This is a genomic window from Burkholderia seminalis DSM 23518 (genome assembly GCF_902832885.1).
Taxonomy (GTDB): domain Bacteria; phylum Pseudomonadota; class Gammaproteobacteria; order Burkholderiales; family Burkholderiaceae; genus Burkholderia; species Burkholderia seminalis.
The window spans coordinates 123006-214258 of record NZ_CADFDK010000012.1 but is presented as its reverse complement, the minus strand read 5'-3'; the positions used below and the strand labels follow the sequence as shown (position 1 = coordinate 214258).

Annotated in this window: 88 protein-coding genes and 1 pseudogene; 48 read left to right on the top strand and 41 right to left on the bottom strand. The window is 68.9% G+C overall.

Annotated features, from left to right (window positions below; all coding sequences use genetic code 11):
* Positions 1–82: 82 nt before the first annotated feature.
* Positions 83–241, top strand: a pseudogene (locus HWX00_RS37455) (HigA family addiction module antitoxin); the annotation flags it as partial.
* 30 nt (positions 242–271) lie between these two features.
* On the opposite strand, the gene lpxL reads toward HWX00_RS37455, so the two are convergent.
* Positions 272–1156 carry a lauroyl acyltransferase LpxL gene (lpxL, locus tag HWX00_RS29145; protein ID WP_034190258.1) on the bottom strand — a complete coding sequence of 295 codons (885 nt, stop codon included), beginning with the start codon at positions 1154–1156 and terminating at the stop codon, positions 272–274.
* 265 nt (positions 1157–1421) lie between these two features.
* On the opposite strand from lpxL, the gene metK reads away from it, so the two are divergent.
* Positions 1422–2609 (top strand): methionine adenosyltransferase, encoded by a 1188-nt coding sequence (gene metK / locus HWX00_RS29140; protein WP_175029310.1) that lies wholly within the window; start codon positions 1422–1424, stop codon positions 2607–2609.
* Positions 2610–2722: 113 nt separating this feature from the next.
* On the opposite strand, the gene HWX00_RS29135 is transcribed toward metK, so the two are convergent.
* Positions 2723–3064 carry a hypothetical protein gene (locus HWX00_RS29135; protein ID WP_034190259.1) on the bottom strand — a complete coding sequence of 114 codons (342 nt, stop codon included), beginning with the start codon at positions 3062–3064 and terminating at the stop codon, positions 2723–2725.
* A 352-nt stretch (positions 3065–3416) separates the two neighbouring features.
* Here HWX00_RS29135 and HWX00_RS29130 point away from each other — a divergent pair, with 352 nt between their 5' ends.
* Positions 3417–4190 carry a phytanoyl-CoA dioxygenase family protein gene (locus HWX00_RS29130; protein ID WP_049028738.1) on the top strand — a complete coding sequence of 258 codons (774 nt, stop codon included), beginning with the start codon at positions 3417–3419 and terminating at the stop codon, positions 4188–4190.
* A 151-nt stretch (positions 4191–4341) separates the two neighbouring features.
* On the opposite strand, the gene HWX00_RS29125 is transcribed toward HWX00_RS29130, so the two are convergent.
* Entirely contained in the window at positions 4342–4548 is a 207-nt protein-coding gene (locus HWX00_RS29125; RefSeq protein WP_034190261.1) for a DUF3185 family protein, read from the bottom strand.
* Between the two features lie 191 nt (positions 4549–4739).
* Between HWX00_RS29125 and mgrA the strand changes: the two genes are divergently transcribed.
* On the top strand, positions 4740–5783 hold the full coding sequence (gene mgrA, locus HWX00_RS29120; protein WP_034190262.1) for an L-glyceraldehyde 3-phosphate reductase: 1044 nt from the start codon (positions 4740–4742) through the stop codon (positions 5781–5783).
* 112 nt (positions 5784–5895) lie between these two features.
* Here mgrA and HWX00_RS29115 read toward each other — a convergent pair whose 3' ends face one another.
* Both HWX00_RS29115 and HWX00_RS29110 read right to left on the bottom strand, forming a co-directional pair.
* The gene (locus tag HWX00_RS29115) at positions 5896–6081 is read right to left on the bottom strand and encodes a hypothetical protein (protein WP_011353526.1); all 186 of its coding nucleotides are present in this window, start codon (positions 6079–6081) and stop codon (positions 5896–5898) included.
* Between the two features lie 300 nt (positions 6082–6381).
* Positions 6382–7269 (bottom strand): DMT family transporter, encoded by an 888-nt coding sequence (locus HWX00_RS29110; protein ID WP_034190263.1) that lies wholly within the window; start codon positions 7267–7269, stop codon positions 6382–6384.
* A 663-nt stretch (positions 7270–7932) separates the two neighbouring features.
* Here HWX00_RS29110 and HWX00_RS29105 point away from each other — a divergent pair.
* Complete coding sequence (locus HWX00_RS29105; RefSeq protein ID WP_006477514.1) at positions 7933–8145, top strand: hypothetical protein; 213 nt, start codon at positions 7933–7935, stop codon at positions 8143–8145.
* Between the two features lie 47 nt (positions 8146–8192).
* Complete coding sequence (locus HWX00_RS29100) at positions 8193–9224, top strand: serine/threonine protein kinase (protein ID WP_034190264.1); 1032 nt, start codon at positions 8193–8195, stop codon at positions 9222–9224.
* Between the two features lie 81 nt (positions 9225–9305).
* Here the strand turns inward: HWX00_RS29100 and HWX00_RS29095 are convergent, their stop codons facing one another.
* The gene (locus HWX00_RS29095; RefSeq protein WP_059561506.1) at positions 9306–10748 is read right to left on the bottom strand and encodes a coniferyl aldehyde dehydrogenase; all 1443 of its coding nucleotides are present in this window, start codon (positions 10746–10748) and stop codon (positions 9306–9308) included.
* Positions 10749–11470: 722 nt separating this feature from the next.
* Here HWX00_RS29095 and HWX00_RS29090 point away from each other — a divergent pair.
* Positions 11471–13111: a GMC family oxidoreductase gene (locus HWX00_RS29090; RefSeq protein WP_034190267.1), complete on the top strand. Its 1641-nt coding sequence runs from the start codon at positions 11471–11473 to the stop codon at positions 13109–13111.
* Positions 13112–13140: 29 nt separating this feature from the next.
* On the opposite strand, the gene HWX00_RS29085 is transcribed toward HWX00_RS29090, so the two are convergent.
* Genes HWX00_RS29085 through fliF form a run of 6 tightly spaced genes read right to left on the bottom strand, consistent with a single transcriptional unit; the run spans position 13141 to position 19969 of the window.
* Entirely contained in the window at positions 13141–14511 is a 1371-nt protein-coding gene (locus HWX00_RS29085; protein ID WP_059561509.1) for a flagellar hook-length control protein FliK, read from the bottom strand.
* Positions 14512–14542: 31 nt separating this feature from the next.
* Positions 14543–15001, bottom strand: coding sequence for a flagellar export protein FliJ (fliJ, locus tag HWX00_RS29080; protein ID WP_034190269.1), 459 nt, complete (start codon positions 14999–15001; stop codon positions 14543–14545).
* Positions 15002–15006: 5 nt separating this feature from the next.
* On the bottom strand, positions 15007–16512 hold the full coding sequence (gene fliI / locus HWX00_RS29075) for a flagellar protein export ATPase FliI (protein ID WP_233622727.1): 1506 nt from the start codon (positions 16510–16512) through the stop codon (positions 15007–15009).
* A gap of 32 nt (positions 16513–16544) precedes the next feature.
* Positions 16545–17228 carry a flagellar assembly protein FliH gene (gene fliH / locus HWX00_RS29070; RefSeq protein WP_034190271.1) on the bottom strand — a complete coding sequence of 228 codons (684 nt, stop codon included), beginning with the start codon at positions 17226–17228 and terminating at the stop codon, positions 16545–16547.
* Positions 17221–18216, bottom strand: coding sequence for a flagellar motor switch protein FliG (fliG, locus tag HWX00_RS29065; protein ID WP_034190272.1), 996 nt, complete (start codon positions 18214–18216; stop codon positions 17221–17223). Before fliG ends, fliH begins: the two co-directional genes overlap by 8 nt.
* Positions 18206–19969 (bottom strand): flagellar basal-body MS-ring/collar protein FliF, encoded by a 1764-nt coding sequence (fliF, locus tag HWX00_RS29060; RefSeq protein ID WP_034190273.1) that lies wholly within the window; start codon positions 19967–19969, stop codon positions 18206–18208. Before fliF ends, fliG begins: the two co-directional genes overlap by 11 nt.
* Positions 19970–20217: 248 nt before the next feature.
* On the opposite strand from fliF, the gene fliE reads away from it, so the two are divergent.
* The 6 genes from fliE (at position 20218) to HWX00_RS29030 (ending at position 24274) form a co-directional block, all read left to right on the top strand.
* Positions 20218–20562: a flagellar hook-basal body complex protein FliE gene (fliE, locus tag HWX00_RS29055; protein ID WP_034190274.1), complete on the top strand. Its 345-nt coding sequence runs from the start codon at positions 20218–20220 to the stop codon at positions 20560–20562.
* Between the two features lie 160 nt (positions 20563–20722).
* Positions 20723–21157 carry a flagellar export chaperone FliS gene (gene fliS, locus HWX00_RS29050; protein ID WP_034190275.1) on the top strand — a complete coding sequence of 145 codons (435 nt, stop codon included), beginning with the start codon at positions 20723–20725 and terminating at the stop codon, positions 21155–21157.
* Positions 21154–21486 (top strand): flagellar protein FliT, encoded by a 333-nt coding sequence (locus HWX00_RS29045; RefSeq protein ID WP_006486993.1) that lies wholly within the window; start codon positions 21154–21156, stop codon positions 21484–21486. Before fliS ends, HWX00_RS29045 begins: the two co-directional genes overlap by 4 nt.
* 101 nt (positions 21487–21587) lie before the next feature.
* Entirely contained in the window at positions 21588–22955 is a 1368-nt protein-coding gene (gene fliK, locus HWX00_RS29040; RefSeq protein WP_175868165.1) for a flagellar hook-length control protein FliK, read from the top strand.
* Positions 22952–23269 (top strand): EscU/YscU/HrcU family type III secretion system export apparatus switch protein, encoded by a 318-nt coding sequence (locus HWX00_RS29035; protein ID WP_034190277.1) that lies wholly within the window; start codon positions 22952–22954, stop codon positions 23267–23269. The genes fliK and HWX00_RS29035 overlap by 4 nt, the downstream gene beginning before the upstream one ends.
* A 270-nt stretch (positions 23270–23539) precedes the next feature.
* A complete protein-coding gene (locus HWX00_RS29030) occupies positions 23540–24274 on the top strand; it encodes a PepSY-associated TM helix domain-containing protein (RefSeq protein ID WP_034190278.1) in 735 nt (244 codons plus the stop codon).
* A gap of 55 nt (positions 24275–24329) precedes the next feature.
* Here the strand turns inward: HWX00_RS29030 and HWX00_RS29025 are convergent, their stop codons facing one another.
* From HWX00_RS29025 to HWX00_RS28985, 9 genes are all read right to left on the bottom strand, one after another.
* Positions 24330–25355: an XdhC family protein gene (locus HWX00_RS29025; protein ID WP_059561519.1), complete on the bottom strand. Its 1026-nt coding sequence runs from the start codon at positions 25353–25355 to the stop codon at positions 24330–24332.
* A gap of 264 nt (positions 25356–25619) precedes the next feature.
* Entirely contained in the window at positions 25620–27026 is a 1407-nt protein-coding gene (gene bcaP, locus HWX00_RS29020) for a branched-chain amino acid transporter BcaP (RefSeq protein ID WP_059561522.1), read from the bottom strand.
* A 244-nt stretch (positions 27027–27270) separates the two neighbouring features.
* Positions 27271–27927: a response regulator transcription factor RqpR gene (rqpR, locus tag HWX00_RS29015; protein WP_049036699.1), complete on the bottom strand. Its 657-nt coding sequence runs from the start codon at positions 27925–27927 to the stop codon at positions 27271–27273.
* A gap of 7 nt (positions 27928–27934) precedes the next feature.
* Positions 27935–28750 (bottom strand): quorum system sensor histidine kinase RqpS, encoded by an 816-nt coding sequence (rqpS, locus tag HWX00_RS29010; RefSeq protein WP_069707093.1) that lies wholly within the window; start codon positions 28748–28750, stop codon positions 27935–27937.
* A 415-nt stretch (positions 28751–29165) separates the two neighbouring features.
* Positions 29166–29936 (bottom strand): ferredoxin--NADP reductase, encoded by a 771-nt coding sequence (locus HWX00_RS29005; RefSeq protein ID WP_034190283.1) that lies wholly within the window; start codon positions 29934–29936, stop codon positions 29166–29168.
* 227 nt (positions 29937–30163) lie between these two features.
* Complete coding sequence (locus tag HWX00_RS29000) at positions 30164–30811, bottom strand: LysE family translocator (protein WP_175029087.1); 648 nt, start codon at positions 30809–30811, stop codon at positions 30164–30166.
* 97 nt (positions 30812–30908) lie between these two features.
* Positions 30909–31724 carry an endonuclease/exonuclease/phosphatase family protein gene (locus HWX00_RS28995; protein WP_034190285.1) on the bottom strand — a complete coding sequence of 272 codons (816 nt, stop codon included), beginning with the start codon at positions 31722–31724 and terminating at the stop codon, positions 30909–30911.
* Positions 31725–31729: 5 nt separating this feature from the next.
* Positions 31730–32218, bottom strand: coding sequence for a hypothetical protein (locus tag HWX00_RS28990; RefSeq protein ID WP_059561530.1), 489 nt, complete (start codon positions 32216–32218; stop codon positions 31730–31732).
* Between the two features lie 146 nt (positions 32219–32364).
* The gene (locus tag HWX00_RS28985; RefSeq protein WP_034190342.1) at positions 32365–33084 is read right to left on the bottom strand and encodes a nitroreductase; all 720 of its coding nucleotides are present in this window, start codon (positions 33082–33084) and stop codon (positions 32365–32367) included.
* 229 nt (positions 33085–33313) lie between these two features.
* Here HWX00_RS28985 and HWX00_RS28980 point away from each other — a divergent pair, with 229 nt between their 5' ends.
* The 4 genes from HWX00_RS28980 (at position 33314) to HWX00_RS28965 (ending at position 37511) form a co-directional block, all read left to right on the top strand.
* Complete coding sequence (locus HWX00_RS28980) at positions 33314–34294, top strand: AAA family ATPase (RefSeq protein WP_034190287.1); 981 nt, start codon at positions 33314–33316, stop codon at positions 34292–34294.
* Positions 34295–34453: 159 nt separating this feature from the next.
* Positions 34454–35563 carry an NAD(P)/FAD-dependent oxidoreductase gene (locus tag HWX00_RS28975; protein WP_034190288.1) on the top strand — a complete coding sequence of 370 codons (1110 nt, stop codon included), beginning with the start codon at positions 34454–34456 and terminating at the stop codon, positions 35561–35563.
* 137 nt (positions 35564–35700) lie between these two features.
* The gene (locus HWX00_RS28970) at positions 35701–36012 is read left to right on the top strand and encodes a high-potential iron-sulfur protein (protein ID WP_021163765.1); all 312 of its coding nucleotides are present in this window, start codon (positions 35701–35703) and stop codon (positions 36010–36012) included.
* Between the two features lie 191 nt (positions 36013–36203).
* Complete coding sequence (locus tag HWX00_RS28965; protein WP_034190289.1) at positions 36204–37511, top strand: MFS transporter; 1308 nt, start codon at positions 36204–36206, stop codon at positions 37509–37511.
* Here the strand turns inward: HWX00_RS28965 and HWX00_RS28960 are convergent.
* A complete protein-coding gene (locus HWX00_RS28960) occupies positions 37427–37762 on the bottom strand; it encodes a hypothetical protein (RefSeq protein WP_175029088.1) in 336 nt (111 codons plus the stop codon). The two genes, HWX00_RS28965 and HWX00_RS28960, sit on opposite strands and share 85 nt — an antisense overlap.
* Before the next feature lie 73 nt (positions 37763–37835).
* Between HWX00_RS28960 and HWX00_RS28955 the strand changes: the two genes are divergently transcribed.
* From HWX00_RS28955 to HWX00_RS28930, 6 genes are all read left to right on the top strand, one after another.
* Positions 37836–39464, top strand: coding sequence for an ABC transporter substrate-binding protein (locus tag HWX00_RS28955; RefSeq protein ID WP_034190290.1), 1629 nt, complete (start codon positions 37836–37838; stop codon positions 39462–39464).
* Positions 39465–39574: 110 nt separating this feature from the next.
* Positions 39575–40585 carry an ABC transporter permease subunit gene (locus HWX00_RS28950; RefSeq protein WP_034190291.1) on the top strand — a complete coding sequence of 337 codons (1011 nt, stop codon included), beginning with the start codon at positions 39575–39577 and terminating at the stop codon, positions 40583–40585.
* Positions 40586–40589: 4 nt separating this feature from the next.
* The gene (locus HWX00_RS28945) at positions 40590–41507 is read left to right on the top strand and encodes an ABC transporter permease subunit (RefSeq protein WP_034190292.1); all 918 of its coding nucleotides are present in this window, start codon (positions 40590–40592) and stop codon (positions 41505–41507) included.
* Between the two features lie 2 nt (positions 41508–41509).
* A complete protein-coding gene (locus tag HWX00_RS28940; protein WP_175029089.1) occupies positions 41510–42505 on the top strand; it encodes an ABC transporter ATP-binding protein in 996 nt (331 codons plus the stop codon).
* Entirely contained in the window at positions 42502–43515 is a 1014-nt protein-coding gene (locus tag HWX00_RS28935) for a peptide ABC transporter ATP-binding protein (protein ID WP_034190294.1), read from the top strand. The genes HWX00_RS28940 and HWX00_RS28935 overlap by 4 nt, the downstream gene beginning before the upstream one ends.
* Positions 43508–44653, top strand: coding sequence for a TraB/GumN family protein (locus HWX00_RS28930; protein WP_175029090.1), 1146 nt, complete (start codon positions 43508–43510; stop codon positions 44651–44653). The genes HWX00_RS28935 and HWX00_RS28930 overlap by 8 nt, the downstream gene beginning before the upstream one ends.
* A gap of 545 nt (positions 44654–45198) precedes the next feature.
* Here HWX00_RS28930 and pxpA read toward each other — a convergent pair.
* The 3 genes from pxpA to pxpB are packed head-to-tail and all read right to left on the bottom strand — an operon-like array spanning position 45199 to position 47740.
* Positions 45199–45963: a 5-oxoprolinase subunit PxpA gene (pxpA, locus tag HWX00_RS28925; protein ID WP_034190296.1), complete on the bottom strand. Its 765-nt coding sequence runs from the start codon at positions 45961–45963 to the stop codon at positions 45199–45201.
* 56 nt (positions 45964–46019) lie between these two features.
* Complete coding sequence (locus HWX00_RS28920) at positions 46020–47087, bottom strand: 5-oxoprolinase subunit C family protein (protein ID WP_069707089.1); 1068 nt, start codon at positions 47085–47087, stop codon at positions 46020–46022.
* Positions 47084–47740 carry a 5-oxoprolinase subunit PxpB gene (pxpB, locus tag HWX00_RS28915; protein ID WP_059561538.1) on the bottom strand — a complete coding sequence of 219 codons (657 nt, stop codon included), beginning with the start codon at positions 47738–47740 and terminating at the stop codon, positions 47084–47086. The genes HWX00_RS28920 and pxpB overlap by 4 nt, the downstream gene beginning before the upstream one ends.
* Before the next feature lie 148 nt (positions 47741–47888).
* On the opposite strand from pxpB, the gene HWX00_RS28910 reads away from it, so the two are divergent.
* Positions 47889–48401, top strand: a complete 513-nt coding sequence (locus HWX00_RS28910; RefSeq protein WP_034190299.1) for a winged helix DNA-binding protein — start codon at positions 47889–47891, stop codon at positions 48399–48401.
* 74 nt (positions 48402–48475) lie between these two features.
* Here HWX00_RS28910 and HWX00_RS28905 read toward each other — a convergent pair whose 3' ends face one another.
* Positions 48476–49084 carry a 5-formyltetrahydrofolate cyclo-ligase gene (locus HWX00_RS28905; protein ID WP_051701040.1) on the bottom strand — a complete coding sequence of 203 codons (609 nt, stop codon included), beginning with the start codon at positions 49082–49084 and terminating at the stop codon, positions 48476–48478.
* 8 nt (positions 49085–49092) lie between these two features.
* Here HWX00_RS28905 and HWX00_RS28900 point away from each other — a divergent pair, with 8 nt between their 5' ends.
* The 4 genes from HWX00_RS28900 (at position 49093) to HWX00_RS28885 (ending at position 54015) form a co-directional block, all read left to right on the top strand.
* Complete coding sequence (locus HWX00_RS28900; RefSeq protein ID WP_124670511.1) at positions 49093–51045, top strand: lytic transglycosylase domain-containing protein; 1953 nt, start codon at positions 49093–49095, stop codon at positions 51043–51045.
* A 57-nt stretch (positions 51046–51102) separates the two neighbouring features.
* Positions 51103–52062: a complex I NDUFA9 subunit family protein gene (locus HWX00_RS28895; RefSeq protein ID WP_034190301.1), complete on the top strand. Its 960-nt coding sequence runs from the start codon at positions 51103–51105 to the stop codon at positions 52060–52062.
* Between the two features lie 67 nt (positions 52063–52129).
* Positions 52130–52777: a glutathione S-transferase family protein gene (locus tag HWX00_RS28890; protein WP_175029340.1), complete on the top strand. Its 648-nt coding sequence runs from the start codon at positions 52130–52132 to the stop codon at positions 52775–52777.
* Positions 52774–54015: a multifunctional CCA addition/repair protein gene (locus HWX00_RS28885; protein ID WP_034190303.1), complete on the top strand. Its 1242-nt coding sequence runs from the start codon at positions 52774–52776 to the stop codon at positions 54013–54015. The genes HWX00_RS28890 and HWX00_RS28885 overlap by 4 nt, the downstream gene beginning before the upstream one ends.
* Positions 54016–54049: 34 nt before the next feature.
* Here HWX00_RS28885 and HWX00_RS28880 read toward each other — a convergent pair whose 3' ends face one another.
* The gene (locus tag HWX00_RS28880) at positions 54050–54811 is read right to left on the bottom strand and encodes a helix-turn-helix domain-containing protein (protein ID WP_049034916.1); all 762 of its coding nucleotides are present in this window, start codon (positions 54809–54811) and stop codon (positions 54050–54052) included.
* A gap of 415 nt (positions 54812–55226) precedes the next feature.
* On the opposite strand from HWX00_RS28880, the gene HWX00_RS28875 reads away from it, so the two are divergent.
* Positions 55227–57077: a M24 family metallopeptidase gene (locus HWX00_RS28875; RefSeq protein ID WP_175029341.1), complete on the top strand. Its 1851-nt coding sequence runs from the start codon at positions 55227–55229 to the stop codon at positions 57075–57077.
* Between the two features lie 19 nt (positions 57078–57096).
* On the opposite strand, the gene HWX00_RS28870 is transcribed toward HWX00_RS28875, so the two are convergent.
* The 4 genes from HWX00_RS28870 to flgA form a co-directional block, all read right to left on the bottom strand.
* On the bottom strand, positions 57097–58452 hold the full coding sequence (locus HWX00_RS28870; RefSeq protein ID WP_175868164.1) for an SGNH/GDSL hydrolase family protein: 1356 nt from the start codon (positions 58450–58452) through the stop codon (positions 57097–57099).
* Positions 58453–58606: 154 nt separating this feature from the next.
* Entirely contained in the window at positions 58607–59047 is a 441-nt protein-coding gene (locus HWX00_RS28865) for a flagella synthesis protein FlgN (protein ID WP_034190345.1), read from the bottom strand.
* A gap of 73 nt (positions 59048–59120) precedes the next feature.
* Positions 59121–59450 (bottom strand): flagellar biosynthesis anti-sigma factor FlgM, encoded by a 330-nt coding sequence (gene flgM / locus HWX00_RS28860; RefSeq protein ID WP_034190307.1) that lies wholly within the window; start codon positions 59448–59450, stop codon positions 59121–59123.
* A gap of 118 nt (positions 59451–59568) precedes the next feature.
* A complete protein-coding gene (gene flgA / locus HWX00_RS28855; RefSeq protein WP_034190308.1) occupies positions 59569–60783 on the bottom strand; it encodes a flagellar basal body P-ring formation chaperone FlgA in 1215 nt (404 codons plus the stop codon).
* A 204-nt stretch (positions 60784–60987) separates the two neighbouring features.
* On the opposite strand from flgA, the gene flgB reads away from it, so the two are divergent.
* The 13 genes from flgB (at position 60988) to HWX00_RS28790 (ending at position 74509) form a co-directional block, all read left to right on the top strand.
* Positions 60988–61476, top strand: a complete 489-nt coding sequence (flgB, locus tag HWX00_RS28850; RefSeq protein ID WP_034190309.1) for a flagellar basal body rod protein FlgB — start codon at positions 60988–60990, stop codon at positions 61474–61476.
* Positions 61477–61513: 37 nt separating this feature from the next.
* Complete coding sequence (flgC, locus tag HWX00_RS28845; protein ID WP_034190310.1) at positions 61514–61939, top strand: flagellar basal body rod protein FlgC; 426 nt, start codon at positions 61514–61516, stop codon at positions 61937–61939.
* A 46-nt stretch (positions 61940–61985) separates the two neighbouring features.
* Positions 61986–62735, top strand: a complete 750-nt coding sequence (locus tag HWX00_RS28840) for a flagellar hook assembly protein FlgD (protein WP_175028859.1) — start codon at positions 61986–61988, stop codon at positions 62733–62735.
* Positions 62736–62762: 27 nt separating this feature from the next.
* Entirely contained in the window at positions 62763–64007 is a 1245-nt protein-coding gene (flgE, locus tag HWX00_RS28835; RefSeq protein WP_175028860.1) for a flagellar hook protein FlgE, read from the top strand.
* A gap of 19 nt (positions 64008–64026) precedes the next feature.
* The gene (gene flgF, locus HWX00_RS28830) at positions 64027–64785 is read left to right on the top strand and encodes a flagellar basal-body rod protein FlgF (RefSeq protein WP_034190313.1); all 759 of its coding nucleotides are present in this window, start codon (positions 64027–64029) and stop codon (positions 64783–64785) included.
* A 34-nt stretch (positions 64786–64819) separates the two neighbouring features.
* Complete coding sequence (flgG, locus tag HWX00_RS28825; protein WP_006477564.1) at positions 64820–65608, top strand: flagellar basal-body rod protein FlgG; 789 nt, start codon at positions 64820–64822, stop codon at positions 65606–65608.
* Positions 65609–65629: 21 nt separating this feature from the next.
* Complete coding sequence (gene flgH, locus HWX00_RS28820; RefSeq protein ID WP_034190314.1) at positions 65630–66319, top strand: flagellar basal body L-ring protein FlgH; 690 nt, start codon at positions 65630–65632, stop codon at positions 66317–66319.
* Between the two features lie 5 nt (positions 66320–66324).
* Entirely contained in the window at positions 66325–67509 is a 1185-nt protein-coding gene (locus HWX00_RS28815; RefSeq protein ID WP_034190346.1) for a flagellar basal body P-ring protein FlgI, read from the top strand.
* Positions 67510–68499: a flagellar assembly peptidoglycan hydrolase FlgJ gene (flgJ, locus tag HWX00_RS28810; RefSeq protein ID WP_034190315.1), complete on the top strand. Its 990-nt coding sequence runs from the start codon at positions 67510–67512 to the stop codon at positions 68497–68499. It begins immediately after the preceding gene.
* Positions 68500–68743: 244 nt separating this feature from the next.
* Positions 68744–69499 carry a flagellar brake protein gene (locus HWX00_RS28805; protein WP_034190316.1) on the top strand — a complete coding sequence of 252 codons (756 nt, stop codon included), beginning with the start codon at positions 68744–68746 and terminating at the stop codon, positions 69497–69499.
* A 195-nt stretch (positions 69500–69694) separates the two neighbouring features.
* Positions 69695–71677 carry a flagellar hook-associated protein FlgK gene (gene flgK, locus HWX00_RS28800; protein WP_059561552.1) on the top strand — a complete coding sequence of 661 codons (1983 nt, stop codon included), beginning with the start codon at positions 69695–69697 and terminating at the stop codon, positions 71675–71677.
* A gap of 22 nt (positions 71678–71699) precedes the next feature.
* Complete coding sequence (gene flgL, locus HWX00_RS28795; protein ID WP_034190318.1) at positions 71700–72941, top strand: flagellar hook-associated protein FlgL; 1242 nt, start codon at positions 71700–71702, stop codon at positions 72939–72941.
* 260 nt (positions 72942–73201) lie between these two features.
* Positions 73202–74509, top strand: coding sequence for a solute carrier family 23 protein (locus HWX00_RS28790; RefSeq protein ID WP_049031340.1), 1308 nt, complete (start codon positions 73202–73204; stop codon positions 74507–74509).
* Between the two features lie 39 nt (positions 74510–74548).
* Here the strand turns inward: HWX00_RS28790 and HWX00_RS28785 are convergent, their stop codons facing one another.
* Positions 74549–75433 carry a transcriptional regulator GcvA gene (locus HWX00_RS28785; RefSeq protein ID WP_059561555.1) on the bottom strand — a complete coding sequence of 295 codons (885 nt, stop codon included), beginning with the start codon at positions 75431–75433 and terminating at the stop codon, positions 74549–74551.
* Between the two features lie 96 nt (positions 75434–75529).
* On the opposite strand from HWX00_RS28785, the gene HWX00_RS28780 reads away from it, so the two are divergent.
* Together HWX00_RS28780 and HWX00_RS28775 are read left to right on the top strand one after the other, a co-directional pair.
* Positions 75530–76186, top strand: coding sequence for a chromate transporter (locus HWX00_RS28780; protein ID WP_175028861.1), 657 nt, complete (start codon positions 75530–75532; stop codon positions 76184–76186).
* Positions 76183–76710 (top strand): chromate transporter, encoded by a 528-nt coding sequence (locus HWX00_RS28775; RefSeq protein ID WP_034190322.1) that lies wholly within the window; start codon positions 76183–76185, stop codon positions 76708–76710. The genes HWX00_RS28780 and HWX00_RS28775 overlap by 4 nt, the downstream gene beginning before the upstream one ends.
* Before the next feature lie 19 nt (positions 76711–76729).
* Here HWX00_RS28775 and HWX00_RS28770 read toward each other — a convergent pair whose 3' ends face one another.
* Positions 76730–77068 (bottom strand): hypothetical protein, encoded by a 339-nt coding sequence (locus tag HWX00_RS28770; protein ID WP_069707070.1) that lies wholly within the window; start codon positions 77066–77068, stop codon positions 76730–76732.
* A 297-nt stretch (positions 77069–77365) separates the two neighbouring features.
* On the opposite strand from HWX00_RS28770, the gene HWX00_RS28765 reads away from it, so the two are divergent.
* From HWX00_RS28765 to gor, 4 genes are all read left to right on the top strand, one after another.
* Positions 77366–78064, top strand: coding sequence for a YoaK family protein (locus tag HWX00_RS28765; protein ID WP_059561563.1), 699 nt, complete (start codon positions 77366–77368; stop codon positions 78062–78064).
* Positions 78065–78379: 315 nt separating this feature from the next.
* Positions 78380–79501, top strand: coding sequence for a porin (locus HWX00_RS28760; protein WP_034190325.1), 1122 nt, complete (start codon positions 78380–78382; stop codon positions 79499–79501).
* 374 nt (positions 79502–79875) lie between these two features.
* Positions 79876–80100 carry a hypothetical protein gene (locus tag HWX00_RS28755; RefSeq protein ID WP_124610200.1) on the top strand — a complete coding sequence of 75 codons (225 nt, stop codon included), beginning with the start codon at positions 79876–79878 and terminating at the stop codon, positions 80098–80100.
* Between the two features lie 241 nt (positions 80101–80341).
* The gene (gene gor / locus HWX00_RS28750; RefSeq protein WP_175028862.1) at positions 80342–81697 is read left to right on the top strand and encodes a glutathione-disulfide reductase; all 1356 of its coding nucleotides are present in this window, start codon (positions 80342–80344) and stop codon (positions 81695–81697) included.
* An 81-nt stretch (positions 81698–81778) separates the two neighbouring features.
* On the opposite strand, the gene HWX00_RS28745 is transcribed toward gor, so the two are convergent.
* The 8 genes from HWX00_RS28745 to HWX00_RS28710 form a co-directional block, all read right to left on the bottom strand.
* Positions 81779–83080 (bottom strand): NAD(P)/FAD-dependent oxidoreductase, encoded by a 1302-nt coding sequence (locus HWX00_RS28745; protein ID WP_034190327.1) that lies wholly within the window; start codon positions 83078–83080, stop codon positions 81779–81781.
* Positions 83081–83105: 25 nt separating this feature from the next.
* Entirely contained in the window at positions 83106–84410 is a 1305-nt protein-coding gene (locus HWX00_RS28740; protein WP_175028863.1) for an NAD(P)/FAD-dependent oxidoreductase, read from the bottom strand.
* A 99-nt stretch (positions 84411–84509) separates the two neighbouring features.
* Positions 84510–86102: a DUF3138 family protein gene (locus HWX00_RS28735; RefSeq protein ID WP_034190329.1), complete on the bottom strand. Its 1593-nt coding sequence runs from the start codon at positions 86100–86102 to the stop codon at positions 84510–84512.
* 113 nt (positions 86103–86215) lie between these two features.
* Positions 86216–87055, bottom strand: coding sequence for an ABC transporter permease subunit (locus HWX00_RS28730; RefSeq protein ID WP_175028864.1), 840 nt, complete (start codon positions 87053–87055; stop codon positions 86216–86218).
* Complete coding sequence (locus HWX00_RS28725; protein WP_175028865.1) at positions 87052–88038, bottom strand: ABC transporter permease subunit; 987 nt, start codon at positions 88036–88038, stop codon at positions 87052–87054. The genes HWX00_RS28730 and HWX00_RS28725 overlap by 4 nt, the downstream gene beginning before the upstream one ends.
* Positions 88039–88048: 10 nt before the next feature.
* Positions 88049–89203, bottom strand: coding sequence for an ABC transporter ATP-binding protein (locus tag HWX00_RS28720; RefSeq protein ID WP_034190332.1), 1155 nt, complete (start codon positions 89201–89203; stop codon positions 88049–88051).
* 188 nt (positions 89204–89391) lie between these two features.
* Entirely contained in the window at positions 89392–90507 is a 1116-nt protein-coding gene (locus tag HWX00_RS28715; RefSeq protein WP_034190333.1) for a polyamine ABC transporter substrate-binding protein, read from the bottom strand.
* Between the two features lie 61 nt (positions 90508–90568).
* Positions 90569–91253 (bottom strand): aminotransferase class III-fold pyridoxal phosphate-dependent enzyme (locus HWX00_RS28710; protein ID WP_175868163.1); only part of this gene is annotated, 685 nt, incomplete at its 5' end.

Here is a 91253-nt window from a genome sequence, read left to right as displayed (position 1 = left end):
CCCGGCCAAACCCCTATCAGCGATCACCAGCCACCCACCAGGCCCGGTGACAACACCCCCCGGATCATGACTGCGACTGGGGGCGAGAATCATGCCGGGCCTGGCTGGCCAAAGCCCCGACAATCGGGGCGTGAAGATAGTAACGGGGCGGGCCGATCTGTGGCTCGCGCAGCAGTCGGCCTACGATCCGTGGCGGGCGCGCGGCGCGCCGAAGGTGGCGAGAGCGCAGGCGCGCACGTGACGGCGCGCCCGCGGGTTTCGCGCGGCAGGGTCAGTACAGGCTCGGCTCGCCGGGCGGGCGCGTCTTGAAGCGCTTGTGGACCCAGTAATACTGCTCCGGCATCAGCGGGATCTGCTCCTCGAGGAATGCGTTCATCCGCCGCGCGTCGAGATCGTCGTCGCCGGTCGGGTAGTGATCCCACGGCTTGAATACCTTCAGACGGTAGCCCTTGTAGTTCGGCAGCACCTCGCCGATGAACGGCACGACCTGCGCGCGGCCCGTCTTCGCGAGCCGGCCGACGGCCGTCAGCGTGCAGGCCGGCACGCCGAAGAACGGCACGAACGTCGAGTTGCGCAGCCCGTAGTCCATGTCGGCGCCGAGCATCACGGGCTTGCGGTCGCGCAGCCAGCGCAGCACGACGCGCGCGCTGTCCGCGCGGCCGACCATCTCGGCGTCGAAGCGCCCGCGCGCCTTCTTCGCCGCTTCCTCGAGCACCGCATTCGAGAACGGCTGGTACAGCGACCCGCAGCGGCGGTGCAGCGAACGATTCAGCCAGATCGAACCGGCCTCGATGCCGACGAAGTGCAGGCCGAGGAACAGCGTCGGCGGCAGGTCGGGATCGTCGAGATCGACCGCGCTGTCGACCTGGATCAGCTTCGCGAGCTTTTTCTCCGAGCCGAACCACTGCACGCTGCGCTCGACGTAGCTGCGGATCGCATGGCGGAAATGCTGGCCCGCCACTTCCTCGCGCCGCGCGTCGCTCCAGTCCGGGAAGCAGAGTTTCAGATTGGTGTGTACGATGCGCTTTCGCCGGCTGGGGATCTGGTACAGCAGCCAGCCGAGACCATCGCCGAACCGTGCGGTCAGGCCGTACGGCAGCAGGGCGAGCAGTTTCAGCAAGCCGATGGCGAGGTGCGTGGCTAGACGACCTAGCATGCGAAACCTCCGAGGGACCGGCTGGCCGGCATGTCGAGAACAGGGTGGTAAGACAGCGGAAGATGCAGCACGGGCGGCGCTCTGTGACAATTCAGGAAAGCCGCTATAATACGGGCTTCGCCGAGTTAACTGACAACTTGCGGGGCGAAGCCGGCAGGTGCCACACGCACTGCCCGGTCCTGGTAATCCGCTAAAGCGTCGCCGCTTCAGGCCCAACGAAGCTGGCTACGTGAAACCAACCGTAACCACACAGGAGCCTGAAAAAGTGGCAAACGATTATCTCTTCACGTCCGAATCCGTCTCCGAAGGCCATCCGGACAAAGTCGCGGACCAGATCTCGGACGCGATTCTCGACGCCATCCTCGAGCAGGACAAATATTCCCGCGTAGCGGCCGAAACGCTGTGCAATACGGGTCTCGTCGTTCTGGCCGGTGAAATCACCACGACGGCCAACATCGACTACATCCAGATCGCGCGCGACACCATCAAGCGCATCGGCTACGACAACACCGAATACGGCATCGACTACAAGGGTTGCGCGGTGCTCGTCGCATACGACAAGCAGTCGCCGGACATCGCGCAGGGCGTCGATCGTGCACACGACGACAACCTCGACCAAGGCGCGGGCGACCAGGGCCTGATGTTCGGCTATGCGTGCGACGAAACCCCGGAACTGATGCCGCTGCCGATCTACCTGTCGCACCGCCTCGTCGAGCGCCAGGCCAGCCTGCGCCGCGACGGCCGCCTGCAATGGCTGCGTCCGGACGCGAAGTCGCAGGTGACGGTCCGCTACGTCGACGGCAAGCCCGATTCGATCGACACCGTCGTGCTGTCGACGCAGCACGCACCGGACATCGAACTGCCGGCGCTGCGCGAAGCCGTGATCGAGGAAATCATCAAGCCGACGCTGCCGGCCGAGCTGATCAAGGGCGACATCAAGTTCCTCGTGAACCCGACCGGCCGGTTCGTGATCGGCGGCCCGCAGGGCGATTGCGGCCTGACCGGCCGCAAGATCATCGTCGACACGTACGGCGGTGCCGCACCGCACGGCGGCGGCGCGTTCTCGGGCAAGGATCCGTCGAAGGTCGACCGTTCGGCCGCGTATGCAGGCCGCTACGTCGCGAAGAACATCGTCGCCGCCGGCCTCGCGTCGCGCGCGCTGATCCAGGTGTCGTACGCGATCGGCGTGGCCGAGCCGACCTCGGTGATGGTCAACACGTTCGGCACGGGCCGCGTGTCGGATGCGGTGATCACGAAGCTCGTGCGCGAGCATTTCGACCTGCGTCCGAAGGGCATCATCAAGATGCTCGACCTGCTGCGCCCGATCTACGAGAAGACCGCTGCCTACGGCCACTTCGGCCGCGAAGAGCCGGAATTCTCGTGGGAAGCGACCGACAAGGCGCTCGCCCTGGCCGAAGCGGCTGGCGTCGAGCCGACGGCACGCGTCGCGTAAGCGTCGTTCGCCCGCAAAGAAAAACCCCGGCTTGCCGGGGTTTTTTTATGGGTGCCGATCGCCGGCGCAACGGCGGCGATCGTGGCGGGGCGGGTGTGCCCGCCGGCGCGCGTTCAGCGTGCGCCGAACCCGAACCAGCCGTTGCTGGCCGCGAGGCGGCGCGGGCGGTTGATGCGGCGCTGCGGGCCGAGCGCGCGGCGCAACGCGAGCGCGCGCAGCGACGACGGCTTCTGCAGCAGCGAGCGCAGGCCGGCACGGCGTGTGAATGCCTGCGCGCTCATCATCGAGAAAAATGCGTGGAACCACGCACGGATACCGTCCAGCCGGCTGTGCGCGGGCGTACGCTCGGCCAGCGCCTGCGTGCGGGCGCGGTGATGGCGCAGCGAGCGGGCAGGAGCGGGCGGCACGACGCGCTTCGCAGCGCGGTTGAAACGGGAAGTCAGACGGAATGGCATGTGAACGATGCTTCGCTTGTATGGGTGGCGCCCTGGAGAGCGCACTGGTATGAACGGCCTCGGATGGCGCAACGGATCTTACCGAAACTCGCTGCGCGCCGCGCCCGCCAGAATTGACAGGCCGCGACAGGCTACAGGGGATTCATGACGGGCAAAAGTCGCGATAAACCCTTGAGCCGCAAGGCGTGTGCCGCATACCGCCTGTCGGTGAGGCAGGTGCCGCGACGAACAGTTCCCTTGAGCCGGATCAAATCCGCGATTGGCATGCCCCTGCGCACGACAATGGCGCTGTTCGCGGCATCCGGCGCCGATTTACAATCGTCACATTCACACAATAAACGTCTGGCATCCCATGTCGTCTTCATTGCAGTCGGAATCGATCCGCGCGCAAGTCGCGGAATTGCGCGAGCGCGGCTTCGTCGTCGCGCGCGGCCTCGTCGGCGAGCAGCAGTGCGCGACGCTCAGGCAGATCGCGGAGCGCCAGTTGCGCGAGGCCGCCGAGCCGATCGAATTCGAAGCCGATCTTCGCTACCCGGGCGCGCCCGAGTCGAAGCATGCGCCGGGCGGGCACACGGTGCGGCGGCTGCTCGATGCGTACTCGCGCGATCCGGCATTCGCCGAGCGGGCGATCGCCCCCGAAATCGGCGCGTGGATGCGCGAGTATTTCGGTGAAGAGCCCGTGCTGTCGCGCGCGCATCACAACTGCATGATGACGAAGCATCCCGCGTACGGCAGCCTGACGGGGTGGCACCGCGATTTCCGTTACTGGTCGTTCGCGCGTCCCGACATGGTGTCGGTGTGGCTCGCGCTGGGGCCGGAAACGAACGAGAACGGCGCGCTGTGGCTCGTGCCGGGCTCGCATACGGCGGAATTCGGGCCGGAAGCGTTCGACGACGCGAAGTTTTTCCGCGGCGACCTGCCCGAGAACCGCAAGCTGATCGACGCGGCGACCTGCCCGCCGCTGCAGACGGGCGATGTCGTGTTCTTCCACTGCAACACGTTGCATTCGGCCGGACAGAACCGCTCCGACCAGGTGAAATTCTCGCTCGTGTACACGTACCACGGCGCGAGCAACCGGCCGGTGCCCGGCACGCGCTCGGCGTCGAAGCCGGAAGTGCAGTTCTAGGTGCGAATCGGGCGGCGCGCAGATGCCGCGACGTATCGGGCGATGCGGCGCATCGCCGGCGCATGAAGCAACGGGCGGCCTGGCCGCCCGTTTCGTTTGGTGCGGCCCGATCGCAGGACGCGGGCCGTGCGTGTGCGGTGCGGCCGCGCGATCAGCGCTTGGCGCCCGGCATCGCGAGGCCGATCAGGCCGACGAGCGATGCGACGGCCCCGCCGACGATCAGCAGGATCGTCTTCGTCGCGGGCGAACCGGTGAAGAAGCGCGACACGTTGTCGTTGATCGAATGGAACGACTGGCCGCCGAAGTACAGCAGCACGACGCCGCCGACGAGCAATGCAACCGAGATGACCCGGGACATACCAACCTCGCTGAAACGGTGATTCGAGACGCCGCAGTGTAGGCGACGACCGCGGTCGCGTCCATCGCGACGCGGCCGTGCGCGTTCCGGCCGCTTTCGCTAACATAGTCGTCGTACGACTCCTTCGCCGCCGCCGCGCCGTGCGCGGCCGGCGCGCGTCCTTCTGTCCGATGTCCTGACGGGAATTACTCATGGCCTACGAAGCAGCTTCCGAACGTTATGCCGGCATGCAATACCGCACCTGCGGCAAATCCGGGCTCAAACTGCCCGCCCTGTCGCTTGGCCTGTGGCACAACTTCGGCGACTCGACGCCGATCTCGACGCAGCGCGAGATCCTGCGCACCGCGTTCGATCTCGGCATCAACCACTTCGATCTCGCGAACAACTACGGGCCGCCGTACGGCAGCGCCGAAACCAACTTCGGCCGGCTGCTGAAGGAGGATTTCCGGCCGTATCGCGACGAGCTGCTGATCTCGACGAAGGCCGGCTGGGACATGTGGCCGGGGCCGTACGGCAGCGGCGGCGGGTCGCGCAAGTACGTGCTCGCGAGTCTCGACCAGAGCCTGCAGCGCATGGGGCTCGACTACGTCGACATCTTCTACTCGCACCGCTTCGATGCGCACACGCCGCTCGAGGAAACGGCGGGCGCGCTCGCGTCGGCCGTGCAGCAAGGCAAGGCGCTCTACATCGGCATCTCGTCGTATTCGGCCGCGAAGACGCGCGAGATGGCCGAGCTGCTCGCGCAGTACCGCGTGCCACTGCTGATCCATCAGCCGTCGTACAACATGCTGAACCGCTGGATCGAGGGCGACCTGCTCGGCGCGCTCGACGACGTCGGCGCGGGCAGCATCGCGTTCACGCCGCTCGCGCAGGGCCTGCTCACGTCGAAATACCTGAACGGCGTGCCGGCCGACGCGCGCGTGAACAAGCCGGGCGGCGGCTCGCTGAAGCAGGATCACCTGAGTGCGGACAACCTCGAGCACGTGCGCAAGCTCAACGCGATCGCCGAGCGGCGCGGGCAGAGCCTCGCGCAGATGGCGCTGGCGTGGGTGCTGCGCAATGGCCGCGTGACGTCCGCGCTCATCGGCGCGAGCCGTGCGGAGCAGGTGCGCGAAAACGTCGGCGCGTTGAAGAACCTCGAATTCTCGGCGGAGGAACTGGCGGAGATCGATCGTTACGCGACCGAAGGCGGCATCAATCTGTGGGAAAAGCCGTCCACCGATCAGGCGATCTGACCGACAGTCGATACGGCATGCGAAACGATCTCGCATGCCGTATCGCGGGCGGGCGGGCAACCCCTCGCATCGCCGCGGCGCAGCGATGCGTGCGATAACGCCGGGTGCCGCGCTAGATCAGCGCAGGCAGGCCTTCGACGAGCAATACCGCGACGCCGACGCCGAGGATGACGCCGAGCACGCGCAGCAGGTTGTGACGGAATTCGGTGGCGCACGGTACCGCGCCGAGAAACAGCGCTCCGGCCAGCGCCATCGGAATCAACAGGATGAAGTCGCCGATCGTGAAATAGGTCGTCATGCGTGTCTCCAGTGCCGGCCGGAGTCAGCGCGTTGGCGCTTGATTCGGCCCCATGCCGGGTGTTTCTAGTGTTGGCCCGACCCGTTTGCGAGCGGGGCGGTCAATTCGAGTATAGGCAACCGGCGGCGCTTTTCGCTATCCGAACCATTAAAAATCAGCGGAAAGCCCGCGGAAACACGCATTTTTTCCGCAAGCCAGACGAACGCCTTGCGCGTATCTTTCCCGTTCCTTTCGTTTTTCGCGCACTGGGCGCATGTGTCCGATGCGGGCCGCCGCAGCGCGGCGCGGCGGCCCGCACGCTTACGCGCGCTCGGGTTGCGCGCGGGCGGCCGATGCGCGGAACACGAGCGCGAGCCCCGCGACGATCGCCCCCATGCCGGCGAGCGCGAGCGGCTCCGGCCGGTTGCCGAGCCACACGGCATCCATCAGCGTGGTGACGACGGGCACGAGATAGAACAGGCTCGTCACGTTCACGAGATCGCCGCGCTGCATCAACCGGTAGAACAGCAGTTGCGCGATCACCGAAATCACGACGCCGAGCCACAGCAGCGGGACGACGAACGCCCAGCTCGTCTCGAACGACACCGGCCGGAACGGCACGATCGCGACGCACAGCGCAAGGCCGATCGCATTCTGCAGCGGCAGCACGTCGGCGGGCGCCGCGCGTACGCGCTTTTGCAGCAGCGAGCCGGCGGTCAGCGCGACGAGCGAGGTGAGCGCGCACGCGATGCCTGCCGCCGACAGGCCGCCCGCACCGCCGCTCGCGCCCCGGCACACGACGAGCGCGAGCCCGGCCAGCGACAGCGCGAGACCCGCGACGCGCACGGGCTGCCAGCGTCGCTCGACGATCGCGAGCGTGAGGATCGGCTGTACGCCGAGGATCGTTGCGAGCACACCGGGCGCGATTCCGCGCTCGAGTGCGAGCAGGTAGAAGATCGAATAACCGCCCATCATCAGCACGCCGGTCAGCGCGGCCATGCGCCGCTCGCCGCGCGGCGGCAGCCAGCGTTTGCGCATGACGGCCAGCGCGAGCAGCACGAGCGACGCGAGCGCGAAGCGCGCGGTGAGAAAGGCGAATGCGGACGCGTGACGCAGACCGAGTTCGGAGAAGATCGCGCCGCTGCTCCACAGCAGCACGAAGAGCGACGTCGCGCCATGCGCGGCAAGCGCGCGTTTGAACGAAACCATGTGAATCCACCTGTCGAACGGATCGGAACGTTCCATCCGCGCGCGGCAACAGGCGGTACGTGACGACGCACGCACTGCGGCCAGCGGGGGCGAATGGAAGACGAAACGGCAGCCGGCTGGTCAGCCGGCGCGCGCTGCCGGAGGGGGCGGCGCGGCGCCGACGAGCGGCGGTGCGACAGGAGGAGGCAGGACCGACGGATGCGCGCACGCCTGCGGCCGCGAGTCGAACTGCGGCCGGGATTGGGCGAGGGCGGACGTGAGCGGATGCATCGTGTCGGATGGCGATTGAACGCGGATGAGGGCCAAAGGTACCGCAAGGCAAGGATCGAGCGCAACCCTTGTCGGCGGCGTCGCATCACGAACGACGCGATGCGTCGATCACGTGCGTGCCGGCGTGCCGGCGTGCCGGGCGGTTTCGGCGGGCAGTCACATTCGACAGGGTATGATGGGGGTAACCGGGCGGGCAAGTACGTGCCCGGCGCAGTGGTTGATTGGAGACATTCGACGAATTCGCGGCACTTCGCCTGCTTCTTCTTCTTTTCGTGCTTCGATAAACCGTGAACAATGGGATGACGCGCAACGCTTCGTCGAGAGCGGCGCGGATCGTGCATTTGCCGGCCCGCCAGCGGGCCGGGTTTCAAGAGTCAAGAGTGGGGAACCATCATGCATATCGGGTCGATTGTCTGCACTACCCATATCGCGGTGCCGAAGGGCGCGCGCGGCATCGTCCAGCGCATCCTGGGCGACATGGCCATGGTGACCTGGTACGCGGGCGTGCCGGGTGAGTCGAAAGAACTCAACACCGAGCCGTTCTTTCTCGAGGACCTGATCGACACCGGCGAATCCGTGCTGCCGGCCGGCGCGGCGCTTCACTAAGCGGGCGCCGCACCGGACGCTCGTCTTTCGGTCCGGCCGGCGGCACAATGCGGGACATGACAGACGCCACTTCCGCTCCCGCTTCTCCCGCCAGCCCGCCGTTCGCCGGCCTCACGCCCGAGTGCGTGCTCGACGCGCTCGACAGCGTGCTGATACCGGCCGGCCTGCGCACCGACGGGCGCCTGCTCGCCCTCAACAGCTACGAAAACCGCGTCTACCAGGTCGGCATCGAAGACGGCCCGCCGGTCGTCGCGAAGTTCTATCGCCCGGCACGCTGGTCGGACGACGCGATTCTCGAAGAGCATGCGTTCGTCGCCGAACTCGCCGCGCGCGAGATTCCGGCGGTGCCCGCGCGCACATTCGACGGCCGTACGCTGCACGCGTTCGACGGCTTCCGCTTCTCGATTTTCGAGCGGCGCGGCGGGCGCGCCCCCGATCTCGACCGCAGCGACACGCTGGAATGGCTCGGCCGCTTCATCGGCCGGATTCACGCGGTCGGCGCGACCGAGCCGTATGTCGCGCGTCCCGTGCTGGACATCCATACGTTCGGCTACGAGCCGCGCGACTACCTGCTCGCGCACGATTTCATTCCGGATGACGTACGACCGGCCTACGAGACGGCCGTCGCGCTCGCGCTCGAGGGCGTCGAGGCCGCGTTCGAACGCGCGGGCGACATCCGCCTGCTGCGCACGCACGGCGACTGCCATCCGAGCAACGTGTTGTGGACCGATGCCGGCCCGCATTTCGTCGACTTCGACGACAGCCGGATGGCGCCGGCGGTCCAGGATCTGTGGCTGCTGTTGCCGGGCGATCGCGAAGGCGCGTCGCGCGCGCTCGCGGACCTGCTCGCCGGTTACGAGGATTTCTGCGAATTCGAGCCGCGCGAGCTGCATCTGGTCGAAGCGCTGCGCACGCTGCGGCTGATCCACTACGCGGCATGGCTTGCGCGGCGCTGGGACGATCCCGCGTTTCCGGCCGCCTTCCCGTGGTTCAACACGCACCGTTACTGGGAAGCGCGCGTGCTCGAGTTGCGCGAGCAGATCGGCGCGATGCAGGAAGGGCCGCTCTGGCCCGTGTGACGGCACGCGCGGCATCCCCGCCGCGCGGCAGGCTGGCAAGGGCCGCGGCGCGATGCGCGCGGCCCGTCCGATACGGCTGCCTCAGAGCTTCAGCATCAGCTTGATCAGCGCGGCGAAGCGCTTGCCGTACGGCGGCGCAAGCAGGTTGCGCGTGTTCAGGCGCGCCTGCGTGAGCACGGGCTTCATCTTCGAGAACGTCACGAAACCGTCGTAGCCGTGGTATGCGCCCATGCCGCTCGCGCCGACACCGCCGAACGGCAAGCTGCCGCACGCGATGTGCATCAGCGCTTCGTTGATCGTCACGCCGCCCGAGATCGTTTCGCGCATCACGCGGTCGATCGTGCCGCCATCCTCGTCGAACAGGTAGAGCGCGAGCGGACGCGGGCGGGCGTTCACGTACGCGATCGCCTCGTCGAGCCGCTCGTACGGCACGAGCGGCAGCAGCGGCCCGAAGATTTCCTCCTGCATCAACTGCGACGCGGCCGGCACTTGCGTGACCGCGCACGGCACGAAGCGGCGCGACGCGGGATCGGAGGGTGCGTCGGACAGCGGATGCAACTGCGCGCCGGCGGCCTGCGCGTCGCTCGCGAGTTGCTGCAGGCGCGCGTAGTGACGCGGCGACACGATCGTCGTGTAGTCGCCGTTCGTCGCCAGGTTCGGATACAGCTTCGCGAAGCGTGCCCGCGCGCGCTCGATGAACGCGGCTTCCATCCCGCGCGGCAGCAGCACGTAGTCGGGCGCGATGCAGGTCTGGCCCGCATTCAGCGACTTGCCGGCGACGATCGCGTCGACGGCCGCGTCGAAGCGCGCGTTCGGGCCGACGATGGCCGGCGACTTGCCGCCGAGCTCGAGCGTGACGGGCGTCAGGTTGTCGGCGGCCGCACGCATCACGTGGCGGCCGACATGCGTCGAACCGGTAAACAGCAGGTGATCGAACGGCAGCGCGCTGAACGCGGCGCCGACCTCCGCGTCGCCGTTCACGACCGCGACGTGGTCGCGCGTGAAGGTCTTGCCGATGAGTTGCTCGAACAGGGCCGACGTGCGCGGCGTCAGTTCCGACATCTTGATGATTGCGCGGTTGCCGGCCGCGAGCGCGCAGATCAGCGGCCCGGCCGCGAGCAGCACCGGATAGTTCCACGGCACGACGATGCCGACCACGCCGAGCGGCTGCGGAATCACCTTCGCGCGCGCCGGCCGCAGCCACTTGTTCATCGGCTTGCGGATCGGCTTCATCCAGCGCTTGCCGTGCTTCAGCGCGTCGTCGATCTCTTCCTTCGCCATCCAGATTTCCGACAGCAGCACTTCCTGCTTCGCGCGATGGCCGAAATCGGCGCTGATCGCCTCGGCGAGTGCGTCCGCATGGTCGATCAGCATCGTGCGCAGCGCGCGCAGGTGCTGCATGCGCGTCTCCCATGCCGGATACGGTGCGCGCAGGTACGCCGCGCGCTGGTCGCGCAGCAGCGCCGTCAGCGCGTCGACCGACGGCAGTGCTTGCGGGGCCAGTTCGGGCAGGTCGTTCTTCATGTCGTCTCCTCCAGTTGGACCGGGCGGGCCGGCCGGCCGTCACGCCGCACGCTCGGCGAGCGCGGCGGCGCGGATCGGGTGATGCGTGTCGCGCGGCGCGGGGCCGGATGCGACGTGTACTCGAAAACCGGTTGCATCCCGCGGCGGGCGTCGCATCCGCGCGACGGTGTCCGCCGTCGACACGCGTGTCGCACGGCACGCGTGCGCGCCCCGAGGCGGTGACGAGCGGGCGTGCGATGCTGCCGCGCGATCGCATGCCGGCGCACCGAAGCAGCGCCGGGCGACGTGTCTGCCGATCCGTATCGCGATGCATCGTGCGGCTGCGGCGATACGTTATCCAAACGGTCGGCGACGACCCGTGCCGTTCGATTTCGATCGACCGCGCGCATGATGCCGAGCGTCGCCGCGGGGGCGGCCGTTTGAAATGAAATGCGGGCCGCGCGCGTGACATCCGGACCACCCGGTCGGCACACGGCCTGCAGAATCCGGCGCTGCATCGTCGTCCCTCCCGTTTCGCGACGGACCGGCTTCTCGTGGCCGGCGTATCGCGCGAAGCGAATCGATACATCTTAAATTTAGTTCACGCGGGCGTTTAGAGGAATCGCTCTTGAATCCGCGCGCCGTGCATGCGACGGCCGTTCCTACAATGCCCGAACATTACAAGAGGAGACGCGGTCGCGCGGCGGTGCCGGGCGCCCTCCATGACACGACGGAGACGTGACATGCAATACGACTACATCATCGTCGGCGGCGGTTCGGGCGGGTCGAGCCTGGCCGGCCGTCTCGCCGATGCCTGCCCCGATGCGACGATCGCGCTGATCGAGGCCGGCTCGCATACGGAGCGCAACCTGCTCGTCAACATGCCGGTCGGCATCGCGGCGCTGGTGCCGTTCAAGCTCGGCACGAACTACGGCTACGAGACGGTGCCGCAGCCGGGCCTCGGCGGGCGGCGCGGCTACCAGCCGCGCGGGCGCGGGATGGGCGGCTCGAGCGCGATCAACGCGATGATCTACACGCGCGGCCATCCGGGCGACTACGACGAGTGGGCGCAGCTCGGTGCGACGGGCTGGGGCTGGCAGGACGTGCTGCCGTATTTCCGCCGCGCGGAAGGCAACGAACGCGGCGCCGATGCATGGCACGGCGCGGACGGCCCGCTGACGGTGTCGGATCTGCGCTTTCGCAATCCGTTCTCCGAACGATTCATCCAGGCCGCGCACGCGGCCGGCTATCCGCTGAACGACGACTTCAACGGCGCGACGCAGGAAGGCGTCGGCTTCTACCAGGTCACGCACCGCGACGGCTCGCGCTGCAGCGTGGCGCGCGCGTACATCTACGGCCGCAACCGGCCGAACCTGCACGTGATCACCGATGCGACGGTGCTGCGCGTCGGCTTCGACGGCAAGCGCGCGGTCGGTGTCGCGGTATCGCGCAATGGCCGCGTCGAGACGCTCGGCGCGCGCGCGGAGGTGATCCTGTCGGCCGGCGCGTTCAATTCGCCGCAGCTGCTGATGTGTTCGGGGATCGGCCCGGCCGAGCAACTGCGCCGGCACGGGATCGCGGTCGTGCAGGATGCGCCGGACGTCGGCACGAACCTGATCGACCACATCGACTTCATCATCAACACGCGCGTGAATTCGTCGGAGCTGGTCGGCGTGTGCGTGCGCGGGATCGCGAAGATGACGCCCGCGCTCGCGCGCTATTTCTCGAGCCGCACGGGAATGATGACGAGCAACGTCGCGGAGGCCGGCGGTTTCATCAAGAGCGATCCGTCGCTCGAGCGTCCCGACCTGCAGCTGCATTTCTGCACGGCGCTCGTCGACGACCACAACCGCAAGATGCACTGGGGGTTCGGCTATTCGCTGCACGTGTGCGCGCTGCGGCCGTTCAGCCGCGGCACGGTCGCGCTCGCGAGCGGCGATGCGCGCGACGCGCCGCTGATCGATCCGCGCTTCTTCAGCGATTCACGCGATCTCGACCTGCTCGTGCGCGGCACGCAGGCGATGCGCCGCATCCTGTCGCAGGCGCCGCTCGCGTCGCAGGGCGGGCGCGAGCTGTACACGCGGGCGGACCAGAGCGAGGCCGAGCTGCGCGCGACGATCGTCGCGCATGCCGACACGATCTACCACCCGGTCGGCACGTGCCGGATGGGCTCGGATGCGCGTGCGGTCGTCGATCCGCAGTTGCGCGTGCGCGGCGTCGAAGGGCTGCGGGTGGTCGATGCGTCGGTGATGCCGACACTGGTCGGCGGGAACACGAATGCGCCGTCGGTGATGATCGGCGAGCGCGCGGCGGACTTCATCGTCGCGGCGCGCAAGGGCGGGGTACCGCGCGGCGAGGCGGCTGCCGCGGTGCACGGCCGCTGAGCGCGGCGCGCGCACGGCAGCGGCCATGCTCAGGCAAACGTATCGACGAGGCCGGCGCGGCTCACGCTCGCGGCGGCCGGTGCGGATTGCGCAACGTCGGCCGGTGCATCGACGGCTGACGGTTCGCCGTTTCCGCGCCGCGACGACTGGCCGCCGGAGAAGGTCTGTTGCGGGTTCTGCTGCGGGGAAGCGAAGCCGCCGTCGCTGACGGTCGTGCTGCCGAGCCCGAGCCCGCCCGCTTCCATCGCCTCGCGCAGCTTCGGCAGCGCGGCTTCGACGGCTTCGCGCACCTGTGCGTGCTGCGACACGAACAGCGCGTGCGCATGGTTGTCCGCGACGCGCAGCACGACCTGCAGCGGCCCGAGATCGGGCGGGTTGAGCGTCAGCTCGGCGCTCTGCTGGTGCGCATTCGACAGGAACACGACCTTCTGGCTCAGGGCGTCCGTCCAGTCGGCGCTGCCGACGTGCGGCGCGAGCACGTGCGCGTTGGCGGAGGCGATCGCACCGGCGGCCGGCGACAGCTGCAGGTTCGCCTGCGCGGCGGCCGCGGCCGTTGCGCCGGCCGCGAGCGTCGCGCTGGCGGCCGGATCGGTCGCGTCGCCGGCGGCCGCGAGGGCATGCTGCGCGCCGGACTGCGCGTTCGCGTCGGCCTGCAGCGCCTGCGGCGTGGCCTGGGCCGGCGCCTGCTGGGTGGCGAGCGCGCCTTTCGCATCGGCGAGCGTACGGTCGAACGTCGGCACCTTCGGCGTCAGCGGCGCGGCGGCGCTCGACGCGGTAGCCGCCGGCGCCGAGGTCGTTGCCGCTGCGGACGTGCCGGTTGCCGGCAGCGCGATCGCGCCCGCACCGCCCGTCAGCTTGGCGAGCGCGGCTTGCAGCGCGTCGCGGCTCGACGCCGGTTCGAGCGGCAGGGCAGCCGTATCCCGGGTTGCATGATCGGCCAGCGTCGCCGTGGCGTCGGGCTGGCCGGACACGGCCGTTTTTTGCGTCGTGTCGGCGACAGCGGCAGCGGCGGCGGTGCCAGCCGCATCGGCCGGCGTCGTCGCGTTGTCCGTGCGCGCCTGCAGTTGCGCCTGCACGGCCGCGGCGGCCGCGAGCGCGGCGGCGTCCGGACTGGTCGTCGCGTTCGCGGCGTCGGTCGACTTGTCGTCGTCGTCCGTGCCCGACGGCTTCGTGCCGGCGGCCGGCTTCGACGCGGCCTGCGTCGTCGACGCATCGGGCGCGGCGGTACTCGACGCGTCGCGACGCGTGACGACGCTTTGCTTCAGCGTCTGCGCGAACGGCACGGCGGTCGCGGTCGCCGATGCATCGTTGCCGGCGGCGGACGAACCCGCGCCGCGGGCGGCCTTGAGTGCGGCGCCGGCGGTATCGAGCAGCGCGCCGAGCAGGGGCAGGGGAGGCATGTCGGTTCTCTCGTTCGAATGCGGTGGTCGGTTACGACGAGCGGGCCGCGTCGGCCCGCATGCGCAGGATCTTCGCGGCGTGTTCGTCGGCGTCGCGCTGTTCGCGCCGGGCCTCGCGCGTCGCTGCCTGCGCGACGCCGCGCGCCTGCAGGATTTCATACGAGCCGACGGTGCGTTTCTTTTGCTGCCAGTTCGGGCGCGCTTCGTCGATGCGGACTTCGGCGGCGGCCAGCACGTTGCGCTGCTGCGCGATCGCCGCGTCGAGCGTGTCGATGAACGCCTGGAAATTGCGCCAGTTGCCGGCCGGCATCCCGTGTTGCGCGGACTGCGCGAAGCGTGCGTGATATTCGTCGCGGTAGCGCAGCAGCGCGTCGAGCTGTTCGGCGGCCGCGGTGCGGTCGCGCTGCGCGGTGCCGAGCTGCTTCGCGGCCGAGTCGAGGTCGTCCTGCGCACGGTCGAGCAGCAGTTGAAGGGGAAAGCCGTGAGCCATCGGGATCAGCCTCCGTAAGCGTCGAACAGCGCATCGAGCGCGGCGAGGCTCGGTGCGAACGGCGCGCATTCGCGAAAGCCCTGCTGCAGGAATGCCTCGATGCGCGGATAGAGCGCGATCGCGCGGTCGAGCTGCGCGTCGCGGCCGGGTGCGTAGGCGCCGACCGCGATCAGGTCGCGATTGCGCTGATAGCGCGACAGCATCTGCTTGAACTGCCGTACATGATCGAGATGGCCTTCGTCGATCAGCGCCGTCATCGCGCGGCTGATCGACGCCTCGATGTCGATCGCGGGATAGTGGCCGGCCTCGGCGAGCGCGCGCGACAGCACGATGTGGCCGTCGAGGATCGCGCGCGCCGAATCGGCGATCGGATCCTGCTGGTCGTCGCCTTCGGTCAGCACCGTGTAGAACGCGGTGATCGAGCCGCCGCCCTCGGGCCCGTTGCCGGTGCGCTCGACGAGCGCGGGCAGCTTCGCGAACACCGACGGCGGATAACCCTTGGTCGCGGGCGGCTCGCCGATCGCCAGCGCGATCTCGCGCTGCGCCATCGCGTAGCGCGTCAGCGAATCCATCAGCAGCAGCACGTGCTTGCCCTGGTCGCGGAAATACTCGGCGAGCGAGGTCGCGTACGCGGCGCCCTGCATCCGCAGCAGCGGCGACACGTCGGCCGGCGCGGCGACGACGACCGAGCGCGCGAGCCCGTCCTCGCCGAGGATCTGTTCGATGAATTCCTTCACTTCGCGGCCGCGTTCGCCGATCAGCCCGATCACGATCACTTCGGCGCTCGTGTAGCGCGCCATCGTGCCGAGCAGTACCGACTTGCCGACGCCCGAGCCCGCGAACAGGCCCATCCGCTGGCCGCGGCCGACGGTGAGCAGCGCGTTGATTGCGCGCACGCCGACGTCGAGCACGTGGTGGATCGGCTCCCGATCGAGCGGGTTGATCGACGGCGCCGACAGCGGCGCATCGACTTTCGCGGTGAGCGGGCCGAGGCCGTCGAGCGGGCGGCCCGACGCGTCGACGACGCGCCCGAGCATCTCCCAGCCGACCGGCAGCCGCTTCGCGCCCGCGAGCGGGTCGGCAACGGGCGCGGCCTCCCGCGGCCACACGCGCGCGCCGGGCAGGACGCCGGCGACGTCGGTGGTCGGCATCAGGAACAGGCGGTCGCCGGCGAAGCCGACGACTTCGGCTTCCGCATGCGGCAGCGTGCTGCCGGGCGGCAGTTCGATCGTGCATTCGGCGCCGACCGACAGGCGCAGCCCGATCGCCTCGAGCACGAGGCCGGCCGCGCGCGTGAGGCGCCCGCAGGGCCGCAGCGGCAGCGCGCGGTGGCTGCGCGCGGCGAGCCCGTTCAGGTGCGTGCGCCAGTGCGCGAGATGCGGATTGTGCGGCGCGCGCGGGGCGGCGGCAGCGGTGTCGGCGCCCGCGTGCGGCGCGGCGGAGTGAGCGGTATCGTGCGCGGCGGCCGGCCCGAACGACGCGAGCGCGAGCTCGCGCTCGAGCGGCGTCATGCCGTCGTGCGCGAGCGCCTCGGGCGGCCGCGTTACCACGTGCTCACCTTGCCGATCGCGGCGGCGACGCGCTGCCAGCGGGTGGGCAGCGTCGCGTCGACCTCGCCGGTCGCGGCGTGCGCGCGGCAGCCGCCGCGCTCGATCGACGCGTCGGTGCGCACGGTCCAGCCGAGCGTATCGAGATCGTCCTGCAGATAGGCTTCGACGACGGGCAGGTCGGCCGGATTCACCGCGAGATGTGGCGCGCCGGACAGCGCGGGTTCGGCCGCGAGCACGTCGCGCACGGCCGCGACCAGCGCGGCCGGGTCATGCTTCACGTGCTGGCGCACGACCTGCTGCGCGATGTCGAGCGCGAGCTGCGCGATGTCGGACGCGAGATCGTGCTCGATGTTCGACACGGCCTCGCGGAACGATGCGGCAAGCGCCGCCAGCTGCGCGGCCTGTTCGCGCGCGTCGGCCTGGCCGGCCTCGAAACCCTGTTCGCGGCCCTGCTCGAAACCGGCCTGATAGCCGAGCGCCTGGCCTTCGACGTGGCCGGCGGCATGGCCTTCGGCGTGCGCGGCGTCGCGCACGCGCTGCAGGTCCTTGGCGAGCGCGGCGGCAGCGGCCGCCGCGTCGTCGGGCGGCGGCGGGGGCGGCGGCGGGTCGAACGACGCCATCTCCCACCGCTGGTACGCGGTGAGGGTGCCCACGCGATCGCTCGCCGAATCAGACATACGCGTCTTCCGCCTTGCCGCCGATCACGATCTGGCCGCTCTCGGCGAGATTGCGCACGATCTGCAGGATGCGGCGCTGCTGCGTCTCCACTTCGGACACGCGCACCGGGCCGCGCGCGTCGAGATCCTCGGCGAGCAGTTCGGCCGCGCGCTGCGACATGTTCGCGAGGAACTTCTGGCGCAGGGCGGGCGGCGCGCCCTTCAGCGCGATGATCAGCGTTTCCGACTCGACTTCCTTGAGCACCATCTGGATCGCGCGATCCTCGAGGTCGAGCAGGTTCTCGAATACGAACATCTGGTCGACGATCTTCTGCGCGAGATCGGCGTCGTACTGGCGCACGCTTTCGAGCACGCCTTCCTCGTGCACGCTCGTCATGAAGTTCAGGATCTCGGCCGCGGTGCGGATGCCGCCCATCGGGCTGCGCTTCAGGTTGTCGCTGCCGGACAGCAGGCCCGTCAGCACGTCGTCGAGTTCGCGCAGCGCGGCCGGCTGGATGCCGTCGAGCGTCGCGATCCGCAGCAGCACGTCGTTACGCAGCCGCTCGGTGAAGCACGATGCGATCTCCGATGCCTGGTCGCGGTCGAGGTGCACGAGGATCGTCGCGATGATCTGCGGATGCTCGTTCTTGATCAGTTCGGCCACGGCGCCCGAGTCCATCCACTTCAGGCCCTCGATGCCGCTCGTGTCGCTGCCCTGCAGGATGCGGTCGATCAGCACGCCGGCCTTGTCCTCGCCGAGCGCCTTCGTCAGCACCGAGCGGATGTAGTCGCTCGAATCGAGCGACAGCGCGGTGTGCTGCTCGGCTTCCTTCGCGAACTCCTGCAGCACGTCCTCGACCTGCTCGCGCGTGACGTTCTTCAGCGCGGCCATCGCGGCGCCGATCTTCTGGACCTCGCGCGGCGCGAGGAACTTGAATACCTGCGCGGCCTCTTCCTCGCCGATCGACATCAGCAGCAGCGCGCTCTTGGTCAAGCCTTCAGCGTTCATCGGACACCCAGTTCTTCACGACGGTGGCGACGATCTTCGGATCCTGGCGGGCGATCGTGCGCGCGTAGTCGAGGTTGCGTTCGTAGCGGTTCTTCTCGGTTTCGAAGCCGAGCAGCATCGTGTCGGGCTCCTCCGTCTTGGCCGGCGCGGGCAGGCCGTCGAGCGCGACCGGATCCTCCGGCGCCGCGAGCGCCGGCGCGGCCGGCTCGGGCGGCGGGAACGCGCGGCGCATCGCCGGGCGCACGAACATGAAGTAGAGCGCCGCCGCGGCCGCCGCGATGCCGAGCCACTTCGCGGCTTCCTTCGCCATCGCGATCATGTCGGGCTGGCGCCACCACGGCAGGTCGGCATACGGGTCGCTCGCGGTCGAGAACGCGCTGTTCACGACGTTCACCGAGTCGCCGCGCTTCTCGTCGTAGCCCATCGCGTCCTTCACGAGCTGCTCGACCTGCGCGAGCTTCGCGGGCGGCAGCGGCTGCATCGTCACGTGGCCCTTCGCGTCGGCGACCGGCTGGTAGTTGACGACGACCGCGACCGACAGCCGCTTCACGCTGCCCATCGGCTGTTCGAGGTGACGGATCGTCTTGTCGAGTTCGTAGTTGGTCGTCTGGTCCTTGCGGTCGCTGACCGGCGTCGTCTGCGGCGCGTTCTGGCCGTTGCCGGCGACCACCGGCGCGGACGCCGGCTGCGGCGGCGTGTTCGACAGCGCGCCCGGCACGCCGGAGGCGCCGCCCTGCGCGAGTTCGGTCGAGCTGCTGGTCTGCTGGCTGCGGATCGCCGATTGCTGCGGATTGCCGTTCGGGCCGTAGCTTTCGGACGTCTGCTCGACCTTCGAGAAATCGAGGTCCGCGCTGACCTGCGAGCGCGCGTTGCCGGCGCCGAAGATCGGCGCGAGGATCGCGTCGATGCGCTTCTGCGTGTTGCGCTCGACCTGCTGCACGTACTTGAGCTGGCTCGCGTCGAGGCCGGAGGCGGACGCGGTCTGGGTCAGCAGGTTGCCGTCCTGGTCGACGATCGTCACGTTCTTCGCGGGCATGTCGGGCACGCCGGACGACACCATCCGCGTGATCGCCTGGACCTGTCCCTCGTCGAGCACGCGGCCCGGGTAGAGGTCGACGAACACGGACGCGCTCGGCGCTTCCTTGTCGCGCACGAAGACCGACGGCTTCGGGATCGCGAGATGCACGCGCGCGCTGCGCACGGCGTTGATCGATTCGATGGTGCGCTGCAGCTCGCCTTCGAGCGCGCGCTGGTAATTGATCTGCTCGGCGAACTGGCTGATGCCGAATTTCTGGTTGTCCATCAGCTCGAAGCCGACCGAGCCGCCCTTCGGCAGGCCCATCGCGGCGAGCTTCAGGCGCGTTTCGTGCACCTGGTTCGACGGCACGAGGATCGCGCCGCCGGCGTCGGCGAACTTGTAGGGAACGTTTGCCTGCTGGAGCGCGGCAATGATCGCGCCGCCGTCGCGGTCCGACAGGTTGCTGTACAGCACGCGGTAGTCGGGCGCGCGGCTCCACAGCACGAGCGCGGTGATCGCGGCGATCGCGAACGCGACGGCGATCAGGAACGGCAGCTTCGGGTTGCCCTTCATCCGCGAGATGCCGGGAATGCGTTCCGCGAAGCCGCCCAGCCCGAAGTCAGCGCCGGCGACACCCGCGCCCGGCAGCGCGGCGGCCGCGGCGGCGCCGGGCGCCGGGCTGGCGAGGCCCGCGCGGGCGTCGGGGTTGATCAGCGAGTTGGCCTGCGAATCCATGCGTCGAGTTTCTCCGGAGCGGGACCACTGAGCCCGCTCGGACGAGCGGGCGGACAATGACACGATGCGATTATCGGGATCCCACGCGCACTCCGATCGACCGAAAAGAGCGGGGTTTCCCCCGTACTTTCTCGGCTTTGACAGGCGGCGCGCTGCTATCCTTTTTTGCGATCCGGCATGGTGCGCGTGGTGCGGCGCCGGCGGAACGCCCGGTGCGTCCGGGTCTCTTCTCTAAGTCTGGGGACAGCATGACTGCGAACGTCAGCGGAATCGGTTCGGTGTTGCAACAGATGCAGTCGATGGCCGCGCAGGCGTCCGGCGGCGTCGCGAGCCCGACGGCGGCGCTTGCCGGCTCGGGCGCGGCGACGGCCAGCACGTTCGCGAGCGCGATGAAGGCGTCGCTCGACAAGATCAGCGGCGACCAGCAGCACGCGCTCGGCGAGGCGAAGGCGTTCGAGGTCGGCGCGCCGAACGTATCGCTGAACGACGTGATGGTCGACATGCAGAAAGCCAACATCGGCTTCCAGTTCGGACTCCAGGTCCGCAACAAGCTCGTGAGCGCCTACAACGACATCATGCAGATGTCGGTGTGACGGGCGTGCCGGGCGGGGCCGGCGGGCCGGCTTCCCGAGCCGGCGGCCGCCGCTTGCGCCTAAAGGTTTTCAAATCCCTTCCGATAACTCCGGAGAAGGCCGCGCCGTGCGATGCACGGCGGCGGCGACCGTATAGCCAAGGCAAGACAAGGAGAAGCGCATGTTTTCCCCAGGGCACGCTGGAGCCAGTGCATACGCGCGTGTCGGCGTCGAGACGGGGGTGATGGGCGCCTCCCCGCACCGGCTGATCGCGATGCTGTACCAGGGCGCGCGGCAAGCGATCGCGCTGGCGCGCATGCATTTGCAGCAGGGCAACGTGCCCGCGCGCGGCGACGCGATCGGCAAGGCGATCCGGATCGTCGAGAGCGGCCTGCAGGCATCGTTGAACCACGACGCGGGCGGCGAGATCGCGGACCGGCTGGGCGCGCTGTATGCGTATATCGGCCGGCGCCTGCTCGACGCGAACGCGCAGGCGAGCGACGCGATGCTGGTCGAGGTCGACGGGCTGCTCGCGACGCTCGAGGAAGCTTGGACGGGCATCGCCCCGGAAGTCGCGCGGATGGCCGCGCAACAGGCAGCGGAAGCATCACGATGAATCACAAGGCCGAATACTTCGCACGTTACGAGGCGCTCGCCGCCGTGTCGGGGCGCATGCTGTGCGCCGCCCGCGGCGCCGACTGGAGCGCGTTGCCGGGGTTGCAGGCCGAATTCATGCAGCTTGTCGACGGGCTGAAGGAAGCCGATCCGGGCGTCGCGCTCGACGAATCGGATCTCGGCCGCAAGCTCGACCTGATCCGCCGCATCCTGGCCGACGACGCGGCGATCCGCGATCTCGCGAGCCCGGACGTCGCGCGGCTGTCCGCGCTGTTCGAGGCGCGGCGCTCGACCCAGGTATTGACCGATCTCTATCGCGCGCGCGGCTAGGGCCCGTCGACGGGAGAGGCCGGCGCGCCGTACCCGCGGATGGCACCGGCGTGCCGTGCCCGGATTCGCAACGAAGTGGCTGAGGTGAGCAGGCTCCGATCATGACCGGTATCGACTCCGTTGCGGCCGCGCTGCTGGCAAGCCGCCTCGACAGCCTGCTGACCGACACCGTATCGGCACCCGCCGGCGGCGGCGCGACCGCGCAGGTCGGCACGCCGGGCAGCGGTGCGCCGTCGTCGTCGCCGGCCGGCAGCCCGCCGGCCGCGCCGCCGGCCTCCACGCAGACCGCGCTGTCCGACGTCGGGCGCGTGCTCGACGCGATTTCACGCGCGGGCGGCGATGCGACGCCCGCGATTGCCGGCCGCACGCCGCTGCTGGCCGATCCCGCCGTGCTGCTGACCGATCCGGCCGTGCCGGCGCCCGTTGCCGCCGCCCCCGCGTCGGCTGCATCCGCGCCGGCTGCGCCGTCCCCGCCGGCCTCCGCGGCGGCATCGTCCGCCGCGGCCGCCCGTGAAGCGGCCGCGCCGCTGCCGGTCGCCGCGCTGCGCGCGGCGCTCGCGCAGGCCGTGAGCGAGAGCGGCCTCTTCTACGAATCCCATCTGGCGCAGTGGCTGGCCGGCCAGCGTCCGCTCGCGGCGCTGATGCGCGAGCCGCAGGCGCGCCTGACGGCCGCACTCGCGCCGGCCGATCCCGATGCGTTGCCGTCCGGTTCGACCGATGTGCTGGACGAGCTGCTGGCGCAGCGTCCGCCGCCGCCTGCGACCGCGCGGGCGGCCGCGCAGCCGGGTACGCCGGCGCAGGGCGGGGGCGCGGCCCGCGATCCCGCGCAGGCCCTGCCGACGGCCGCCCGGCAGGGCGCATCGTTGCCGCCCGATCCCGCCGATCCGCTGGGCACGCATGCCGACACGCGCTGGACACCGGCGCGGGCCGACCTGGCTGCCGCATCGTCCGATCCGCAGGCGCAGACGCTTGCGACCGTCCATCCGGCCACCGTGCCGATCGTCCGGCAGCAGCTCGATGCGCTCGCGACCGACCAGTTTCGCTGGACCGGCGAGGCCTGGCCGGGCGCGCGGCTCGACTGGACGATCGAGCCCGACGCGCCGGACAACCGCGGGCAGCGCGGCGGAGGGGACGACGCGGGCGACGGCATCGCCTGGCGCACGCGCCTCACGCTGACGCTGCCGTCGCTCGGCACGGTCGATGCGGAACTGGTGCTGAACGGCGCGCAGCTCGTCGCGCGGCTGCGCGCGAACCAGACGGGTGCCGAGCGTCTCACGCGAAACGAGGCCGCGCTGCGGCAGCGGCTCGAAGGGTCGGGGCTCAAGGTCGGCGGACTGTCGATCCGCGCGGTCGACGACGGGCCGGACGGCTTCGACCTGTTCGCGGCCCAGGCGGCCGCCGCCGCGTATGCGCGGGGAGCGGCCGGCGCCCCGCCGACGCAGGTGGCCGACGACGAGGCGCCGCGATGAGCATGACGTCCCGCAAGCGCGCGGCCGCGCTCGTCTACGACCCGAAAGGCGGCGACACGGCGCCGCGTGTGGTTGCGAAGGGGTATGGCCTGCTCGCCGAGATGATCGTCGCACGCGCGCGCGACGCGGGGCTGTACGTGCATACGGCGCCGGAGATGGTGTCGCTGCTGATGCAGGTCGATCTCGACGACCGGATTCCGCCGCAGCTCTACCAGGCCGTCGCCGATCTGCTGGCGTGGCTGTACGCGCTCGATCGCACCGAGGCCGGGCCGGACGACACCGCGCCGCGCTTTCCGCTGCCGCCGCTGCGCTGAGGCGCCTGGCGTCGCGCGACTTCTTACGAAATGCTGTCTCGGCCGTGTCGCGCCAGTCCGACGGCATTTGCCGCATATCGATCGGCATCTCCGTGCAACGCGCACTCATCAGCCGAATCTCTCCATGCATGATGGGCCGCCGCCGGCGACCGTGACGGATTGAGCCGGCGATCGATTTATGTAATGATATCCATTCTCATTTTCATGTTGCCCGGCCGGCGCGCACGCACTGCGCGCCGGCCGTTGTTTTGAACGAATGGAACCTTTCGCGTGAACGCGCCCGAAACGATCGACCCGCCCAAGACGGGCATGCCGCGCGCCGGCGTCACCGTGCTGCACCCGGCGGGCCGCCCGCTCAGCGACGACGAACTGGCCGCGCGCCGCCAGCGCTCGCGGCGCGCCACCTTCATCAAGTGGCTGCGCAAGGTGCACGGCTGGGTCGGGCTGTGGGGCGCGGTGCTCGGGCTGCTGTTCGGCGTGACGGGCGTGCTGCTCAATCACCGCGCGCCGCCGCTGAAGATCCCGACCGGCGAGCCGCAGGTCGAGGAGATGCAGATCGCGCTGCCGGATCCGGTGCCGAAGACGCCCGCCGCGATGACGAAGTGGCTGCAGCAGGAGCTGCATTTCGACGGCAAGCCGGGCCGCATGCGCAAGGAGCCCGCGCAGGCCGTCGCGTGGGGCGACAAACGCGTGATGCAGCCCGAGCACTGGCAGTTCGGCGTGTTCGGCCCGCACCAGAACCTGCAGGCCGAATACTGGGTCGGCAACGGCTACGTATCGGTGAAGCGTACCGGCAATACGTTCCTGACGACGCTGAACAACCTGCATCGCGGCGTCGGGATGAACCTCGGCTGGGTGCTGCTGATGGATACGATCGCGGGCTCGCTGATCCTGCTGTCGCTGACCGGCGTGCTGTTGTGGACCGAGTTGAACAAGCGCCGCACGGTCGGCGTCGTGCTGGTGGTCGGTTCGGTCGCCGCGGCGCTGGCCGCCGGCCTGGCCTGATCGGGGTTCGCGCCGGGCGGTCGCCGGCGCGATCGTCGTTGGCCGCCGCGGCGGCTCAGAGCCCGCAGGCCGCGCCGCTGTTCGCCGCGATCTCGCGGGCGGCTTTCGCGCCTTCGACCTGCAGGATCGTCGGCAGCGACACGTGATTCTTCGCGGCCGTGACCTCGGCGAGGATCGAGATCGCGATTTCCGGCGGCGTCCTGCTGCCGATGTAGATGCCGGCCGGCCCGTGCAGCCGGCCCAGTTCCGCTTCGTTCAGGTCGAATTCGCGCAGCCGTTCGCGCCGCGCCGCATTGTTGCGCCGCGAGCCGAGCGCGCCCACGTAGAACGCGGGCGTCTTCAGCGCTTCCATCAGCGCGAGATCGTCGAGCTTCGGGTCGTGCGTCAGCGCGATCACGGCCGAACGCGCATCGAGCTTCATCTCGAGCACCGTATCGTCGGGCATCGTGCGCACGACGCGCGTGCCCGGCACGTCCCACGCATCCGTGTATTCCTCGCGCGGATCGCACACCGTTACCTGGTAGTCGAGCCCGACCGCGATCTGGCACAGATAGCGTGACAACTGGCCGGCGCCGATCACGAGCATCCGGTAGCGCGGCCCGTGGATCGTCACGAGCCGCTCGCCGTCGAACGCGAGCCCGTCGGTGGCCTGGGCGGGCGACAGCGACGCGCGGCCGGTCGCGAGCGTCATCGTGCGCGTGACGAGGCGGCCGGCCTCGACTTCCGCGCACAGCGCGGCAATCCCGCTGTCGCGCGTGAGCGGCTCGAGCACGAGCTGGATCGTGCCGCCGCACGGCAGCCCGAAGCGGTGCGCCTCCTCGGCCGTCACGCCGTACTTCAGCGCTTCCGGGCGCGCGTCGGCCGCGATGCCGCTCGCGTGCACGCGGGCGATCAGGTCGTCCTCGATGCAGCCGCCGGACACGGAGCCGACCACCAGGCCGTCCTCGCGCACCGCGAGCATCGCGCCTTCGGGGCGCGGCGACGAGCCCCACGTCTTCACGACCGTCACGAGCAGCACGCGGCGCCCTTCTTCGAGCCAGCGCGCGCTGGATTTCAGTACATCGAGATCGACACTTTCCATCGTGTTTTCCTGTTGCCGGACGGCCCTTTGCCCGGGACCGTCGTTCGATGGCGGGATTATGAACCGCGCGGCGCACGCGTGCAGGCGGCGTGGCGGCCCGTGCGGGCAAATCCGGAGAATCGGGCAAGAGATCGCGACGATCGGACAGCGATCGTGCGCGGGAACCGCGCCTGGCCGGTTCGGGGGACGGGGCGCGCAGGGCCGGTGGCGGCCCCGCGGCTGTCGCGTTCGTCGTCGCGCGGCATGGGCGCGCGACGACGGCGCTCAGTGCGCGTCGTGGTGGCCGTGCGCGAGCTTCGAGTGGTGCCGCGAGTACAGGAAGTAGATCGCGAGACCGATCACGAGCCAGATGCCGAATGCGGCCCACGTGACGGGCTGCAGGTTCAGCATCAGGAACAGGCACGCCGCGACCGCGAGGATCGGCACCACGGGCACGCCCGGGCAGCGGAACGCGCGCGGCAGGTCGGGGTGCGTGCGGCGCAGCACGAGCACCGCGATCGACACCATCGAGAATGCCGCGAGCGTGCCGATGTTGATCAGTTCGGCGAGCACGTTGAGCGGCACGAGCGCGGCGATCAGCCCGAAGAACAGGCCGACGAGCCAGGTCGTCAGGAACGGCGTCGCGTAGCGCGGGTGCACGCGCGACAGCATCGCCGGCAGCAGCCCGTCGCGCGACATCGCGAAGATCACGCGCGTCTGGCCGTAGCTCATCACGAGAATCACGGTCAGCATGCCGAGCACCGCGCCGAGATCGATGAAGCCCGCGACCCACGTCTCGCCGGCAACCTGCAGCGCGTACGAGATCGGGTGCGAGATGTTCGCGTACCGGGCCGCCGGCACGATGCCGGTCGCGACCGCGGCGACCGTCACGTACAGCACCGCGCACACCGCGAGCGACGCGATGATGCCGATCGGCAGGTCGCGTTTCGGGTTCTTCACCTCCTCGGCCGCCGACGACACCGCGTCGAAGCCGATGAACGCGAAGAACATCACGGCCGCGGCGCCGAACACGCCGTTCCAGCCGTGCGGCATGAACGGCTTCCAGTTCGCGGGCGTCACGTGGAACAGGCCGACCGCGATCACGAGCAGCACGACCGACACCTTGATGAACACCATGATGTTGTTGATGCGGGTCGACTCGCGGATGCCGATCGACAGCAGCGTCGTGATCACGATCATCACGAGGAACGCGGGCAGGTTGAACCACGTGACGACGCCCGGCACGGCGCCGGGCGCGGCCGTCAGCACGGTCGGCAGCGACAGTCCGAAGCCCTGCAGCAGCGACTGCAGGTAGCCCGACCAGCCGACCGACACGGCCGACGACGCGAGGCCGTATTCGAGCATCAGGTCCCAGCCGATGATCCACGCGACGAGCTCGCCGAGCGTCGCGTACGAATACGTGTAGATCGAGCCGGCGACGGGGATCGTCGACGCGAATTCCGCGTACGACAGCGCCGCGAGGCCGCACGCGATCGCGGCGATCACGAACGACAGCATCAGCGCGGGGCCGGCCTGCACGGCGCCGGTGCCGGTCAGCACGAAGATGCCGGTGCCGATGATCGCGCCGATGCCGAGGAAGGTGAGGTCGATCGCGCCGAGCGCTTTCTTGAGCCCGGCGGCGTGCGCGCCGGCGATCATGCGATCGACGTTTTTCTTGCGGAAGAGAGACATTGCGGATGAATCGCCGGCGCGCGCAGGGGCGGCGCGCTGACTGAGTGAAAACCCGCAATTTTAGCCGATTTGACGAACAAGACCCGCTGCGGCGCAGCGGCGTGTCGCGGAATCGTCCGGAAAAACAAGCGCTTGCGCGCGAAACGGGGGGCGGTTTGAAGGCGACGCGGCACGTGCCGCGTCGTGGAATCGGACGAATCCGAGGTGGCGAGCCAATCGGGCCGGCCCAACGCCGGCGGGCCGGTCAGGCGCCGGTCGCGGGCGCCATGTCGACCAGCCGGTTGCTCATCACGTAGAACGTGAGTTCCGCGTTGTTCGACAGCCGCATCTTCTCGAGCAGCCGCGACCGGTACACGCTCACCGTCTTCACGGACAGCGACAGCGTGTTCGCGATGTCGGTGAGCCGCTTGCCCGACGCGAGCATGCAGAGCGTCTGGTATTCGCGGTCGGACAGCTTCTCGTGCGGCAGTGGCTCGTTCTCGAACGACACGTATTCGGCGAGCGCCTCGGCCATCGCGGGGCTCACGTACTTGCGGCCGGCCGCGACCTGCTGGATCGCGCCGATCATCTGCGCGGCGTTGACCGTCTTCGACAGGTAGCCGGCCGCGCCGGCCTTCAGCGCGCGTACCGCGTACTGGTCCTCGCGGTACATCGAGAACATCAGCACCGGCGTGCGCGGCAGCTTGCGCTTGAGGCGCTTGAGCACCTCGATGCCGTTGGTGTCCGGGAGCGAGATGTCGAGCAGGATCACGTCGAATTCCTGCTTGTCGACGGCCGCCATCGCGTCGCCGCCGGTCTCGGCCTCGGTGACGTCGCGCGCGATGCCGCGGTCGATCAGCAGCTGGCGAATCCCTTGCCGGACGATCGCGTGATCGTCCACGAGCAGGATGTTCAGGCTCATGACGACCTCACGAAAGCGACGCGCGGCGGGCCGCGACGGGCACCGCGAGCAGCGAATCCCACGCGAAACGCGCGGTGACGCGCGTGCCGCGGCCGTTTTCCGGCGTGGCCGTCTCGAAGCCGCCGCCGAAGGCCTCGCAGCGGGCGCGCATGCCGGCGAGGCCGTAGCCGGTGCGGCGGCTGCGCGCGAAACCGGTCCCATCGTCGGCGACAATCAGTGACAGATGCGTGCCGTCGGTGACGATCCGTACGTCGACCGACGTCGCGCGGGCGTGCTTCGCGACGTTCGACAGCGCTTCCTGCGCGACGCGGAATATCGCGAGTGCGCTGGCGCCGGCGATCTGCGTGAGGCGCGCGTCGGCCGCACACACGAAGCTCGTGCGCAGGCCGGTGCGCGCCGCGTGCGTGTCGATCCACGACGACAGCGCGCCGATCATGCCCGCGTCGAGCGCCGGCGTGTCGCGTTCGTCGATCAGCCGGCGATTCGCGTCGGTGGCGGCGTCGAGCGCCTGCTGCGCCAGCTCCAGCGCGCGCAGGCAGCCGTCCGGCGCATCGGCCGGCAGCCACGTTTGAACGTTTGCGAGGGCGAAACGGGCAGCGGTCAATTCGGCGCCGAGCCCGTCGTGCAGCTCGCCGGCCAGATGGCGGCGGGCGGCTTCGTCGGCGGCGAGCAATTGGGCGGACAGGGCCGCGATCCGTGCGGCGGAGGCGTCGCGTCCGGACGCGGTGTCGGGAACGGGCGGAGTCGCGGCGCGGTTGGGCACGCGCTGCTGCGACGGGAACGGGGCGTGGGCGCCCGCGGGCGCGTTAAGCGACGTATCCATGACTCTCCCTGCTGTCAGAAAGCGGTTCAGACACCGGCTGGCTGCGTGAATCGGCTGCCGTTTCGATGACGGTCGCCGCCAGAGAATCGCTCCATGCCGAGGTAACAAAAGTTACACCTTGTAACACTTGCATCCGACCCTTCCACTCTCATTCGAACGACAACCACGCGCGCCGAATAATATCTCAAAATTTCCGAAAAGGTCATGTCGGGCGGACATTTAAGGGTAAATGTGAATAATCGGAATGAACCTGTTGTAGGAAAAACACTGACACCCGACGACCCGGCGATGACGTATCCAAATGTAACTATTTGAGATGAGATGGTCCCAGTTTGTTACGAATTCGCCAAGTGCGGACGAAAAAAAACCGGAGCTTTTGCTCCGGTTCTTGACGATGCGCAAATCTGGGGACTGATCAGTCCACGAACGCGCGCTCGATCACGTAGTGGCCCGGTGCGCTGTTCTTGCCTTCGACGAGGCCGGCCTGCTTCAGCAGGTCGGTCGTGTCCTTCAGCATCGCGGTGCTGCCGCACAGCATCACGCGGTCGTTTTCCGGCGAGAACGGCGGGACGTCGAGATCCGTGAACAGCTTGCCCGTCGCGATCAGGTCGGTGATCCGGCCCTCGTTGTCGAACGCTTCGCGCGTGACCGTCGGGTAGTAGACGAGCTTTTCCTTGATGATGTCGCCGAGGTACTCGTGGCCCGGCAGGTCGTGCTTGATGTAGTCCATGTACGCGAGCTCGCCCTTCAGGCGGCACGTGTGCGTCAGGATCACCTTGTCGAAGCGCTCGTAGATCTCCGGATCGCGGATGATCGACATGAACGGCGCGAGGCCCGTGCCCGTCGACAGCATCCACAGCGTCTTGCCCGGCAGCAGGTTGTCGGCGACCAGCGTGCCCGTCGGCTTCTTGCCGATCAGCACGGTGTCGCCCACCTTCAGGTGCTGCAGGCGCGACGTCAGCGGGCCGTTCTGCACCTTGATGCTGAAGAATTCGAGATGCTCTTCGTAGTTCGGGCTGACGATCGAGTAGGCGCGCGCGAGCGGCTTGCCGTCGACCTCGAGGCCGACCATCGTGAATTCGCCGTTGTTGAAGCGCAGGCTCGCCTCACGGGTGCAGGTGAAGCTGAACAGCGTGTCGGTCCAGTGATGGACGGATTGGACGGTGGCGGTGTCGTATTTGCTCATGGCTTTGAAAACGGACGCGCGTGGCGAACGCGTGTAACGGGCCCAAAAACGGGCAAAAAAACCGAGTGCGACGGCCCGATCCTGGATCGGCCGGCCGGCGCGTCGGACACGCGCCTTCTCGATGACAGACGTTTGAGGAACTCGTTATTTTACCCTGTTGACGCCGATCGCGGGCTTGACCCCCGCGGCTGCGCGGATTTGGCGCAACAAATGCTTGCAACGAGCTTTCAGCGATCGGCCGCGAGTTTCGCGCCGAGGCCGACGAGCGCGACGCCGCACAGCGCGTCGAGCGGGCGCCGCACGCGCCGGTAGCCGCGCTGCGCGCGCGGGCTCGCGAACAGGTACGCGACGCACGAATACCAGCCGGCCGACAGCACGCCGATCGTCACCAGCACCGCGCCGTCGAACCACAGCGGCACGTGCGCGGGCAGCATCGCCGCGAACACGCTGGTCCAGAACGCGCACGACTTCGGGTTCGTCAGGCACGTGAACAGGCCGCTGCGGTACGCGCGCAGGTAGTCGCGCGCCTGCGGCGCGGCCTGCGGCGCGGCGGCGTCCGGCGCGTCGACCGGCGCCGCGTCGCGGCGCACGCCCGCGCGCAGCAGTTTCAAGCCGAAATACACGAGATACACGGCGCCGCCGATCCGGATCGCCTCGTACAGCCATTCGACCTGGTGCAGCACGGCCGCGAGACCGAGCATCGCGAGCGTCGCCCACGCGACCGACGCGGTGCCGACGCCGAGCGCCGACGCGGCGCCCAGGCTGCGCCGGCCGGCGAGCGACAGTTGCGAAATCATGAAGAAATTCGGGCCGGGCGTGATCGCCGCGACGAGGTAGACGACGGCGATCTGCAGCAGGATCGGCAGGTAGGTCATGGCGGCGCGGCCCGGCGGCGGGGCGAGGGCGGAATGGGCAAGCCGTTACTGTAGCGCGCGCGGCGCGGCCGCGCTTCGGCGGCGCGCGAGCGGGCCGCTATTGCGGATCGAGCCGCAGGCGCGCGATGTACGGCAGGTGGTCGGACAGCCACGCGGCCTCGCCGGACGGCGCGCGCCATTCGAGCGGCGTCAGGCCGCGCACGAACATCTTGTCGAGCGCGAGCGCCGGCGAGAACGCGGGGAACGTGCGGCCCGATTCGCCGAGCAGCGTCGCGACCTCGGACATCCCGATCTCGCCGAACAGCGCGACCGAGTCGTTGCGCCAGTCGTTGAAGTCGCCGGCGAGCATCAGCGGGCCGTCGCCCGCGTTGCGCACGATCCAGTGCGCGATCCAGTGCATCTGGCGCAGCCGCGCGGCGCGCGTGAGCGCGAGGTGCGCGCACAGCAGCGTGACCGGGCGCGCGCCCGCGAGCGTCGCGCGCGCGACGAGCAGCCCGCGCCGCTCGAAGCGGTGCGCGGAGATGTCCCAGCGGCCGCCGAGGTCGAGCGGGTGCGGCGACAGGATCGCGTTGCCGTGCCGCCACGATGGCTTGAAGACGTTCGGCCCGAGCGCGATCTGCCAGTCGAGCGCATGCGCGATCTCGGTGGCCTGGCAATGCCACACGTCGTCGACCGCGTCGTCCATCTGCGCACCGAAGCCGGGCGCGAGCACGGGGCGCGGCATGCGGCGCGCCATCGCTTCCTGCAGGAAATACACGTCGGCGTGCGTCGACTGCATCCAGTTGCGCATCGCGTTCCACGCGGTGAAGCCGAGCGGCGAGCGGCCCTTGTGCAGGTTCCAGCTGACCGCGGTGATTTCGTCGGGCGCGGCGTGCGGTTCGGCGAACGGCAGGGACAGGGCGTCGGCGGACATGACGCTCAGTCCTTCGCGACGTGCGCACGCACGCGGTACACGAGGTGCGGATGCTGCTCGACGAGCGTCCAGTCGGTCCACGCATCGCCGCCGACCGACAGGCCGGGATGGCTCGCGACGATCTGCCGCGGCGACGCCGGTATGCACGGATCGCTGCGCGTCGCGTTTTCGTCGTCGAGTGTTTCCTGCACGTCGAGCGCGAGCGACACCGTGTTCGCACCGGCATCGACGGCGAGCGGCGCGACGGTGACCGAACGCGTGCGCTCGGCCGGCACGACGCGCGCGGCATTGCCGCAGCCGACCGGCACGGCGGACGGATAACGATGGGTATCCGTGCGGCTCTGACCGACGGTGGTGCGCTGCTGGAACGTGTCGATCGTCTGACCGTCGCGCACCACCTGGATCTCCCACGCGACGGAGGCCGGCGCGGGGCTTTGCGCATGGGCGGCGAGCGCGACGCTCGCAAGCAGGACGGCCAGGCCGTGTTTCAGCATGAAACGTCTCCGGAAACGCGCGATAACGGGGAACGGACGCACATCTTACGCCCGATCGATTTCGATCGTGATGTGACAGGACAGGCGGCGACAGGTTCGCCGCACGATGCGGTCCTGCCGGAAAGGTAGGGCCGCCGCACGCGTTTTCAAGCGAAGAAGCGCGCGAACTCGGCGACGGGCGCGCGCTCGGTGACGAGGCGGTTCTCGATCGCGTCGGGGTCCGCGTGGCCGAGCGACATCCCGCAGACGAACTGTTCGTTGGCGGGAATGCCGAGGTGCTCGGCGATGATCCGGTGAAACGGCACGAACGCGGCCTGCGGGCAGGTGTCGAGCCCGCGTGCGCGCGCGGCCGTCATCACGCCCTGCAGGAACATCCCGCAATCGAGCCACGCGCCGTGCGTCATCACGCGGTCGAGCGTGAAGAACAGCGCGACCGGCGCATCGAAGAAACGGAAGTTGCGCGCATGCTGCGCGTGCATGCGCGCCTTCTCGTCGCGGCCGATGTTCAACAGCCCGTACAGGTCCCAGCCGACCTTGCGGCGCCGGTCGACATACGGCGACACCCATTCGCGCGGGTAGTAGTCGTATTCGGCGACGTATTTCTCGTCGCGCGCGGGATCGTCGTGCGCCGCGGTCAGCGCGGCGGCGAGCGCATCGCGCGTGGCGCCCGTCGCGACGTACACGCGCCACGGCTGGATGTTGGTGCCCGACGGCGCGCGGCTCGCGGCTTCGAGGATCGCCTCGAGCGTGTCGCGCGGCACGGGCGTCGGCAGGAAGGCGCGGATCGCGCGGCGCGACGTGAGCGCCGCGTCGACGGCGTCGATCGCATCGGCATGAACGCGCGGGGAAGCAGTGGGGACGGACATCGGCATACCTTCGGGCCATCGGGCGACGCGCCGCGCGGGCGCCGTCGGCAACGCCGGCGCGGCGGGTGGGGGAACCGACGATCATACGCCGCGGCGCGCGGCCGTGCAGCGCGCGCGAGGTGTTAGCAGCAGACTCGCCCGGCTGCTTGCTTGCGCGGTGATGCGGGATCGCTACACTGAAATCGTAAGGGTCTGATGATCATGTGATGGCAAGTGCAGCGAGGTTGGTATGACGACGGCGATGGTGAAACATGAACTGGCGGTGGCCTCCTTCAGCACGGTGTACGACCTCGAGCAGGTCGAGACGGCGCTGAGCGACCTGAACGAGAGCGCGAGCGACGCACTGCGCGCCACTTACGAGCGGATGCTCAAGACGGGGAATCTGCGCTTCTGCGTGAAGCCGAACCGGATGCCGTCGTTCGATGAGCTCGGCGAAGCATTGCCGAATTTCGGCGAGCCGCTCGACGACGTGCGCAAGCAGGTCGCGCTGTGCCTCGAAACGGACGACCGGCTCGAACTGATGCCGATCCTGCTGCTCGGGCCGCCCGGGATCGGCAAGACGCATTTCGCGAAGGCGCTCGCGCACCTGCTCGGCACCGCGTACCACTACGTGCCGATGAGTTCGCTGACGGCCGGCTGGATCCTGTCGGGCGCGTCGTCGCAATGGAAGAACGCGAAGCCCGGCAAGGTGTTCGAGGCGCTCGTGAACGGCAGCTACGCGAACCCGGTGATCGCGGTCGACGAGATCGACAAGGCCGGCAGCGATGCGCAATACGATCCGCTCGGCGCGCTGTACGCGTTGCTCGAGCACGACACGGCGCGCGCGTTCGTCGACGAATTCGCGGAAGTGCCGATCAATGCGGGCAATGTGATCTGGATCGCGACCGCGAACGACGCGCAGGCGATTCCGGAGCCGCTGCTCAACCGGATGAACGTCTACGAGATCGCGCCGCCCGATGCGGCCGGCGCGCGCCGGATCGCGCAGACGATCTACGACGAGATCCGCACGTCGCATGCGTGGGGGCAGCGCTTCCCCGACACGCTCGGCGACGACGCGCTCGACGTGCTGGCCGCGACGCCGCCGCGCACGATGCGCCGCGCGCTGCTGCACGCCTTCGGCGCCGCACGGCTCGACGGCCGCGACGCGATCGGGCCGCACGACATCCGCGCGGACGAAGGCGCCCAGAAGCGCCGGCCGATCGGCTTCTGACGCGCTGGCGCGTGCACGGCCGCGGGGTGGGCGCGCTGCACGCGCCGCCGCTCCGCCGGCGGCCCCGTCGCGACGCGATGCAACCGGGTTCGGCAAGCGAATGAACCGGGACGTACAATTCTCTTCTCCCCCTTCGACGCGTTAGCGGCGCGAAATGTCATGGAGCAGATGGATTGTGTCGTGATCGGCGCGGGCGTCGTCGGTCTGGCGATCGCGCGGGAACTGGCCGCGCGCGGGCGTGAAACGATCGTACTCGAGGCGGCCGACGCGATCGGCACGGGCACGAGTTCGCGCAACAGCGAAGTGATCCACGCGGGGCTCTATTACGCGCGCGGGTCGCTGAAGGCGACGTCGTGCGTGCATGGCCGCGACATGCTGTACGAATTCTGCGAAACGCATCACGTGCCGCACCGGCGTGCGGGCAAGCTGCTCGTCGCGACGAGCGCCGCGCAGGTGAAGCAGCTGAAGGCGATCGCCGCGCGCGCGGTCGAAAACGGCGTGCTCGACCTGCTGCCGCTCACGCGTGCCGAGGCGCAGACGCTCGAGCCCGCGCTCGAATGCGTGGAGGCGCTGTTCTCGCCGTCGACGGGCATCGTCGACAGCCACCAGCTGATGCTCGCGCTGCTCGGCGACGCGCAGCGCGACGGCGCGATGTGCGCGTTGAAATCCCCGGTCGAATCGATCGACGTGCTGCGCGGCGGGCGCTTCGTCGTGCGCACGGGCGGCGACGCGCCGACCGAGATCGAGGCCGCATGCGTGATCAACAGCGCGGGGCTCGGCGCGCAGGCGCTCGCGCGCCGCACGCACGGGCTCGACCCGCGCTGGGTGCCGCCGCTCTATCTCGCGCGCGGCAATTACTTCAGCCTGTCGGGCCGCGCGCCGTTCTCGCACCTGATCTACCCGATGCCCGATCGCGCGGGGCTCGGCGTGCACCTGACGCTCGATCTCGGCGGGCAGGCGCGCTTCGGCCCGGACGTCGAGTGGTGCGATTCGCTGCGCTACGAAGTCGATCCGGCGCGCGCGGGCGCGTTCTACGCGTCGATTCGCGCGTTCTGGCCGGGCCTGCCCGACGGCGCGCTGCAGCCGGCGTACGCGGGCATCCGGCCGAAGCTCGCGGGGCCCGGCGAGCCGCCGGCCGATTTCATCGTGCAGGGCGCCGCGCAGCATGGCGTGCGCGGGCTCGTGAACCTGTTCGGCATCGAGTCGCCGGGGCTCACCGCGTCGCTCGCGCTCGCGCAGCGTGTGGGAGAGATGACCGCCCGCCGTTGACGCGGCGCGCGTGACGGCAGTGCGAAATCCCTTATCTCCGGAATTTCGGCGCGCACATTTATTCGCTTGAGCGTTATTCTGTCGAACGGCTGTCGCCAGAACAGCTTTCAAATCGATAACGTTGGAGCGAGTCCCCCATGAAAACATCCCGTCGGAGTTTCCTGATTACGAGCATTGGTGCCGTGTCCGCGCTGGCGCTGTCGCGCGAAGCGCTGGCCGATGCGCCGATGCTGTCGGAGACGGATCCGACCGCCGTGGCGCTCGGCTACAAGGCCGATGCCACCAAGGTCGACAAGACGAAGTACCCGAAATACGCCGCGGGCCAGGATTGCGCGGCCTGCATGCTGTACCAGGGCAAGAAGGGCTCGGCTTCGGGCCCGTGCGGCGCCTTCCCCGGCAAGCAGGTGTCGGCGAAGGGCTGGTGCAGCGCCTTCTCGAAGATGGGTTGAGGCCCGTGCGGCATCGTGCGATGCCGCATTGTGGCGAAAACCGCACAACGCCCGCCGTCGAACGATGGCGGGCGTTTTTTATTGCTTGAAAACGGTTCCGTCGCTTTCTACACTCGCTGCAAACCTGCGCGCCGCGGCCCACCCGCGCGACGCGCCGCCCGATACGGTGAATTCACGAGGACGACACACGCATGGCGACGATTGCGAATTCAACCAAAACGGTGCGGCCCGAGCGTGCGCTGAACCGCCGCGCGGTGGCCGCCGCCGTGATCGGCAACGCGCTCGAGTGGTACGACTTCACGGTGTTCGGCTTCATGACCGTCGTGATCGCCGAGCTGTTCTTCCCGACCTCCAGCGAATACTCGTCGCTGCTCCTCACCACCGCGACGTTCGGCGTCGCGTTCTTCATGCGCCCGATCGGCGGCATCGTGTTCGGGCTGTACGCGGATCGCGCGGGCCGCAAGGCCGCGCTGTCGCTCGTGATCCTGCTGATGACCGCCGGCATCTTCCTGCTCGCGATCGCGCCGCCCTATGCGGCGATCGGCATCGGCGGCCCGATCCTGATCGTGCTCGGCCGGCTGCTGCAGGGCTTTTCCGCGGGCGGCGAATTCGGCAGCGCGACGGCGCTGCTGATCGAAGCCGCGCCGTTCTCGAAACGCGGCTTCTACGGCAGCTGGCAGATGGCGAGCCAGGCGGCCGCGCTGCTGATCGGCGCGCTCGTCGGCGCGGCCGTCACGCGCGGGCTGTCGCACGACGCGCTGCGCAGCTGGGGCTGGCGCGTGCCGTTCGTCCTCGGGCTCCTGATCGGCCCGATCGGCTTCTACATCCGCCGCCATCTCGCCGATTCCGAGGCGTTCCTGCATGCGCAGCAGAGCGCGCGCCGCGCGACGCTCGGCGAAGTGTTCACGCGCCACCCGCGCGAGGTGCTGTGCGGGCTCGGCTCGGTGATCGCGCTGACGGTGACGATCTACGTGCTGATCAGCTATCTGCCGACCTTCGCGGTGAAACAGCTGAAGCTGCCGTACGCGGAATCGTTCTACGCGGTCATCGTCGGCAACCTGCTGCTGATGGTGTTGTCGCCGGTCGCGGGCGCATGGTCCGACCGCATCGGCCGCAAGGGGCTGTCGCTGTGGTCGCTGGTGCTGACGCTCGCGCTGATGTATCCGCTGTTCGCGTGGCTCGACGCGGCGCCGAGCATCGGGCGGCTGATCGCGGTGCAGGCCGTGCTGTCGGTGACGCTCGCGGGCTACTACGGGCCGTTCGGCGCGATGATCGCCGAGCTGTTCCCGGCCAACGTGCGCTCGACCGGGCTGTCGATCGCATACAACGTCGCGGTGATGCTGTTCGGCGGCTTCGGGCAGTTCATCGTCACGTGGCTGATCAAGGTCACGGGCACGCCGCTCGCGCCGACCTACTACGTGATGGCCGGCATCGCGCTGTCGATCGTCGCGGTCGCGTTCGTGCCCGCGCGCAGCGCCGACCTCGATGCGCCGGCGTGATCGCATGACGGATCGAGGACGGTCATCGGATCGTTTCGCAAAACGCAATGATGGACGGGTGGCAAAACGATGAAAACAGCCGCCGCCCCCACGCGTTCGCGCCCGAATTGTTTAGTTGTCGAACGAAACTTGCGCCGGATGAACGGATCTGCCGTTCGCGCGCGTTCTCGCATTTCCCGCGGGGGCGAAACATCGGCAAAAACCCGCGCAAGGGCGTCGAGAAGAGTTTTTTCTCCAGCTTGTTGCAGCATCGCTAGCTCAAGTAATATCCGCGTACGCCGGACCCTGGCGGGAACGGTTCCGATCTGGAGACCTGGAGGAAACATGGAATACAACCGTCTGTTGCACACCCTGCGTGTTACAGCCATTGCAGGCGTGGCAGCGGCATCGCTCGGCGTCGCGGGCTCTGCATTCGCACAGATCCCGAACAAAACGCTCGTCTACTGCTCAGAAGGCAGCCCGGCGGGTTTCGATTCCGCGCAATTCACGACCGGCGTCGATTTCACCGCCGCCACGTTCACCGTCTACAACCGTCTCGTCGAATTCGAGCGCGGCGGCACGAAGGTCGAGCCGGGCCTTGCCGAGAAGTGGGACGTGTCGTCCGACGGCAAGGTGTATACGTTCCATCTGCGCCACGGCGTGAAGTTCCACACGACCGACTTCTTCAAGCCGACGCGCGAATTCAACGCGGACGACGTGCTGTTCACGTTCGAGCGCATGCTCGATCCGAACCAGGCGTTCCGCAAGGCGTACCCGGTGTCGTTCCCGTACTTCACCGACATGGGCCTCGACAAGCTGATCACGAAGGTCGAGAAGGTCGATCCGTACACCGTGAAGTTCACGCTGGCCGAGCCGAATGCGCCGTTCATCCAGAACATGGCGATGGAATTCGCATCGATCCTGTCGGCCGAATACGGCGACCAGCTGATGAAGGCCGGCAAGGCCGCCGACATCAACCAGAAGCCGATCGGCACGGGCCCGTTCATCTTCCGCAGCTACACGAAGGACGCGACGATCCGTTTCGACGGCAATCCTGATTACTGGAAGAAGGGCGAAGTGAAGCTGTCGAAGCTGATCTTCTCGATCACGCCGGATCCGGGCGTGCGAGTGCAGAAGATCAAGCGCAACGAATGCCAGGTGATGAGCTATCCGCGTCCGGCCGACATTGCGACGCTGAAGGCCGACGCGAACGTCGACATGCCGTCGCAGGCGGGCTTCAACCTCGGCTACCTCGCGTACAACGTCGAGCACAAGCCGGTCGACAAGCTCGAAGTGCGTCAGGCGCTCGACATGGCGATCAACAAGAAGGCGATCCTCGAGTCCGTCTACCAGGGCGCCGGCCAGGCCGCGACCGCGCCGATGCCGCCGACCCAATGGTCGTACGACAAGAACCTGAAGATGGCCGCCTACGACACCGCGAAGGCGAAGGCGCTGCTCGCGAAGGCAGGCTTCCCGAACGGTTTCGAGATCACGCTGTGGGCGATGCCCGTGCAGCGCGCGTACAACCCGAACGCCCGCCTGATGGCCGAGATGATCCAGGCCGACTGGGCGAAGATCGGCGTGAAGGCGAAGATCGTCACGTACGAGTGGGGCGAGTACATCAAGCGCGCGCACACGGGCGAGCAGGATACGATGCTGATCGGCTGGACGGGCGACAACGGCGATCCGGACAACTGGCTCGGCACGCTGCTCGGCTGCGAGGCGATCAAGGGCAACAACTTCTCGCACTGGTGCTACAAGCCGTTCGACGAGCTGGTCCAGAAGGGCCGCACGACGACGGGCCAGGACGCCCGGACGAAGCTCTACACGCAGGCCCAGCAGATCTTCGCGCAACAGCTGCCGTTCTCGCCGATCGCGAACTCGACGGTCTACCAGCCGGTGCGCAAGAACGTGGTCGACATGCGTATCGAACCGCTCGGCTATGCCCGCTTCGACGGTGTTAGCGTGAAGTAACGCGCCTGTCGTAAGCTGTCGCGAAGACCGGCTAACTCATCCGGCGGCGGGAGGCCAAAAGCTTCCCGTCGCCGGTCGCACATTTCCCACAAGAAAATACGAGACGCATCATGTTCAGATTCGTGTTGCGCCGCGTGGGCATGGTGATCCCGACCTTCATCGGCATTACCATCCTGGCGTTTGCGCTGATTCACCTGATACCGGGCGACCCCATCGAAGTGATGATGGGCGAGCGTGGCGTCGATCCCGCGATGCATGCGGAGGCGATGAAACGCCTCGGGCTCGACCAGCCGCTGCCCATGCAGTACATCCACTACATCGGCCGGGCGCTGCATGGCGACCTCGGCACCTCGATCATCACCAACACGAGCGTCGCGGGCGAATTCTTCGCGCGCTTCCCGGCGACCGTCGAGCTGTCGCTGTGCGCGCTCGTGTTCGCGCTCGCGGTCGGGCTGCCGGCCGGCGTGATCGCCGCGCTGCGGCGCGGCTCGGTGATCGACCACGGCGTGATGGGGACCGCGCTCACCGGTTACTCGATGCCGATCTTCTGGTGGGGGCTGATCCTCATCATGGTCTTTTCGTCGTACCTCGGCTGGACGCCCGTGTCGGGGCGCATCGCCGTCGAATACGATTTCCCGCATCCGACGGGCTTCATGCTGATCGACGCGCTGCTCGCGCCGGACGAAGGCTCGTTCAAGTCGGCGGTCAGCCACCTGATCCTGCCCGCGATCGTGCTCGGCACGATCCCGCTCGCGGTGATCGCGCGGATGACGCGCTCGTCGATGCTCGAAGTGCTGCGCGAGGATTACATCCGCACCGCACGCGCGAAGGGGCTGTCGCCCGTGCGCGTGGTCGTCGTGCATGCGCTGCGCAACGCGCTGATCCCGGTCGTCACCGTGATCGGCCTGCAGATCGGCACGCTGCTCGCGGGCGCGGTGCTGACCGAGACGCTCTTTTCGTGGCCCGGTGTCGGCAAGTGGCTGATCGATGCGATCGGCCGCCGCGACTATCCGGTCGTCCAGGGCGGCATCCTGTTGATCGCGACGCTCGTGATCGTCGTGAACCTGGTCGTCGACCTGCTGTACGGCGTGCTGAATCCGCGCATCCGCCACACGAGGTAATTCCATGAGCAATCTGCAAAATACCCTGCCGACCGAATCCGCGCCGGCCGGCGGCCGTGCGCTCGCGCTGCGCGAGTTCTGGGCCAACTTCTCGCGCAACCGCGGCGCCGTCGGCGCCGGCATCGTCGTGATCGTGCTGATCCTCGTCGCGCTGCTCGCGCCGCTGATCGCGCCGCACAGCCCGGTCGAACAATACCGCGACTACGTGAAGATCCCGCCCGCGTGGCTCGCCGGCGGCAACTGGCAATTCATCCTCGGCACCGACGAAGCGGGCCGCGACATCCTTTCGCGGCTGATGTTCGGCGCGCGGATGTCGTTCTGGATCGGCTTCGTGTCGGTCGTGCTCGCACTGATCCCGGGCATCGTGCTCGGGCTCGTCGCCGCGTTCTTCCAGAAGTGGGCCGACACGCCCGTGATGCGCATCATGGACGTGCTGCTCGCGCTGCCGTCGCTGCTGCTCGCGGTCGCGGTCGTCGCGATCATCGGCCCGGGCCTCACCAACACGATGTTCGCGATCGCGATCGTCGCGCTGCCGGCCTACGTGCGCCTCACGCGCGCATCGGCGCTCGGCGAGCTGCAGAAGGAATACGTGACGGCGTCGCGCGTGGCCGGTGCCGGCACGCTGCGCCTGATGTTCTCGCAGGTGCTGCCCAACTGCACGGCGCCGCTGATCGTGCAGGCGACGCTCGGCTTCTCGTCGGCGATCCTCGACGCGGCCGCGCTCGGCTTCCTCGGCCTCGGCGTGCAGCCGCCGACCGCCGAGTGGGGCGCGATGCTGGCCTCCGCGCGCGACTACATCGACAACGCGTGGTGGATCGTGACGATGCCGGGCCTGTCGATCCTGATTTCGGTGCTCGCGATCAACCTGCTCGGCGACGGGCTGCGCGACGCGCTCGATCCCAAACTGAAACGGATGGCATGACCATGAGCACTCTTCTGACCATCCGCAATCTCGCGGTGAATTTCAACGGCCTGCCTGCCGTCGACCGGATCAACCTGTCGATCGCGCCGGGCGAGGTGGTGGGCGTCGTCGGCGAATCGGGCTCGGGCAAGAGCGTGACGATGATGGCGCTGATGGGCCTGATCGACGCGCCGGGCAAGGTGACGGCCGACGAGGTCACGTTCAACGGCGTCGACCTGCTGAAGGCGTCGCCGAAGGCGCGCCGCAAGATCGTCGGCAAGGACATCGCGATGGTGTTCCAGGACGCGCTGACGAGCCTGAACCCGAGCTACACGGTCGGCTACCAGATCAAGGAGGTGCTGAAGCTGCACGAAGGGCTGCGCGGCGACGCGCTGAACCGGCGCGCGCTCGAACTGCTCGACCAGGTCGGCATTCCCGACGCGAAGAACCGCATCGCGTCGTTCCCGCACCAGATGTCGGGCGGGATGAACCAGCGCGTGATGATCGCGATGGCCGTCGCATGCAACCCGAAGCTCCTGATCGCCGACGAGCCGACCACCGCGCTCGACGTGACGATCCAGGCGCAGATCATGGATCTGCTCGTGAAGCTGCAGAAGGAGCGCGGGATGGCGCTCGTGCTGATCTCGCACGACCTGGCCGTGGTGTCGGAGGTCGCGCAGCGCGTCGCGGTGATGTACGCGGGCGAGATCATCGAGACCAACAGCGTGCCCGACATCTTCCGTGCGCCGCATCATCCGTACACCGAAGCGCTGCTCGCCGCGATTCCCGAGCACAATCAGGGGGCGCGTCGCCTTGCCGCATTGCCGGGCATGGTGCCGGGCCGCGATGATCGCCCGTCCGGGTGCCTGTTCGCGCCGCGCTGCAAGTACGTCGTCGACGATTGCCGCAAGGCGCGGCCGGCGCTCGACACGCTGGTGCCGGGCAACGATGCGATGCGCGCGCGCTGCATCAAGCCGCTCAATGTTTCCAACCTCGACCTGACGGGAGGCGCACGATGAATGCAGTCCAAGATACGCGCCACGCGTCGCCCGACGAGGACGTCCTGGTGGCCGACGGCCTCGCGAAGCACTATTCGGTGAAGCGCGGGATGTTCGGGCAGGGCACGGTGAAGGCGCTGAACGGCGTGTCGTTCTCGCTGAAACGCGGCAAGACGCTCGCCGTCGTCGGCGAGTCGGGCTGCGGGAAGTCGACGCTCGCGCGCCAGCTCACGATGATCGAGACGCCCACGTCGGGCAGCCTGACGATCGACGGCAAGAATGTCGCCGGCGCGAGCCGCGACACGATCGCCGAGCTGCGCCGCCGCGTGCAGATGGTGTTCCAGAACCCGTTCGCATCGCTGAATCCGCGCAAGACCGTCGAGCAGACGCTGTCCGAGCCGCTCGAGATCAACGCGAACCTGACGGCTGCCGAGCGTGCCGCACGCATCGCGCAGATCATGCGCACGGTCGGCCTGCGGCCCGAACACGCGAAGCGCTATCCGCACATGTTCTCGGGCGGCCAGCGCCAGCGTGTCGCGATCGCGCGCGCGATGATCCTCGATCCGCGCATCGTCGTCGCCGACGAGCCGGTGTCCGCGCTCGACGTGTCGATCCAGGCGCAGATCCTGAACCTGTTCATGGACCTGCAGGAGCAGTTCAAGACGAGCTACGTGTTCATCTCGCACAACCTGTCGGTGGTCGAGCACGTCGCGGACGACGTGATGGTGATGTACTTCGGCAGCGTCGCCGAGCTCGGCGACAAGGCGACGATCTACGCGCGGCCGCGCCACCCGTACACGCGGGCGCTGATGTCGGCGACGCCGGCGATCTTCGAGGAAGACCGCCGCGTGCAGATCAAGCTGCAGGGCGAACTGCCGTCGCCGCTCAATCCGCCGTCGGGCTGCGCGTTCCACCAGCGCTGCCCGTATGCGGTCGAGCGGTGCCGCGCGGAGGAGCCGAAGCTGCGCGAGGTCGACGGCCGGCAGGTGGCCTGCCATCGCGCCGAGGAGGTAGGGGAGGCGAATGCCTGAAGCGTTGGCGGCGCGCGTGTCCGGCGTGCGCCGTGCGGGGGCAAGCGGGGCGCGCGTGATGCGCGCGTACCGCGACGCGCGGCGCTGGAGCGTGCGTACCGTCACGGGCGCGGCGCTGGCCGGCGCGTGCGTGGCGGCCAGCCTCGTGGTTCCCGTCGAATCCGCGCGCGCCGAAGGGCGCGCGCCGGCCACGTCACCGATCCATCCGTCGCAAGTCCCGCCGCCCGGCATGAGCCTGCCGGGCTTCCACGCGCCGTCCGTATCGGACGGCACGGTGTCGCGCGGCACCGTGCGCGTGCAGCCCGCGCGCATGCCGTTCTACGTCGCGACCAAGGGTAACGTCACGCTGTACGTGCTCGGCACGCTGCATACCGGCGACCCGTCCGATTACCCGAGCGCGCAGCCGTTCCGGCCGCGCATCCTGGCGGCGCTCGCCGCGTCGCCGACGCTTGCGCTCGAACTGTCGCCCGACGATCTGCTCGAATCGCAGGACGACGTGTCGAAGTACGGCGTGTGCCGCTACCCGTGCCTGCAACGCCTGCTGCCCGAGCCGTTGTGGCAGCGGCTCGCGGCACGCCTGCGCGGCAACCCGGCCGCGCTCGCCGAGATCCGCAAGATGCGGCCGTGGCTCGCGGCGCTCGTCGTCGAGACCTACGATTCGCTGTCGGCCGGCCTGCAGACCGAATACGGCACCGAGGCCCAGCTGCAGAACGTGTTCCTGAAGAAGAAGGGCGGCCGCGTGATCGGGCTCGAGACGCTCGCCGAACAGATGCGCGCGTTCACCGGGCTGACGCTGGCCGAGCAGCGCGAGATGCTCGCGCAGGACATGGTGCAGACACCCGCGCAGAACGCCGACGACATCAAGGCGCTGCACCGGCTGTGGCGAATTGGAGACGCCGACGCGCTCTCCGCGTGGGCCGTCGCGAAGAGCGAGCGGCTCGCGCGTTCGAAGGTGCTGTCGGCGTCGATCGACAACAAGATCGTGTACGAGCGCAACCGGCGCTTCGTTGCACGGATGACTGCAATCGCCGCGCCGAACCGGCCGCTGTTCGTCGCGATCGGCGCGCTGCATCTGGGCGGCCCGCGCGGCGTGCTCGAATTGTTGCGTCAACAAGGTTACAGGGTCGACGCGAACTGATCGCCGCCGTCGCGCCCGAACCGATCCTCCCCTGTTTGATCGACGTCGTTCGGGCCACGTCAAACGCTTGTTTGTACACGCGATTCGATAAGGAAAACCCTCGATTCGTCGGAAAATAGCGTTTCAAACGATTGACATCCCGTTCCGCCAATATCTATTCTTCGATCCACAAGTTGAAAAATTGAAAAGAATAGAAAAAGTTCTACGGGGTAGCAGAAAACAAAGCGCGGGGTGAGCGCGTTGCCGGCACGTGGTGCACACGTGTCGGCCGCGGAAGTGTCTGCATGTACGGCGGGGCCAATCATCGTCGGACAACAACAATACATGCAGGCCGACTTGCGGATAAGCGACGCTCCGTCGTCTGACCGGGGAAGGCAGTGATCGGGCGGCGGCGGACGTTTTTTAATCCGGAATATTTTTCCGGTCCCGTCGAAAGACGGTTTCGGGGGGCGAATCGACAGACGGCGAAGCCGCAGCGATTGCGCCAACGGAAAAGCGCCACGAGGGCGCTTTTTTCTTTTGGGCGGCCGAGATGACGATGCGCGTTACGCGCCTTCGTCGGCCTGCAGCGCGCCGGGGGCCACCACGTCGACGCCGGCGGCCTCCAGCGCCGCGCGAATCCGTTTCGCGAACGCCAGCGCATGCGGCCCGTCGCCGTGCAGGCAGACGGTCTGCGCGTTGAGCGGCACCCATTCGCCGCTCAAGGCACGCACCTGCCGGTTGCGCACCATGTCGAGCGTGCGCGCGAGCACCGCGTCCTCATCGTCGATCAACGCGCCGGGCTGGCTGCGCGGCACGAGCGAGCCGTCCGCGCGGTAGCCGCGGTCGGCGAACACTTCTTCCACCGCGGCGAGCCCCGCATGCCGCGCGGCCGCGACGAACACGCTGTTCGCGAGCCCGAACACCGCGAGCGACGGATCGAAGTCGTGGATCGCGGACACCACCGCATCGGCGATCATCGGGTCGCGCGCGGCCTGGTTGTACAGCGCGCCGTGCGGTTTCACGTGCGCGATGCGCCCGCCTTCGGCCTGCGCGATCGCCGACAGCGCGCCGAGCTGGTACAGCACGCCCGCGTAGATGTCGCCGGCCGGCAGCTGCATTTCCTTGCGGCCGAAATTCTCCGGATCGTGAAAGCTCGGGTGCGCGCCGATCGACACGCCTTTCTGCACGGCCCAGCGCACGCAGTCGCGCATCGCGTTCGCGCCGCCCGCATGCCAGCCGCATGCGATGTTCGCCGACGTGACGAGGTCGAGCAGCGCCTCGTCGGATCCGCATCCTTCGCCGAGATCGGCATTCAGATCGATTTCCATGATGTTCCTCGTCCACTGATGGCGTGGCGCGTCTTTCGTTACTGCTTCCGCCAGGGTCACGCTGCGCGCGATTGGGCGCGGCGGCGCGCTTCTTCTCGCATGTCGATCGCCACGTCGATCTGCCGCAGATAGGCACGTTCCGCGGCGAGGGCGGCGCGCGCGGCGTCGGGGGTCGTGCGCACGAAGCGGATCGGCAGGTTGAGCCGCGCCTGTGCGAGTTTCCACAGATCGGCGCGGATCACCGTGCCGATCTTCGGGTAGCCGCCGGTGGTCTGCGCGTCGTGCATCAGCACGATCGGCTGGCCGTTCGGCGGCACCTGGATCGTACCGGGCAGCACCGCGTGCGACAGCAGCTCGACCGGCTGCTCGCGCACGAGCTCGGCGCCCGCGAGGCGATAGCCCATCCGGTTGCTGTTCGCGGTGACGAGCCATTCCTCGTCCCAGAACGCCTGCTGCGAATCGGCCGCGAACGAGGCGTAGTCGGGGCCCGGCAGCACGCGCACGGGCATCGCCCACGGCGCATGCGCGGGGCGGTGGCGGCGCGGCGGCTCGTCGACGCGCACGAAGGCGCACCACGCGGGCGCCTTCACGCCGAATTCGGGCGCATCGGCCGCGAGGCAGCCCGCGCCGGCCGGCGGCACGCCGACCGGGAGCCGGTCGCCGTCGCGCAGCGTGCGGCCGCCGAGGCCGCCGAAGCGCGACGCGAGATCGGTGCTGCGCGAGCCGAGCATCGGCAGCACGTCGATGCCGCCCGCGATGCACAGATAGCCGCGCATCCCGCGTTTCGCGGCCGGCAGCACGAGCGTCTGGCCGGCCTCGACCGGCAGGCTCCACCACGAATACACGCGCCGGCCGTCGAGCGTCGCGCCGAATTCGGTGCCGGTGATCGCGATGCGCGTCGCGCGCGGGAAGCGGAACGCGGCGGGGCCGATCGTGATCTCGACGGCCGCCGCATCGGGGCGGTTGCCGACGAGCCGGTTGCCGACCTCGAGCGCGAGGCCGTCGAGCGCGCCGCCCTGCGCGACGCCGAGGTGGCGTGCGCCGCGGCGCCCGAGATCCTGCACGGTCGACAGCGGGCCGGCGCGCAACACCTCGATGGTGCCCGGTGCGTTGCTCTGGGTCATGACGCGTCGACTCCCGCAATGGTGAAGCGCACGCGATCGCCGGGCAGCAGCAGCGTCGGCTGCGGCCGCGCCGGATCGAACAGCACCTGCGACGTGCGGCCGATCAGCTGCCAGCCGCCGGGCGACGTGGCCGGGTAGATGCCCGTCTGCGCGCCGCCGATGCCGACCGAGCCGGCCGGCACCTCGAGGCGCGGCGCCGCGCGGCGCGGCGTGTGCAGCGATGCGTCGAGGCCGCCGAGATACGCGAAGCCCGGCTGGAAGCCGACGAAGAACACGACGTATTCGCCGGCCGCGTGGCGGGCGACGACCTCGTCGGCCGGCAGGCCCGTGTGCGCGGCGACGGCCGCCAGGTCAGGGCCGGCGGCCCCGCCGTACTCGACCGGGATCTCGACCTCGCGGCCGTCCGCGTGCTCGACGTCGGCCGTCTCCCACGCGTCGCGCAGCGCGGGCGTGAGCGATTCGGCCGTCGCGGCGAGCGCGTCGAACACGATGGTCAGGTTGTTCATGCCGGGCACGACGTCGATCACGTCGGGCCACGCGCGCGCGGCCTCGGCAACGGCCCAGACGCGGCGCTGGCAATCGAGCGTGGCGGGCGGCGGCACCTCGCAGACGAGGGCGGCATCGCCGAGCGGATAAATGCGGGGTTGCGTCATCGGGCTGGCACGGTTCGGACGGCAATGTTAGCGCACATTGTCAATAAGATATCGATAAGTTACCAATAAGCGTTTTCGCCTAGCCCGTATACAGCGGCTTCTGGCGTACACTCGGCACACCCTGACATCCTGCTTGCGCCGCCTTTCCATGAAGCGTCATCCGACCAAGATCGTGTCATCCGAACACCTCGTTTCCGATTCGAGCGCGGAGCTGTCGGAGCTCGAATACGGGCTCATCATGGCCGGCAACGCATTCAACCGCTGGATGGTGCGCTGCATGTCGGCGGCCGGCGCGAAGGACATGACGGCGGTCGAGGTGTCGCTGCTGCATCACGTCAGCCATCGCGAACGCAAGAAGAAGCTCGCCGACATCTGCTTCGTGCTCAATATCGAGGATACGCACGTCGCGACCTATGCGCTGAAAAAACTGATCGCGCGCGGCTATGTGAAGAGCGAGAAGAGCGGCAAGGAAGCCTTTTTCTTCGCGACCGACGCGGGCCGCGAGCTGTGCCTGAAATACCGCGAGGTGCGCGAGCACTGCCTGATCGAGACGCTGAAGGACAGCGGGCTCACCAACGAGCAGATCGGCGACGCGGCGCAGTTGTTGCGCCACGCGTCGGGCCTCTACGACACGGCCGCGCGCGCGGCGGCGTCGCTGTAAACGATTGCCCGAGCGGTTGCGCGCGGCGTTGCGCTGACGGGCCGGCGTCGACGATCGCGGCGCCGCGCGCCGCGTCATCCGGCGGCCGGGTAGAGCGCGCCGTCGGTCACGATCCAGCGCAGCGCGAGATCGTGCGCTTCGGCCGGCAGCGCGTCGACGCGGCACGCTTCATAGGCGATGCCGACCGTCACGGGCGGCGCGTCGCCCGGCCACGCGGCGAGCGTGCGGTCGTAGTAGCCGCCGCCGTAGCCGAGCCGGTAGCGCTCCGGATCGAATCCCACACAGGGAATCAGCAACAGGTCGGGCACGACGACGATTCCCGACGCCGGTTCCGGAATCCGGTGATGACCTTCGCGCATCGGCGTGTGCGCATCCCATGCATGGAACGCGAGCGGCGCATGACGCGCGCCGATCACCGGCAACGCGGCGCGCCGGCCGGCGCCCGCCGCGCACCAGGCGAGCACCGCGTCGCGCGCATCGAATTCCCCGGGCAGCGGCCAGTAGAAGCCGACCGTGCGCGGCGCCAGACGGTCGAGCAGCAAACGCAGGCGGGCGTCGAGCGCGGCGTTCGCGGCGGGCTGCGACGCGGCGTCGCGACGCGCGCCGGACAGCGTTTTGCGCAGCGCAACCTTCGGGTTCGGCACAGGGTTGCGTGCTATGCTTTCGCTCACTTCGTGCTCCATTCAAATCGATGTCGAACAGCCTTTTCCGAGTATATCGCGCGGTCGCGCTGACGCTTTCGGCCGCCGCGCTCGTCGCCGGTACGGCCGCGTGCGCCGCACCGAACGACGACACGGTCGCCGGGGATGACCAGATCTTCGTACAGCTTCGCGAAGCCGCACGCCGCAACGACGCCGCGAAAGCCGCGCAGCTCGCGTCGATGATCCCGAACTATCCGGTCCCGTCCTACGTCGAGTATTTCCAGATCAAGCCGCAGCTGTTCGATTCGACGGGACGCGCGCGCGTCGATGCGCCGGACGCGCCCGTGCAGTCGTTCCTGCAGCGCTACGACGGCCAGGCGATCGCCGACCGCCTGCGCAACGATTACCTGCTCGTGCTCGGCGCGCGCCACGACTGGCGCAACTTCGACGACCAGTACAAGCGCTTCGTGCTCGACGACGACACGCAGGTCAAGTGCTACGCGCTCGAATCGCGCGCGGCGCGCGGCGAGAACGTCGCCGACGCGGCGCGGGCGCTGCTCGTCGAGCCGAAGAACTACGGCGACGCGTGCGTCGACCTGATCACCGCGCTCACCGTCAACCAGCAGTTCACGAGCGACGACGTGTGGCAGCAGGCGCGCCTCGCCTACGAGCAGAACTACACGACGCTCGGCGGCAAGATCGTCGACGCGCTCGGCCCGCGCCCGGTCGGTTTCGACCAGGCGACAAGCGCGCCGCCGCTGTACCTCGCGCGCGGCGTCGGCGCCGACGCGACGTCGCACCAGCTCGCGCTGATCGCACTCGGCCGCATGGCGCGCAACGATCCGGACGCCGCCGCGGGGATGCTGACGACGGTCGCGCCGTCGCTGACCAAGCAGGAACAGGCGATCGCGTGGGGCGCGATCGGCTACCAGGGCGCGATCAAGCGTTCGCCGCTCGCGTCGGTCTGGTACGCGAAATCCACGAACGCGCCGCTGTCGAATCCGGGCTACGAATGGCGCACGCGCGCCGCGCTGCTCGCCGGCAACTGGCCGATGGTGCGCTGGTCGATCGAGCAGATGCCGCCGTCGCTGCGCAACGATCCGGCGTGGATCTACTGGCATGCGCGCGCGCTCAAGCAGAGCGGCGACACGCTGCAGGCGAACCAGGAATTCGAGCAGGTCGCCGGGCAGTTCAACTTCTACGGGCAGCTCGCCGGCGAAGAGCTCGGCCAGCGCACGTCGATCCCGCCGCGCACCAAGGTGAGCGACGCCGAGATCGACGCGATGGGCAAGATTCCGGGCTTCGCGCTCGCGCAGCGCTTCTACGCGCTGAACCTGCGCCTCGAAGGCAATCGCGAATGGAACTGGCCGCTGCGCGGGATGACCGATCGCCAGCTGCTCGCGGCCGCCGAATACGGCAAGCGCGTCGAGCTGCTCGACCGCACGGTCAACACGGCCGACCGCACGAAGGCCGAGCACGACTTCACGCTGCGCTACCCGTCGCCGTACCGCAACATCGTCGAGCGCTATGCGCAATCGACGGGCCTCGACGTCGAATGGGCGTACGGGCTGATCCGCCAGGAATCGCGCTTCATCATCAGCGCGCGTTCGTCGGTGGGCGCGGGCGGCCTGATGCAGCTGATGCCCGCGACGGCCCAGATGGTCGCGAAGAAGCTCGGCATGGGCACGATCACGCGTGCGCAGATGCACGACATCGATACCAATATCCAGCTCGGCACCTGGTATCTGGCGGACATCTACAACAACTTCGACAGCTCGCCGGTGCTCGCCACCGCCGGCTACAACGCGGGCCCGGGCCGGCCGCGCCAGTGGCGCCAGGTGTTGACGCAGCCGGTCGAAGGCGCGATCTTCGCGGAGACGATTCCGTTCAACGAGACGCGCGACTACGTGAAGAACGTGCTGTCGAATACCGTCTACTACGCGGCGCTCTTCGAGGGCAAACCGCAGTCGTTGAAGAAACGTCTAGGCATGATCTCGCCCTGATACGCAATCTTCACACTGCCGCGCGAGACGCGGCAGTGCTCTTTTGAGGTTCCGAACATGGATCGCCAGACCGTCGCGCTGCTGGGCGGCACCGGCTTCATCGGCAGCCGGCTCGTCAATGCGCTGATCGACGCCGGCAAGCAGGTACGGATAGGCACGCGCCGGCGCGACCACGCGCGCCACCTCCAGATGCTGCCGGTCGAGATCGTCGAGCTCGACGCCCTCGACACGCGCACGCTCGCGCGCTTCGTCGCCGGCGCGCACGCGGCGATCAACCTGGTCGGCGTGCTGCATGGCGGCCGCGGCACGCCGTACGGGCCCGGTTTCGAGCGCGCGCACGTCGCGCTGCCGGCCGCGCTCGCGAGCGCCTGCACCGAGGTCGGCGTGCGGCGCCTGCTGCACATGAGCGCGCTCGGCGCCGATTCGCGCGGCCCGAGCATGTACCAGCGCTCGAAGGGCGACGGCGAAGCCGCGCTGCATGCGGTCGCGGCGACCGATTCGCTCGCGCTGACGATCTTCCGCCCGTCGGTCGTGTTCGGCCCCGGCGACGCGTTCCTCAACACGTTCGCGAACCTGCAGCGCACGGTGCCCGTGCTGCCGCTCGCGATGCCCGATGCGCGCTTCCAGCCGGTGTTCGTCGGCGACGTCGTGCGCGCGTTCGTCAACACCCTCGATCTCGCGGCCGCGCACGGCAAGACCTACGAACTCGGCGGGCCGACCGTCTATACGCTCGAGCAGCTGGTGCGCTATTGCGGCACGCTGGTCGGCCGGCAGGCACGCATCGTGCGGCTGCCCGACGCGCTCGCGCGGCTGCAGGCGCGCGTGTTCGAATGCCTGCCCGGCGAGCCCGTGATCACACGCGACAACCTCGCGTCGATGTCGGTGCCGAACGTGCTGTCCGGCCCGCTCGCGCCGGAACTCGGGATCTCGCCCGCGAGTCTCGAAAGCATCGCGCCCGCGTATCTCGGCGAAGCGACGAAGCGCTCGCGCTTCGACTGGTTCCGCTCGCGCCGCTAGCGCGCTGCGCGGGGCGCGGACGTTCAGCCCCTTTCCGTTTCCTTTTTGCGTTGTCCGGAAAACCGTCATGAAACTCGTCATTGGTGACAAGAACTACTCGTCGTGGTCGATGCGCCCGTGGGTGCTGCTTACGCATTTCGGCATCCCGTTCGACGAGATCGCGGTCGAGTTGCGCCGCGACGACACCGCCGCGCGCATCCTCGAGTATTCGCCGTCCGGCAAGGTGCCGTGCCTCGTCGACGATCACGGCGTCGCGATCTGGGATTCGCTCGCGATCGCCGAGACGCTCGCCGAGCGCTATCCGCAGTTGCCGATGTGGCCGGCCGACCCGCTCGAGCGGGCGCATGCGCGCTGCGTGTCGGCCGAGATGCACGCGGGCTTCGCGGCGCTGCGCACGCAGATGGGCATGAACGTGCGCGCGTCGATGCCGGGGCGCGGCGCGACGCCGGATGCGCTCGCCGACGTCGCGCGCATCGATGCGCTGTGGAGCGCGTGCCTCGAGGCGTCGGGCGGGCCGTTCCTGTTCGGCGAATTCGGGATCGCCGATGCGATGTACGCGCCGGTGGTGATGCGCTTCAACACGTATGCGCCGGGCCTGTCGCCGGAAGCGGCCGGCTACGCGGCGCGCGTGACGGCGCTGCCGGCCGTGCAGCGCTGGATCGACGCCGCGCGCCGCGAAACGACCGTGATCACCGAATACGAGCCGACGCCATGAATATCTACGCAGTAGGCGGAGCGATCCGCGACGAATTGCTCGGCGTGCCCGTGCAGGACCGCGACTACGTGGTGGTGGGCGCGACGCCCGAGCAGATGGCCGCGCAGGGGTTCCGGCCGGTCGGCAAGGATTTCCCGGTGTTCCTGCATCCGCAGACGCAGGAGGAGTACGCGCTGGCGCGCACCGAGCGCAAGACGGCGGCCGGCTATCACGGCTTCCAGTTCCACTACGCGCCGGACGTGACGCTCGACGAGGATCTCGCGCGGCGCGACCTGACGATCAACGCGATGGCGCGCGAGGTGAGCCCGGAAGGCGGGCTGGTCGGGCCCGTGATCGATCCGTTCGACGGGCAGGCCGACCTGCGGGCGCGCGTGTTCCGGCACGTGAGCGACGCATTCGTCGAGGATCCGGTGCGGATCCTGCGCATTGCGCGCTTTGCCGCACGGTTCGCGGATTTCACGGTGGCGGACGAAACGCTCGCGCTGATGCGCCGGATGGTCGACGCGGGGGAGGTCGACGCGCTCGTGCCCGAACGCGTATGGCAGGAAATCGCGCGCGGGCTGATGGAGGCGAAGCCGTCGCGGATGTTCGCGGTGCTGCGCGAGTGCGGCGCGCTCGTGCGCATCCTGCCCGAGGTCGACGCGCTGTGGGGCGTGCCGCAGCGGGCCGACTACCACCCGGAAGTCGATACCGGCGTGCACGTGATGATGGTGGTCGACTATGCGGCGAAGCAGCGCTATTCGCTGCCGGTGCGCTTCGCGGCGCTCACGCACGATCTCGGCAAGGCGACGACGCCCGCCGACGTGCTGCCGCGCCACGTCGGCCACGAAGGCCGCAGCGTCGACCTGCTCAAGCCGTTGTGCGAGCGGCTGCGCGTGCCGAACGAGTGCCGCGATCTCGCGCTGGTGGTCGCGCGCGAGCACGGCAACCTGCATCGCGTGATGGAGATGGGCGCGGCCGCGCTGGTGCGGCTGTTCGAGCGCAGCGATGCGCTGCGCAAGCCCGCGCGTTTCGCCGAGATGCTGCAGGCGTGCGAATCGGATGCGCGCGGGCGGCTCGGGCTCGAGACGCAGCCGTATCCGCAGGCCGAGCGGTTGCGTGTCGCGCTCGCGGCGGCGCGCAGCGTCGATGCCGGCGCGATCGCGCGCGGCATCGGCAACGACGCGGAGAAGATCAAGGATGCCGTGCATCGCGCGCGGATCCAGGCCGTCGCGCAAGCGCTCGAGATCGGCGAATAAGGGCGGCGAACCGGGCGGCGCGCGCCCGCGGCCGCTACGACTTCTTCTTGCGCGCCGGGGTGGCGGCCGCCGCGCGTTTGCCGGGGGCCGCGCGCGGCTTCGCCGAAGCCTGCGGGTCTGCCGTACCGGCCTTGGCCGGCCGTGCCGCATCGGCGCCGCGATCGCCGCGTCGGGTCACGCGCGGCTTACCCGCCGCCGGCTGCCTGATGTCCATCGTCGCCGACACCAGTTCGGCACACCGGTCGTCGAACAGCGGGAGCGTGCCGACCGCGATCAGCTCGGCCGGCCCGTCGCCGACGTTCGCGACCCGATGCCGCTTGCGCGCATCGAAGTGCAGCGAATCGCCGGGCGCCAGCGGGTAAACCTTCTTGCCGATCGTGTAGCAGATGCGGCCGGCCAGCACGTACACGAACTCGTCGCCGCCGTGCGACACCCATTCCGAGCGGTAGCCTTCCATCATCCGCACCTTGAGCGCGTTGACCTGGCTGCCGTCGAAGGTGGTGGAGAGCCGCTCGTACCACTGCGACGTGGCGTCGAGCGCGTACGGCTGGCGGCTGCCTTCGTGCGAATCGGGCTGCGCCTGGCGCGGCTGGTCGATCAGCGCGCCGAGCGGGACGTCGAGCGCCTTGGCGACGTTGACGAGCGAAGACAGCGAGATGCCGGTGAGATGCCGCTCGACCTGCGACAGGAACCCGACCGACAGCTTCGCCTCGGTCGCGACTTCCAGCAGCGTCTTCTTCGCTTCCCGGCGCAGGCGGCGAATGCGCAGGCCGATACGCATGATGTCTGAATCCATGAATCTCTTTCGTGGCAACGAGTCGGCAGGCGAGCGGAGAGGCGGTGCAGTCGCCGGGACTTGCTTTCCGCGCATCGCACGAAGCACGGCCGCCGGGACGGCGATGCCGGCGCATTGTACCGCGCGGTGTCGCCGGGCGATCTGGCGCTGTGCCGGGATCCGCAGCCGTCGTGCCGATTTTAGTCCTACGAAAATTTTAGCTTGACCTCAATTTCAGCGTGCTCTAGATTCTGTCGCGCATCAAACAAAGTTAAGTGAGACAAAAATTCCCCGAGGGCCTGCTGCCGGAACGGCACCGCGGCCCGGCTGCGCGCCGGGCCGTGCGTGATCCGCGCCAGGGCGGCGTGTCGCTTCAGGCATGCGCCATGCCGCGTCACGCCGCCGGCCGCCGACAACAATGAATAACGGGCACACGATGATCGATCGACTGAAATACAGCTTCTCCGGCCTGCCTCCGTACGACGCGTCCGTCGCCGACACGCAGGCCGGCCTGTCGCGCCTGCTCGACGCCGCGCGCCTCGACGCGGTGGTCGTCACGTCGCAGGACGAATACGTGACCGAGTACCTGCCGCGCAGCAACAATCCGCGCTACGCGCTGTCGGGCTTCGACGGGTCGGCCGGCTGCGGGATCTTCCTGAGCGCGGCCACCGCGCAGGCGCTCGGCGTGCCGCCGTTCGTGCTGTTCGTCGATGGCCGGTATCACCTGCAGGCCGAGCAGCAGTGCGATCCGGCGCGCGTGCATATCGAGAAGCTCGGGATGAACGTGACGATCTGGCAGGCGATGGCCGACTGGCTGGTCGCGCATGCGAGCCGGCTCGCGCGGGTCGGCTACGACGCGCTGCGGATCAGCGTCGCGCAGCGCGACCGGCTATTCGCGCAGACGCAGGCCGCGTCGCTCGACTGGACGGGCCTCGCCGATCGCGAGATCGACCGCGCGATCGCGCTGCCGGGCTGGATCGTCGAGCGGCCGATCTTCGAGGTGCCGGAATCGATGACGGGCCTGAGCGTCGCGCAGAACCTCGACACGCTGAACCGCCGGCTCGCCGCGCATACCGGCGCGGCCGACGGCAAGACCGCGTTCTTCTCGTGCGCGTCGGACGATCTCGCGTATCTGCTGAACAGCCGCGGTTATCACATCCCGAATGCGTCGTCGCACCTCGGTTTCCTGTTCGCGGTCGGCGGCCAGGTCGTGCTGTTCCTGCCGGAAGGCTGCGATCGCTGCCCGGTCGCGCTCGATTCGTATCCGGCGCTGCACGTGATCCGCCGCGATGTCGCGGCGCTCGAGCGCTTTCTCGCGCGGTTCGCGGTCGAGCACGTGTGCTACGGCTTCGAATCGGTGAATTGCGCACTCGTCGACGCGGTGAGCCGCGTGTGGCCGCACGCGCGGCATGCCGATTTCAACCCGGTCGAGGCGATGCGGGCGAGCAAGACGCCGGCGGTGCTCGAGCGCTTCCGCGACGCATTCGCGCGCAGCTCCGCGGCGATCGCCGAGACGATGCGCTGGGCGAAGACCGGCGAGCCGGGCGCCCGCCACACCGAATACGACCTGGCGCGCACGATCAACGACGCGTACGGCGCGCGTTCGGCCGTCGCGTTGACGTTTCCGTCGATCGCGGCGAACGGCGCGAACAGCGCGTTCGCGCACTACACGGCGGCGAGCGCCGGCGTCGAGCTGACGGAAGGCGAGCTCGTGCTGCTCGACAGCGGCGCTTACTACGAAGCCGGCTTCGCGACGGACTGCACGCGCGTCGTGCTGCGCCGCACGCGTCCGGATACGGTGGCGCAGCCGTGGCAGCGCGAGATCTACACCGTCGCGCTGAAGGCCTGCATCAAGGGGCTCGTCGCGCGCTTCCCGAGCACGGCGACGGGCGCCGACGTCGATGCGCTCGTGCGGCAGGTGTGCCGCGACCACGGCCACGATTTCGGCCACGGCACCGGGCATGGCGTCGGGATTCACGTGCACGAGGGCGGCGTGCGGTTCACGCCCGGCGCGAAGTACGGGCTGGTGCCGAACGCGGTGATTTCGGTCGAGCCGGGCATCTACCTGGCGGGCAAGGGCGGCGTGCGGATCGAGAACATCGTGATCATCCGGCCCGACGACACGCAGCCGGATACCGTGACGTTCGAGAACATCGTGACGGTCGGCTACGACTGGGACCTGATCGATCTCGACCTGCTCGACGACGGCGAGCGCGCGTACCTGCGCGACTACGAGCGGCTGTGCGTGGAGCGCGGCACGCAGGTCACCGCGTGTCCGCTGCTGTAGGCACCGCCGCCCGCGGCGGTCAGTTCAGCAGGCGCGCGCGCACGAACGGCGCGATCCGCTCGGCGAGCCACGCATGCGTGCGCGTCGTCGGGTGCAGCGTGTCCCAGAACACGAAGCGCGCCGGGTCGCGGCAGTCCGCGCGCGGCGTCTGCGCGCCCAGGTAGGTGAGCGACGACGGTTTCGGGATGTCGAGGCACGCGCGCGTCGCGTCGTCGAAGCCGTACCGGGCCGGGTGGCTCAGCAGGTCGTCGAACGGCGCATAGGCGTCGAACACCTCGAGCCGCAGCGCCGCGCCGTAGCGATCGCGCAGCGCGGCGGCCGCGTCGACGAGCCGCCGGTTGTAGTCCCTGACCTGCGCGGCGACGCTCGCCGTGTCGGCGCGGGTCGCGAACACCGGCGCGCGCGACACGTCCGGCAGCGTGACGAGCATGATCCGCGTCGCGCCGGCCGCGGCGAGCCGCTCGAGGCTGTCGCGCACCGCATTCGCCGCCTGCTCGGGCGAGCGCCCGTAGTTCACGAGATCGTTGCCGCCCGCGAACACCGCGAACAGCGTGTTGGCGGGCCGGTAGTCCGGCGCGCGATCCATGTATTCGCGCCACGAGTCGATCTGCTGCACGAGGCCCGGCACGACGAGGTGCTGGTCGGTCGCCGCGCCGCCGATCGCCCAGTTGTAGAACGGCAGCCGCAGCGCGTTGGCGAGATATTCGGCCCACACCGGGCCGTTGCTGAAGCGCCCCGCATGCCAGCTCGTGCCGTTCGGCAGCTTCCACTGGCTCGCGTTGAACATGTTCTGGGTGTCGGACAGGCTGTCGCCGAACACGATCAGCTTGTTGACGCGCGCATCCTGCCGCGCGTCGTCGAGGGTCCACACCGTGTAGTTGAACGACAGCGCGTTGTTGGCCGCGACCGCCTGCGTGAGGCCGGCCTGGATACCTTTCGCGGCCAGCGTCTTGCGGCACACGTCGGCGAGCGTGTCCTGCGGCGTCGTGCTGTAGAACATGTTCTTCCACTGCGTGGCGCCGTCGGCCCACCAGTAGCCGGGCACGCGATACCAGTCGCCGCCGGCCGGGTCGCGCGCCCATTCGTAGGTCGCGGCCGGCTTCAGCGGATCCGCGTCGATCCGGTGCCAGCAGCGCAGGTACGTGTAGGTGTCGGACCCGCGGCGCGCGGCGCGCGCCGTCGCGCCGGGCGTGCCCGACGCGGCCGGCGGCGCGACGTCGGGGCCGGCCGGCGACAACGACATGTCGCCCGTCGGCGTGGGCAGCGGCGCGGGGCCGGCGGCGCGCGCGGCGGGGAGCGTCAGCGCGCCGCCCAGCGCCGCGGCAGCGGAAACGGCGACGATACGGGAAAACAACGGAATACGGAAATACGGCATGCGGCCCTCTTCTGATTGTTGTGACGGGACGGCGGCGCGGTTGCGCGGCCGTGTATCGGAAGGGACCGTGGGTGCCGGGCTCGGGCCCGGTCTGTAGAATCGTGAGTGGCCGCGAACGGCGGCGAGAGGCGGTGAGTGCGGCGGCGGCGGCCGGTCAGCGGGCCAGCGCCGAGACGCGCCCGTCCGGGCCGTAGACGCCGGTGGGTGCGGGCGCCGAGCGCAGCACCGCGAGCGCGCGCTCGTTGTAGTCCATCCGGATGCGGATCAGCATTCCGTTGTTCGCATTGGCCTGGCGCGCGCGTTCGGCGGCCTGCTGCAGCAACTGCCAGCGGCCCGCGAGGCGCGCATCGCGCTCGGCGGCCTGGTCCATGCCCTTCTTGCCGGCCGGAAAACCGAGCGCGGAAAGCTGCGTGTCGCGCGTGCGTTCGAGCTGCGCGAGCCGGTCGATCAGCGCGCTTTTCCTTTCGACGATGCCGGGCAGCATCTCGAGCGGCTCGGCCGTCGTCAGCGCCTTTTCCTCGTAGACGAGCAGGGACGCGAACGCTTCGACCGTCGCGTGTTCGTCGTTGACCGTGGCCAGCAGCTCTTCTCTCATCGCGTCATGCTCGTCGCGCCGGTGCGCGCGGTGGGCGCGCGCCGGCAAACCGGTGGAACCGGCCTGGGCCGGCTTAGTTACCCTGCGGGCGCTGCTGCTGCAGCAGCTCGCGGGCGGTGTTCAATACGCCGTCGGCAATCTTGCTTGCGTCGATCGTCAACGTGCCGTTGTTCAGCGCGTCCTTGATCGACTGGACCAGGCCCGTATCGATATCGGCGTCGCCCGACGCGGATACCGAGCGCAGCTGGCCGGACAGACCCGACAGGTTCACGCTCGTGTCGCCGCCGGTCGATCCGGCGTCGGCCGCCGGCGCGGACGACTGGGCCGTGCCGGATTGCGCACGGGACGCGCCGTTGCCGGTCGGCGCCAGGGGGCTCGGGTTCGGAGTGGAATCGATCTTCACGATGGGTTTCCTGTACGGTTTGACCCAGATAACGGCCGGGTCGGCCCGAACTTTAGCATCGCGAGCCCGAAATGCTCCGAATAAACAATTCTTTACACTCTTGCCGTTTGATCCGTCCCTATAGCGGAATTTCCACGGTGCCGGCGTCCTTGACGATCGCCGTGACGATCTGGCCCGCCGCCATCCGCACCCGCACCGACTGGCCCGGCGCCGCGTTCGCGAGCACGCTGCCTTCGGCCGAAATCGTGAAGCCGGGCCCGGCCGCGACGACCCGCACCGTCTGGCCGGCGGATACCGACGCCGCGCTCTTCAGCATGTCCTGCCGCAGCGGCAGGCCGGCCGAGATGCGCGCGAGCGCGGTCGCGCCGATCGCCTGCGCGGGATCGGTGATCACCGCGAGCGGCATGACCGTCAGGTCGCCGTCGCGGGCGACCAGGTCGGCCGCGGAGAGCGGCTCGCCGGGCGCGATCTGGCGCGCGGCGACGTAATAGGTGGCCTGCACGGCGACCTTCGCCTGCAGGTAGACGGTCCACGGCCGCTCGCCCGCGCAGCGCACGCCGACCGTCGTGCGGCCCCACAGGCGCGCGCCGGTCGGCAGGAACGGCTCGAGCGTCGTGCACGCGGCGAGCCCGCGCGGAAACGCGGTCGTGACCGTCGCGGTGGTCTTGCCGGGCAGGCCGGCGATCTGCTGCTGCAGGAACGCGAGGGCCGCGCGGCGGATCGTCTCGGGATCCTGCTGGCCGGGGGGCGTCGCGGGCTGCGCCGCGGCGGCGGCCGGGGCCGGAGGCGCGGAAGCCGCTGCCGCGCGCGGCGCCGGTGCGGCTGACGCGGCGCGGGCCGCTGCGAAACGGGCGGCGGCGGCAGGCGCGGGCGCCGGCCGCACGGGATTCGACGCGGATTCGGCCGTGCCGGCGACGACCGTCGCGATCGCGGTCGGGTCGGCGGCGCGCGGCTGCGCGCCGTAGCCGGCGTTCGCACGGGCGGCTGCACGAACGGGCGCGGGCGCCGGCGGCGGGACGGTCGTCACGACCATCGCGCCGGCCGGTTGCGCCGCGTAGCCGGCCGCGGCACCCGCACCCGAAACCGCGCGGCCCGCTTCCGGCGCGATGCCCGCACCCGAGGCCATTCCCGTTGGCCCGCCGAACTGGCCGCCGTTCGCCGCGTTGGCGTGCGCGAGCGCGGCTTCCGCCGTCTCGCCGCGGCCGGGAATCACGATCATCCCGTCTTCCGCGTGCACGGCCGGTGCGGCGATCCACAGCGCCGCGGCGAGCACGCACGCACGCCGGACGCGCGTGAGCCGCCCGTTCCTGCCGCGAAGTGCGCTGTCCGTCATCGCCGTGTCCTCGATCCGTTGATCCGAGTTGCATTCTAGGGAGCCGGGCCGTCGCGCAAACGATGAATAGAGGGGGCCTTTGCCGCGTTATTCGCCCGATTGCCGGTTGCGTCCGACGCCTACCATCGCTGTCATGGAAAAAAGCCTCTCGGGTCGCCATCCGGCGCGAGGGGCGTGCAGCGCTTCATACGGAGAGACGCACACATGCTGGACAAACTCGATGCGGAATTCGCGTTCGGCCGACAGGCGCTCGACGTGCGCGCCTACCGGCAGGAACTGCTGTCGTCGAACATCGCGAACGCCGACACGCCGGGCTACCAGGCCCGCGACGTCGATTTCGCGTCGACGCTCGCGCGCTCGCTGAAGCAGACGAGCGGCGGCCTGGCGCCGAGCAACGCCGCGCAGTTGCCGATGACGCAGCCGGCCGGCGTGACGAGCGGCATGTCGATGGTGTCGACGGCGGCCGGCCACATGGCCGGCACCGCGAAGCTGATCCCGACCGGCGGCCCGTCGGACGACTACGGCCGCGCGCAATACCGGATGCCGCTGCAGCCGTCGCTCGACGGCAACACGGTCGATCTCGACGTCGAACGCGTGCAGTTCGCGAACAACGCGCTGCACTACGAGACCGGGATGACCGTGATGACCCAGCAGATCAAGGCGATGATCGCCGCGATCTCGACGAACTCGTAAGCGCAACCGTACCCGAGCACACGCACCAGGAGCCACCATGCCTTCGTTGATGAACATCTTCGGCGTCGCCGGTTCGGCGCTGTCCGCGCAATCGCAGCGCCTGAACGTCACCGCGTCGAACCTCGCGAACGCCGACAGCGCCACCGGCCCCGACGGCAAGCCGTACAAGGCCAAGCAGGTTGTGTTCGCGACCGACCCGATCGGCGGCGCGCGCACCGCGTCCGGCCAGGGCGTGGGCGGCGTGCGCGTGACGAAGGTGATGGACGACCCGTCGCCGATGAAGTCGACCTACGACCCGGCGAACCCGGCCGCCGACGCGAACGGCTACGTGCAGATGCCGAACGTCGATCCGGTGCAGGAGATGGTGAACATGATCTCGGCGTCGCGCTCGTACCAGGCCAACGTCGAGACGCTGAACACCGCGAAGACGCTGATGCTCAAGACGCTGACGATCGGCTCGTAAGCCGCTCGCCCGCCGACCTCACAGACCCGACAGAAGGCCAACCAGGATGACTTCCTCCAGCACGACGATCGGCAGCAACGGCACGAACGTGTCGAACCTGCCGACCGACACGATGAACACCAACAACGTGTCGTCGACCAACGGCACGTCGGCGAGCGACCTGCAGGCGACGTTCCTGAAGCTGCTCGTCACGCAGCTGCAGAACCAGGATCCGACGAGCCCGGTCGACAGCTCGCAGATGACGTCGCAGCTCGCGCAGATCAACACGGTGAGCGGCATCGCGCAGCTGAACACGTCGCTGACGTCGCTGTCGACGCAGCTCACGGCCGGCCAGCAGACGCAGGCCGCGCTGCTGATCGGCACGAACGTGCTCGCGCCGGGCAATTCGGTCGCGGTGAAGAGCGGCGCGGCGTCGCCGTTCGGCGTGTCGCTCACGAGCGACGTGTCGAACCTGACGATCACCGTGAAGAACAGCGCGGGCGTCGTCGTCAACACGATCAACGCGGGCAAGCAGTCGGCCGGCACCGTGCCGTTCAACTGGACGCCGACCGACGCGGCCGGCAACGCGCTGCCGGACGGCGCGTACACGGTCAGCGCGCAGTACACGGGCACCGACGGCAAGAACTACGCGCCGACCGTGCTGGCGGCCGCCACGGTGCAGAGCGTGATCAAGCAGGCGGACGGCACCGCGGGGCTGGTGCTGTCGAACGGTACGACGGTCGGGCTCACCCGGGTCGCGTCGATCTTCCCGAACGTCAAGACGTCGTCCACGGCCGGCGACACCACCACCAACTGATCGAGCTTTCACGAAACGGAGATCGAAATGGGTTATCAACAGGGTCTGAGCGGCCTCGCCGGTGCCTCGAACGCACTCGACGTGATCGGCAACAACATCGCGAACGCGAACACGGTCGGCTTCAAGTCGAGCACCGCGCAGTTCGCCGACATGTACGCGAACTCGGTCGCGACGTCGGTCAACACGCAGATCGGCATCGGCACGTCGCTGAATGCCGTGCAGCAGCAGTTCGGCCAGGGCACGATCAATACGACGAACTCGTCGCTCGACGTCGCGATCAACGGCAACGGCTTCTTCCAGATGTCGAACAACGGCGTGACGACGTACTCGCGCGACGGCACGTTCCAGCGCGACAAGAACGGCTTCATCGTCGACTCGCAGGGCCGCAACCTGATGGGCTACGCGGCCAACGCGGGCGGCGTGATCAACACCGCGCAGACCGTGGCGCTGCAGGCGCCGACGACCAACATCGCACCGACCGCGACGACCAAGATCACCGGCCAGTTCAACCTGAACTCGCAGGACAAGACGCCGACCAAGACGCCGTTCGACCCGACCGACAACACGACGTACAACTACTCGACGTCGATCCAGGTGTACGACTCGCTCGGCGGTTCGCAGGCGGTCAACATGTACTTCGTGAAGTCGTCGGCCGGGACGTGGGAAGCGTACGCGGGCGTGCAGGGCGCCGCGACGGCGACCGACCTCGGCACGGTCACGTTCGATACGTCGGGCGCGATCAAGAGCACGACGACGGGCACGCCGCCGACGCCGACCACGTCGCTCGGCCAGTTCCAGTTCACCGTGCCGAACACCGACGGCTCGGCGACGCCGCAAAGCCTCACGCTCGACCTGACCGGCACCACGCAGTACGGCGGCAAGGACGGCGTGAACAACCTCGCGCAGAACGGCTATGCGAGCGGCACGCTGACGACCTACTCGATCGGCGCCGACGGCAAGCTGACCGGCAACTACTCGAACGGCCAGACCGCCGTGCTCGGCCAGATCGCGCTCGCGAACTTCAACAACCCGAACGGGCTGGTGAACCTCGGCGGCAACCAGTATGCGGAAACCTCCGCATCGGGCGTGCCGCAGATCTCCGCGCCGGGCAGCACGAACCACGGCACGCTGCAGGGCAGCGCGCTCGAAAACTCGAACGTCGACCTCGCGTCGCAGCTCGTCAACCTGATCACCGCGCAGCGCAACTACCAGGCCAACGCGCAGACGATCAAGACGCAGCAGACCGTCGACCAGACGCTCATCAACCTGTAAGCGCGGATAACCGGCAGCCATGGACCGACTGATCTACACGGCGATGACGGGCGCGTCGCAGTCGCTCGACCAGCAGGCGATCGTCGCGAACAACCTCGCGAACGCGTCGACGACGGGCTTTCGCGCGCAGCTCGCGACGTATCGCGCGGTGCCGATGAATTTCGGCGACGGCAGCAACGTCGACCCGACGACGACGCGCACCTACGTGCTCGCATCGACGCCCGGCGCGGATTACGCACCGGGCCCGATCACGCGCACCGGCAACCCGCTCGACGTCGCCGTGCAGGGCGCCGGCTGGCTGTCGGTGCAGGTGGCCGACGGCAGCGAGGCGTACACGCGCGCCGGCAACCTGCACGTCGACGAGAACGGCCAGCTCGTCAACGCGAGCAACCTGCCGGTGATCGGCAACGGCGGCCCGATCTCGGTGCCGCCGAACGCGGAAGTAACGATCGGCAAGGACGGCACGGTGTCCGCGCTGATGCCGGGCGATCCGCCGACGGCCGTCGCGATCGTCGACCAGATGAAGCTCGTCAATCCCGATCCGGCCACGCTCACGCGCGGCAACGACGGGCTGTTCCGCACCGCCGACGGCAATCCGGCCGACGCCGACCCGAACGTGGTCGTCACGCCGAATTCGCTCGAAGGCAGCAACGTCAACCCGGTGACCGCGATGGTCGCGATGATCGACAACGCGCGCGCGTTCCAGCTTCAGTCGAAGCTGATCCAGACGGCCGACCAGAACGAGCAGTCGGCGAACCAGCTGCTCAACTTCAGCTGAGCGCCCGCGCCAGCCCACGCAGGAGAATCGACAAGTGAACCGTTCGCTCTACATCGCCGCCACCGGCATGAATGCGCAGCAGGCGCAGATGGACGTGATTTCGAACAACCTCGCGAACACCAGCACGAACGGCTTCAAGGCGTCGCGCGCGGTATTCGAGGATCTGCTGTACCAGACCATCCGCCAGCCCGGCGCGAACTCGACGCAGCAGACCGAGCTGCCGTCGGGCCTGCAACTCGGCACCGGCGTGCAGCAGGTCGCGACCGAGCGCCTGTACACGCAGGGTGGCCTCACGCAGACCGGCAACTCGAAGGACGTCGCGATCAACGGCGCGGGCTTCTTCCAGGTGCTGATGCCGGACGGCACCAACGCGTACACGCGCGACGGCTCGTTCCAGACCAACGCGCAGGGCCAGCTCGTTACGTCGAGCGGCTACCAGGTGCTGCCGGCGATCACCGTGCCGCAGAACGCGCAGTCGCTGACGATCGGCAAGGACGGTGTCGTGTCGGTCACGCAGCCGGGCTCGAGCAACGCGGTACAGATCGGCTCGCTGCAGATCGCGACCTTCATCAACCCGACCGGCCTCGAGGCGAAGGGCGAGAACCTGTTCGCGGAAACGACGTCGTCGGGCGCGCCGAACGTGTCGCAGCCGGGGCTGAACGGCGCGGGCGTGCTCAACCAGGGCTACGTCGAGGCGTCGAACGTGAACGTCGTGCAGGAACTCGTCAACATGATCCAGACGCAGCGTGCCTACGAGATCAACAGCAAGGCCGTGACGACGTCCGACCAGATGCTGCAGACCGTCACGCAGATGAAGAGCTAACCGGAAAGTCCCGCCGTCGCCATGAAGCAGGTCCGCCTCCTCCCGTCAGCCCCCGTCCGCGCAGCCTGCGCGGTCGCGGTGGCGGCGCTCGCCGGTTGCGCGCAGATTCCGCGCGATCCGATCATCCAGCAGCCGATGACGGCGCAGCCGCCGATGCCGATGTCGATGCAGGCGCCCGGCTCGATCTACAACCCGGGCTACGCGGGGCGGCCGCTCTTCGAGGACCAGCGGCCGCGCAACGTCGGCGACATCCTGACGATCATGATCGCGGAGAACATCAACGCGACCAAGTCGTCGGGCGCGAACACGAACCGGCAGGGCAACACCGACTTCAACGTGCCGACGGCCGGCTTCCTCGGCGGACTGTTCGCGAAGGCGAACCTGTCGGCCACCGGCGCCAACAAGTTCGCGGCGACCGGCGGCGCGAGCGCGGCGAACACGTTCAACGGCACGATCACGGTGACCGTCACCAACGTGCTGCCGAACGGCAACCTCGTGGTCAGCGGCGAGAAGCAGATGCTGATCAACCAGGGTAACGAATTCGTGCGCTTCTCGGGCGTCGTCAACCCGAACACGATCTCGGGCGCGAACTCCGTCTACTCGACGCAGGTCGCCGACGCGAAGATCGAATACTCGTCGAAGGGCTACATCAACGAAGCCGAGACGATGGGCTGGCTGCAGCGCTTCTTCCTCAACATCGCGCCGTGGTGATGACGATGCAGACGACCCCGATCCGCCGCCTGTCGGCCCGCGTGCAAGCCGCCGCGCGGCTCGCCGTCGCGTTCGCGGCCGTGGCCGCGGCCTGCGTGTTCGGCGCGGCGCCCGCGCAGGCGGAACGCCTGAAGGACCTCGCGCAGATCCAGGGCGTGCGCGACAACCCGCTGATCGGCTATGGCCTCGTCGTCGGCCTCGACGGCACGGGCGACCAGACGATGCAGACGCCGTTCACGACGCAGACGCTCGCGAACATGCTCGCGAACCTCGGCATCTCGATCAACAACGGTTCGGCGAACGGCGGCCCGTCGTCGCTGAACAACATGCAGCTGAAGAACGTCGCGGCCGTGATGGTGACGGCCACGCTGCCGCCGTTCGCGCGGCCGGGCGAGGCGCTCGACGTGACGGTATCGTCGCTCGGCAACGCGAAGAGCCTGCGCGGCGGCACGCTGCTGCTCACGCCGCTGAAGGGCGCGGACGGGCAGGTGTACGCGCTCGCGCAGGGCAACATGGCGGTCGGCGGCGCGGGCGCCAGCGCGAACGGCAGCCGCGTGCAGGTGAACCAGCTCGCGGCCGGCCGGATCGTCGGCGGCGCGATCGTCGAACGCGCGGTGCCGAACGCGATCGCGCAGATGAACGGCGTGCTGCAGCTGCAGCTGAACGACATGGACTACGGCACCGCGCAGCGGATCGTATCCGCGGTCAACTCGAGCTTCGGCCCGGGCACCGCGACGGCGCTCGATGGCCGCACGATCCAGCTCGCGGCGCCGGCCGATTCGGCGCAGCAGGTCGCGTTCATGGCGCGGCTGCAGAACCTCGACGTGAGTCCGGACAAGGCCGCGGCGAAGGTGATCCTGAACGCGCGCACCGGTTCGATCGTGATGAACCAGATGGTCACGCTGCAGAGCTGCGCGGTCGCGCACGGCAACCTGTCGGTCGTCGTCAATACGCAGCCGGTCGTGTCGCAGCCGGGGCCGTTCTCGAACGGGCAGACCGTGGTGGCGCAGCAGTCGCAGATCCAGCTGAAGCAGGACAACGGCGCGCTGAAGATGGTGACGGCCGGCGCGAACCTCGCCGACGTCGTGAAGGCGCTGAACACGCTCGGCGCGACGCCGGCGGACCTGATGTCGATCCTGCAGGCGATGAAGGCGGCCGGCGCGTTGCGCGCCGACCTGGAGGTCATCTAAATGGCGGCGAACCTTCCGAACGCGAACGACCTCACGCAGCGCTTCGCGCTCGACGTGCAGGGTTTCGATGCACTGCGCGCGCAGGCGAGGCAGTCGCCGCAGGCCGGCGCGAAGGCGGTCGCGGGCCAGTTCGACGCGATGTTCACGCAGATGATGCTCAAGAGCATGCGCGACGCGTCGCCGGACGGCGGCCTGTTCGATTCGCATACGTCGAAGATGTACACGTCGATGCTCGACCAGCAGCTCGCGCAGCAGATGTCGACGCGCGGGATGGGCGTCGCCGACGCGCTGATGAAGCAGCTGCTGCGCAACGCCGGCGCCGGTGCCGGCAGCGACACGGCGGCCGACGTGGGTGCCGGCGCGGGCGGCCTGGGGGCGGCCGGCTTCGGCACGGCCGGCAACGAAGGCAGCCTCGCCGCGATGAACGCGATGGCGAAGGCTTATGCGAACGCGGCGAACAACGGCGGGCTTGCCGGCGCGCGCGGCTATTCGGCCGGCAGCGCGCTGACGCCGCCGCTGAAGGGCGCGAGCGGCGTGCAGGACGCCGACGCGTTCGTCGACCGGCTCGCGGGCCCCGCGCAGGCGGCCAGCGCGACGACCGGCATCCCGGCGCGCTTCATCGTCGGCCAGGCCGCGCTCGAGTCGGGCTGGGGCAAGCGCGAGATCCGCGCGGCCGACGGCTCGACCAGCTACAACGTGTTCGGCATCAAGGCGAACAAGAGCTGGACGGGCCGCACGGTGTCGGCGCTGACGACCGAATACGTGAACGGCACGCCGCGCCGCGTGGTCGCGAAGTTCCGGGCGTACGACTCGTACGAGCACGCGATGACCGACTACGCGAACCTGCTGAAGAACAACCCGCGCTACTCGGGCGTGCTCAGCGCGAGCCGCAGCGTCGAAGGCTTCGCGCACGGGATGCAGAAGGCCGGTTACGCGACCGACCCGAACTACGCGAAAAAGCTGATCTCGATCATGCAGCAGATCGGCTGACGGCCCGCGCCCGGTTGCGCCGGAAACGGGCGCCCGCCGCCCTCCGCTCGCCCCTTTCGGACCGCGCCCGGCAACTCGCCGCGCGCGGTTTCAACGTTTGCGCGAAAAAATTCGCCAATTCGATCTAAACTTTCGGTCAGCACTGCCGCTAAGTGTGAGAGACCTGTGACCGGGCTCGTGATCTGGCCCGGTTTTACTGCGCACCGGTTGTCCGGGCGCTCATGACAAGAAAGACCGGCTAGCCATGAATATCGAAACGTCGACGGACCCCAGCCTGGATGCAGGCCACTCCGGGCCCGACTATGCCCGCCGCAATCCGCTGGAAATCGGCGTGCAGCTGCGCAACCTCGTGAACCGCGGCGATTTCCTGACCGTCCAGTACCCGGGCGGCCAGCTCGTCACGCGCCTGCTCGAGGTCGACGTCGGTGCGCGGACGTTCACGTTCGACTGGGGTGCGCTGTCCGAGCAGAACGCCGGCATCCTCGGCGCGTCGCATTGCACGTTCGCGGCTTCGCCGGAGGGCGTGCGCGTCGAATTCACCACGGGCACGCCGCGCGAGACGCGCTTCGAGGGGCTGCCCGCGTTCGTCGCCGATTTCCCCGACGTGCTGGTCTGCATCCAGCGCCGCGAATATTTCCGCGTCGACGCGCCGATCGTCGATCCGTTCCTGTGCCGCGGCAAGCTGCCGGACGGCGAGAGCTTCCTGTTCGAGGTGCATAACCTGTCGCTCGGCGGCGTGGGGCTGCGCACGGCCGACGAACGCGTCGAGGCGCTCGAGGTCGGCACGCTGCTGCCGGACGTCGAGCTCGAGCTGACCGGCCACGGCAAGCTGTCGCTCGACCTGCAGCTGGTGTCGCAGCGCTCGACGCAGATGCCGAACGGGTCGCGGCGCTACCAGCTCGGCTTTCGCTACATGTCGCTGCCGGGCAGCGCGGAAAACACGCTGCAACGGCTGATCACGCAGCTCGAAATGAAGCGCCGCTCGCTCGCGCGGGCCTGACGCGCCCGCGGCCGCCGGCCTTGCCCGGCGCGCCCCGCGACCCGCCGCCGGCCCTGCCCGCCGGACGCTTCGACCGGCGACGCGCACGCGCGCGTCGCGCGTGCATTTTTTCCTCAATTTTTTCGATCGGCGGCCGTTATACCGGGAGTCACGCAACCCGGCGGCCGCAGCGCGGCCGGCTCATCAGGATCGCGCATGTCCAACACACTCATGAACCTCGGCGTCAGCGGCCTGAATGCCGCGCTCTGGGGCCTCACGACGACCGGCAACAACATCAGCAACGCCGCGACGCCCGGCTATTCGGTCGAGCGGCCGGTCTATGCCGAAACGAGCGGCCAGTACACGGGCAGCGGCTACATGCCGCAAGGCGTGAGCACCGTCACCGTGCAGCGCCAGTACAGCCAGTACCTGAGCGACCAGCTGAACACCGCGCAGACGCAGGGCGGCGCGCTGTCGACGTGGTACACGCTCGTCGCGCAGCTGAACAACTACATCGGCAGCCCGACGGCGGGGATCTCGACCGGGATCACGAGCTACTTCACCGGGCTGCAGAACGTCGCGAACAACGCGTCCGACCCGTCGGTGCGCCAGACCGCGATCAGCAACGCGCAGACGCTGGCCAACCAGATCAACGCGGCCGGCCAGCAGTACGACGCGCTGCGCCAGAGCGTGAACACGCAGCTCACCAGCACCGTGTCGCAGATCAACACGTACACCGCGCAGATCGCGCAGCTGAACCAGCAGATCGCGGCGGCGAGCAGCCAGGGGCAGCCGCCGAACCAGCTGATGGACCAGCGCGACCTCGCGGTGTCGAACCTGTCGGGCCTCGCCGGCATCCAGGTCGTGCGCAACGACAGCGGCTACAGCGTGTTCCTGTCGGGCGGCCAGCCGCTCGTCGTCGCCGACAAGAGCTACCAGCTCGCGGCCGTCACGTCGTCGTCCGATCCGAGCGAGCTGACCGTCGTGTCGCAGGGGATCGCCGGCGCGAACCCGCAGGGGCCGAACCAGGCGCTGCCCGATTCGTCGCTGTCGGGCGGCACGCTCGGCGGCCTGCTCGCGTTCCGCAGCCAGACGCTCGATCCCGCGCAGGCCCAGCTCGGCGCGATCGCGACCAGCTTCGCCGCGCAGGTCAACGCGCAGAATGCGCTCGGCATCGACCTGTCGGGCAACCCGGGCGGCAACCTGTTCACGATGCCGTCGCCGACCGTGTACTCGAACCAGGGCAATACCGGCAACGCGTCGTTGTCCGTGTCGTTCGCGAACGCGTCGCAGCCGACGACGAGCGACTACACGCTCTCGTTCGACGGCACGAACTACACGCTGACCGACCGCGCGAGCGGCGCGGTGGTCGACCAGAAGGCGGGGCCGATGCCGGTCTCGCTCGGCGGGCTGAATTTCTCGACCCCGTCCGGCACGATGAACGCCGGCGACAAGTTCACCGTGCTGCCGACGCGCGGCGCGTTGAACGGCTTCGGCCTCGCGACGACGAGCGCGTCGGCGATCGCGGCCGCGTCGCCGGCCGTCACGTCGGCGGCGAGCACCAACACCGGCACCGGCAAGATCACGCTCGGCGGCGTGACCGCGGGCTACCAGGTGCCGACGACCAAGCTGACCTACGACGCGACGGCGAAGACGCTGACGGGCTTCCCGGTCGGCACCACGGTGACGATCGGCACCACGCCGCCGACGTCGGTCACGATCAACAACCCGACGGACACCGTGCCGTACGACCCGGCGGCCGGCGCGACGCTGACGATGTCGGGGACGGCCGCGGGCGCGCTCAACGGCGTGAGCGTCACGCTGTCCGGCGCACCGGCGACCGGCGACTCGTTCACGATCGGGCCGTACGCGGGCGGCACCAGCGACGGCTCCAACGCGCTCGCGCTGTCGAAGCTGGTCAACGCGAAGGCGCTCGGCAACGGCACGACGACACTCACGGGCGCATATGCGAGCTACGTGAACGGCATTGGCAACACGACGACCCAGCTGAAATCGTCGAGCGCCGCGCAGACCGGGCTGATCGGCCAGATCACCGAGGCGCAGCAGTCGGTGTCGGGCGTGAACCAGAACGAGGAAGCGGCCAACCTGATGCAGTACCAGCAGCTCTACCAGGCGAACGCGAAGGTGATCCAGACGGCGGCGACGCTGTTCCAGACCGTGCTCGGCCTGTTCAACTGACCGGATTCGAGGAATAGAAGCGATGCGGATTTCCAGCGCCCAGTTCTTCCAGCTGAACGTTTCCCAAATGAACGATCAGCAGGCCCAGCTCGCGCAGCTGTATCAGCAGATCTCGAGCGGCGTGAGCCTGCAGACGGCGGCCGACAACCCGGCCGGCGCGGCGCAGGCCGTGCAGCTGTCGATGACGTCGGCGACGCTGTCGCAGTACGCGACCAACCAGAACACCGCGCTCGCGTCGCTGCAGGCCGAGGACCAGACGCTGCAGAGCGTGAGCAGCGTGCTGACGAGCGCGCAGACGCTGCTCGTGCGCGCCGGCGACGGTTCGTTGTCCGACAGCGACCGCTCGGCGCTCGCGACGCAGCTGCAGGGTTACCGCGACCAGTTGATGACGCTCGCGAACACCAACGACGGCGCGGGCAACTACCTGTTCGCCGGCACGAAGAATTCGGCGGCGCCGTTTTCGACGACGCCGAGCGGCAGCGTCACCTATGTCGGCGACACGGGGACGCGCCAGGTGCAGATCGCCGATTCGAGCACCGTGGCGCAGGGCGACACGGGCGCGGCCGTCTTCATGTCGGTGCCGGCGATCGGCAGCTCGCCGGTGCCGTCGGCCGGCGCGGGCAACACGGGCACCGGCACGATCGGCGCGGTCACGGTGACGAATCCGTCGATCGCGACGAACGGCCATCAGTTCTCGATCACGTTCGGCGGCACGGCCGCCGCGCCGACCTACACGGTGACCGACAATTCGGCCAGCCCGCCGACCACCACGCCGGCGCAGGCCTATTCGGCGGGCTCGGCGATCTCGCTCGGCGGCGGGATGACGGTGGCCGTATCGGGCACGCCGGCCGCCGGCGACACGTTCGCGGTCTCGCCCGCGCCGCAGGCGAGCGGCGGCTCCGACGTGTTCTCGACGCTCGACGCGATGATCTCGGCGCTGAAGACGCCCGTGACGGCGAATGCGGTGGCGGGCGCGGCGCTGAAGAATGCGCTGATGACCGGCTCGACCAAGCTCGGCAACACGATGCGCAACGTCACGACGATCCAGGCATCGGTCGGCGGCCGCGAGCAGGAAGTCAAGGCGATGCAGGCCGTCAACCAGACGGCGTCGCTGCAGACGACCAGCAACCTGTCGGACCTGACCAGCACCAACATGGTCACGACGATCAGCCAGTACCTGCAGGTGCAGAACGCGCTGACCGGCGCGCAGAAGGCCTACGTGCAACTGCAGAACATGTCGCTGTTCCAGTACATCAACCCCTGATGCACCGCGCGCCGGCGGCGATGTGAGCGCACGCTTACGTCCGCGCCGGCGCCCTCCGCCGCCCGCGTGCCCCGCGCGGGCGGCCGCTTCGCCGGGCCGCGCGGCCGCGCACCGGTCCGCGCAGGCGGGACACTACGTCACACGCCCGTCAGCCGCGCGTGCCGGCGCGCTTGCCAGCCCCATCTCCGCTCCGTAAACTCGCGCCAGATTCCAGACCGGCGCATCCCAGGCAGCCGGCGACCGACAGGAGCCCTTTCCCCATGTCCGATTCCTACTTCCCGCGCTGGCGGGTCCAATCGACCGGCGCGGCATCGCGCGTGGTCGGCCCCGACGAACGCCTGGCGTGGCCGCAGATGATCGCGATGGGCGTGCAGCACGTGGTCGCGATGTTCGGCTCGACCGTGCTCGCGCCGCTGCTGATGGGCTTCGACCCGAATCTGTGCATCTTCATGTCGGGCATCGGCACGCTGCTGTTCTTCGTGCTGGTCGGCGGCCGCGTGCCGAGCTACCTCGGCTCGAGCTTCGCGTTCATCGGCCTCGTGATCGCGGTGACGGGCTACGGCGGCAGCGGCCCGAACCCGAACATTCCGGTCGCGCTCGGCGGGATCGTCGCGTGCGGCGTCGTCTACGTCGCGCTTGGCGCGCTGGTGCAGGCGATCGGCACGCGCTGGATCGAGACGCTGATGCCGCCGGTCGTGACCGGCGCGGTGGTCGCGGTGATCGGGCTGAACCTCGCGCCGATCGCGGTCAAGGGCGTCTCGGCGTCGACCTTCGATTCGGTGATGGCGCTCGTCACGGTGCTGTGCGTCGGCGGCGTCGCGGTGTTCGCGCGCGGGATGATGCAGCGCCTGCTGATCCTCGTCGGGCTCGCGATTGCCTACGCGATCCATGCGATCGCGACCAACGGGATGGGCCTCGGCAAGCCGATCGACTTCTCGATCGTCGGGCAGGCCGCGTGGTTCGGCGTGCCGGCCTTCCGCGCCCCGGTGTTCGACCCGCACGCGATGCTGATGCTCGCGCCGATCGCGGTGATCCTCGTCGCCGAGAACCTCGGCCACATCAAGGCCGTCAGCGCGATGACGGGGCATAACCTCGACCGCTACGTCGGCCGCGCGTTCATCGGCGACGGCCTCGCGACGATCGTGTCGGGCAGCGTCGGCGGCACGGGCGTCACGACGTACGCGGAGAACATCGGCGTGATGGCCGTCACGCGGATCTACTCGACGCTGGTGTTCGCGCTCGCCGCCCTGATCGCGATCGGGCTCGGCTTCTCGCCGAAATTCGGCGCGGTGATCCAGACGATCCCGGGCCCCGTGCTCGGCGGCGTGTCGATCGTCGTGTTCGGGCTGATCGCGGTGACGGGCGCGCGGATCTGGGTCGTCAACAAGGTCGACTTTTCCGACAACCGCAACCTGATCGTCGCGGCCGTCACGCTCGTGCTCGGCGCCGGCGACTTCTCGCTGAAGTTCGGCGGCTTCGGCCTCGGCGGGATCGGCACCGCGACGTTCGGCGCGATCATCCTGTACGCGATCCTGCGCAAGGAAAAGGAACCGGGCCCGGTGGTCTGACCGGGGACGGGCGGCGCGCTGCCGCCCGCCGGCGCGCCTTCACGCGCCGGTATTCGACTGCGCCTGCAGCCACGCGCAGAACTGCGCGACGAGCGGATCGTCGGCCGGCGCGTGCGGCGTGATCCACCAGTAGCTGCGCGTCGCGATGCGCGGCCCGGCCAGCGGCATCACGAGCCGTCCGCTCGCGAGCTCGTCGTCGATCAGCGGCAGCGGGCCGAGCGCGACGCCGAGCCCGTCGACGGCGGCCTGCAGCGCCAGGTAGAAGTGGTCGAACGACTGCCGCTTGCGCCCCTTCATCGTCACGCCGGCCGCCGCGAACCAGTCGCGCCAGCCTTCCGGCCGCGTATCCGAATGCAGCAGCACGTGCCGCGCGAGATCGTCCGCGCGGGTAATCGGCGCGCGCCTGAGCAGCGCCGGGCTGCAGACCGGGATCACGCTTTCGTCGAGGAAGTGGCCGCTCGTGCAGGTCGGCCAGTGGCCGGGGCCGCGGCGGATCGCGACATCGAAGCCGTTCAGCGTGTCGAGCGGCGCATTCGACGTCGACAGCTTCAGCTCGACGTTCGGCACGTCGCGCTGGAACCGCGACAGGCGCGGCAGCAGCCATTTCATCGCGAAGGTCGGCAGCGCGTTGATGCGCAGCACGCGCGCCGCGCCGGTATGGCGCAACTGCTCGGTCGCGTGCGCGATGCTGTCGAACGCCGCCCGCACGGTGTCCAGGTAGCGGCGGCCTTCGTCGGTGAGCTTCACGCGCTTGCCGTAGCGGTGGAACACCGGCTTGCCGAGCCACGCCTCGAATCCGGCGATCTGCCGGCTGATGGCACCATGGGTCACATGCAGCTCGTCGCCGGCGGCGCTGAAGCTTTCATGTCGTGCCGCGGCTTCAAAGGCCCGAAGCGCGGAAAAGGGCGGGAGATCGCGTGCCATGCTTGTGATTCTAGATCACAAGGGCGCACCGATAAAATCGTTTTGCCATCCTCCCGAACGGCGGTAACCTCGGTTCACCGTTTAGTGAGGAGCACCATGCAATCCGTTTCCCCGCCGTCCGCCGCGACGCCCCACCGCGTCGGCCTCGCCGAGCTGTTCACCGGTTTCCTGTCGCTCGGCCTGATGTCGTTCGGCGGCGCGTTGCCGTTCGCGCGGCGCACCATCGTCGACGAGCGCAAGTGGCTCTCCGCCGACGAATTCACCGATCTGCTCGGCCTGTGCCAGTTCCTGCCGGGCGGCAACGTGATCAACCTGTCGGTCGCGGTCGGCATGCGCTTTCGCGGCGTTGCCGGCGCGTTCGCCGGCATTCTCGGGCTGATCGCGGGCCCGACGCTCGTCGTCGTCGCGCTCGGCGTGCTGTACGCGAAGACGCAGAACGATCCGAACGTGCAGCACCTGTTCGCGGGGCTCGCGGCCGCGGCCGCCGGGCTGCTCGTCGCGATGGCCGTGAAGGTCGCGAAGCCGCTGCTGCGGGCGCCGCGCACGGCGGCCGCGATCGCGGCGCTGGCGTTCGTCGCGATCGCGGTGGTGCGCCTGCCGCTGCTGACCACGATGCTCGTGCTGACGCCCGTCAGCGTGTGGCTCGCGTCGCGCCGCCGCGACGCGGGCACGCCACAGCCGGCGCCGGCCGCCGCGCGGGGCACGCACGATTCGCAGGGCACACCCGACTCGCAACCGGAGCGCCGGCCATGAACGACACGCTGATCGCCATCGCGACGATCTTCAGCCAGTTGTCGCTGCTCGCATTCGGCGGCGGCAACACGATCCTGCCGGAGATGCAGCGGCAGGTCGTCGACGTGCATCACTGGATGAGCGCGCACGAGTTCACCGCGCTGTTCGCGCTGGCCCAGGCGGCGCCCGGGCCGAACATGATGATCGTGTCGCTGGTCGGCTGGCACGTGGCCGGCTGGGCGGGGCTGCTGGTCGCGTCGCTCGCGAAGTTCGGGCCGTCGTCGATCGTCACCGTGCTCGCGCTGCATGCGTGGGAGCGCTTTCGCGACCGGCCGTGGCGCCGCTACGTGCAGCAGGGGATGATGCCCGTCACGGCCGGGCTCGTCGCGGCGAGCGCGCTGCTGATCTCCGAGGCGTCGAACCGCACGGCGATCCAGTGGGGCATCACGGCCGCGTGCGCAGTGCTGGCGTGGCGCACGCGCATCCATCCGCTGTGGCTGCTCGCCGGCGGCGCGCTGATCGGCCTCACGGGCATCGGGCAGTGAGCGGCCCGCGGCCGGCCGGCTAGCGCGACGCCGGCAGGTCGCCGTTCACGAGGCCGAGCAGCCGGCCGCGCGCGCTGCCGACGTCGTCCGTCACCGCCGGCCAGTCGACCACGAAACCCGCGTCGAGCGCGTCGCGCATGATCGCGCCGTAATCGGCCTTGCCGACCTTGCCGCCGCGCAACGCGTCGGCCACCTCGTGCTTCAGCTTCGGTGTGAACGACGGATAGGCGGCCACCCGCGCCGCGTACTGGCGCGCATCGATCTCGCCCGATTCGCGGTTGAACGCCCGGACGGCCACCAGCACGATCGCGGCGAACGGGATCACGGTATGGCGCAGGAAGAACTTCGCGAGTGTCATTCGAAGGGTCGGTGAAGCGGCGCGGGGCGGCGCTCGGGGTGCAGTCGTGGCGCGATCGGAGCCGGTCGGCCCGGTATACTCGGCCGGTCTTCCGGCGACGCAACCCGCCCGGTCGCGAGGCTCCGGCGCGCGGCGATGCGCGCCGGGAATCGGCCCCCCGACGGCCAGCATCATATTGGCGCGCGGCACGCGGGCGAGGCCCGGCCGCTCGGCGCCGGCGGCGTTCGCGCCGGCCGGCAGGACTGAATTTCGCACCGCCCGCCGCGCATGGCCGGGCGGCGCACCACGGGAGGATCGATGGATCTCGACGGCGCCAGCCGCAATCTCACCGTCGCCGCATTGCTCACGCTGTCCGGCGGCTACCTCGACGCGTACACGTACGTCGGCCACGGCCACGTGTTCGCGAACACGATGACCGGCAACGTCGCGCTGCTCGGCATCAACCTGTCGGCCGGCGAATGGGCCGCCGCGCTGCATCACGTGCCGCCGCTCGTCGGCTTCGTGATCGCGGTGTTCGTCGCGCACCTGCTCGGCCTTGCCGCGCAGCGCGGCTGGATGCGGCACACGGCGTTCACGAGCCTGCTCGTCGAGATCGCGTTTCTCGGCATCGCCGCGAGCGGGCTCGTCGGCGCGTCGAGCGCGTGGCTGATTCCGGGCATCTCGTTCGTCGCGACGCTGCAGACGCTGTCGTTCACCCATCTCGAGGAACTGTCGTACACGTCGGTGATGACGACCGGCAACCTGCGGCGCGCCGCGCAGAAGCTGTTCGTCGGGCTGATCCCGCGCTACGACGCGGGCGCGCTGCACGACTCGGCGCTGCTCGCGACGATCAGCTTCTGCTTCCTGGCCGGCGCGGTGGCCGGCGGCCTCGTGACGCGGCTCATGCCGGACCTCGCGCTGTGGGGCGCGGTGCTGCTGCTCGTCGGCGCGTTCGCGGAAATCGTGCGGCGCGCGTGGCGCCGGCATACGGCCGACGGCGGGCCGGCGGCGGCGTGACCCCGTACACGGCGCACGCTTGCGTGCGCCGATCCGTTCCGGGGCGCCTGTCGCGCGATCCTGACAAACCCGACGCACCGTAAACTCGCGGCCGGTTGCCGCCGCGCGACGCTCGCCGCCCGCCGGACAAGCATCACGCCCGTAACGTTGTGCGCGGGCGACAGTTCCGCGATTACCGCGCATTTCAATTTCTTTCAGCGATTGCACTCGTCATATGATTCAGGCCACATCGCGCGCGCCAAAAACGCGAGCGATCGCCACCCGGCTGCGCACGCGGCCGGCCATGAATGGAGACTCCAACAAACAGGAAAGCTCATGAAGCAGACCACCCGACTCGCAGCCATCGCAGGGGGCGCCGCGCTCGCATTTGCCAGCCAGTACGCGGCCGCGCAAAGCTCGGTCACGCTCTGGGGCGTCGCCGACGCCAGCATCCGTTACCTGACCAACGCCAACGCCAAGAACGACGGCCTGCTGTCGATGACCAACGGCGCGATCACGAACAGCCGCTTCGGCATCTACGGCACGGAAGACCTCGGCGGCGGCCTGAAGGCCGTGTTCAACCTCGAAAGCGGCGTGAACCTGCAGAACGGCGCATTCGCCGACAGCGGCCGCCTGTTCAACCGCGCAGCGTACGTCGGCCTGCAGAGCCCGTACGGCACGGTGACCCTCGGCCGCCAGAAGACGCCGCTGTTCGATCTGCTGTCGGACACCTACGATCCGCTCACGGTCGGCAACTACCTCGAAAACGCATGGCTGCCGGTGGCACTCGGCGGCGGCCTGTATGCGGACAACCAGATCAAGTACACCGGCAAGTTCGACGGCCTGACCGCGAAGGCGATGTACTCGACGGGCACCAACTACGAATCGACCGGCGCCGGCGGCTTCTCGGGCCAGATTCCGGGCTCGCTCGGCAAGGGCAATGCGTGGGGCGTGTCGCTGTCGTACGTGATGGGGCCGCTCAGCATCGCGGCCGGCGCGCAGCAGAACAGCGACAACTCGGCACGCAAGCAGACGATCTACCACGCGAACGTCGTGTATGCGTTCAGCAAGGCGAAGATCTACGCGGGCTACCTGCGTTCGAAGGACGACACCGGCTTCGTCGACAGCCTGCTGGCGCAGCAGACGATTCCGGTCGCGAAGGGCACGGGCCGGATCGACGACGGTCCGTTCGCGGGCGTGAGCTGGCAGGTCAGCGCACCGCTGACGCTGACGGGCGCGTTCTACTACGACCACATGCGCAATGCGATGACCACGAACGGCACGCTCGCGAGCGGCAACCGCTATGCGATCGTCGGCATCGCCGAGTACGCGCTGAGCAAGCGCACCGAAGTCTACGGCACCGTCGACTTCAACAAGACGAACGGCGCGGCGAACGTCGAGCTGCCGGGGCGCAGCAACCAGACGGGCATCGCGATCGGCCTGCGCAATATCTTCTGACGAACGTCGGAACGCATGCGCCGGCATTCGCCCGGCGCGCATCGAAGAGGCGCCGCGAGGCGCCTCTTTTTTTTCGATCCGCGACCTTCATACGCGCGCACGACTATTCGGTAATCGCTCCATTGCCGAAGTCCCGCGCCGTAAGCGATCCGTCGGCATTCCAGAACATACTTTTACAGTACGCGCGCAGGCTTTCCGCTACGCTGCGTGCATCGCCCGTTGCGTGCCGTCAGGCCCGCGCGTGCGTCGTTCCGGTGGCGCGCGTCGAGCGCGGCCGGCCAGGTGCGTAACTTGTGTATCCGGCGATGACAATCGCGGTCTGCCGGTTTTTTTCGTGGGACGATGCGCTCACGATTTTCTTGAAGGGGATGACGATGGGTATCCTGAACACCGTGGGTGAAATCGCCGGCGCAATCGCAGCCGTGGAAGGCGCGGAGAAGCTTGATCCGGATGCGGGCCTGCTGACCAAGGCGGCCGCGGCCGTGGCCGGCTTCAAGGGCGCCGAAGCGATCGAAGGCATGCTCGAGAAGAAGGAAGAGCAGCCGCAGCAGGCAGACGACACGCAGGCGACGGACGGCGGCGACACGTCGCAGGCATGAGCATGGCGGCCGGTCCGGCCGCGGGCGCGCCCCTCGCGCGCCCGGGCGGACCGGTGCCGCGCGGCCGGCGGGTCGGGCATGCGGTCGATCGGTGACGCATGGCACACCCGGCAGCCGGTTTGATCGGCGAGAGGCCACGTCTCTCGCCGCTTTTTATTGGGCGCGCGCCCGGCGCCGCGCGCCGCACGCATCCCCGAATCTTGCTATCGTCCGTTCATCCGAACTGCGATGAGGCAATGCGATGGATTTCGACTACGACCTGTTCGTCATTGGCGCCGGCTCCGGCGGCGTGAGGCTCGCGCGGATGTCCGCGTCATATGGCGCACGCGTCGGCATAGCGGAAGAAGAGCAGATCGGCGGCACCTGCGTGCTGCGCGGCTGCATCCCGAAGAAGCTGCTCGTCTACGCATCGCACTATCCGCATGAAGTCGAGGACGCGAAGGGCTTCGGCTGGACCTTCGGCGCCGGCACGCTCGACTGGCCCGCGCTGATCGCCGCGAAGGATCGCGAGATCAACCGGCTCAGCGGCATCTACATCAACCTGCTGACGCAGTCGGGTGTCGACATGCACGCGGGCCGCGCGACGCTCGTCGATGCACATACCGTCGCGATCGGCGGCCGCACGCTCCGCGCGCGCCACATCGCGATCGCGACCGGCTCGCGTCCGTCGTTGCCGCCGCGTCCCGGTATCGAGCACGCGATCACGTCGCGCGAGGCGCTGTCGCTCCCGGCGCTGCCCGCGCGCATCGCGGTGGTCGGCGGCGGGTATATCGCGGTCGAGTTCGCGGGCATCTTCAACGGCTTCGGCAGCCAGGTCGACCTGTTCTATCGCGGCGAGAAGATCCTGCGCGGCTTCGACGACGACGTGCGCCAGTTCCTGACCGACGAGATGACGAAGCAGGGCGTCGCGATCCACGCGCGCGCGGTGGTCGAGTCGATCGAACGCGCGGACGACGGCACGTTGAGCGTGCGCGTCGGCGATGCATGGCACGGGCCGTACGACCAGGTGCTCTATGCGACCGGCCGCGTGCCGAACGTCGACGGGCTCGGGCTCGAGCAGGCGGGCGTGATGCTCGACGCGCGCGGCGCGATCGCCGTCGATGCGTATTCGGCGACATCGGTGCCGTCGATCCACGCGATCGGCGACGTCACGTCGCGGCCGCAGCTCACGCCGGTCGCGACGCGCGACGGCGGGCTGCTCGCGCGCACGCTGTTCGGCGGGTCGCGCGTCGCGGCCGATCATGCCTGCGTGCCGTCGGCCGTCTTCAGTCAGCCCGAAGTCGCGACGGTCGGTCTGACCGAGGCCGATGCGCGTCACGCGCACGGCGAGGTCGACGTCTACCGCACGTCGTTCAAGGCGCTGCGCCATACGCTGTCGGGGCGCGACGAGCGCACGATGATGAAGCTCGTCGTCGCGCGCGACAGCCAGCGCGTGGTCGGCGCACACATGGTCGGCCGCGACGCGGGCGAGATCATCCAGGGCATCGCGATCGCGATTCGCGCGGGCGCGACGAAGGCGCAGTTCGACGACACGATCGGCATTCACCCGACCGCGGCGGAGGAATTCGTGACGATGCGGCAGAAGGTGGCCGAGTAGCGGGCCCGGCGCGCATTCATACCGGCGCGTGGGCACCGGCGGCGTTCGCGCGCAGCCGTTCGTCGCGGGCGCGCATGCCGCTCAATGCACGCCGAACGCGTCGAGCAGCCGGTACCAGCTCATCGCGAGCACCAGCGCCGGCGTGCGCAGCGCTTCGCCGCCGGGGAAGTCGCGATGCCGGATCTTGTCGAACAGGTCGAAGCGGCTCGCCTGTCCGTCGATCGCTTCGGCGATCAGCTTGCCCGCGAGCGCGGTCGTGTTGACGCCGTGCCCCGAAAACCCCTGCGCGAAGTACATCGTCGGCGCGATGCGGCCGAAGTGCGGCGCGCGGTTCATCGTGATGTCGACGAAGCCGCCCCACGCGTAGTCGACCTTCACGTCCGCGAGCTGCGGGAACGTCTTCAGCATGTCCGCACGCATCGCCGCGGCGAGGTCGCGCGGTTCCCGCGTCGAATAGCTGACCTTGCCGCCCCACACGAGCCGCGTGTCGGGCGCCGGCCGGAAATAGTCGAGCACGAAGCGGCTGTCGCAGATCGCCGCGCGGGCGGGCATCAGCGCGGCGGCGCGCGCTTCGCCGAGCGGCTCGGTCGCGATCACGTAGGTGCCGACCGGCATGATCTTCCTCGCCAGCGCGGGCGCGAGCGTGCCGACGTAGGTGTTGCACGCGAGCACGACGAAGCGCGCGCGCACGTTGCCGCCGCGCGTCTCGACGACGTGGCCGCCCGCTACGTCGCGCACGCGCGTCACGCAACTGTCCTCGTGGATGCGCACGCCCGCGCCGGTCGCCGCCCGCGCGAGGCCGAGCGTGTAGTTGAGCGGATGCAGGTGGCCGCTGTCGGGGTCGTACAGCCCGCCGCAATAGCGGGCCGACTGCACGTAGTCGCCGAGTTCGTCGGCTTCGACGAAGTGGAAGCGGTCGTAGCCGAAGCGTTTCGCGGCGTCGTCGCGCCAGCGCTTGAGCGAATCGGCGTCGCGCTCGGTGTTCGCGGCGGTCAGGTAGCCGGGCACCAGCGCGCAGTCGATGTCGTGCTGCGCGATACGCGACTTCACGAGCGACAGCGTTTCGAGCCCCATGTCCCAGATGCGCTTCACGTCGCTTTCCGGCATGAACTGGCCGAACGTGTCGATGTCGCACGCAAAGCCGCCGATCAGCTGGCCGCCGTTGCGGCCGCTCGCCGCCCATCCGACCCGCGACGCTTCGAGCACGGCCACCGAATGGCCGCGCTCGGCGAGGTTGAGCGCGGCGGAGAGGCCCGTGAGGCCCGCGCCGATCACGCACACGTCGGCGTCGATCGTGCCGGCGAGCGGCGGGTGGCGGGTCGTATCGTTGGCGGTTGCCGCGTAGTACGACGCGACGTGCGGCTGGTTGGCGAAGGTCTGCATGATCGGGAGTACGGAGAAAAGGAGTTCAGAACAGCTCGCGCACGCGGTGGTACAGCATCCCGAGTTCGAGCGCGGGTTGCCGCCATGCGTCGCCGCCGGGAAAGCGCCGGTGACGCAAGCGTGCGAACAGGTCGAACGCTTGCGTGTCGCCCGCGATCGCGCCGGCGATCGCGCGTCCGGCGATGCCGGTGAGCGCGACGCCGTGGCCGCTGAAGCCCTGGACGTAGAAGAAGTTCGGATCGAGTGCGCCGAAGTCCGGCGCGCGGTTGCGCGTGACGTCGACGAAGCCGCCCCACGCGTGGTCGACGCGTACGTCGCCGAGCTGCGGGAACACGCCGACCATGCGCTGCCGGATCGCTTCGGCGAGCGCCGCGGGCGATGCGCCGGCCGAGTTCGCGCGGCCGCCGAACAGCATCCGGTGGTCGGCCGACAGCCGGAAGTAGTCGAGGAAGAAATTGTTGTCGCACACGGCTTCGCGGCGGGCGATCAGCGCGTCGGCGCGCGTCTGCCCGAGCGGCTCGGTCGCGATGATGTACGACGCGATCGGCGCGATGCGGGCGGCGGTCGCGGCCGGGAGAATGCCGCCGGGCCCCGCGTTGCAGCACGCCACGACGAAGCGGCAGCGCACCTCGCCCGACGGCGTGCGCACGACGGGCCGCGCACCGCGCACGATGTCGAGCGCCGGCGTGTGCGCATGCAGCGCGATGCCTTCGCGGCGCGCCGCGTCGGCGAGGCCGAGGCAGTACTTGAGCGGATGCAGGTGGCCCGACAGCGGATCGTGCACGCCGGCCAGGTAGCGTGTCGATGCGATGCGTGCGCGGATCTCGCCGGTATCGAGCCATGCGAGCGACGGATGGCCCCATCGCGACGTCGCGGCTTCCATCCACGCGCGCAGGTCGTCGATACGGCGCGGTTTCGTCGCGACCGTCAGGTAGCCGCGCGTGAAGTCGCAGTCGATCCCGTAGCGCGCGATCCGTTCGGCGATCAGCGCGACGCCGTCGAGCGACAGCGACCACGCGGCACGCGCGCCGTCGGCGCCGAGCTGCCGCTCGATCACCTCGTCCTTCGCGAAGCCCGTGATCGCCTGGCCGCCGTTGCGGCCCGACGCGCCCCAGCCGGGCCGGTGCGCATCGATCACGGCGACGGACAGCCCGCGCGCGCGGCAATCGAGCGCCGTCGACAGGCCCGCGAAGCCGGCGCCGATCACGCACACGTCGACGTCGATCGCGTCCTCGAGCACCGGATCGTCCGCCACCGGGCGTGCGACCGTTGCTTCGTAGTACGAGTCGCGCGCGAGCGCATCCGCGCGGCGGGTGAAAGACTGCGTCATCAAAACGTCTCCTTCGAAAAGGCGGCAAGCGGCGCGCAGCCACCCCTGAAAACGGCACGGGACGCCGTGCGCGCGGCACGGCGTCCCGCGTGTGCTGCGTCAGAACGAATAGATGAACTGCGTGGCGAGCAGGTCGTTGGACTTGCCGTACGAGCCGTCGTTGCGCAGGAACACCTTGTTGTTCGCCCAGTCGTGCCGGTATTCGACCTTCACGGTGATCTGCTGGGTCGGATAGAACAGCAGGTCGAGCGCGACGTCCTGGCGTACCGCCCCCTTGCACTCGAAGCCGAGGCCGCCGCCGGCCTTCGACTGCGCGAGGCAGTCCGCGTCGACGCCGAAGCCGTTGCTCGGATCCATCCCGTTGCCGTTCAGCGCGATGCCGCCGCCGCCGCCGCCGTTCTTCGAGTTGGCGAGCAGGTCGTAGCGCAGCGTCACGCCCATGCGGCCGACCACCGGCGCGTTGAACTTGCGGTGCGCGAGCAGCGACAGGCCGTACCACTGCGCGAGCCCGCCGTTGAACGCCGCGTGCTGCTGCCGGCCGTAGTCGACTTCCGCGTTGTACTGAATATCGGCGAGCGTGTAGGTCGCGTCGAGTTCGCCGAAGAAGAACGAACCGTATGCGCTCGGTGCCGCCCCGCCCGGGCCGTAGTGGACGACACCGTTGTCATCGATCGCGCTCGACAGCGTCTGCCGCCCGATGTTGAACGAACCGCCGATATCGAGCGCGCTCGACCACGTGTAGTCCGCGCGCGCGGTGAAGGTCGGCACCTTGTTGCTGGTGGTGATCGGATCGCCGAGCGCATTGGTGCCCGTCTGCGTGACCGAACCGTACGTGCGGTACTGCTCGTTGCCGAGGAAGAACTTCCACGCCCAGTTGCCCTTCGTGTAGTTCGCGCCGACACCGACGTAGCTGCCCGGATCGGAGAAATCGTACAGCAGGTTGTGCGTGAGCGTGAGCATCTGGTTCGACTGCTGCACCTCGTAGCCGCCGAAGCTCGGGATCAGGCCGGCGACCAGTGTCGTCGTGGCGGTGATCGGCACGTTGACGACCGCCGTGTTCAGCAGGTTGTCGGTGATCGAGCCGCGCGAGTTCTGCAGCAGCGTGATGCCGTTGCCGCGGTTCGGCATCAGCGTGATCTCGGCCGACGGCGCCATCGGGCCGACGCCGAACGTCTTCTTGATGTCGAGGTAGAGATCGCCGAACGTGCTGTTGAAGTAGTTGTACGCGTTCTCGTGGTTCGCGAACAGGAACGACGACGTGCCGGCCGCGCGGTTGTAGATGTAGGTCGGGTCGATGTAGCCCGTGACCGACAGACCGGCCAGCGGGCCCGTGTTGGCCGCGTCGGTCAGCGAATCGACCTTCAGCTGCTGGTTCGCGATCTGCTGCTTCATTTCGCTGACCTCGTCGTTGGTCAGCGTGGCCTGTGCCTTGCCGTAATCCGGCGAGCCCGGATCGGCGGCCACCGCGACGACCTTGCCGCCGCCGCCCGTGCCGGCGCCTGCACCCGCGCCGGCAGTCGCGACCGCCGTGCCGCCCGGCTTCGCGGCGAGCTGCGCCTGCATCGCCTTCATCTGTTTCTGCAGTGCCGCGACCTGCGCCTGCAGCGCCTTGATCTCGGCGGATGTGGAACCGGCCAGCGCGATGCCCGGCAACGCGCCGGCCACCAGCAGGCAGATCAGTTTCTTCTTCATTGCGGATTCTCCTTGTCGTGCGCCTGTCAAATCGGGATCGAATCGCGCGCCCCCCCTGGGGCAGCGCGTCTTGCTTGTCTGCCGTGCTTGTTATCCTCGAAGCGGGTGGGCCGTCATGCCGCCGCGAACGCCGCCCTCAGGTCGGCCATGCGGCGCCGCTCGCGGGCGATCATCATCCGGTTCACGACGATCACGCCGATCGTCACGGCCGTGATGAACAGCGTCGCCAGCGCATTCATCTCCGGGTTCAGCCCCAGCCGCACGCGCGAGAACACCACCAGCGGCAGCGTCGTCGAGCCCGGCCCGGACAGGAACGCCGACAGCACCAGGTCGTCGATCGACAGCGTGAACGACAGCAGCCAGCCCGACAGCAGCGCCTGCGAGATCAGCGGCAGCGTCACCACGAAGAACACCTTCAGCGGCGTTGCCCCGAGATCGAGCGCCGCTTCTTCCAGCGACTTGTTCATCTCCTTCACGCGCGACTGCACGATGATCGCCACGTACGACACGCACAGCATCACGTGACCGATCCAGATCGTCAGCATCCCGCGGCCCTTCGGCCAGCCGAACATCTGCTCCAGCGCCACGAACAGCAGCAGCAGCGAGATGCCCTGGATCACTTCCGGAATCACCAGCGGCGCGTTGATCATCCCCGTGTACAGCGTGAAGCCCTTGAAGCGGCCGAAGCGCGCGAGCACGAAGCCCGCCCACGTGCCGATCACGACCGACGCGGTCGCCGTCAGGAGGCCGATCTTCAGCGACAGCCACGCGGCCGTCAGCAGCTCGTCGTCCTCCAGCAGCGCCGCGTACCACTTCAGCGAGAAGCCCGACCACACCGTCACCAGCTTCGACTCGTTGAACGAGTACACGATCAGGCTGATGATCGGGATGTACAGGAACAGGAAGCCGAAGGCGAGGACGCCCGTCGACAGCGGTTTGCTCGGCTTGATCATTTCGCTTCCTCCAGTTCCTTGACCTGGTAGTACTGGAACAGCGCCATCGGCACCAGCAACAGCAGCACCATCGCGACCGTCACCGCGGACGCCATCGGCCAGTCCATGTTGTTGAAGAATTCATCCCACATCACGCGGCCGATCATCAGCGTGTCGGCGCCGCCGAGCAGCTCCGGAATCACGTACTCGCCCACCGCCGGGATGAACACCAGCAGGCTGCCGGCGATGATCCCGTTCTTCGACAGCGGCAGCGTGATCCGCGTGAACGCGACCCACGGCTTCGCGCCCAGGTCGTATGCGGCTTCGAGCAGCGTCAGGTCCATCTTCACGAGGTGCGCGTACAGCGGCATCACCATGAACGGCAGGTACGAATAGACCATCCCGATGTAGACGCCCGCGTCGCTGTGGTACAGCCGCAGCGGCGTGTGGATGATGCCGAGCGCGATCAGCGTGTGGTTCAGGAGGCCGTCGTCCTTCAGGATCCCGATCCACGCGTACACGCGGATCAGGAACGACGTCCAGAACGGCAGCATCACGGCCATCATCAGCACGTTGCGGCGGTTCGGCTCCGAGCGCGCGATGTAGTACGCCATCGGGTACCCGATCAGCAGGCACAGCACCGTCGACACGGCGGCCATCTTCAGCGAGCTGAGGTAGGTCGCGATATACAGGTCGTCCTGCAGCAGGAACGCGTAGTGCGACAGCTGCAGCGCGAAGTGCACGACGCCGTCCTTGATCTCGACGAGCGACGTGTACGGCGGAATGCCCATCACCTGGTCGGCGAAGCTGATCTTCAGCACCAGCACGAACGGCAGCGCGAAGAACACCGCGAGCCACAGGAACGGCACGCCGATCGCGACGCTGCGGCCCGACGGCAGGAAGCGCGACAGCGCGGCGAAGCGGCCCGGGCGCGAGCGGCCGGCGGCCGTGCTCGAGGCGCCGGCCGACACCGGCGTGGAAGGCGTGGAAGCAGAGGTTCTCATCGCGTCGCCCTCATTGCGTCAGCACGACGCCGCTGGCCGGCGACCACGACACGAACACGTCGTCGTTCCACGCCGGCGCGTTGTCGTTCATCAGGTGCGAGCTCGACAGGTTCGACACGACCGTCTTGCCGCTCGGCAAGCGCACGTGGTACAGCGAGTAGCTGCCCATGTACGCGATGTCGGTCACGACGCCGCGCGCCCAGTTGTGCTTCGAGCCCGGCTTCTCGCGCGATACGTGGATGCGCTCCGGGCGCACCGAGATGCCGACCGGCATGCCGAGCGGGCCCGTGACGCCGTGGCTCACGTACATGCGCGCCTCGAGGTCGTCGCTCTCGACGAAGATGTGATCGGGTTCGTCCTCGACGACGCGGCCCTCGAACAGGTTGGTCGAGCCGATGAATTCGGCCGAGAAGCGGCTGTTCGGGAACTCGTACACCTCGCCCGGCGCGCCGATCTGCACGATCTTGCCTTCGCTCATCACCGCGAGGCGGCTGGCCATCGTCATCGCCTCTTCCTGGTCGTGCGTGACCATCACGCAGGTCACGTCGACCTTCTCGATGATGTTCACGAGTTCGAGCTGGGTCTTCTGGCGAATCTTCTTGTCGAGCGCGGACATCGGCTCGTCGAGCAGCAGCAGCTTCGGGCGCTTGACCAGCGAGCGGGCCAGCGCGACGCGCTGCTGCTGGCCGCCGGAGAGCTGGTGCGGCTTGCGCTGCGCGTACTTGCCCATCTGCACGAGCGCGAGCGCATCGGCCACGCGCTCCTTGATCTCGTTTTTCGGCGTGCCTTCCTGCTTCAGGCCGAACGCGACGTTCGATTCGACCGTCATGTGCGGAAACAGCGCGTACGACTGGAACATCATGTTGACCGGGCGGCGGTACGGCGGCAGCGACGCGAGGTCCTCGCCGTCGACGAAGATCTTGCCGGAGGTCGCCGTTTCCAGCCCGGCGAGCATGCGCAGCAGCGTCGACTTGCCGCAGCCCGAGCTGCCGAGCAGTGCGAACAATTCGTTCTTCGCGATCGTCAGGTTCACGTTGTCGACGGCCGTGCTGTCGCCGAACTTCTTCACGACGTTTTCGATGCGCACGAACGCGTCGTTTTGCGGACGGGCCGCGGCGGCCGGTTGGGTCTGTCGTGCAGCAGCGGAAGAGGGTATCGATTGCATGGGAGTCACCATTCGTTCTTCACGGATTGCAGGCGTGAGCGTCCCCGCACGAGGCGCGCAACGCGACTCGCGGACAACGGCTCGTGCCGGATGGAACAGTGCGCGCGGCGCGCGCGGGCGGACGGAAGTCCGCGAATCTCAGGCGGGCAGGCGTGATGCGATGCCTGCGCCGCCGTAATGCATGACGATCAGTGGCCCGTCTTCAGCTGGGCCCACAGACGGTTCTCGAGGCGCAGGATGTCGGCCGGCATCGGCTTCATCAGCACCATCTTCTTCAGCACGTCTTCCGGCGGGTAGACGGTCGGGTCCTGCGCGACGGCCGGCGTGACGAACTGGTGCGCCGCCTTGTTCGCGGTCGGGTAGAACACCGTGTTGGTGATCGCCGCGTTGACCTTCGGATCGGACACGTAGTTGATCCACTTCAGTGCGGCCTCGGGGTGCGGCGCATCCTTCGGGATCACCATCACGTCGAACCACAGCAGGCCGCCTTCCTTCGGGTTCGAGAACTTGATGTCGTACGAACGCTTCGCTTCCGCCGAACGGCGGTGCGCGATGCCGACGTCGCCCGACCAGCCGAGCACGACGCACACGTCGTTGTTCGCGAGGTCGTTGATGTAGCCGGACGAGTTGAACTGGGTGATGTACGGGCGGACTTTCTTCAGGACTTCGAATGCGGCCTGGTAGTCGCCGGGGTTCGTGCTGTTCGGGTTCTTGCCCATGTATTGCAGCGTGGCGGCGAACACGTCGACGGCCTGGTCGAGGAACGACACGCCGCAGCTCTTCAGCTTTTCCATGTTGGCCGGGTCGAACACCAGCGCCCAGCTGTCGACCGGCGCCTTGTCGCCGAGCGCCTTCTTCACCGCTTGCGCGTTGTAGCCGATGCCGTCCGTGCCGTAGGCCCAGGGCACGCCGTACTGGTTGCCCGGATCGGCGTCGGCAATCATCTTCATCAGCAGCGGGTCGAGGTTCGCGAGGTTCGGAATCTTCGACTTGTCGAGCTTCTGGTACACGCCGGCCTGGATCTGCTTGGCCATGTAGTTCGACGTCGGCACGACGATGTCGTAGCCCGAGCTGCCGGCCAGCAGCTTCGCCTGAAGCGTGTCGTCGCTGTCGTAGTTGTCGTACTTGACGTGGATGCCCGTCTGCTTCTGGAAGTTCGGGATCGTGTCCGGTGCGATGTAGTCGGACCAGTTGTAGACATTCAGCTCGTCGGCACGCGCCGTCGGGCTGGCGACCGACGTGAACGCGGCCGCGGCGGCAAGGGCGGCAACAGAACAGGCTTGGCGAAGAAAGCTGGCACGCATGGTGGAATTCCCCTGGTTATGGCGGCGTGCGGCGCCCGCCGCACGCCTGTAGGCAAAGCCGTTACGAAATACCCAGTTGCTGGGCGGTTGCATCGACGGCTTTCTTCGCCTTCGACACGAGTTCATCGATTTCCTGGCGCGTGATCACGAGCGGCGGCGACAGCAGCATCCGGTCGCCGGTCGCGCGCATGATCAGGTTGCCGTTGAAGCAGAAGTCGCGGCAGATCGTGCCGACGTCGCCGCCGTTCGCGAAGCGGCGGCGATCGGCCGGCGATTCGGCGAGCTGGAGGCTCGCGACGAGGCCGTGACCATGCACCTCGCCGACGATCGGGTGACGCGCGAAGGTCTCGCGCATCAGCGCCTGGAAGTACGGGCCCGTGTCGGTCTTCACGCGCTCGACGATGCCTTCGTCGCGCAGCAGCTTCAGGTTCGCGACCGCGACGGCCGCCGCGACCGGATGGCCCGAGTACGTGAGGCCGTGATTGAATTCGCCGTTGTCGATGATCGGCCGCGCCACGCGCTCGTGAATGCCGACCGCCCCCATCGGCACATAACCCGACGTGAGGCCCTTGGCCATCGTGATCAGGTCCGGCTCGAAGCCGAAGTGCTGATGCGCGAACCATTCGCCGGTGCGCCCGAAGCCGCCGATCACCTCGTCGGCGACGAGCAGGATGTCGTACTTGCGACAGATCCGCTGGATTTCCGGCCAGTACGTCGACGGCGGGAAGATCACGCCGCCCGCGCCC

What these genes read in the sequence shown, in the direction of transcription:
- lpxL (WP_034190258.1), bottom strand. Translation starts at nt 1,156, where the DNA reads ATGCTAGGTCGTCTAGCCACGCACCTCGCCATCGGCTTGCTGAAACTG.
- HWX00_RS29135 (WP_034190259.1), bottom strand. Translation starts at nt 3,064, where the DNA reads ATGCCATTCCGTCTGACTTCCCGTTTCAACCGCGCTGCGAAGCGCGTC.
- HWX00_RS29130 (WP_049028738.1), top strand. Translation starts at nt 3,417, where the DNA reads ATGTCGTCTTCATTGCAGTCGGAATCGATCCGCGCGCAAGTCGCGGAA.
- HWX00_RS29125 (WP_034190261.1), bottom strand. Translation starts at nt 4,548, where the DNA reads ATGTCCCGGGTCATCTCGGTTGCATTGCTCGTCGGCGGCGTCGTGCTG.
- mgrA (WP_034190262.1), top strand. Translation starts at nt 4,740, where the DNA reads ATGGCCTACGAAGCAGCTTCCGAACGTTATGCCGGCATGCAATACCGC.
- HWX00_RS29115 (WP_011353526.1), bottom strand. Translation starts at nt 6,081, where the DNA reads ATGACGACCTATTTCACGATCGGCGACTTCATCCTGTTGATTCCGATG.
- HWX00_RS29110 (WP_034190263.1), bottom strand. Translation starts at nt 7,269, where the DNA reads ATGGTTTCGTTCAAACGCGCGCTTGCCGCGCATGGCGCGACGTCGCTC.
- HWX00_RS29105 (WP_006477514.1), top strand. Translation starts at nt 7,933, where the DNA reads ATGCATATCGGGTCGATTGTCTGCACTACCCATATCGCGGTGCCGAAG.
- HWX00_RS29100 (WP_034190264.1), top strand. Translation starts at nt 8,193, where the DNA reads ATGCGGGACATGACAGACGCCACTTCCGCTCCCGCTTCTCCCGCCAGC.
- HWX00_RS29095 (WP_059561506.1), bottom strand. Translation starts at nt 10,748, where the DNA reads ATGAAGAACGACCTGCCCGAACTGGCCCCGCAAGCACTGCCGTCGGTC.
- HWX00_RS29090 (WP_034190267.1), top strand. Translation starts at nt 11,471, where the DNA reads ATGCAATACGACTACATCATCGTCGGCGGCGGTTCGGGCGGGTCGAGC.
- HWX00_RS29085 (WP_059561509.1), bottom strand. Translation starts at nt 14,511, where the DNA reads ATGCCTCCCCTGCCCCTGCTCGGCGCGCTGCTCGATACCGCCGGCGCC.
- fliJ (WP_034190269.1), bottom strand. Translation starts at nt 15,001, where the DNA reads ATGGCTCACGGCTTTCCCCTTCAACTGCTGCTCGACCGTGCGCAGGAC.
- fliI (WP_233622727.1), bottom strand. Translation starts at nt 16,512, where the DNA reads ATGACGCCGCTCGAGCGCGAGCTCGCGCTCGCGTCGTTCGGGCCGGCC.
- fliH (WP_034190271.1), bottom strand. Translation starts at nt 17,228, where the DNA reads ATGTCTGATTCGGCGAGCGATCGCGTGGGCACCCTCACCGCGTACCAG.
- fliG (WP_034190272.1), bottom strand. Translation starts at nt 18,216, where the DNA reads ATGAACGCTGAAGGCTTGACCAAGAGCGCGCTGCTGCTGATGTCGATC.
- fliF (WP_034190273.1), bottom strand. Translation starts at nt 19,969, where the DNA reads ATGGATTCGCAGGCCAACTCGCTGATCAACCCCGACGCCCGCGCGGGC.
- fliE (WP_034190274.1), top strand. Translation starts at nt 20,218, where the DNA reads ATGACTGCGAACGTCAGCGGAATCGGTTCGGTGTTGCAACAGATGCAG.
- fliS (WP_034190275.1), top strand. Translation starts at nt 20,723, where the DNA reads ATGTTTTCCCCAGGGCACGCTGGAGCCAGTGCATACGCGCGTGTCGGC.
- HWX00_RS29045 (WP_006486993.1), top strand. Translation starts at nt 21,154, where the DNA reads ATGAATCACAAGGCCGAATACTTCGCACGTTACGAGGCGCTCGCCGCC.
- fliK (WP_175868165.1), top strand. Translation starts at nt 21,588, where the DNA reads ATGACCGGTATCGACTCCGTTGCGGCCGCGCTGCTGGCAAGCCGCCTC.
- HWX00_RS29035 (WP_034190277.1), top strand. Translation starts at nt 22,952, where the DNA reads ATGAGCATGACGTCCCGCAAGCGCGCGGCCGCGCTCGTCTACGACCCG.
- HWX00_RS29025 (WP_059561519.1), bottom strand. Translation starts at nt 25,355, where the DNA reads ATGGAAAGTGTCGATCTCGATGTACTGAAATCCAGCGCGCGCTGGCTC.
- bcaP (WP_059561522.1), bottom strand. Translation starts at nt 27,026, where the DNA reads ATGTCTCTCTTCCGCAAGAAAAACGTCGATCGCATGATCGCCGGCGCG.
- rqpR (WP_049036699.1), bottom strand. Translation starts at nt 27,927, where the DNA reads ATGAGCCTGAACATCCTGCTCGTGGACGATCACGCGATCGTCCGGCAA.
- rqpS (WP_069707093.1), bottom strand. Translation starts at nt 28,750, where the DNA reads ATGGATACGTCGCTTAACGCGCCCGCGGGCGCCCACGCCCCGTTCCCG.
- HWX00_RS29005 (WP_034190283.1), bottom strand. Translation starts at nt 29,936, where the DNA reads ATGAGCAAATACGACACCGCCACCGTCCAATCCGTCCATCACTGGACC.
- HWX00_RS29000 (WP_175029087.1), bottom strand. Translation starts at nt 30,811, where the DNA reads ATGACCTACCTGCCGATCCTGCTGCAGATCGCCGTCGTCTACCTCGTC.
- HWX00_RS28995 (WP_034190285.1), bottom strand. Translation starts at nt 31,724, where the DNA reads ATGTCCGCCGACGCCCTGTCCCTGCCGTTCGCCGAACCGCACGCCGCG.
- HWX00_RS28990 (WP_059561530.1), bottom strand. Translation starts at nt 32,218, where the DNA reads ATGCTGAAACACGGCCTGGCCGTCCTGCTTGCGAGCGTCGCGCTCGCC.
- HWX00_RS28985 (WP_034190342.1), bottom strand. Translation starts at nt 33,084, where the DNA reads ATGTCCGTCCCCACTGCTTCCCCGCGCGTTCATGCCGATGCGATCGAC.
- HWX00_RS28980 (WP_034190287.1), top strand. Translation starts at nt 33,314, where the DNA reads ATGACGACGGCGATGGTGAAACATGAACTGGCGGTGGCCTCCTTCAGC.
- HWX00_RS28975 (WP_034190288.1), top strand. Translation starts at nt 34,454, where the DNA reads ATGGAGCAGATGGATTGTGTCGTGATCGGCGCGGGCGTCGTCGGTCTG.
- HWX00_RS28970 (WP_021163765.1), top strand. Translation starts at nt 35,701, where the DNA reads ATGAAAACATCCCGTCGGAGTTTCCTGATTACGAGCATTGGTGCCGTG.
- HWX00_RS28965 (WP_034190289.1), top strand. Translation starts at nt 36,204, where the DNA reads ATGGCGACGATTGCGAATTCAACCAAAACGGTGCGGCCCGAGCGTGCG.
- HWX00_RS28960 (WP_175029088.1), bottom strand. Translation starts at nt 37,762, where the DNA reads ATGCTGCAACAAGCTGGAGAAAAAACTCTTCTCGACGCCCTTGCGCGG.
- HWX00_RS28955 (WP_034190290.1), top strand. Translation starts at nt 37,836, where the DNA reads ATGGAATACAACCGTCTGTTGCACACCCTGCGTGTTACAGCCATTGCA.
- HWX00_RS28950 (WP_034190291.1), top strand. Translation starts at nt 39,575, where the DNA reads ATGTTCAGATTCGTGTTGCGCCGCGTGGGCATGGTGATCCCGACCTTC.
- HWX00_RS28945 (WP_034190292.1), top strand. Translation starts at nt 40,590, where the DNA reads ATGAGCAATCTGCAAAATACCCTGCCGACCGAATCCGCGCCGGCCGGC.
- HWX00_RS28940 (WP_175029089.1), top strand. Translation starts at nt 41,510, where the DNA reads ATGAGCACTCTTCTGACCATCCGCAATCTCGCGGTGAATTTCAACGGC.
- HWX00_RS28935 (WP_034190294.1), top strand. Translation starts at nt 42,502, where the DNA reads ATGAATGCAGTCCAAGATACGCGCCACGCGTCGCCCGACGAGGACGTC.
- HWX00_RS28930 (WP_175029090.1), top strand. Translation starts at nt 43,508, where the DNA reads ATGCCTGAAGCGTTGGCGGCGCGCGTGTCCGGCGTGCGCCGTGCGGGG.
- pxpA (WP_034190296.1), bottom strand. Translation starts at nt 45,963, where the DNA reads ATGGAAATCGATCTGAATGCCGATCTCGGCGAAGGATGCGGATCCGAC.
- HWX00_RS28920 (WP_069707089.1), bottom strand. Translation starts at nt 47,087, where the DNA reads ATGACCCAGAGCAACGCACCGGGCACCATCGAGGTGTTGCGCGCCGGC.
- pxpB (WP_059561538.1), bottom strand. Translation starts at nt 47,740, where the DNA reads ATGACGCAACCCCGCATTTATCCGCTCGGCGATGCCGCCCTCGTCTGC.
- HWX00_RS28910 (WP_034190299.1), top strand. Translation starts at nt 47,889, where the DNA reads ATGAAGCGTCATCCGACCAAGATCGTGTCATCCGAACACCTCGTTTCC.
- HWX00_RS28905 (WP_051701040.1), bottom strand. Translation starts at nt 49,084, where the DNA reads ATGGAGCACGAAGTGAGCGAAAGCATAGCACGCAACCCTGTGCCGAAC.
- HWX00_RS28900 (WP_124670511.1), top strand. Translation starts at nt 49,093, where the DNA reads ATGTCGAACAGCCTTTTCCGAGTATATCGCGCGGTCGCGCTGACGCTT.
- HWX00_RS28895 (WP_034190301.1), top strand. Translation starts at nt 51,103, where the DNA reads ATGGATCGCCAGACCGTCGCGCTGCTGGGCGGCACCGGCTTCATCGGC.
- HWX00_RS28890 (WP_175029340.1), top strand. Translation starts at nt 52,130, where the DNA reads ATGAAACTCGTCATTGGTGACAAGAACTACTCGTCGTGGTCGATGCGC.
- HWX00_RS28885 (WP_034190303.1), top strand. Translation starts at nt 52,774, where the DNA reads ATGAATATCTACGCAGTAGGCGGAGCGATCCGCGACGAATTGCTCGGC.
- HWX00_RS28880 (WP_049034916.1), bottom strand. Translation starts at nt 54,811, where the DNA reads ATGGATTCAGACATCATGCGTATCGGCCTGCGCATTCGCCGCCTGCGC.
- HWX00_RS28875 (WP_175029341.1), top strand. Translation starts at nt 55,227, where the DNA reads ATGATCGATCGACTGAAATACAGCTTCTCCGGCCTGCCTCCGTACGAC.
- HWX00_RS28870 (WP_175868164.1), bottom strand. Translation starts at nt 58,452, where the DNA reads ATGCCGTATTTCCGTATTCCGTTGTTTTCCCGTATCGTCGCCGTTTCC.
- HWX00_RS28865 (WP_034190345.1), bottom strand. Translation starts at nt 59,047, where the DNA reads ATGAGAGAAGAGCTGCTGGCCACGGTCAACGACGAACACGCGACGGTC.
- flgA (WP_034190308.1), bottom strand. Translation starts at nt 60,783, where the DNA reads ATGACGGACAGCGCACTTCGCGGCAGGAACGGGCGGCTCACGCGCGTC.
- flgB (WP_034190309.1), top strand. Translation starts at nt 60,988, where the DNA reads ATGCTGGACAAACTCGATGCGGAATTCGCGTTCGGCCGACAGGCGCTC.
- flgC (WP_034190310.1), top strand. Translation starts at nt 61,514, where the DNA reads ATGCCTTCGTTGATGAACATCTTCGGCGTCGCCGGTTCGGCGCTGTCC.
- HWX00_RS28840 (WP_175028859.1), top strand. Translation starts at nt 61,986, where the DNA reads ATGACTTCCTCCAGCACGACGATCGGCAGCAACGGCACGAACGTGTCG.
- flgE (WP_175028860.1), top strand. Translation starts at nt 62,763, where the DNA reads ATGGGTTATCAACAGGGTCTGAGCGGCCTCGCCGGTGCCTCGAACGCA.
- flgF (WP_034190313.1), top strand. Translation starts at nt 64,027, where the DNA reads ATGGACCGACTGATCTACACGGCGATGACGGGCGCGTCGCAGTCGCTC.
- flgH (WP_034190314.1), top strand. Translation starts at nt 65,630, where the DNA reads ATGAAGCAGGTCCGCCTCCTCCCGTCAGCCCCCGTCCGCGCAGCCTGC.
- HWX00_RS28815 (WP_034190346.1), top strand. Translation starts at nt 66,325, where the DNA reads ATGCAGACGACCCCGATCCGCCGCCTGTCGGCCCGCGTGCAAGCCGCC.
- flgJ (WP_034190315.1), top strand. Translation starts at nt 67,510, where the DNA reads ATGGCGGCGAACCTTCCGAACGCGAACGACCTCACGCAGCGCTTCGCG.
- HWX00_RS28805 (WP_034190316.1), top strand. Translation starts at nt 68,744, where the DNA reads ATGAATATCGAAACGTCGACGGACCCCAGCCTGGATGCAGGCCACTCC.
- flgK (WP_059561552.1), top strand. Translation starts at nt 69,695, where the DNA reads ATGTCCAACACACTCATGAACCTCGGCGTCAGCGGCCTGAATGCCGCG.
- flgL (WP_034190318.1), top strand. Translation starts at nt 71,700, where the DNA reads ATGCGGATTTCCAGCGCCCAGTTCTTCCAGCTGAACGTTTCCCAAATG.
- HWX00_RS28790 (WP_049031340.1), top strand. Translation starts at nt 73,202, where the DNA reads ATGTCCGATTCCTACTTCCCGCGCTGGCGGGTCCAATCGACCGGCGCG.
- HWX00_RS28785 (WP_059561555.1), bottom strand. Translation starts at nt 75,433, where the DNA reads ATGGCACGCGATCTCCCGCCCTTTTCCGCGCTTCGGGCCTTTGAAGCC.
- HWX00_RS28780 (WP_175028861.1), top strand. Translation starts at nt 75,530, where the DNA reads ATGCAATCCGTTTCCCCGCCGTCCGCCGCGACGCCCCACCGCGTCGGC.
- HWX00_RS28775 (WP_034190322.1), top strand. Translation starts at nt 76,183, where the DNA reads ATGAACGACACGCTGATCGCCATCGCGACGATCTTCAGCCAGTTGTCG.
- HWX00_RS28770 (WP_069707070.1), bottom strand. Translation starts at nt 77,068, where the DNA reads ATGACACTCGCGAAGTTCTTCCTGCGCCATACCGTGATCCCGTTCGCC.
- HWX00_RS28765 (WP_059561563.1), top strand. Translation starts at nt 77,366, where the DNA reads ATGGATCTCGACGGCGCCAGCCGCAATCTCACCGTCGCCGCATTGCTC.
- HWX00_RS28760 (WP_034190325.1), top strand. Translation starts at nt 78,380, where the DNA reads ATGAAGCAGACCACCCGACTCGCAGCCATCGCAGGGGGCGCCGCGCTC.
- HWX00_RS28755 (WP_124610200.1), top strand. Translation starts at nt 79,876, where the DNA reads ATGGGTATCCTGAACACCGTGGGTGAAATCGCCGGCGCAATCGCAGCC.
- gor (WP_175028862.1), top strand. Translation starts at nt 80,342, where the DNA reads ATGGATTTCGACTACGACCTGTTCGTCATTGGCGCCGGCTCCGGCGGC.
- HWX00_RS28745 (WP_034190327.1), bottom strand. Translation starts at nt 83,080, where the DNA reads ATGCAGACCTTCGCCAACCAGCCGCACGTCGCGTCGTACTACGCGGCA.
- HWX00_RS28740 (WP_175028863.1), bottom strand. Translation starts at nt 84,410, where the DNA reads ATGACGCAGTCTTTCACCCGCCGCGCGGATGCGCTCGCGCGCGACTCG.
- HWX00_RS28735 (WP_034190329.1), bottom strand. Translation starts at nt 86,102, where the DNA reads ATGAAGAAGAAACTGATCTGCCTGCTGGTGGCCGGCGCGTTGCCGGGC.
- HWX00_RS28730 (WP_175028864.1), bottom strand. Translation starts at nt 87,055, where the DNA reads ATGATCAAGCCGAGCAAACCGCTGTCGACGGGCGTCCTCGCCTTCGGC.
- HWX00_RS28725 (WP_175028865.1), bottom strand. Translation starts at nt 88,038, where the DNA reads ATGAGAACCTCTGCTTCCACGCCTTCCACGCCGGTGTCGGCCGGCGCC.
- HWX00_RS28720 (WP_034190332.1), bottom strand. Translation starts at nt 89,203, where the DNA reads ATGCAATCGATACCCTCTTCCGCTGCTGCACGACAGACCCAACCGGCC.
- HWX00_RS28715 (WP_034190333.1), bottom strand. Translation starts at nt 90,507, where the DNA reads ATGCGTGCCAGCTTTCTTCGCCAAGCCTGTTCTGTTGCCGCCCTTGCC.